We start from the raw sequence: 115343 nt of genomic DNA on the forward strand, positions 1-115343 counted from the left end.
GGACGTCGAACGGTTGAAGTATTAAAACAAAAATTACATGCGCCACTGCCTGTTGAAAAACAAGTTGTGATTCTTTATGCCTTGACTCATGGCGTACTTGATAGTATCCCAGTTAATAGTATTTTAGATTTTGAAGCGCAATTATTCGAATATCTGGAAACGAATCACTCAGATTTATTTGCAACGATTCGTGATACGAAAGAATTACCAGATACAGACAAGCTAGATGGAGCAATCCAAGAATTCAAAGATATTTTTGACGCTTCTGCAGCGAACCAAGAAAAAGCATAATCGAGGTGAGAAAAGATCATGGCATCCTTAAATGAAATCAAAACACGGATTGCATCGACGAAGAAAACAAGTCAAATCACCAACGCTATGCAAATGGTCTCAGCATCTAAATTAACGAAGTCAGAAGCTTATTCAGCGAAATTCCAGCTTTATGCTTCAAAAGTACGTGAAGTATTGACGCACTTAACAGCGAGCGAATTAACTGAGTTAGCCAATTCTGGTCGTGAATTAGGCGGCATCAATTATCACAGCATGTTACTGAATCGTCCAGTCAAAAAAACTGGTTATATCGTGATTACTTCTGATGGCGGTTTGGTAGGCGGCTACAACAGCTCGATCTTAAAACAAACCATGTCAATGCTTGAAGATGATCATGATTCTGCTGATGAGTATGTCTTGTTAGCCATTGGTGGAACCGGAGCGGACTTTTTCAAAGCTCGCGGCGTTAAATTGGCGTATGAATTACGTAATTTGTCAGATCAACCAAGCTTTGAAGAAGTACGAAAAATCGTTTCAATGACGACCAGCATGTATGAAAATCAGGTTTTCGATGAACTATATGTCTGCTATAACCACCATGTTAATTCACTATCCAGTCAGTTCCGAGTAGAAAAAATGCTGCCAATCTCTGACTTGGACCCTAGTGAAGCACAAACGTATCGTGAAGAATATTTGTTTGAGCCTTCAAAAGAAGCCATCCTGGATCAATTACTTCCGCAGTATGCTGAAAGTTTGATTTATGGTGCGATTGTTGATGCTAAGACAGCGGAACACGCAGCTGGGATGACAGCCATGAAGACAGCAACAGATAATGCAGGTGCGATCATTGATGATCTAACCATTTCATACAACCGGGCACGTCAAGCGGCGATCACCCAAGAGATTACTGAAATTGTCGGCGGGGCTTCCGCATTAGAATAATTTCAAGATTGGAGGAAAAAACATGAGTTCAGGCAAGATTGTTCAAGTTATTGGTCCCGTTGTCGACGTGGAATTTTCTTTAGATCAATCCTTACCAGACATCAACAATGCGTTGATTGTTTACAAAAAAGATAAAACAAAAGTTGTTCTTGAAGTTGCTTTGGAACTTGGTGATGGTGTTATCCGCACAATCGCTATGGAAGCTACTGATGGATTGCAACGTGGAATGGAAGTTGTCGATACGGGCAAATCAATCTCCGTTCCTGTAGGTAAAGATACTCTAGGTCGTGTGTTTAACGTATTAGGTGAAACCATTGATAAAGAAGCACCTTTTCCAGAAGATGCAGAAAGAAGCGGCATTCATAAAAAGGCGCCTGCTTTTGAAGACCTTAGTACAAGTAATGAGATTTTGGAAACAGGGATCAAAGTTATCGACTTATTAGCCCCTTATTTAAAAGGTGGGAAAGTCGGACTATTCGGTGGTGCCGGTGTTGGTAAAACCGTTTTGATCCAAGAATTAATTCATAATATTGCACAAGAACACGGTGGTATTTCAGTGTTTACCGGTGTTGGCGAACGTACTCGTGAAGGGAACGACCTTTATTATGAAATGAAAGAATCTGGCGTTATTGAGAAAACAGCCATGGTGTTCGGACAAATGAATGAGCCGCCTGGTGCACGTATGCGTGTTGCCTTGACTGGTTTGACATTAGCTGAATATTTCCGTGATGAAGAAGGCCAAGATGTGTTGCTGTTTATTGACAACATCTTCCGCTTTACTCAAGCCGGATCAGAAGTTTCTGCCTTATTAGGACGTATGCCTTCAGCCGTTGGATACCAACCAACTTTGGCAACTGAAATGGGGCAATTGCAAGAACGAATCACTTCAACGAAAAAAGGATCAATCACTTCAATCCAAGCCATTTACGTACCAGCCGATGACTATTCTGACCCGGCACCAGCGACAGCTTTTGCCCATTTAGATGCAACGACGAACTTGGAACGTAAATTAACGGAACAAGGGATCTACCCAGCCGTTGACCCATTGGCTTCATCTTCAAGTGCTTTGGCTCCTGAAATCGTTGGGGAAGAACATTATCGTGTAGCAACAGAAGTTCAACGTGTTTTACAACGTTACCGTGAATTACAAGATATTATTGCTATTTTAGGGATGGACGAATTGTCTGACCAAGAAAAAGTCATCGTATCTCGTGCTCGTCGAATTCAATTCTTCTTGTCACAAAACTTCAACGTAGCAGAGCAATTCACTGGTCAACCTGGTTCTTATGTACCAGTTGAAAAAACGGTTGAAGGCTTTAAAGAAATCCTTGAAGGAAAATACGACGATCTTCCAGAAGATGCTTTCCGTAGTGTCGGACCAATCGAAGATGTTATCGAAAAAGCGAAAACGTTAGGCTACTAGAAAGAGGTGCACGATGGAACAAGAAAAAAACAAAGTTCTGCAAGTGAACGTTGTTACTCCAGACGGCAACGTCTATGATCATAATGCCACCATCGTCGTTGCTAAAACGGTTGCTGGTGAAATTGGTATTCTACCGAACCACGCACCGATCATTGCACCTCTTGCCATTGATGAAGTTCGGGTTCGTCGAACAGACTCTGATACACACGTGGACTGGATAGCAGTCAACGGTGGCATTATGGAAGTTCGAGACAACGTGTTGACAATTATTGCGGATACGGCAGAACGCGAACGCGATATCGATGTCTCTCGTGCCGAAAGAGCAAAACAACGTGCGGAGGCGCGAATTCAAGAAGCGCGTGAAAAGCAAGATACCGACCAATTAAGTCGTGCTGAAGTTGCTTTGCACCGTGCAATGAATCGAATCAAGGTTTCGAAACATCGTTAATTCTTTTTCAGGTTGTGACAGAACAATTTCTTGAACCTGTAAAGACAAAGTTTTTAGTGCTGTAAAAGTCATTATCATGGCTTTTGCAGCATTTTTTATTTTGTTAAAAAGCAAGTAGAGAAGAGGTGGGCTAGCGAATATTTTCCTGTTTATTTTCTACGCAGTATTTAATTGTCAATGAACGGAATTAATTGGAAAAAGGCTTATTCCCGCGGTGTCGCAGGCGGTCCTTCTTTGTTTTTCTTTCTGATTCTATGAAGCCATTGGAGGAATCCGGTTCCTTCTTTCGTGTCTCGGCTTGATGAACCTTCGATTAAAGGCATTGCAGTTGGTTGCTGGTCGTTAAGCGGGTTATTGCCTGGTTGTGGAACTGCTTCTTTTTCTACAGCGATCGCTGCTTTTTCTGAAGTCTCAATCGTGGTTAATTGTTTAAAGTAGCGACCATGTGGTGTTGCTGGTAGTGCAGACGGTTTTGGAGTCGTCACTATCGCAGGTTTCTCCGGTTTCTCTGCGACTTCAAAGCAACGTACCTCTTCACAGGTTGCTTCATCAACGGGCTCTTCATCGTAACGAACGCCCTTTGTCTCATGTTCTGGGTCAAATAATAAGGTTTCTTTGTAGGTCACGACCTTGGCGGTGACCACAGAATCAAATAGTTTTACGCCGTTTTGTGTAAAAATGTCTAGGTTCGTTAATAGTTCGCAAGCTTCTTTGATCTGTGGAGCCGATAATGTAGGATCGAGTCCTTTGTATTTCCAATTGTGGGTGCCGCCATCGCTTTTTCCAAAGGTGGCAATTAAATCCTTGGTCATTGTTCGTTTCCTTTCTTTGATTTTTTCTGCGTAGGTTGGTTCATAGCTTTATCAAGGTTCGCCGGTTTCTTCTGGTCGGACAAATGACATAAGGGAGCGGGCAACAGAGAAAATCTTCTCACCGAATTTACGGGTAGGAAAGACTTTTGAACGCAGGCTTCGCCATTCCGGTGCCATAAAGTAGTCCTCGAAATAATAGAAGAGACGTTTCATGGTGCGTGTGGCCTTGGTGTGCATAAATACGTCACGGACAAGATCCTTTAGAAAATGATCAAACTCCGCCGCTCCTAATTGGCAGCGAACTTTCAAGGCTAAAATGTATTTGATGGTGACACTGCTGTTTTGTGTTTCATGGTAAAAATTGGTGATCCGTTGTTCGAGTGTTTTGGCTTTTAAGTTGAATAACTGCCGAAACGACAGTGTTTGTATGACATTCATTGATACTCATCCTTTCATTTATAGTAGAGGAGGGCGGCGAGACCGCCACTACCCCTCAAAGTGTTTGGTTAAAAAATAATTGTTTCAATCGTTTCGACGTACTTCGCGGTTTCGATTGTGTGAAAAAGTTCTGCGCCATCTTTCTGACAAAGTTTTACCTCTGTCATGCGTTGCAACAATCCTTTGATCTCCGTGTCGGTCTTTTGAGTATCAGGATCATTGAAGCTCCAGGTGTGGTTTTTCCCTAAACTGTTTTTAAAGGTTGCGACGATTTTTAGCATTTTTTCTATTCCTTTCTATGGGTTATTTAGTGTAACGTGATTGGCTGGTTAGGATCACACCGTCTAGCTGACTGCCTGCAACGGATAGTTCCTTCATGATTTCTCCTAGCTCCAACACCTTTTCTTCGCTGGGGGCATCCATCACATTCGTAAAGGTCATCTTCTTAGTTTTTTCTCCACCTGCATCGATTTCTACTTGTAGTTTATTGCCGATCGTTTGAATCATGGTTGTTTCCTCCTAAATTTTTTTGTTTCCGGCCGGTGACTAAAAGATAAGGGATTTTTCAAAAAAGTGCGAATCGCAAATTGACCAAAAGGGGGTCAATTTGACCTGTTTTCGGGCGAAAAAGGCTGTTTTTGATAAAAAAGCGGTCAAATTGGGGGTGAAATGGTTAATTTGCGATTTTACAAGAGTAAGGAAAATGAGCTATAATAAAAATTTTGAATAGAACGCTTTCTTTGATGCTTGATAACGATTGTAAGACACGTATTACCACGCCTCGGAATTAGTAATTGGAAATGGGAAAAGTGTATTATCAAAAATAGATAGATTTTCAGCGATAATTGAAGGAAAAACAGACAAAGAATTTTTAAAAGATCTTTTCAAGAAAGTAAAATAGTCACTTTTAGTAAAGGAACACAAAAAAATAAACATTAAGTTTTTTAAAAGTTTCTGTACAGTTCTTTGAGTATTCAAAGTATTCTTCTTTATCTGAATCTATGATATAATCCAACTGTTGATTTTTTTGAAAGGAACGAAGTTATGCAAGTATATGGAATCGATGCAATTGTTAGAATCATCTCGCATTTTTCCTTTATCTATCTAGCTTTCTGGTCTTTGAGATCTTTACGAATAGAGAATCTGTTCAAAGCGTTCAAAGAAACGCAAGTACGTCTTGTGATTTTGATGCTAGCGATCGCTATTGGTTATGCTTGTAGTACATTTTTCTTAGAAATCATTCTTTTATGTAAAAATATTTTTTTGACATTTAATTAAGGTACATAATACGAGATAATCGATTAGCATTTTTTGGAGGGAATACAATGGAAGAGATCATCGTTCGTGGTGGTAAACAATTAGAAGGAACAGTACATATCGAAGGTGCAAAAAATGCTGTGCTGCCAATTTTAGCTGCGACATTATTGGCTGAAGAAGGAACATCGACATTGAGCAATGTTCCAATCTTATCTGATGTCTTTACCATGAATCAAGTGATTCGTTATTTAAATACAGACGTTGAGTTTAATGAAGAAACGAAAGAAATTACAGTGGATGCAACCCGTCAATTAAACGTGGAAGCTCCTTATGAATATGTCAGCAAAATGCGCGCATCAATTGTAGTAATGGGTCCATTATTGGCTCGTAACGGGCACGCAAAAGTAGCAATGCCTGGTGGCTGTGCAATTGGTAAACGTCCGATTGATTTGCATTTAAAAGGATTCCAAGCGTTGGGTGCGAAAATCATTCAAAAAAATGGCTATATTGAAGCAATAGCTGATGAATTAGTTGGCGATACAATCTATTTGGATTTTCCAAGTGTTGGTGCAACGCAAAATATCATGATGGCTGCCGTTAAAGCAAAAGGTACAACGGTGATTGAAAACGTGGCTCGTGAACCTGAAATTGTTGATTTAGCTAATTTCTTAAACAAAATGGGTGCTCATATCCATGGGGCAGGTACTGAAACAATGCGTATCGAAGGTGTGGATCACCTACACGCAGTGTCTCATCCAATTGTTCAAGATCGTATTGAAGCTGGAACTTTCATGGTTGCTGCTGCGATGACGGAAGGCAATGTGTTGATTGATGGGGCAATCCCTGAACATAATCGTCCTTTGATCTCTAAATTAATCGAAATGGGCGTTAAGATTACTGAAGAAAATGATGGCTTACGCGTTATTGGTCCAAAGACGTTGAAAGCAACGGATATCAAAACGATGCCTCATCCTGGTTTCCCAACAGATATGCAAGCGCAGATGACAGCTATTCAGTTAGTTGCAGAGGGTGTCAGTACAACTACGGAAACTGTTTTTGAAAATCGTTTCCAACATTTAGAAGAAATGCGCAGAATGAATGCTCAAGTTAAAATCGACAACAATGTTGCGTTAATTAAAGGCGCATCAGAGTTGCAAGGTGCAGAAGTATATGCGACAGATTTGCGTGCAGCTGCAGCATTAGTATTAGCTGGCTTACGTGCAAATGGGGTTACTCGTGTGCGCAACTTAAAATATTTAGATCGTGGCTACTACCAATTCCACAAAAAATTGCAGCAATTAGGTGCAGATGTGGAACGCGTAGATACGGAAAGCAAAAAAACAGCAGATGCAGCAACTGTCTTAGCTTAAAGATAGTGGTTCCTCACGTATGAATAAGGATTTCAGTTCCTCTTTTTGCAGGACTTTAGCTGAGCTAGTAAAAGACCAATTGTAAGTTATCAACGGTTAATGAAGGATAGAGGAATGACATACGGCATGAAAATCAGACTAATTTTTCTGCAAGAAAAATTAATCCATACGTATGAATAAGGAGTGAATCTATGAGTTCTGGAGAACATATCTTACGCAGCTTGATTCGAATTGTCGCGATTTTGCTTGCTGGTGTCTTATTATTCATTGTAGGCAGCATGATCGGCTATGGTGCAATGGGTGGCGGAAATCCATTTAAGGTACTGTTGCCTGGTGTTTGGCGGCATATTTTAGAATTTGTTCATTAGCAAATCAGTTTTATGATTATTGATAAAGGATTGCATCAGACTCTGGTGCGGTCTTTTTTTACGTCCTGTGTACCATGATCAATGTTTCAGGATGTCACTAAGGAAATTTATACATATTAAAAGTTTATTGGCTGCTGGCTGTGTTTCTTGCTTTATTTTCTAGGTTCAGTAGAATGGTAACAGACTGACAGGATTAAAAGCTACTGTTTTGAGGTGTAGAAATGAATTTTATAAGTAAAGGTTTAATTGGTCTGGTTCGCGTCTATCAACGCTTTATTTCGCCGTTAAAGCAACCTTCATGTCGCTACTATCCAACATGCTCAAGTTACATGATTAAGGCTGTTCAAGTGCATGGAGCGCTTAAGGGGTTTTTAATGGGGAGTGCTCGGATTTTACGGTGTCATCCATTTGCGAAGGCTGGCTTTGACTATGTGCCGCTTAAATTTTCTCTGCGCAAAAATCTTTTAGATCAAGAAGAACCCGATTATAAAAAGGATCGACAAAAAGATACAGAGTAAATAAGCAAACGATAAAGTGATTCAATTGGAAGTAAAAGTTGTAGGCAGAATATCTGGATTATTTTTATGTATTGAGATTTCTCCTACATGATAGTTATTGTATTGCAAAGCAAAAATTTTTCTGATCATTACTCATATCAGCTATAAGGTGAGTATCAAAATAACATAATCAAGAAATATTGCAGCTCCAGCTAACTGTAGAGGGGCGTATTCAAGAAAGGAATTTTCGATAAATATAGTTATTTTAAAGAAATTCTGTTAACTGTTCATCTGTTAATGGAATTTCTTTTTTGTTATTTCATAAGTGTGAAACACCTTTGTAAGCGCTATAAATTGTTTGAGTATTGCTGAATTATTAAAATATTCAGAAAATTTAATTGACAGTGAGAGATTTTTCCTATATATTCTTTATTATCTTAACGAATTATCATTATTTTATCAGGGGGTAACAGGATGAAAAAAAGAACAGTAGCTGTAATGGCAGCAGGATTGTTTTTGCTAGGTGCATGTGGATCACCTAAGGCAAATGATGGCGGTAGCAGCGAAGATGCTAAGACAATCAAAATCGGTGGAAACTTTGAACTGTCTGGAGCAGTAGCAGCTTACGGCGAAGCGGAAAACGAAGGTGTCAAGTTAGCAGTCGAAGAAATCAACAAAGATGGCGGAATTGACGGCAAGAAGATCGAGTACGTTTCAAAAGACAATAAGTCTGATAATAATGAGGCAGCTTCTGTTGCGGCAAACTTAACGACGAAAGATGAAGTAGTAGCAATTATTGGACCAGCGACTTCTGGTGCGACAAAAGCAACCTTACCTAATCTAACAAAAGCTAAGGTACCAGCAGTGACACCATCTGGAACTGACGATGCGATCACTGTGCAAAAAGGAAAAGTACAAGATTATATTTTCCGTTCTTGTTTCCAAGATAGTTTCCAAGGAATCGTTTTGGCTAAGTATGCAGATGAAAACTTGAAGGCCGATAAAGCTGTCATTTTAGGGGATAACTCAAGTGATTATGCGAATGGCTTAAAGAAAGCCTTTAAAGAAACTTATAAGGGCGACATTGTGGCAGAGGAAAACTTTACCGCAGGAGATAAAGACTTCCAAGCAATGTTAACGAAAATCAAAGACAAAGATTTCAATGTCATTTACATTCCAGGATATTATACAGAAGCTGGCTTGATCATTAAACAAGCGCGTGAAATGGGAATTGAGCAGCCAATCATTGGGGCAGACGGTTTTGGAGATGAAAAACTTGTTGAGACTGCTGGAGCAAGCAATGTCAAGAATGTTTACTACACTGGCCACTTCTCAACCAAAGCACCAGCAACAGACAAGGTTGAGCCGTTCGTGAAAGCTTTCGAGAAGAAATATAGCAAACAGCCATCTTCATTCAACGCATTAGCTTATGATTCTGTTTATATGATTAAACAAGCAATTGAGGATGAAGGAAAAGCAACACCGGAAGCAATCAACAAAGGCTTAGCGAATTTGAAAGATTTCGAAGGTGTTACAGGAAAGATCACAATGGACAAAGAACATAATCCAGTAAAATCAGCGGTTGTTCTTGGTCTAACAGATGGAAAAGAAACTTCTGCTGAAACCGTAAATCCTTAATTACTCGGAAAAAGCAGGCAAGGGGGTGTGCCAAGGGTATTTGGCACACTCCCTTTTAAGAATTAGAGCTATGAATCGTCCAAACTATTTTTGAAAAGTGATGTGATAAAGATGGAAGTATTTATTCAGCAAATCGTCAATGGGCTTTTTCTGGGTAGTGTTTATGCACTGATGGCATTAGGCTATACCATGGTTTATGGAATTATCAAATTGATCAACTTTGCCCATGGAGAGATTTATATGATCGGCTCGTTTATTGGCTATTTTCTGATCAATCAATTTAATATGGGTTTTTTCCCGGCTTTAGTTTTATCAATGGCAGGAAGCGCAATTTTAGGGGTAGTCATTGAATTCTTAGCCTATCGGCCATTAAGAAATTCAACACGAATTGCGGCATTGATTACAGCGATCGGTGTTTCGTATCTATTACAGAACACAATGATTTATTTTTTCAGTTCAACGACAAGACCGTTTCCACAGGTAATTAAAATGCAGGTTTTCAATATTGGTTTCTTACGGGTTACAAATATTCAATTATTGATTTTAGGCTTATCGCTATTCTTGATGATTACGTTGAACTTGATCGTTCAAAAAACCAAAATGGGGAAAGCCATGCGTGCAGTGAGTGTTGATACGGATGCGGCACAATTGATGGGGATTGATGTAAATCGAACCATCTCATTTACCTTTGCTTTGGGCTCCGCCTTAGCTGCAGCAGGCGGAATGATGATCGGTCTGTATTACAACTCGATTGATCCGATGATGGGCTACATCCCTGGTCTTAAATCCTTTATCGCCGCAGTTTTAGGCGGAATCGGGATTATTCCAGGAGCGGCTATCGGCGGTTTTGTCATTGGTCTGATCGAAACAATCACGACAGCATTAGGTTTTTCTGATTTTAAAGATGCGGTGGTTTATGCTGTATTGATCTTAATTTTATTAGTTCGTCCAGCCGGTATTTTAGGCAAACATGTGAAAGAGAAAGTGTAGGTGAGTCAAATGAAAAAGAATTTGAAATATAATTTAATTTGGCTAGCCTTGATCGTAATTGGGTATGCAGTATTGTACATTGCTTATTCAGCTGGGATGGTCAATCTATTCTTAGACAATATTTTAGTACAAATTGGAATCAACGTAATCTTAGCAGTAGGCTTGAATTTGATCATCGGATTTTCCGGTCAGTTTTCATTAGGACATGCTGGGTTTATGGCGATCGGCGCTTATGCGGCCGCCCTTATTTCGATGAATACCCCAACGTATGGTGGTTTTTTCTTAGGGATGGCAGTCGGTGTTCTTATAGCAGGAATCGTCGCTGTAGGAGTGGGTATTCCAACTCTGCGTTTAAGCGGTGACTATTTAGCCATTGCTACGCTGGGTGTGGCAGAGATCATTCGTATCCTCTTAATCAACTTTAAAGAGATTACCAACGGGCCTTCTGGTTTGTTTGGGATCGAGCCTTTTGTCGACTGGCAAATGGTTTATGGGTTTATGGCGATTACCACCCTGTTTATTGTTAACTATATTCGTTCAGGCGCTGGCCGTGCGACAATGGCGATTCGTGAAGATGAGATCGCCGCAGAAGCGATGGGCGTTAATACAACGAAATATAAAGTTATGGCCTTTACCTTTGGTGCCATGACTGCCAGTATTGCTGGTTCACTATATGCAGGCTATTTACAGTCAATCGCTCCGAAAGACTTTGCTTTTACTAAATCAGTCGATATTTTGATTCTGGTCGTACTGGGCGGAATCGGTAGTGTGACGGGAACCTTTATCGCGGCGATTCTATTAGGGATCATCAATATGTATCTTCAGGATTTCGGAACATTGCGGATGATCATTTACGCATTGGCATTGATCATCTTAATGATCTTTAAGCCAGGTGGATTACTAGGCACAAAAGAGCTATCTGTGAAGAAAATTTTAACTAAGTTTAAAAAAGGAGATGACCAAAATGCCTCTGTTGGAAATTAAAGATTTAACCAAAAACTTTGGCGGTTTGGCGGCGGTCTCCAATGTCAATATCGCATTAGAAGAGAATCAATTAGTAGGTCTGATTGGTCCAAATGGTGCAGGAAAAACGACTTTATTTAATCTGATCACTGGCGTTTATGACCCAAGTGAAGGGGATGTGCTATTGGAGGTTGATGGGAAGAGCCATCGCTTGAATGGTCAAAAACCCTATGCAATCGCCGATTTAGGTCTAAGTCGGACTTTTCAAAATATTCGCTTGTTTAAAGATCTGTCTGTTTTGGATAATGTCTTGATTGCTATGAACAGTAAAAATAAAGAAGGTTTTTTCTCAAGTGTCTTAAGATTGCCCTCTTTCTATAATAAGGAAGAAAAATTAAAAGAAGAAGCGCTGAAATTATTAACGATTTTTGATTTGCAGGATAAAGCAGAGAATCTAGCTCGCAACTTGCCCTATGGAGAACAGCGTCGCTTAGAAATTGTCCGAGCGCTTGCAACGAAACCGAAGATTCTTTTCTTGGATGAGCCGGCAGCAGGGATGAATCCGCAAGAGACTGCGGCCCTGACTTTGCTGATTCGCAAGATCCAAAAGGAATTTCAAATTACAATTCTATTGATCGAACATGATATGAGTTTGGTTATGGATGTTTGTGAACGAATCTATGTGTTAGAATACGGTCGTATTTTGGCTGAAGGCGTGCCAGAAGAAATCAAAAATAATCCAGAAGTGATCAAAGCCTATCTTGGAGGTGAGCTATAATGCTGAAAATTGAAAATCTTTCGGTGCATTACGGCATGATCCAAGCAGTGCGTGATGTTAGCTTTGAAGTCAATCAAGGAGAGATTGTTTCGTTGATCGGGGCAAATGGTGCAGGAAAAACGACGATTTTACGTACGATTTCTGGACTAAACCAACCTTCGAAGGGAACAATTACGTTTGAAGGGACACCGATTCAAAAGAAGGCGCCAAGAAAGATCGTGGCACAAGGCATCTCTCAAGTACCTGAAGGTAGACACGTTTTTCCTGGTCTGACTGTTTTAGAAAATTTAGAGATGGGCGCTTATTTACGAAAAGACGGCGAAATTCAAAAGGACTATGAACACGTCTATGAGAAATTTCCGATTTTGAAAGAACGATTGAATCAAGACGCTTCCACGCTATCTGGAGGGGAACAGCAAATGTTAGCGATGGGGCGTGCTCTAATGTCTAAACCACGTCTACTGCTGTTGGATGAGCCTTCAATGGGACTAGCACCTATTTTCATTCAAGAAATTTTTAATATCATTCAAGAGATTCAAAAACAAGGAACGACCGTTTTATTGATTGAACAAAATGCTAAGATGGCTCTGTCAATCGCTGATCGTGGCTATGTATTAGAGACCGGAAAAGTGGTCTTATCAGGAACGGGGCAAGAATTGCTAGAAAGTGAAGAAGTGAAGAAAGCTTATCTAGGAGGGTAAAACATGAGTGTAAAAGATTTTATGACAGAAGACTTAGTAACGGTCACATCGAAAACCAAAATTTTTGATGCCGTTGATTTGATGAAAAAATATGATATTCACCGCTTGCCAGTTATTGATAACGATAAATTGGTCGGATTGATCACCGAAGGAACGATCCAAGAAGCGTTACCTTCGAAAGCAACTAGCCTGAGCGTTCATGAGGTGAATTATTTATTAAATAAAACAGTTGTCGCGGATGTAATGATCAAGGATGTTAAAACCGTTGCTCCAGATGCGGAATTAGAAGACGGTATCTATCTGATGCGTCAAAATAAAATCAACGTATTACCAGTGTTGGAGAATGAAAAGCTGGTCGGGATCATCACCAATAATGATATTTTTGATGCTTTCTTAAAATTGACTGGCTATTATGAAGGCGGGACACGCGTTCAGTTGAAAATCCTAGAAGATAAAAAAGGGGTTTTAGCCAGAGTAACGAAAATTTTAGCAGATAATGACTTTAGTATTCTCACTATTATTGTCGATCATCAGACAAGCGCAACGATCGTTGAAATTCAATTAGCCAGCAAGGAAACAGAAAAGATCAAACAACTTCTGACCGATAATGGGTACGAAGTATTGCGGGCAGCGATCACTCAACCATAATTTTAGGACAGCTGAGAGATCAGTTGTCCTTTTCTTTTGTTGTATGATAAACTATTCAAGACGGAGGGAAAGTTATGTCTAAAAAGAACAAAGATATCCAAGTTCAAGTTAAAGAAGAAGAACGTTTGATTAATGGGGAAAAACAAACCGTTACTCAACTAGTGATTGGGAAAAAAACGATTGGCGAAGTCGTTCCTGAAAACAAAAATTTTCAAGCCTATAATGATGGGCATCTATTGGGCAATTTCAAGACATTAGATGATGGAATTGAAGCCCTAATTCGCAACTGGAATTTACATGAATAATTTTTGAAAAAAATACTTGCATTTTTTTTGAAGATTAGGTATTATAACTGAGTCGGGTTTTTAAATAATAAAAAACCTAGCTGGAGGAGTAGCGAAGTGGCTAAACGCGACGGACTGTAAATCCGTTCCTTAGGGTTCAGTGGTTCGAATCCACTCTCCTCCACCATTGGGGTATAGCCAAGCGGTAAGGCAAGGGACTTTGACTCCCTCATGCGTTGGTTCGAATCCAGCTACCCCAGTAGTCAAGTGAGTTGCACATGCAACTCACTTTTTTTGCGTTTTTATATAACAAAAAAAGTAAAAGAATCGATGGTGTACATCGGTTCTTTTACTCATCAATGTTCCATCGTCTTTCGTCGAACCTTTTGAATACCCAAAAAGCACGCAAGGCAGAATAAGAAGACTAAAAACAGTACAAAGGACAATGTAGCATAAGGAAATAGCGAAGAAGTGGAGACGGATAAAAACGGTTCAATGATTATTTGACGAATAGCACTAGGAACGTGCTGCTGCATTTCTGCCAATGCCCGAGAGATTTCTGGAAGATTGCTATGTTCAGGCAGAACACTGGTATAGGCCCCAAACGCCTTATTGCCAATCGCAAGGTAGCCTATCGCAATATTTCCCAAGCCCAACCCACCGACAACTAAATTCCCTAAAGTAAGTAGCCCGATTGCTAGATTGCCCAATGCAATTCCACCGAAAGCAATGTTGCCAGCGGCGAGTAATCCGAAGGTTAAGAAACCTGCTGAAAAAAAGCCCAGAGACAATAGTCCTATTGAAACAATCCCTTTAGAAAAAATTCCCAATGAAAGAACTCCTGACGAGAAAAAGCCAACACTGACAATCCCATGTGCAGTTGGAATTAACTGTTTTTTATGCTGTAATGTGCTGATAGCGAACTGGCGATTATGCCACAACATTTCTGAAAGGTTTGGAATGACGATATGCAGTAAAGGCAGCGAAAATAAAAGCGTTGACGAACGATATTCAAAATAGAGCTCTGGTTCCCGTTCATTTAGTAAATTGTCTAATGAAAGATCTAATAATTGCGCGATGCGTTTTAACGTATCGATATCTGGGTACCCAGCCCCGCGCTCCCATTTGGAAACCGTTCGATCTGATACATATAAAATATTGGCTAATTGTTTTTGGGTAAGTTCATTTCGTTGCCGATAGTTTCTCAATTGTTTCCCTAAAAAATTTCCCATTTAACTTCCTCTTTCTGATTGATAATTTAAGCATAGCGGATTATCGGAAAAAAAGGTACAAAATCTGATGAAAAAGTGATTCTACTCTGCGTAGAGTCTTGCTAAATCAACATTTCTAGATCAACGTGTTCAATCAGCAAAGAGTTCTCACTTGATGCTAATTAGGATATACGCTACCATTTACAGTAGTAAGGAATTAAGTAGTCATTGACTATTTTTCGAATCTGAAAGGAGTCTGTAACGATGAATAAAGTTGAAGAAGTGAAAGAAATGCTAACAGATACAGTGACAAAAATTTATAGTACGATTAAGGATAGTTCATTTGAAGTAACGAAAGAAAAAGGACAAATCCCTCAAGTCCGTAATGTTCGCCCGACCCGTCACACGATTAAATGGAAAGCAAAAAATCATTGATCATTAAAAGAAGCGCTCAGAGCAATCTGGGCGCTTCTTTTAATGGTCTATTTCAATGCCTAAAATAGTCAGGTGTCCATTACCGACTAATTTGATTACGAGTTTTGAAAGACTGTCGGCACTCATATCTGTCTTACTTGTAATCCACCAATGCAGGGTTCCCACGAAAATGGACGTCATGTACTCGATGATAAAGTCTAGGGGAACTTCAATATCATTTTCGGTAATTTTTAAACGTTTAAAAACATGGGAATATTTTTCATCAAGAATCTCTGCGACTTTCTTTCGCAGTATTTCATTTCCTGAAGCGTCCATGATCGTTAAAAAGAATTTCCGATTTGCTTGAATTTGTTCATAGATGTTTTTTAGAACCATTTCGATTTTTCGAACCTTCAAACGATTGCCTTGAACGATTTGATCGGGATCAAGTACGGCTGTAAATGCATCAATTGCTTGTTTGAAGATTTGATCATAGAGATCTTGCTTATCTTTAAAGTGTGCATAAAAGGTAGCGCGATTGATCATTGCTTCATCTGCAATTTCCTGAATCGTGATATTGTCGTAGCCTTTTGCTTCTACTAAACGAATAAATGCTTCCATAATCATTTTGTTGGTTCGCTTAACCCGTAGGTCAATTTTTTTTGCCATAATAAAATCCTTTCATTTTTACAACAAATCATTTAAGACTGTTGCTTATCGCACGGATGAACAGGTTTTGCGTATTGCATAACGTTCAAAATGTTTTTAGAATATACGTGAGTAGTATAACAAACACTTTGTAAGTTAATCAACATGTGTTGTTAAAAATGGAAGGTAGGAATAAATATGACATTACGAGCGGGGATTGATGTTGGCTCTACAACCGTCAAGTTGGTCATTTTAAATGAACAAAACGAAAGTCTTTTTGCAAAATACGAACGACACTTTTCAGATGTGAAAAATGCCACAGAACGTGTATTACGAGAAGCCGAAGCAGTGATTGGCAACCAAGAGATGACGATGAGCATTACAGGATCAGGCGGAATGGGATTAGCGGATGTTCTAGAGATCCCTTTTGTTCAAGAAGTCATCGCCTGTACACGTACTGTTGAAGAAATTATTCCGGAAACAGACGTAGCCATTGAATTAGGCGGTGAAGACGCTAAGATTACGTTTTTTGAAGGGGCACTGGAACAACGTATGAACGGGAGTTGTGCGGGTGGTACGGGAGCTTTTATCGACCAGATGGCTGTTTTATTAAAGACCGATGCGAATGGAGTCAATGAACTAGCTAAAAATTATAAAACGATCTATCCGATCGCTTCACGTTGTGGTGTATTCGCTAAAACCGATGTGCAGCCGCTTATTAATGAGGGGGCCGCAAAGGAAGACATCGCTGCGAGTATTTTTCAAGCAGTCGTTAATCAAACAATCGCTGGTTTAGCTGCTGGTCGTAAAATAAAAGGGAACATCGCTTTTCTAGGTGGACCGCTATTCTTTATGTCTGAATTGCGTCAACGATTTATCGAAACGTTGGACATCGCACCGGAAAATGTCATCTTTCCAGAAAATCCGCAGTTATTTGTGGCCATGGGGGCGGCTTTTTACTCTGAAGAAGCAGAAGAGACGTCGCTTAAAGAGTTGTTGCATCGTCTAACGACAGCTGACGAAGGCCATCTATCACCTTCGGATACACTAGAGCCATTATTTGAAGGTGAAGCAGATTTAGCAGATTTTCGGATGCGTCATGGTCAAGCTCAGGCACAAGAAAAAAGCTTGTCTGATCACGAAGGGGTGGCCTTTTTAGGAATCGATGCGGGATCGACAACCACAAAAGTTGCTTTGATCGATGATAGCGGGAATTTAATGTATTCATTTTATGGAAATAATCAAGGGCAACCACTTGAAACAACCATGACAGTACTGAAGGATCTATATAAAAAACTGCCTGAAAATGTCTTCATCGGCAAGGCAGCAGTCACTGGATATGGCGAACAATTGATCAAGAATGCGTTGAAAATTGATATTGGTGAAGTGGAAACTATGGCCCATTATAAGGCAGCTAATCACTTCCAACCAGGGGTTGACTTCATCTTGGATATTGGCGGACAGGATATGAAGGCCATGACGATCAAGGATGGCGCATTATCTTCTATTCAATTGAATGAAGCTTGTTCATCAGGTTGTGGTTCGTTTATCGAAACATTTGCCAAATCATTGAATTACAATGTTGAGGATTTTGCGAAAGCAGCATTGAAATCAAAAGCTCCGGTTGATTTAGGATCACGTTGTACCGTATTTATGAATTCTAAAGTAAAACAAGTTCAAAAAGAAGGCGCCTCAGTTGGGGATATTTCTGCGGGCTTGTCTTACTCTGTCATTAAAAATGCGATTTATAAAGTTATTAAGGTTCGTCGTCCAGAAGAGCTTGGCGAAAAAATCGTTTGTCAAGGTGGAACCTTCTACAATGAAGCCGTTTTGCGTGCCTTTGAAATGGTCACTGGGCGTGAGGTTGTTCGTCCATCGATCGCTGGCTTAATGGGAGCCTTCGGGGCAGCCTTGATTGCTTTAGAGAATTATGAAGCGGGTGAACAAACGGAGACACTGTCTTTAGCAGAAATTGATACTTTTACTGCTGAAAAAGAATTTACCCACTGTGGCTTGTGTGAAAATAATTGTATGATGACAGTTACGTTGTTCTCAGATGGACGGCAATTTATCACCGGAAATCGTTGCGAACGCGGTGCACGGATCAAGATTAAGCGGGAAGATAAGAAAGTCAATCTAATCGATTATAAATATCGTCGTTTGTTCAAATATCGTCCACTACGTAAAAAGGAAGCGGTTCGTGGTGAAATTGGTATCCCACGCGTTTTGAATATGTACGAAAATTATCCGTTATGGCATACCTTCTTCAGTGATCTAGGCTTTCGGGTGAAATTATCTCCACGTTCAAACAAAGAATTATATGAACAAGGAATGGAAACAATTCCAAGTGATACGGCTTGCTATCCGGCAAAAATTGCTCACGGACATATCCAAGCTTTGATCGATAGCGGCGTACCGATGATTTTCTATCCAGGCGTGGTATTTGAACGAGAAGAGTCAAAAGAAGCGGATAATCATTTTAACTGTCCGATCGTCCAGAGCTATCCCGATGTCATTCGGAACAATGTCGATGATATTCGTGAAGGGAAAGTGGATTATCGCAATCCTTATTTGAACTTAGGCAATGAAGCATCAGTCGCTAAAGTTTTGGGTCGCTGTTTCCAAGATTTGGGGATTACTCAAACGGAAATTGATCAAGCATTGCATCATGCTTATAAAGAATTAGAGATCTTTAAAGAAGACATTCGTCAAAAAGGGGAAGAAACGCTCCTGATGCTCAATCAAAAAGGGGAACGTGGCGTGGTTCTTTCTGGACGTCCGTATCATTTGGACCCTGAGATCAATCATGGGATCGCTGAGGTGATCACCCAAGAAGGCTTCCATGTGTTAACGGAAGATAGTGTGTCCCATTTGAGTGATGTTGGCAACCTCCGGGTCGTTAATCAGTGGGTCTATCATTCTCGTTTATACGCGGCGGCTCGTGTTGTAGCAAAATCGAAAAATCTAGAGCTGGTACAATTGAATTCATTTGGTTGTGGGCTTGACGCAGTAACCACGGACCAAGTCGAAGAAATCATGGATCAGTATGGCAAGATTTATACCGTTTTGAAAATTGATGAAGGCTCGAATCTGGGAGCCATCAGAATTCGTTTACGTTCATTAAAAGCAGCAGTCAGTGAACGAGATAAATCGAATTTCGAACCAACGAAACGCTTCGAAGAGCCAGAAAAAATCGTCTTCACGAAAGAAATGCGTAAGAAACATACACTATTATTGCCAATGCTTAGTCCAATCCATCAATCAGGACTGTTTGACATTGCGTTGGAGGCTTCGGGCTATAACGTCGTTTGCTTGCCAGCGATGGATCGTGAAGCCATCAATGTCGGGTTGAAGTTCGTTAACAATGATTCCTGTTACCCAGCGATCATTTCAATCGGTCAATTAGTCGAAGCGCTGCAAAGTGGTGAATACGATGTAAACAATACGAGTGTGATGATGAGCCAAACCGGTGGTGGGTGTCGTGCGACGAACTACATCCCATTATTGCGAAAAGCATTAAATGATGCCGGCTTCCCACAAGTTCCAGTTGTCTCTGTTTCTCTTGGGAATAAAGGGGTAGAAAGCAATCCCGGTTTCAAATTTACACTGCCAATGTTAAAACGGATCGTTGTGGCGATTTTATATGGTGATTTATTTGAACGTGTGGTTTATCGGACACGTCCATATGAACTGGAAAAAGGACAGATCGATGCGCTGCATGAGGAATGGCTGAAAAAAGTCGAAGGAAATGTTCGAAACGGCTCATTGACGCAGTTCAATCGCAACATGAAAAAAATCATCAAGGATTTTGATACAGTTCCAATCTCTAGTGAGGTTAAACCAAAAGTTGGTGTTGTGGGCGAAATCCTAGTGAAATATTCACCAACAGCGAATAATGACATCGTCCGATTGTTAGAAGCAGAAGGTGCTGAGGCAGTTGTTCCAGACTTAATTGGGTTTATGAACTATTCACTCTATAATCAAATTTGGAAATACGACAATATGGGAATGCCGAAGAAGAATAAAAATCTGGCAGAAATGGCAATCAAATTGATTGAAGTCGTAGAAAAACCGATGGACAAAGCTTTACGTGCTTCGGAACGTTTCACCGGAATTCATTCGATCTATCAATTGGCGGAAGACGCCAGCAAGATTCTTTCCATTGGTAATCATACTGGTGAAGGCTGGTTCTTAACGGGCGAGATGATTGATCTGTTGAAAACAGGGGTAAACAATATTGTTTGTATGCAACCGTTTGGCTGCCTACCGAACCATGTTGTTGGAAAAGGCGTCATTAAAGAATTACGCCATCAATATCCAAAATCAAATATTGCCGCGATCGATTACGATCCAGGGGTTTCAATCGTCAACCAATTAAATCGGATTCGTTTGATGATGGCAACGGCCAACAAACAATTAAAAGAGGAAGTCAAAAGTTGATTCTGAGAGTAGACCAATTGATTTTGGTCTACTCTTTTTACGAGTTTTTCTTCTTATTTTGATATGGTTAGAACAATCGTATGAGTAAGAAAATAGACTCATCTTTTGTCTTAGGAAAAATGAGTCCAATTCAGGGGATACGCGACCAAACGTTAATTCTGTTGATAAGAACAGATTGAAATAAGATTCCGAATACTTAATAATGGTCGTCCATTCTATCGGAAATTTTAGATACTACTTTAAATTGGTTCATAAAAAAGAGTAATCAGACGTAAGATCAAAAGGATTATTGTTGTGCATTAGGTATATACCAGTTATAATAAGGATAGAAAATTCGAACGGGGTGAAGGAACGTGGCGAATCAAGTGCCAGTTTATATTCAAATACACGATCAGTTAAAGCATGAAATTGAAAACGGTGTATGGAAGGTTGGGGCGCGTCTGCCTTCTGAACGGGAGTTATCGTTAAGATTTGGCGTAAGTCGAATGACTCTTCGTCAAGCGATCCAAACACTTTCTGATGAAGGAATATTGGAACGGAAAATTGGTTCAGGAACCTATGTAGCGAGTCAAAAAGTTCAAGAAAAAATGACTGGGACAACGAGCTTTACTGATATTATGGAGTCTCAAGGGAAAACGCCTTCTAGCAAAACAATTTCTTTCTTTCATTCACGAGCAAGCTCCAGTGAAGCAGAAAAATTAGGTTTAGAAAAGGGCGAACAAGTGCTGCGAATGGAACGGATTCGTTATGCAGATAGTTTGCCGATTTGTTTTGAAGTCGCAAGTATTCCTGCTAAGTTAATCGAGGGCTTCACCAAAGAAGAGATTACGGAATCCTTCTATCATAGTTTACAAGAAAAAGGATTTGAAATCGGTCGTGCCAATCAGACAGTCTCAGCGACGTTAGCTTCAGAGCAAATCGCTGAATATTTGGCAGTAAAACGCGGCGATGCAATCTTACGCTTACGCCAAGTTTCCTATTTAGCTGATGGACAGCCCTTCGAGTATGTCCGTACGCAGTATGTTGGCAGTCGTTTTGAATTTTATTTAGAAAAATAATCCAAGCGGCTACGCCTCTTGGATTAATTGCTCATGGTACGTGAGTTCGCCAGTAGTAAAGCGGACTTGACCGTTTAATAGATCCGTAACTTGAGCTTCGAAATCAGCGATTTTATTGTCATCGACCATGCAGGTTACAACAACTTGGTCGGTGAACTGGGTTTCTTTGACAGCGAGTTGTTCATTGGTAATGAAGTTTTCCATTTTCCCCCAATTAGGGTAGTCAAGTTGGACGAAGACTTCTTTTTGTAGTCGGCCTTCAACGATTCCGGTCTCAGCGATTGCTTGAGCGACAGAGCCGGAATAGGCACGGATCAATCCGCCAGCACCAAGCTTTGTTCCGCCGAAATAACGAGTCACAACGGCACAAACATTGATCAGCTCATTTTTCTTCAATACCTCCAGCATGGGGATGCCAGCTGTTCCGCTGGGTTCGCCATCGTCTGAGGAGCGCTGAATTTCATTGTGATCGCCTAATACAAATGCACTACAATTATGATTTGCTTTCCAATGTTCTTTTTTTATCTGTTGAATAAATGCTTTTGCTTCTTCTTCGGATTCAATGCGTTTTAAGAAACAGATAAATCTTGATTTTTTAATCTCGATTTCGTGTTGGTTGTCTTCTTTAATGGTTCGATACTTTTGCAGCATAATTTTGCCTCACTTTAGTTTTCTCTAATCTAGTATAGAAGAAAAATAGGAGAGGTTTCAACTAAAGGCTGTTTTGTTTGTATGTTTTTTGTCTGAAGGTGAGGAACGAGCATGACACGTGCAAAAAAATATGATGGTATTACTCATTATTTAAAAAGTAACAATGGCTCACAGGTGACACTGACCTTTACACAATTTGATGAGCTCTTATTTCCCCGCAGCGGATTGCCTCAAACTGCGCGGCAAGATTTAGATTGGTGGGCAAATGATTACCGCCATCCGGAAAAAGGTGCTTATGGGTGGTTAAATGCCAATTATGAAGTAGTCCAGGTCAATCTTGATAAAGAATACGTGGTTTTTAATAAATTAGTAAAATCGAACTGGTTGATTTAACACATGATGTGGCGATCAACTAACTTGAATACTAGACGAAGTACGGCGCGTAAGCGGCCGTGCTTTTTTTATGAGCAATTTTAAAAATCAAAATAAAGGCAGGCATCCAGCGAATAGTCATGAATTGCGTATCTTTTTGAAAAAGAAGGAGGTCCCCATGGAGATTACTGGTCAACGTTTATTAATAAAAGAGTGGCGCACATTTTATCCGCAAGTAGACTTGACTAAAGCTGAAAGAATTCCTGCAATGACTGAGGTTGAAAATGGCTGGTTGTGTCAACGATGCGGTGAGGTTTCGCAAGAAAGAGTACCAGCAGGCTTTTTCTATTGTCCTTCTTGTCTATCGTTGGGACGCGTAGACAGTCGAAGTTATCTTTATTTTTTTCCTGTAAGAAAAACAAATCCTAAAAAAGTAAGACTGACGTGGTCGGGGGAATTTTCTGCTGCACAACAAAAAATCGCTGAGGATTTACTTGAAGATCAAGCTAGAAGCAACACTTTTTTACTCTGGGCGGTGACCGGAGCAGGAAAAACAGAGATTCTTTTTCTACTTTTAAAGAGTCTCTTGGAAAAAGGAAATCGAATTGTGATAACGTCCCCGCGAGTAGATGTTTGTAACGAAGTGTTTCTGCGCTTTCGTCAAGCATTTCCTGACGAAAAAATCAGCCTTTTTCATGGGCAGGAACGAAAAGATGCCGGAGATCAATTTGTTGTCTGCACCGTTCATCAGCTTTTGCGCTATCGTGACTACTTCGATTTAGTGATCGTAGATGAGGTAGATGCCTTTCCCTATGCAGAGGATTTATTGCTGCATCGGGCAGTTGAAAATGCTCAACAAACAAATGGAAAGCGTGTATATCTGAGTGCAACGCCAGATGAATCGTTAAAAAAGACAGTTGATCGTATTTATTATTTGCCAGCCCGTTATCATCGACGCGAGTTGCCAGTTCCACAAGTCTTATTCTCTTGGCGATTGGAAAAAAACTTGACTGAAGGCCGATTACCAAAAAAGGTTTTGACCAAAATAGCAGATTTGCTGGAAAAAAATAATGTTCTGCTTTTTTGTCCGAATATTTCCATGCTGGATAAAATTGCCAGTTTTATTCAACAGGAGTTACTAGAAGTAAGGTTGACGACCGTTTTCTCTCAAGACCAAGAGCGGTTGATTAAGGTCGAAAATATGCGTGAAGGCAGGTATCAATTGCTTCTAACGACGACTATTCTCGAACGAGGTGTAACATTTGAAAAAGTCTCGGTTATCGTATTACAGGCCTCTCACCGGGTTTTTAAGAAGTCCGCGCTGGTTCAGATTGCTGGTCGGGCAGACCGTAAAGGAGAATATACGCAGGCGGAAGTTCTTTTTATTACTAGTGAACAAACAACAGCAATCAAATCTGCAATCAAAGAAATCAAAAAGAATAATCAAGAAGCGTTAAAAGAGGGATTGCTTCATGCGTTGTAGCTGTTGTCAAAAAGAAATGGTGAGTAATCTAACCATCCGAGAATTTTTTCGTTCGGTGACTTTGAGGTGTTATCATTGTGAGCAGCTATTCAAAAAAATTGAGCAAGCTACAGCCTGCCCTGGCTGTGGCCGATCGAATTCACCAGAGCTATGTTCGGATTGTCGATTATGGCAGCGAGAGCTTGGATTTGTATTGGAAAATAAAAGTCTCTTTCACTACGATGAAGGATTTCGTGAGTGGATTGAGTCGTATAAATTTATGGGAGATTACCGTTTACGGGGTGCTTTTACAACGGAACTAGCACATATATTGCACAACTATCGGAAATATTTGATCTGCCCGCTGCCTTTATCAACGGAGCGATTTGAGCAAAGAGGATTCAATCAAGTTAGCGGCTGTTTAGAGTTGACGAACATTTCCTTCGAACATTTATTGAGACGCCGTGAACTAGCTCCACAATCTGAGAAATCACGTGAAGAACGGTTGAAAATGGAACAACCGTTTGAACTAAGGGTACCTAGTGGAAAAATTAGAAATCAGAGAGTTTTATTAGTTGATGATGTTTATACAACGGGACGGACGCTTTTTCATGGCGCAGAAATCCTTATTGAGAATGGCGCTAAAACGGTGAAGAGCTTGACTTTTGCAAGGTAAAATGCATTATTCATGTTTATGAAATTGATAGCGATTTACTTTGCAAAAGGATTAGATTTCGATATAATAGAGTTAAGAAGAAGAGGTAAGAGTGGTCCTTCCTTCTCTTCAGTTGGCAAGACGAAAGGGGCAATACGTATGTTCAAATATAATGTTCGAGGGGAAAACATCGAAGTTACTGAGGCTATCCGCAATTACGTTGAAAAGAAAGTAGGAAAGTTAGAACGCTACTTCACTGATGTTCCGGACGCAACTGCTTATGTCAATTTAAAAGTGTATACAGAAAAAACGGCAAAAGTTGAAGTAACGATTCCATTACCTTACTTAGTTCTTCGAGCGGAAGAAACTTCACCAGATTTATATGCAAGTATTGATTTGGTTGTGGATAAATTAGAGCGTCAGATCCGCAAATTTAAAACAAAAATTAACCGCAAAGCGCGTGAAAAGGGCGTACCTGAACGTGAAGTGGAAGTGTTAGTAAACGTGGAAGATTCAGAAGAATCTGAATTAGAAATCGTTCGTACAAAACGCTTGTCATTGAAACCTATGGGTAGCGAAGAAGCAGTCTTACAAATGAACATGCTTGGACATAACTTCTTTATCTTTGAAGATGCTGAAACAAATGGAACAAGCATTGTTTATCGTCGTAAAGATGGCAAATACGGTTTGATCGAAACAGATTAATAGAAAATTACAGCCTTCCAGCAGATGCTGGAAGGTTTTTTATTTTCATTGAAAATAAAGTTTTGGAATGCAGAGCAATTTTAATACCAAAATGTTTCCTATTCTTTGCGCTATTAAGGAAAATCACAGAAAAAGATTAATCATTACATAAGTCGGGCTTTATTCGCTGCGAGAAGTTTCTTTTCTCAAGGACTAATGATAAAATATACTAGCGGGTTTCTATCAAAAAATAGAAAATGAAAAGAAATAAAGGAGTAAGGTAAACGAATGGCAAACTTTCTGAGACGAATGATTGAAAATGATAAAAAAGAATTAAAACGATTGAGTGGGATTGCTGATAAGGTTGAAGCCTTTTCTAGCGACATGGAAAAATTGTCGGATGGGCAATTACGCGGCAAGACCGAAGAATTTAGAGGACGCTATCAAGCAGGGGAAACGTTAGATGACCTATTGCCAGAAGCTTTTGCAGTAGTTCGCGAAGCGGCTAAACGTGTATTAGGCCTCTATCCCTACCATGTTCAATTAATGGGTGGGATCGTGTTGCACGATGGGAACATTCCTGAAATGAAAACTGGTGAAGGTAAAACACTGACAGCTACGATGCCGGTGTATTTAAATGCCTTAACTGGTGAAGGTGTCCACGTAGTAACAGTGAACGAATATCTCGCTACACGTGACTCCACCGAAATGGGCGAGTTGTACAACTTCTTAGGATTAAGCGTTGGGTTGAATATCAATTCAAAAACATCTGATGAAAAGCGTGAAGCGTACAATTGCGATATCACCTACAGTACGAATAATGAACTTGGATTTGATTACCTACGTGACAACATGGTGGTTTATCAAAGCCAAATGGTTCAACGTCCATTGAACTATGCAATTGTCGATGAAGTAGACTCGATCTTGATCGATGAAGCACGGACACCGTTGATTATCTCTGGTGCGGCTGAAAAATCGACAGCTCTATACACTCGAACAGATAATTTTGTGAAACGTTTGAAAGAGGATGAAGATTTCAAAATCGATATCCAATCGAAAACGATTGGTCTGACTGAACAAGGGATTGAAAAAGCGGAAGAGAACTTCGGCTTGGAGAACCTATATGATTTAGACAACACTGCGCTGACTCACCACTTAGATCAAGCATTGCGGGCTAATTTCATTATGATCCGCGATATTGACTATGTAGTACAGGAAGGCAAGGTCTTAATCGTCGACCAATTTACTGGTCGAATTATGGATGGTCGTCGTTATTCTGACGGATTACATCAGGCAATTGAAGCCAAAGAAGCCGTTGAAATCGAAGACGAAACGAAAACGATGGCAACGATCACTTTCCAGAACTATTTCCGGATGTATAAAAAACTAGCTGGGATGACTGGTACAGCTAAAACGGAAGAAGAAGAGTTCCGTGAAATTTATAATATTGAGGTTGTCCAAATTCCAACGAACCGCCCGGTTATTCGAGAAGACCATGCGGATTTATTATATCCAACTTTGGAAAGCAAGTTCCATGCAGTAGTTCAAGATATTAAAGAAAGACACCGTAAAGGTCAACCAATCCTTGTTGGTACGGTGGCTGTTGAAACGTCTGAATTGCTTTCAAATATGTTGGATCGTGAAAAAGTGCCCCATGAGGTCTTGAACGCGAAAAACCATTTTAAAGAAGCAGAAATCATTATGAATGCTGGACAAAAAGGTTCTGTAACGATCGCTACTAACATGGCGGGTCGAGGAACAGATATTAAGTTAGGCCTTGGAGTCATTGAATTAGGCGGGCTTGCTGTAATTGGTACCGAACGTCATGAATCTCGTCGTATTGATAATCAGCTTCGTGGACGTTCAGGTCGTCAAGGAGATCCAGGGGTTTCTCAATTCTACCTTTCATTGGAAGATGATTTGATGAAACGGTTTGGCTCTGAACGAATCAAAGCTTTCTTAGATCGCATGAAAGTGGAAGACGATGACGCAGTGATCCAAAGTAAAATGCTGACTCGTCAAGTAGAATCTGCTCAAAAACGGGTGGAAGGAAATAACTACGATACTCGTAAGAACGTTTTACAATACGACGATGTGATGCGGGAACAACGGGAAGTTATCTATAAGCAGCGTCAGGATGTCATCATGGGTGAAAAAGATTTATCACCACAATTATTGAACATGGTACGCCGGACAATTTCACGTGTGGTGGATAGCCATACCCAATTAGACAAAGAAAATTGGAACCTTGAAGCGTTGGCAGACTTTGCCGGAGCAACATTAGTTCATGAAGATTCTGTTTCAAAAGCTGATTTTGAAGGTAAAACGCCAGAAGAAATGAAAGATTATTTATATAATCGCGCCAAAGAAGTGTTTGATACGAAAGTGTCACAATTACAAAGTCCAGAACAATTATTAGAATTTGAAAAAGTGGTCATTTTACGTGTTGTCGATACGAAATGGACAGACCATATTGATGCAATGGATCAATTACGTCAATCAGTAGGCTTGCGGGCGTATGGACAGAACAATCCGCTGGTTGAATATCAAACAGAAGGGTACAAGATGTTTGAAGATATGGTTGGAGCCATCGAATTTGAGGTCACACGCCTATTCATGAAAGCTGAGATTCGTCAAAATGTTCAACGTGAACAAGTCGCTCAAAATCAACAAGAGCATCCTGTAGAAGCAGACGGAGATCCGAAGAATTTGACACATACGAAGCAAAAACCGGTTCATGTGGAAAAAGTTGGACGAAATGATCCGTGTCCATGCGGCAGCGGAAAAAAATACAAAAACTGCCACGGTAAAGGACAATAGTTTTCTACGATAAGTAAGGAATCCTCAGAACGGGACATAGCTGCTATGTCTCGTTCTTTGTGAGTTTCACTAACGTACTAAAAGTAGGTTTATAAGACACTTAGAATGAGAGCGGATAAAGCAGCTTTTATGTTGATTTAACTGATGGATGGAAAGATAAAGTTTTAAAGGTTTGGTTATACGGATCGTTTTTTATCCGGAAGAAAGAAGGAATAGATTTGGAAAACGCAGAAATACGTAATTTATTAGATGCAATGCAAGAACAAGTCGCAAGTTTCAGGGGGTCTCTTTGACCTAGAGCAGTTAGAAGAAGATATTGCTGAAGCTGAAAATCAAATGTCTGCGCCAGGTTTTTGGGATGATTCGGAGAAAGCTCAGGCTTTGATAAATCGCAACAATGCCGCAAAAGAAACGTATGATCAGTTTCAGGCAATTGCAAGTGAAGCAGACGAATTAAATCTGATGTGGGAAATGCAGCAAGAGGAATTTGATAGCGAATTACAAGCGGAGTTGGAAGAACGCTTAGTACAGTTGCAAGAAAAAGTTTCAGGTTTTGAATTGTCGCTCTTGTTAGATGCTCCTTACGATAAAAATAATGCCATTATTGAGTTGCATCCTGGTGCTGGCGGAACTGAATCACAGGATTGGGGCTCAATGCTCTTGCGAATGTATACACGCTGGTCAGAACAGCATGGGTTTTCAGTTGAAACGATTGATTATCAATCAGGTGATGAGGCAGGGATCAAGAGTGTTACCTTGATGATCAAAGGAACGAATGCTTATGGCTATTTGAAATCAGAAAAAGGGGTTCATCGGTTAGTGCGAATCTCGCCGTTTGATTCAGCAAGTCGTCGTCATACTTCTTTTTGTTCTGTCGAGGTCATGCCTGAACTAGATGAAAACATCGAAGTTGAAATCAATCCAGATGACTTGAAAGTTGATGTTTATCGAGCTAGCGGAGCAGGTGGTCAGCATATCAATAAAACCTCTTCAGCCGTACGGATTACGCATTTGCCTACGGGAACGGTTGTTGCTAGTCAAGCACAGCGTTCGCAATTTCATAATCGCGAGACAGCCATGCAAATGTTAAAGGCGAAGCTCTATCAGTTAGAAATTGAGAAGAAAGAGCAAGAAGCTGCTGCCTTGCGAGGGGAACAAAAGGAAATCGGTTGGGGCTCACAAATTCGCTCTTATGTTTTTCATCCATACTCTATGGTAAAGGATCACCGTACTGAATATGAGACGGGAAATGTACAGGCAGTAATGGACGGCGAGCTAGATCCTTTCATTGATGCTTACTTGAAATGGCGCTTAGCACAAGAGGCCTAATCTCAAAATGAAATCAAATTGTAAAGTAATGAAAGCCAGTTGCAATGTTGGCATGCTATAATAGCAAAGAATTTAAGAGGATTTGGAGAGATAAAGCATGATTGAAATGCAGGATGTAACAAAAAAATATCCTAATAAGACAACTGCTGTTCGTGGGATTTCGGTTCGTATCGATCAAGGCGAGTTTGTCTATGTCGTTGGTCCCTCTGGTAGTGGAAAATCTACCTTCATCAAGTTGATGTACCGTGAAGAAAAAGCAACTTCTGGAAAAGTACTAGATGTTGCTCGTCATGATTTATTAAAGATCAAAAATAAAGAAGTTCCATATTTGCGTCGTGATGTTGGCGTGGTTTTCCAGGACTTCAAGTTATTGCCTCGTAAAACGGTCTATGAAAATGTGGCGTATGCCATGCAAGTAATTGGGCGTAAACCGCGGGATATTAAAAAGCGTGTCATGGAAGTTTTAGACTTGGTTGGATTAAAACACAAGGTCCGCGTATTCCCAAGTGAATTATCTGGTGGGGAACAGCAACGTGTATCGATCGCACGAGCAATCGTGAATACACCAAAAGTATTAATTGCTGATGAACCGACCGGAAATTTGGACCCGGATACTTCTTGGGAAATCATGCATCTATTAGAACGAATCAATAATCAGGGAACAACGATCGTAATGGCAACCCATAACAAAACGATCGTAGATACCATGCGCCATCGTTTGATCGCGATTGAAAATGGCTTGATCGTTCGGGATGAAGCGGAAGGAGAATACGAGTTTGATGATTAGAAATTTCTTCCGACATTTGTTGGAAAGTATCAAGAGTGTTAAGCGTAATGGCTGGATGACTTTAGCATCAGTCAGTGCAGTTACGATCACATTAACAATGGCGGGAATTTTCATGGCTTTGATCATGAACGCGACAAAATTAGCTCAAGATGTTGAAGGCAATGTTGAAGTGACAGTCTTCGTTGATATTGGTACGAAAGAAAAAGAATTAAAAGAATTAAAATCAGAATTGCAAGATATTAGTCATGTAGAGAAAGTTACTTATTCAAGTAAACAAGAGCAATTAAAGAAATTGCAAAAACAAATGGGTGATGCTTGGGACCTATTCGAAGGTGATAGCAATCCGTTATATGATGTATATGTTGTAAAGGCAACCGATGCACAATACATTCGTCCCGTAACTCGTGAAGCAAGTCAATTGAACAATGTTTTCCGTGCAAATTATGGCGGAAATTCAGCCGATCGGATTATTCAAATGGCGAAAGTTGTCAGAACTTGGGGCTTAGCGGCCGCTGCGTTATTAGTTTTCGTGGCAATTTTCTTGATTTCGAATACGATTCGGATTACGATCATCTCACGTAAAACCGAGATTCAAATCATGCGTCTCGTAGGTGCAAAAAATGGGTATATTCGTTGGCCGTTTTTCCTTGAAGGAGGTTGGATCGGTTTAATTGGTTCTATCGTGCCAATTTTGATCTTAACCTATGGGTATTCACAGGTTTATGGCTTAGCGGCACCTTATCTATTGCAATCAAACTTAGCTTTATTGCGACCAGACCAAATTGTTTGGATACTGGATATCACGATGGCGGTTGGTGGCTATTTGATTGGTTCACTAGGTTCAGTCATTTCAATGCGCCGTTTCTTAAAAATTTAACAAAGCAAAACTTCTTCGAATCATTCGAAGAAGTTTTTTTAGTATAAAATAGTAAATCCTTTTCCTTGATTTTTTTAATAAAAGCTCCTATGATAAGTTTCATTAAATAGAATGCTACCGAGCAAGGGAGCCAATTTCGTTAGGTCTTTGAAGAAATTGGACTCCCTTGTTTTGCGTGTCCAACTTTTTCCTGTTCAATCTTGCACGTACTGAGGGTTGAGTTTATTTAGAAATAGTCAATGTCTGAATTGTTTAGTTGGAACGTATGCGCAGTGAAAATCAACCTCATTTTTGTCTGTATGGAAAAATCAGTACCTTGAGATGAATGAGCTGTGTTCGGTTGGCGGGATAGGTAATGCAAATTTAGATTGTTAATAGAGGAGGAATTTTTATCATGGCATGGGTATCGTTAATTGTGGCGGGCATCTTTGAAATGTTTTGGGCAACAATGATGAAGTTAAGCGAAGGGTTCAGTAAAATGAATTATTCACTGTTGACAATTATTGGAATGATCGCAAGTTTTTACTTTTTATCAAAGTCATTGCATTCTTTGCCGATGAGCTTGGCTTATCCAATTTGGACAGGGATTGGCGCTGTTGGCTCCATTTTAATTGGTGTTTTCCTATTTAAGGATCATTTATCGCTTTTGACTAGTTTTTTTGTTGTGCTGTTAATCGTGGGAATTATTGGGATCAAGGTTACTAGCGGACATTAGGCAGAATTTAGGTTAAACTATTTTTAGCAAAAGAACTGGGAGGACCTTATGATTAAGACAACCGATGAACTAACACCACAAGAACTAATCACAATTTTACAGGCGCGTACGGCGGTTTTTGTTGTGGAACAAAATTGCCCCTATCAAGAAGTCGATGAGGCAGACCGTTCTGCTTTACATGTATGTATCGAGGAAAAGGGAAAGCTACAAGCATATGCTCGAATTTTGGCCGCAGAAGAGACGATCCACTTTGGTCGGGTTCTGGTCGTTAAAGAGTATCGTGGACAACAATTGGGACGAAAAATCGTGTCAGAAACGTTAAAAGAAATTGACGCCCGTTATCCTAATCGTTTAGTTGTCATTTCAGCTCAAGCCCACCTAGCTGATTTTTATCAGTCATTTGGCTTTGAGAAAAATTCTGAAATTTACTTAGAAGATGAGATTCCCCACATAGAAATGATTCTGAAAAAAGAAAAGAACCGATAAAGCCTGTTGTTTACAATCAACATTAACTCGGCTATCCTTTAGTAGAAGGAGTGTGGAATAATGTCATTTGTGGCAGGGCACTTGGGATTGATTTTCCTAATTATCAATACGATTCTATCTTTTATTATTGTTTTTCGAGAACGTAAGGATACGGTTAATACGTGGGCGTGGCTATTGGTTTTAACCTTTATTCCGATTCTCGGCTTTATTTTATATATCTTTTTCGGTAAAGGAATCTCTAAAGAGCGGATTTTCGACTTAAAGATGCAAACGAAAATCGGGATGAATGTCGAGGTTCAGCAGCAACAGCGCGCATTGGCCCGTGGACTTTTTCCAAAACCGACGACGAATCAGGTTGATCCAAGGCAGTTGATTTACATGCTGACAATGTTTGAGAGCTCATTGTATACTACCAATAATGAGGTCATTCTTTATACTGATGGACGCGAGAAATTTGATGCGCTTATCGAGGACATTCATCGAGCAAAGTACCACATTCATATGGAATATTATATTTATCGAGCAGATGATTTGGGGCTTGAGGTACGTGAAGCGTTAGTAGCGGCTGCCCTACGCGGGGTAAAAGTAAGATTACTTTTAGATGCATGGGGCTCCACGCAGGTAAATCGTCGTTTTCTTGCGCCGTTGACTGAGGTCGGGGGGGAAGTCGATTTCTTCTTTCCGCTTTTTTTACCCTATTTGAACCCGCGAATGAATTATCGAAATCATCGGAAAATTGTTGTGATTGATGGAGAAATTGGTTATACAGGAGGGTTTAATGTCGGCGATGAGTATCTTGGGCTAGTCGAAAAATTTGGCTATTGGCGAGACAATCATCTACGAATTCATGGTCATGCTGTTTATACTTTGCAGAATAGGTTCTTGATGGATTGGAATTCACAACAGAAGCATGAACTGGTTTATCAACCGGATTATTTTCCTGAGATTGAATCAGAAGGAAAATTAGCCTTACAACTGGTTAGCAGTGGACCGGATAGTGAGCATGAGCAAATCAAATTAACATACTTAAAAATGATTAACCTAGCTAAGAAAGAAATTTTGATCCAGACACCGTATTATATTCCTGATGCACCAATCCATGAAGCATTAAAGCTAGCATTACTGTCGGGGGTTAAGGTACGGATGCAAATACCTAACAAGCCTGATCATATTTTGGTTTACTGGGCAACCTATTCGTTTGCGGCTGAATTGCTGGAATATGGGGCAATTATCGAAACTTATGAGAATGGATTTATTCATGCTAAAACCATGATTATTGATGGAGGAATTGCTTCAGTGGGGTCAGCAAATATTGATGTTCGGTCCTTCAAATTGGACTTTGAAGTAAATACAATTGTTTATGATGCGAAATTTTCTGAGGAACTACGTGAAGAATTTTATAAAGATTCAATAAAGTCGGAACTTTTGACTCAAGAAAAATACGATCAGCGTGGGGTTATCATTAAGTTCAAAGAAGGAATTGCCCGGCTGATTTCGCCGCTCCTATAAAAATCATTTGCGCTTTCATGGTTTGATAGTATAAAATGAACTAGCTTGTTTAGTGAGCCTAACATTTAGGAAATAGCTCTGATTGTTAGCTGTATTCTACTTCGTTTCTTGAAAAAAGATTACTATATAAATAAAGGTGCTAGTTCAACTTTTCGCAGCACGCAAGAATCAGAAGAAAAATGATTACTTTAAATATGAATAAGGAGATTTTTCATGAAGAAATGGTTAATTCCTCTTTTAGGGACACTTTTACTTTTATCCGGTTGTTCAAAATGGATCGACCGCGGCGAATCAATTACTGCTGTCGGCTCATCTGCGTTACAGCCTTTGGTTGAAACGGTAGCTGAAGAATACCAAAGTAAAAATCCCGGAAGGTTTATCAATGTCCAAGGCGGAGGAAGCGGTACTGGATTGAGTCAGGTTCAATCAGGTGCGGTTGAGATCGGAAATTCGGATTTGTTTGCAGAGGAAAAAAATGGGATCGACGCAAAGAAATTGGTTGATCATAAGGTAGCAGTCGTTGGTATTACACCAATTGTCAATAAGGGTGTTGGTGTGATCAATATTTCATTAGAGAATCTGCGCAAGATTTTTCTTGGGGAGATCAAGAATTGGAAAGAACTTGGCGGGAAAGATCAAGAAATCGTCATTTTGAATCGGGCGAGCGGAAGCGGGACGCGTTCAACGTTTGAGCAATGGGTCTTAGATGGAAAAACAGCAATTCGCGCGCAAGAACAAGATTCAAGTGGAATGGTTCGTCAAATCGTTGCCGATACACCCGGTGCAATTAGCTATACGGCTTTTTCATATGTCACAAAAGACGTTCAAACATTGAACATTGATAATGTTGAGCCGACCGATGAGAATGTGACGACTAATCATTGGAAAATCTGGGCATATGAGCATATGTACACTAAAGGAAAGCCAACCGAACTAGTTGCGGAATTTCTTGAGTATATGCTTTCTGATGAAGTGCAAGGCAAAGTCGTTTCTCAGCTTGGCTATATTCCTATCTCTGATATGAAAGTTGAACGTGATTGGCAAGGAAATGAAATAAAATAATGTAACGCACCGTTTCGAAGATGTTCGAGACGGTTTTTTTTAAAGTTACAATTTGAAATTCTATTTGTTTCGGAAATTGAGCAAGAAGTTTTAGTTAGTGAAGTTTTAGTTAGTCCAGTAGCGGTGGGTTAAATGATTTCAACTATAAGCCAACCATTATAATAAATTGACTAGGGGGATGAGGGATGTATTATCCGATTCAGTTGCCTTTTTTATTGAATAAAGAATTTACACGAGCCATGGTTTATCGGGAACAGCTAATTCCTGAATGCAGTGAGTTTGTTTTATGTTTTTGGTCGATGTGGTCGAAAACACAGGAACAGGTTCGAGTAAAAAATGTGATTATTGCAGATGGCTGCATTGATTTGATTGTAGATTTTGACCAAAAACAGCTTTTTTTTACAGGAAATCAGCAGACGGATTTTGACTATGAGCTTGAAACACCCGCTCGTTTTTTTGGGGCGCGTATGATGCCGGGTGCATTTCATCAATTGACTGGCCTTCCAGCTGTGGCTGCAATGGATGACTTCGTTTTGCTGCAGGCAGTTTTTGATGATTTTGACCAGGAATCTTTTTTTACAAGTACGTTTGAAGCTGCACAAAAAATTTTTCAAGACTATTTAGTGAAAAAATTTGAAGGAATACAACCCAATGAGTTCACCCAACTTTTCCCACGATTTTCTCAAGCGATTCCACAAACGACGAAGGAATTGTATGAGCTGCTCTACTTTAGTCCGCGTCAATGCCAACGACTTTTTGCGAAAAATTTTGGTTTGACTCCAAAAATGGTTTTGAGTATTCTGCGATTTCAAAAGTGTTTGAAAATACTGACTTCGGAGCAGGCGAAGCCGACAGACATTTTGACGGTAACCAATTATTATGATCAACCGCATTTTAACAAAGATTTCAAACATCATCTGGGAATCACACCACTTGAACTGGTGGCTCGTTATAAAAATTGACGCATTTTTACAATAAGTCTCAACTCAGCCTTGCTAAAATGAAGGTATAAATCGAGGAGGCGACTAAAATGTATAAAAATATTACGACGAATTTAATGGTGGTAAGTGTAGATCAATCGGTAAAATTTTACCAAGAGGTACTTGGATTAGAGGTAGTGGCTTCGGTTCCTGCAAAGGATCAGACATTGCAATTTGCGATTCTTACTAAAGAGGCGATCACCTTGATGCTGCAAGAAAAAAATAATCTGAGTGAAGAGTACCCAATATTGGCTGCAGAAAAAATACAGCCTTCAATCACAATGTATATCACAGTTGAAAATTTTGAGGAATTCTACGCAAAGGTTAAAAGCAGCTATCAAATTTACACCGAACCCCATACAACATTTTACGGGGCAAAAGAATTTGCTATCGCTGATCCAGATGGCTATATTTTAACCTTTACGGAATATAAGGAAGGATGAAAAAGGTGATAAATGATCTAAAGACGATTCCAGACATCGGGAAAAATATGGCGCGACACTTAATCAACGCGGGTTATCCAACTGTCGATTCGTTGAAAGACCAAGATCCCGAAGCGATTTACTTGAAGAATTGTGTAACACAAGGAGAAAAGGTAGATCGTTGTGCCTTATATGTTTATCGATTAGCCGTTCATTACGCGGATCACAATGGCAAACTACCCAAAGAGAAACAGCATTGGTGGGATTGGAAAGATTAAATGTTTAATAGTTTAATAGTTTAACAATTTAGAGTTAGCAACCCTTCACGATCACTCCTTGTCGGTAACGGCATGGTTTGGTCGTGGATTTTTTGTTTTCAAGCAGTTCAGTTGCGATGATTCTCCAATCTGGTTTACACTTTCTTTACAAATGTCATGGAAGCGTTACAGGAGGTTAAAAAGAAATTGATTTTCAACAGGTAAAATGATTTTGTTGGTTTGTAAAAAACCGAATGGATTAGTTTGTAGGAATCAGGAGGAGTAAGCCTTGGAAAATGAAGATGTAAAAAAAGCACTCACGACAAAATCGAAACGTGCAAGGATTGAACAACGAGGACGTTTTGTTAGTTTCATTTGTATTGCGTTAATCGTCTTTGTCGTTGGCGCAATTTTCTATTTTGTAGCAAGTAAAGGGTTATCAACCTTTTTTGTAGATAAAATTAATGTTTTTGATTTTTTATTTGGAACGGTCTGGAATCCTAGTGCCACAGGACCTGACGGGAAGCCATTGGTTGGCGCTTTACCCATGATTTTAGGCTCATTTATGGTAACATTTTTATCCGCTATTGTAGCAACTCCTTTTGCAATTGGAGCTGCAGTCTTCATGACTGAGATTTCTCCAACCAAAGGACAGAAATTTTTACAACCGGTCATTGAATTGCTTGTTGGAATTCCTTCGGTTGTATATGGGTTTATTGGTTTGACAGTAATCGTACCATTTATCCGCTCAATTTTTGGTGGTACGGGTTTTGGGATTTTATCTGGGACCTTCGTTCTATTCGTCATGATCTTACCGACTGTAACAACAATGACGGTAGATACATTAAAATCGGTTCCCCGCCATTATCGTGAAGCCTCTCTGGCTTTAGGCGGCACACGCTGGCAAACGATTTATAAAGTCGTTTTGCGTGCGGCAGTTCCTGGTATTTTGACTGCGGTTGTTTTCGGTATGGCCCGTGCTTTTGGTGAAGCACTGGCAATCCAAATGGTAATCGGAAACGCAGCGTTGATGCCAACAAGTTTAACCACGCCAGCCTCTACGCTGACGTCGATTTTGACGATGGGTATCGGAAATACGATCATGGGAACAGTAGAAAACAATGTTTTATGGTCACTAGCATTGATTCTTTTGTTCATGTCTTTAGTATTCAATATTCTAATTCGTTATATCGGGAAGAAGGGGGAGATAAGCAATGGATAAAGCAAAACGTGCAGATAAAATCGCAACGGGTATCTTATATACTGTCTCTGGTTTAATTGTTGCAATCTTGGCTTTTCTTTTACTCTATATATTAATTCGCGGATTGCCGCATGTTTCTTGGGAATTTTTGACCTCGCCTTCAAAGGCATATCAAAAAGGCGGAGGGATTGGCATTCAGTTGTTCAATTCAATCTATTTGCTGCTAATTACGATGATTATCAGTCTTCCTATTTCATTAGGAGCAGGAATCTATTTGTCTGAATATGCAAAGAAGAATTGGATCACTAATGTTATCCGTACATCCATTGAGATTTTAAGTTCGCTGCCTTCAGTGGTGGTTGGTTTGTTCGGCTTTTTAATCTTTGTTATTCAATTCGGCTACGGCTTTTCGATTCTTTCTGGCGCATTGGCGTTAACGTTGTTTAATTTACCATTATTGACAAGAAATATTGAAGAATCCTTAAGAGCAATTCATTATACACAACGGGAAGCTGGGTTAGCCTTAGGCTTGTCACGCTGGGAAACTGTTACTAAGATCGTCGTTCCAGATGCGCTGCCAGGAATTTTGACGGGGGTTATATTAAGCTCCGGACGTATCTTTGGAGAAGCGGCCGCATTAATTTATACAGCCGGACAAAGTGCACCTGCGCTAGATTTTACTAATTTCAATCCACTAAGTGTTTCGAGTCCTTTAAGTATTTTCCGTCAGGCAGAAACTTTAGCTGTGCATATTTGGAAGATTAATACTGAAGGTACGATGCCCGATGGAACGTCTGTTTCAGCAGGAGCTTCCGCTGTCTTGATTTTAGCGGTCCTATTGTTTAACTTCGGCGCGCGAGCAATCGGTAAACGACTTCATAAAAAAATGACTTCAGCGTAAACAAGTATAGTAGTAAAAACTAGGATGTCAGTTCTGCTTTTCGCAGGAAATATTGAACTAGGAGAAATTCAATGAAAGAATATAATTGGGAAGAACGTAATATTATCAGGATGCCTGGTGATATCGCCTTGCACACAGAGGATTTGCATGTTTACTACGGTGACAATGAAGCCATTAAGGGTGTTGATCTTGAGTTTGAAAAAAATAAAATCACCGCTTTGATTGGACCATCGGGCTGCGGAAAGTCAACCTATTTACGTTCCTTGAACCGGATGAACGATGGGATTGCCAGTGCTAGCGTGACTGGTAAAATCATGTATAAAGAAGTAGATGTCAATGCGTCAAATATTGATGTTTATGAAATGCGTAAACGCATCGGTATGGTGTTCCAACGTCCAAATCCTTTTAGTAAGTCTATTCGTGAAAATATCACGTTTGCCTTGAAGCAACACGGCATGCGTGACAAGCATCAATTAGAGGAAATCGTTGAAACGAGTTTGAAGCAAGCGGCCCTATGGGACCAAGTAAAAGACAATCTTGACAAAAGTGCTTTGGCTCTATCAGGAGGACAACAACAGCGTCTTTGTATTGCTCGAGCCATTGCAATGAAGCCAGATATTCTGTTACTAGATGAACCTGCGAGTGCCTTAGATCCAATATCAACAGGAACGGTTGAAGAAACACTGGTTCAATTGAAAGAGAATTATACCATTATTATTGTGACACATAACATGCAGCAAGCTGCTCGTATCAGTGATTATACCGCCTTCTTTTATTTAGGACATGTCATTGAATATGATGAAACAGCCAAAATCTTCACACGTCCGAAAATTCAAGCGACTGAAGATTATGTATCAGGACATTTTGGTTAAGATCCGTACTATTAAAAAGGATGGCAGTTCCTCTTTTCACAGTTGGTAATAGCGGAGAGCTCCTTTGCAAGTAGAGGAGAAAAAAGCAAAAATGCAACCTAGAGGAATGGTATACGGCTTGAAGAGAAGACTAATTTTTCTGAAAGGAAAAATTAATTCCTATATATGAAAAAGGATGGCAGTTCCTCTTTTCACAGTTGGTAATAGCGGAGAGTTCCTTTGCAAGTAGGGGATAAAAAAGCAAAAATGCAACCTAGAGGAATGGTATACGGCTTGAAGAGAAGACTAATTTTTCTGAAAGGAAAAATTAATTCCTATATATGAAAAAGGAGAGAACGAATGTCGAAGATTATTACTTCCAAAGACCTTCATTTATATTATGGTAAAAAAGAGGCTTTAAAAGGCATTGATATGGAAATAGAAAAGGGCGAGATCACTGCGATGATCGGACCTTCAGGTTGCGGGAAATCGACGTATTTACGTTCCTTGAACCGAATGAATGATTTGATTCCAGGTGTTACAATCACAGGGAGCGTCATGTATAAGGGCAAAGATATTTATAGCCCCAAAACAGATACTGTAGAATTGCGGAAAGAAATCGGAATGGTCTTCCAACAACCGAATCCTTTTCCTTTTTCGATTTACGAGAATGTCATTTATGGGTTAAAATTAAAAGGTGAGAAAGACAAAAGCAAACTTGATCAAGTGGTGGAAGAAAGTCTCAAGGCTGCTTCAGTCTGGAATGATGTAAAGGATAAATTGCATGAAAGTGCGCTGTCATTATCCGGCGGACAGCAACAGCGCGTTTGTATTGCTCGCGTATTGGCCGTCAATCCTGAAGTGATTTTAATGGATGAACCAACGAGTGCGCTGGATCCAGTTTCAACAGGGAAAATCGAAAATATGTTGTTGGAATTGAAAGAAAACTACACGATCATTATTGTTACTCATAATATGTCACAAGCATCACGAATTTCAGATCGTACCGCTTTCTTCTTACAAGGTGAGTTAATTGAATTCGACAAGACGAAAAAAATATTCTTAGATCCGGCAAAACAAGAAACCGAAGATTATATTTCAGGGAAATTTGGTTAGAGATAAAAGGAGGGTAACAATGTTACGTACACAATTTGAAGAAGATTTACTGAATCTTCACAATCAGTTTTATGAAATGGGTATGATGGTTTCCAGTGCCATACACAAATCAGTTCGTTCATATATTGATCACGATAAGAAATTAGCCCAAGAAGTTATCGATCACGATATTGAAATCAATGATATGGAAGTTCGTTTAGAGAAAAAAAGCTTTGAAATGATTGCATTGCAGCAGCCAGTAACGACTGATTTGCGAACGATCATTACGATCATGAAGGCCAGCTCTGATTTAGAACGAATGGGGGACCACGCAGTTTCTGTTGCCAAGTCAACGATTCGTCTGAAAGGTCTGCCGCGGATTTTAGAGGTTGAAAAAGAAATCAATGAGATGTCTAATTACGTGAAGAAAATGGTAGATAATGTTTTAATTGCGTACGTGAAGACGGACGAAAAAGACGCTCGAATGATTGCGAAAATGGATGAGCGCGTAAATGATTATTTCCAAAAAATCTATGATATGACGACCAATACGATGGAAAAGGAATCAGATACAATCATTAGTGGAACGGATTACCTGCATGTGGCTGGTTACTTAGAGCGTGTGGGTGACTATGTAACGAACATCTGTGAATGGATTGTTTACTTAGCCACGGGGAAAATCACTGAGTTGAACAGTAATCGCAATGAAAACTTTTAAAGCAAGCGCCAGTTAGAAATTTCTAGCTGGTTTTTTTACATGTTAAATAGGAAGAAACACATTTATTCATGAAGTCGGATAAAAAGATGGGTCTTTAGTCCTATGACAAATACATAAAAACATTGCATAATATGAATGTAAACAAAAGTAATGTATTTGCTTTTTGAAGGAGGCAATTTCTATGAATGAAAGACAACGAATTTTGGAATTAGTTAAAAAAGGTATTTTATCAACTGAAGAAGGTTTGGATTTATTAGAAAGCATGGCTAAGGCGAAGGATGAAGCACAGATCAAACAAGCTGCAGATAAAGTGGATTCTTATCACCGCGACCAAGCAACAAATTTAGTTGATGAATGGGAAACAGGAAAAGATAGAGAAGAAGCCAACGGGACTGAAGAACAGGACTTGGAAGACCTTGAAGCTTACTTCGATGATTTAGCAACAGAAGCCAATCAGATTTCTGCAAGTATTGATGAGATCAATCAAAAGAAAAATGAATTGCAAGCTGCACTTCATGAAAAACAAGAAGTCTTGATGGAGTTGGACACAAAAGAAGAACTGGATACATTGTCAGATGAAGATGATGACATCCGTGAAGCTGTTGAAGAAGCCATCGCTGAATTAAAGGAACAAATTGCTGACTTAGATGAACAAGTCGAAGAACAAGAAGAAGAATTAAAGAACGTACAAGATAATCAAGAGGAGTCTCGTAAAGCACGTAAAGGGACACGCTTTGATATTCCAGACGAGTTGAAAGACCAAGCGAGCGAAACATTCTCGCAAGTTGGTGAAAAGCTGGGAGAAGCCGGCATTCAATTAAGCCGTCTGATGAAAAAGACTTGGAAAACCGTTTCTGATACAGTAGAAGAAAATGTTGATTGGAAAGATTTCAACGTAAAAGTTCCTGGATTAGTCACCTCTAAGTTTGAGCACCAATTCTTATACACAGATGTTGAGCCAACTTTAATTGATATCAAGCTAGCAAATGGTAAAGTTACCTTAAAAGCTTGGGATGATGCGGCTATCAAAGTGGATGCGAAAGTCAAACTTTATGGTAAAATGAATGAAGCAACTCCTTTACAATCATTAATGGAACGCAGTCAGATCGAAGTGAATGATGATCATATCTCATTCCAAATTCCGAATAAACGGGTTCAAGCAGAATTAGTTTTCTACTTGCCAAAACGGACTTACGATCATGTGGCGGTTAAATTACTAAATGGTGATTTAACTGTTGAAGAGATGGATGCCAAAGATGTGTATGCTAAATCAACAAATGGGAATATTACCTTTAAACACATTGATGCAACAATGCTAGAAATCCAAGGGGTTAACGGCAATATCTCAATCAATGAAGGAGCCATCTTAGACTCAATCATTGAAACAGTTAATGGCAATATCACTACAAAAGCGGCAATTCAAAATTATGGCATCTCATTAGTCAATGGCGATGTGAAATTGACTGCTGGTCATGATAGCCTACAAAAAATTAAAGCCAGCTCAGTTAACGGAAATGTTAAAGTTTCTGTAGGAAAAACAATTGGCTTGGAAGGCTTGGCTAAGACAAGCCTTGGAAGTATCAATGATCGTTTATCAAACTATGAAGTAATCAGAGAGAAAAAAGAAAAAACCAATCGTTTGTTGCAATTCCGTCGAGTTGCTGAAGATATGGCAAAAATCGATGTTTCAACAACAACTGGTAGTATTTTCTTGAAAGATTTCGACAATTAGGAAATAATAAGGAAGGAAGATTCATATGCAAAAGAGATTACAAAAGTCACGAACAAATGTGGTACTGACAGGTACCTTAGCCGGGATCGCCGAATACTTCGGGATTGATCCAACAATCGTGCGTGTGATTTATGTTTTCTTAAGTTTCGGCTTAATCGGCGCACCGGTTGTATTATATATCTTGTTAGCATTAGTGATTCCCGCAGCTCCAAGAGGGGGCCGGGATTCTTATGGACATAACAATCCATACTACGGTAACAATGACTACAACAATTATGAGAAGAAGGCGTCCACTAAACGTAAGAAAGCGGACAAAATCGACGATGATGACTGGAGCGACTTTTAATGACTTACCTACAGCGCTTAATAGCTAATGCACTGATCTTTATTTCACTGTCAGTGCTCTTTCCTAATCAAGTTTATGTGGAAAGTCTAACGATGGCTATTGCCGCAAGCTTTGTCCTATCCATTTTAAATACTTTGGTGAAACCAATTTTGATTTTACTTTCACTGCCGTTAAATATTTTGACGTTAGGGCTGTTTAGCTTTGTGATAAGCGCTGGTATGCTGCAATTGACTTCCAACTTATTAGGAAATTATCGTTTTGGCTTTTCCAGCTTCGCCATCTCAATCATGGTGGCTGTTGTCATGGCGATTGTCAATGCGATCGTTTCAGATCATAATATCGACAAGTACACGGATAGGTAAATTTACCTATCCGTTTTTTGCCAGTTCTGCTTTTCGCAGAAGGTAAAGTTTGAGATGAATATTTAATAATCCATATTGATAAAGAACATGATGTTTAGCAGAATGATATGCGTGATGAGAATCAATATAACTTTTTTGGTTTTTGAAAAAGTTAATACTTAGAAACGAATTAGCTGTCAGTTTTTCTTCCTGCTTTGCCAGTTTTTCTTACACTTTAGCGTAATTAGAAAAATGGTATGTCATCGAAAAGAACGATAAATTTTGTAAGAAATTTATTCACTTATAAAAAGAGATGACTAGCAGGTTAGAAAAATGATATGTGTACGAAGATACAACTATTTTTCCGCTTTTGGGGAAAATGATTCCTTAAAAATAAGCTAGCTGTCAATGGCGATCTATTTTGCGGATAAATAGGCTAAAAAAAACTGAACTATTTAATTGAATAGCACTCAATCACTAGGCTAGGCTTTATAAATTATTTATAAAGCCTTTTTTCATTCTTGCTTGGAAAACTGTCTCCACCTAGTCACTCCATGGATAAAATGATAAAATAGAGCGGAAGTGTAGAAAAGAGGGATTATATGGCTGAAACAGTAAAAGTAAAAGAACTAGTTGATAAGCTTTCATTGGAAGTAGTAACTGGTGATGAAGAGAGTCTTGAGCGGGTTATTACCACCGGCGATATTTCTCGTCCCGGATTGGAGTTAACCGGCTATTTTAATTATTATTCCCATGATCGTTTGCAGCTTTTTGGAAATAAAGAAATCACCTTTGCCGAACGTATGATGCCAGAAGAACGTTTGATGGTCTTGCGTCGTATGTGTAGTGACGATACGCCTGCTTTCATCGTATCGCGTGGATTGACACCGCCTAAAGAAATGATTGAGGCGGCTAGTGAACGCAATATTCCAGTATTGAGTTCACCAATATCAACTTCGCGTTTATTAGGTGAGATTTCAAGCTTTTTAAATGGCGGCTTAGCACCACGAACCAGTGTTCATGGTGTACTCGTGGATGTTTATGGCTTGGGTGTTTTGATTCAAGGAGACAGCGGGATCGGTAAAAGTGAAACTGCGTTGGAATTAGTAAAGCGCGGACATCGTTTAATTGCAGATGATCGTGTGGATGTCTACCAACAGGATGAATTAACGCTGGTGGGGGAACCACCAAGAATTTTACAACATTTAATCGAAATTCGTGGGATCGGAATCATCGATGTGATGAATTTATTTGGTGCCAGTGCCGTTCGTGGCTCAATGCCTGTTCAATTAGCCGTTTACTTAGAAAGCTGGTCCAAAGATAAAAAATACGATCGCTTAGGTAGCGGAAACACAGAAGTGGAGATTGCGGAAGTAAAAATCCCACAAGTAAAGATCCCTGTAAAAACTGGGCGAAATGTCGCGATTATTATTGAAGTTGCGGCAATGAATTTCCGTGCGCGAACAATGGGTTACGATGCAACGAAGACCTTTGAAGATCGTTTAACCCAATTAATCGAAGAAAATTCTGGACAGTAACATGGTTGCTCAAATAAATCGTGTTGCCTTTGAATTGTTTGGTCTTCAAATTTATTGGTACGCGATCATCATTGTCTCTGGAATTGCGCTTGCTCTGTGGATGTCTAACCGTGAAGCAGTCAGGGTCGGATTGAAGGAAGACGACATGACAAACTTCATTTTGTGGGCACTGCCGATCGCAATTATTGGCGCCCGACTATATTACATTTTATTTGATTTGGGACCATATCTTGCTGATCCAATCCAGATATTCAATACACGAAGCGGTGGTTTGGCTATCTATGGTGGCTTGATCGCGGCCGTCATTGTGTTACTCGTGTATACTCGCCATCATTTTATTGATCCATGGCTGTTTTTAGATGTAGTTGCACCAGGGGTTATGCTGGGTCAAGCGATGGGGCGATGGGGAAACTTCACGAATCATGAGGCTTATGGTGGAGAAACGACGCGCCAATTTTTAGAAAATTTGCATCTGCCTCAGTTCATTATCAATAACATGTATATTGACGGTGCTTTTCGTCAACCGACTTTTTTCTATGAATCAATGTGGAGTTTTATCGGACTTGTCCTAATTTTGATTATTAGAAAAAAAGTTGCGGTTAAACGTGGGGAATTATTCTTAGGTTATGTGACGTGGTATAGCTTTGGTCGTTTCTTTATCGAAGGAATGCGAACAGATAGTTTATATTTCTTTGGTAGCCTGCGGGTATCACAAGTCCTGTCTCTAATTCTCTTTATTAGTGGAATCGTTTTATTGTATTATCGTCGCAAAAAACGTACGGACATCAAAGCTTATGAGCGTAATCACGGGGATAACCAAGCGCTGATATAAGAACGAGTGCTCAGTTTATGCTATGATAGATGAAAGGACTTTCTTACAAAAAAGGATGTACTATGTTATCGATTGAATGAGTGTTTTTCGTTATTGGTAGCTAGTAACTATAGCTCTTCATTTAGAATAAAAATGCTTTATTATCAATTAGGAGGAAATTTCTTTGAAACAAAAAGTTGCAGTTTTAGGCCCAGGCTCTTGGGGGACGGCATTAGCACAGGTATTAGCAGAAAACGGGCACGAAGTAAGGATTTGGGGAAATCATGCGGCACAAATTGATGAAATCAATACGTATCACACGAATCGTCATTATTTACCAGATTTAAAAATTCCTGAAAGCATCAAGGGTGAGAAAAACCTGAAGGATGCTGTAAAAGATGCAGACGCGGTTCTGTTTGTTGTTCCAACAAAAGCGATCCGTTCAGTGGCGCAGGAATTTGCTCAAGTAGCTGAGAACCAACCTGTAATTATTCATGCAAGTAAAGGACTCGAGCAAGACACGCATAAACGGATTTCTGAAATTTTAATAGAGGAAATTCCTGAAGCACATCGTCAAGGAGTAGTTGTTTTATCGGGACCAAGCCATGCAGAGGAAGTTGCTGTTCATGATATAACAACAATTACTGCTGCCTGTAAAGATGAAAAACTAGCAGGTTACGTCCAAAAATTATTTATGAATGAGTACCTTAGAATTTATACGAATCCAGATGTGATTGGCGTCGAAATGGGCGCTGCATTAAAAAATATTATTGCTTTAGGAGCAGGAGCTTTGGCAGGCCTTTCTTACGGAGATGACGCCAAAGCAGCAATTATGACGCGAGGCTTAGCAGAAATCAGTCGGTTAGGTGTTGAGATGGGCGCTAATCCGCTAACGTTTATTGGCTTGAGCGGTGTGGGTGATCTGATCGTAACCTGTACTTCAGTTCATTCACGAAACTGGCGTGCCGGGAATTTATTAGGTAAAGGCCATAAATTAGATGAGGTCTTAGATAATATGGGCATGATCGTCGAGGGTGTTTCGACGACGAAAGCTGCTAAGGAATTGGCAGATAGTATGAATGTCAGCATGCCAATCACAGAAACAATTTATGATGTTTTATACAATGATAAGGATGTGCGTCAGGCTTGTCGTGATTTGATGATGCGTGAAGGTACATTTGAAAATGAATTTACATTAGAGTAGAAAGAGTGGGATAAGATTTATGCGAGTAAAAAAAGCAGTCATTCCAGCCGCTGGGTTGGGAACAAGATTTTTACCAGCTACAAAAGCGATGGCTAAGGAAATGTTGCCTATCGTTGACAAACCAACGATTCAATTTATCGTTGAAGAAGCGTTAAAATCTGGGATCGAAGATATTTTGATCGTGACAGGCAAAGCGAAGCGACCAATTGAGGACCATTTTGATGCGAATATTGAGTTAGAGATGAATTTACAGGAAAAAGGAAAAACAGATCTGTTGAAATTGGTTGAAGAAACAACAGATGTTAATTTGCATTTTATCCGTCAGTCACATCCGAAAGGGTTAGGGCATGCGGTTTTACAAGCGCGAGCATTCGTTGGTAATGAACCTTTTGTTGTTATGTTGGGCGATGATATAATGGAAGATCGTGTGCCACTAACCAAACAACTGATGAATGATTACGAACAAACCCATGCAGCAACAATCGCAGTAATGCGTGTACCTGAAAGTGAAACGTCAAAATACGGAATCATTAATCCTGGTGAAGAAGTCTCTAAAGGATTGTTCAACGTGAAGAACTTTGTGGAAAAACCAAAGCCTGAGGAAGCACCTAGTAACTTGGCGATTATTGGCCGTTACTTATTGACACCAGAAATTTTCGAAGTATTGGCAACACAAAAACCTGGTGCAGGTAATGAGATTCAATTAACGGATGCCATTGATACTTTAAATAAAACACAACGCGTTTTTGCACAAGAATTTAGCGGAAAACGATACGATGTTGGTGATAAGTTTGGGTTTATGACAACCAGTATTGAATACGGCTTGAAACATCCTGAGATTAAAGATAAATTACATGATTATATTATTTCCTTGGGGAAAGAATTAAGCGGACAAAATAAAATTAAAAAATAATTGGTTAAGCGCAGTTTCGGAACTGCGCTTTTTATATTGGTTGTTATTTTATCGAGCGAATTATTTGTTTTTTTAATACAAGACATCATTATATCAAATAGAAATATTTAGTTATTTTGTTATATAATATCTCTGAAATAACTAAATGAAAAAGGAGAATGAATGAAAACTTCCCGATTAAATAGAGAAATCGTCATAAAATGTGCAATGGATTTGGTTCATGAGTCTGGTATCCACGGGTTAAGACTTAATAAAATTGCTGAGCGATTGGATGTTAAATCACCATCGTTGTATACGCATACAGGAAGCGTCACAGAATTACGACAGTCCGTGGTTAGACGGGCGATGGAGGAATTTCGTGAGCAGTTAATAGATTCTTTGTTAGGTAGGGCGGAACGCTGTGCTTTCATAGAATTAGGCAAAACTTGGACCACCTATGCTAATAAGCATACTGCTTTTTATATAGTTTTTTACGAAAAGGAGTACATAGATTCTTATGAAAAACATATTTCTAGTTTTCTAAGAGCTGCGTTTGAGCGTATTTTCTTAACGTGTGACCTGAGTGACCATGAAGTTATTCAAGTTGAACGTGTAGTAACAAATTATTTTCGCGGGTATTCAGATCGTCTTTTGGAAACCAGTTTTGATGAAGCAGATCTGGTCAGTGACTTAGAAATTATCTACAATGGTATTCTGCATAATTTTACCAAGGTATCTCAATAATTTAATTGGGGTATTTTTTTATTAGAAATCATAAAATTCTTTCCCTTTCATTAATTTCCTTAGGAATGGTATAATTTAAGTTAGCATAATGAGTAAAAAATGAGAGGAGCGATTGAATGAGTTTAGGCGGTATTGCGGCAATTATTGCGGCACTCGCATTTGTTGTATTGGTCATCTTTTTAGTACGTGTCTTGAGTCAGGTTTCCAAAACAGTGGAAAAAGTTGAGACGACTGTGACAGAGGCGAATACAACGATTGATGTTCTTACAAAAGATGTTGATTTACTCATGCAGCAAGTGGAAGGCTTGTTAGTTAAAGGGAATCATTTGCTGAATGATATTAATGGAAAAGTGGAAACAATTGATCCACTGTTTACAGCGGTAGCTGATTTGAGTCAGAGTGTTTCTGATTTAAACACGACTAGTCGAAATCTGGCCGGAAAAGTGGGCGGTGTCGGAAAAAATGCAGCAAAGGTTAGCGTCGCCGGAAAAGTGGGCGCCTCAACAATGAGATTCTTTAGAGATCGTAAGACAACAACGAAAACGGAGGGATAAGCATGACTAAACGTGGAAGATTTTTTGCAGGAGCCTTGATTGGTGGGACGGCTGCAGCAGTGGTAGCATTGCTATTGGCACCCAAATCAGGAAAAGAATTACGTGAAGATTTAGCAAAGAAAACAGATGAATGGCTAGATGTAGCATCCGATTATACAGATGGCTTTGTATCAAAAACTAGTGAAATGGGCTCAATCGTAAAAGATCGTGCTTCTGATTTAGGCGACCAAGCGAGTGATTTAGCTGCAAACGTAAAGAATAAAGTAAGTGATTCTGTGGATGACATGGACGATATTACTTCAGATACTTTAGAAGATTTGAAACGTCAAAGTTCTGATTTATCTGATCGTTTCCGTAAAGCGGCTAATGATGCGAAAGATGTAGCAGAAGATGCTTCGGAAGATATTGTGATTGATGCGAAAGAAACAAAAGAAGCGGCAAAAGAAACTGTTTCTGCAGGAGCCGATGATCTAGCGGACCAAGCGAAAGATCTGGCGAAGGAAAAACCAGCTTTCGAAGAGGTCAAAGAAGAATTAAAAGAAGAAGTCGAAAAAAATAATCCAGAATAAAAAAGGTAGTCTGAAATGCACCCTGTCAAGTAGACAGCTAAAAAACAAAAATAATGCTATTCAGGAATCGAGTCCTTCGATTCCTGTTTTTTTATGCGGCTTGCTTTCTAAACTCGTTTGGCGAAAGCTCGTTCAACGCTTCGGAATAGCGATAGTTATTGTAGTAACGCATATAACTACTAACAGATTTCTTTAGTTCATCAAAATTTTGATAGCTTTCTTGATAAAATTTCTCTTCTTTAAATGTGCCCCAAAAGTGTTCGATCGGTTGATTATCCAGACAGCGACCAACTCGGGACATGCTTTTGGTGAACCTATAGTTCGTTTCGAGTGCTTTATAGTCATAAGAGGTATATTGAAACCCACGATCACTATGAAGCAGCGGTTTGACGCCAGGATTCTTGCGCATGGCTTTTTTAACAGTAGTCATGACAAGGAGGTTATTATTGGAATGATCGAGCTCCCAAGAAACGATCGAGTGATCATAAAGATCGATGATGGCACTCAAATACGCCTTTCGACCGTTACCGTATCTCAATTCAGTAATATCCGTACACCATTTTTGATTGGGCTTCTCAGCGGTAAACTTCCGGTTTAATACATTTTCTGCGACGTGTGCTTCTGTTGCTTTTACATAGGTCGGACGCTTTTTCTTGATCACTGCTTTGATCCCAAGTGCTTTCATTAAACGGTAATAACGTTTCCGAGAATAGCGCTTCTTAAGTTTTATGTTGAGTTGCATTCGAATTTGTCGATAGCCGATCGCGCCTTTCTTACTGTCGTATTTCTTTTTAATTTCTTTGGCTAGTTTTCGATTCTCAAGTTCTTTCTTGGAGGGTTTCCACTTTAACCATTTATAGTAAGAGGAGCGTGCGACCCCAGCTAATCGACAGAGTTGCGTGATTGAATAATGCTTTTCTTCATGCAATTCAGAAATGGCTTGGTAGAGTTCAACGTTTCTCACTAATGTGAGGGTCGGTTTCGCCGCTGAATCTCTTGTAACTTTTTTGCGAAGTCATTCTCCATTTCTAAATGCCTGTTTCGTGCTTCTAGTTCTTTTACTCGTAATTTCAGCCGTTCTTCTTCGGTTAAGAACTCGCTTGATCTGTTTCGTCCACGGTTATCTTTTAGTGCTTCTTCTCCGTGTTGTTGGTATTTTTTTACCCAAGAATAGACTTGTTGGTATGAAACATCATATTTTTCAATCGCTTGCGTGTAATTCAGCTCGTTAGCGATTGTATATTGAGCGATCTCGATACGCTCTTGATAGGTGGTTTTACGTCCTTTTTTCATGGTTTTGGGTACACAGCCTTTACTGGTAGATTTTGTCGGTTCCCCAGTAGTATAACGTGAAATCCAGTTTCTTAACACAGAAGTCGAAGAAATTTGAAAGAACATTGTGGCTTCTAAAACGGACATCTTCTTATTAATGACAGCCAAAACAGCGGCTTGTTTCAGTGCCTGATCATATCGTTTCCATGTGTTTGATTCTTTCAGCCCTTCTAGACCACCATCCTTATATTTGCGAATCCAATCATTTATAGTTTTCCATGAAAGGGAATGTTTCTTAGCGATACTGTTCATACTACGACGGTCATCTATTACCTCTGAAATGACATAATACTTTTCTTCTGGAGAATAAAGACTTCTCTTAGACATACAAAAACTCCCTATAAAGTAGATTTGGAATTTTTGTTTTTCCTTGTCTACTTTATAGGGAGCATATCAGTCCTCAGTTTTGAGGGCTATTTTTTTGGGAATAATAAAAATGTAAAGAAAAAGGATGCTGAAATCTTCTAAATTACAAATTGTTGCGTGCGCAACGCCTATCATTGCTGTATTCTCAATTCAGATCAGAGAATAATGGGGGTGTAGCGAAAATTGAAAACTGGGAAAATGATTCGCTCAAAAAGAGAAGAATTGAAGATGACGCAACAACAATTGGCCGACCAGCTTTATGTTACTAGACAAACGATTTCAAAATGGGAACTAGGAAAGAGTGAGCCCGATACGCTTTCAAAGAAAAGTTTGGAAAAAATACTGGCTGTTCAATTAGTGAAGGAGTCTTCTTCAAAAGAAACCGAGGAGGAACATGTTGTGAAAAAAATTCAGTGGTTTGTCGGTATGGTTTTATTTGGGATCGTATTTTTCCCCTTACGCTTTTTTTGGGTGATGATGCACCGATACTGGAAGCAGCCTTGGATTTGTTTTGCTATCGTACCAGTGCTTTTATCCTTTATATTATGGTATCTGCATTCACTTAAGGATAATGTATTCTATTTGTTTTTAGGCTTGATCTTAGTAGCATATTGGATTACGAGCTATTACTTTCTGGGGGACCATGCAGTAGCGGATGGTAACTAAAAAATGAGTGGACCAGCGTTCAAGATAGAACGATGATCCACTCGTCTTTTTAGTTTACAAGATAATTAACTCTTTGGAAGTTTTCGTAAATGGAATGCATCCGTCTTTTGTCACATAAATGCAGTCTTCAATTCGAACACCGACATCATCTGGTAGGTAGATGCCTGGTTCAAGAGAGAAGCACATGCCTTCTTTAACCACCAAATCATTTCCTCCTACGATTTGCGGGAATTCATGAATGGTTGTACCAATTCCGTGGCCTAAACGGTGGTTAAAGTATTCTCCATAACCATGGCTTTCAATCACGTCACGTGCGATTTTATCTAACTCACCACAAGTGATCCCAGGTTTTACCGCTTCTTGAGCGCTTAATTGAGCTTCCAAGACGATATTATAGATGTCTTTTTGATGATCAGTTGGTTTTCCACAGGCAACAGTTCTTGTGGCATCGCTACAGTAGCCGTTAACGATCGTCCCTAAATCAAACAAGACTAATTCGTTTTCTTTACACGTATTTTTTCCTGGGGTACCATGCGGACTAGCAGCATTTGGACCAGCTAGTACTTCAGTAGGGAAGGACATTTGTTTGATGCCTTTTTTCTTCAATTCATATTCGATCTCTGCCACGATTTCTTCTTCAGTAACGCCTGGTTTCACGTGTCTGAAGCCAATTTCAAAAGCGAGATCTGCAGTTGAACCAGCTTCTATTAAGTGCTGGCATTCTTCTTCTGTCTTATATAATTGCAATTCTTGAACTAACGGAGTCAAATCAGCGGAAAAATCAGCAGCTGGAAAGGCTTCGCTCAAACGAAGATAGCGATCTAAAACCAATTGATTCTTTTCTAACGCGATTTTTTTAGGCGACCCGTAACGTTTTTTGATCTCCTCCACGATGATTGAAAATGGGTCTTGACTGTCTAAATAGCCGACGACATCATACTCAAAACTGCTGGCCTTGGCATCTTCTACCTCTAGACCAGGTGCAAATAAAAAGGGTTCTTTTTCAAGTGGAATGAATAACGCTAATACACGTTCCATCGGATTGCTATCAAAGCCTGAGAAGTAGCCAATATGGCTGGCGTCGGAGACATATGCTAGCTCGACATTGTTTTTTTGCATCCATTTGCGTAATTCTGAAACTTTTTCTTGGTTCATTAAAACATCCTTCTTTCTCTCAGCGTTAATATTATTGTAACACTAATAAATTTTATTGAAAAACGATTCTTATAAAACGCTTACAAAGAATTAAGAAAAAATGTGTAAAACGGTTGCAATCCATGAAACAACGTGCTATTATCTTTTAGAAATGTAAATGATATTTTCTGAAAACAATTTTAAAGGAGCATATCCATGGAAAAGCAAACAATTACGATTTATGATGTTGCCCGCGAAGCAAATGTTTCAATGGCAACCGTTTCTCGTGTGGTCAACGGCAACCCCAATGTGAAACCAACAACACGTAAAAAGGTGTTAGAAGTTATTGAACGTCTAGATTATCGTCCAAACGCTGTCGCACGAGGTTTAGCAAGTAAAAAGACAACGACAGTGGGCGTAATCATTCCTGATGTCAGCAACATGTTTTTTGCATCATTGGCTCGTGGGATTGACGATATCGCAACAATGTACAAATACAATATTATTTTAGCGAATTCAGACGGCGAAGCACAAAAAGAAGTCAATGTGTTGAATAACTTATTAGCGAAACAAGTAGACGGAGTAATCTTCATGGGTCATCGTATTACTGATGAAATTCGTGCGGAATTCTCACGTTCAAAAACACCAATCGTTTTAGCTGGTTCAATCGACCCAGATGAACAAGTCGGCAGTGTAAACATCGACTATAAAGCGGCGACTAAAGAATCAATTGACTTATTAGCGAAACATGGCAATAAGAAAATTGCATTCATCAGTGGAGCCTTGATCGATGCGATCAATGGGCAAGCTCGTATGGGCGGATACAAAGAATCATTGGCTGAAAATGGGTTGGATTATAATGAAGGATTAATTTTTGAAGCGCCTTACAACTTCAAGGAAGGCTTGGCATTAACTGACCGCATTTTGAATAGTGGAGCAACAGCTGCTTATGTAACAGACGATGAATTAGCGATTGGGTTACTAGATGGCTTAATTGACAAAGGCGTGAAAGTTCCAGAAGACTTTGAGATCATTACAAGCAACGATTCATTACTTACTGAAGTAGCTCGTCCGCGTTTAACAAGTGTGACACAACCGTTGTACGATATCGGTGCTGTTGCAATGCGCTTGTTAACAAAAATGATGAACAAAGAAGAGATCGAACAAAAAACGATCGAATTGCCACATGGCATTTATGAAAAAGGTTCAACAAAAGAATAATAAAAAATGACTGTGCCGGTTGGGCGCAGTCATTTTTTTGTAAACGTCTTACATCGTCGAAGGATGGCGTCGAGCAAAGTCAAAAAAGCGGAACTTGTCTACTTGGTGCCGGCTCTCAGTATATTGAAATTGGCGAGCATCACTGGTAAAGACACGACTTTTTACCGATACGATATTGATGTCATGTTGATTGAGATCTAGCAGTTCACGGTCTTCATCCGTTAGTGCATCGATCGTAATCTCTTTTTCGGCAAAAGAAATATTTAAACCAAGCTGGGTTTCAAAATAACGATAGATCGAATCCTTTGCAATTTCGGTATCTAGCTCGGGCACGATAGTCGTTAGCAGAATGTCTTTGTCGAGGATTACTTTCTTTTGATCGATGGCGCGCGTACGGATCAATTCCCAACAAACAGCTCCCGTTTCGAAACCAGTTACTTGTGCAACTTTTTCATCAATTATAATTTTTTTCAAGCTGATAACCTCAGTGCTGCTTGCATAGCCATAAGAGTTTTGCAATTCTTTATAGCTAGTCAAACCAGAAACTGGAAATCGTAGCTGTTCACGTTTTAAAACAAGCGAGCCTTTACCTTGGATTTTTTGGATATAGCCATTCGCCATTAAAAGCGATAACGCTTTACGAATGGTGTCACGAGAAACATGGTAGGTTTGTCGAAGCTTGTTTTCACTAGGGAGGTAAGAGCCCGCTTCATAAACTCCTTTTAAAATACCACGTTCAATCGCTTGGTAGATCACTTCATAATTTTTCATCGAATCCTCCTCTATATAACTCCGTTTATTGTGATTTTTTAACTTGTCCGTATAGGTATATTTATTATACGAACAAAATTGAAGAAAGTAAAACGCTTTCGAGAGGGCGTTGAAAATAAAAATGAGTAAATTTTTATTTTTGGGTAAACTTGTTGGTTAACTTGCAAACCTGTTGGTAGTTACAATACCAATATTTAGTTTATAAAACCTGTTATCCTTTATTTTAATGAGAGAACTCTAATAAAACAACTTAAGAGCAGAATGTAAGCGATTTACAAAAATGAAAAAACCTTTTATAGTTAAGCCATCAGCTGAACTTATCCATACAAGTTAAAATTATTCGGAGGGAAAAAAGATGGGAAAATATGAGAAGGATACAAAGGACCTGCTGGCAGCTATTGGCGGTAAAGAGAATATTTCAGCAGTCACTCATTGTGCCACACGGATGCGGTTTGTCTTAAATGATCCAAAAAAGGCAAATGAAGCTAAAATTGAAGATATTCCTAGTGTAAAAGGGATGTTTACCAATGCCGGTCAATTTCAAGTAATCATTGGAAATGATGTGGCCGTATTTTATAACGAGTTTGCGGACGTTTCTGGAATTGAAGGAGTATCAAAAGAGGCAGCCAAATCAGCAGCCAAACAAAATCAAAATCCAATTCAACGCGCCATTACTGTTTTAGCAGAAATTTTTACACCATTGTTACCAGCAATTATTGTCGGCGGTTTAATTTTAGGATTTCGTAACATTTTGGAAGCTGTACCAATGGGCTGGCTCAATGGTCAAACGATTGTTGAAGCTTCGACCTTTTGGAGTGGCGTAAATGGTTTCTTATGGTTACCAGGCGAAGCGATCTTCCATTTCTTACCGGTAGGAATTACCTGGAGTATTGCTCGTAAGATGGGAGCAACAGAAATTCTTGGAATTGTATTGGGGATTACATTGGTTTCTCCACAATTATTAAATGCTTATGCAGTGAACGGAACGACGGCTGCTGAGATCGCAAAAAATTGGACATGGGATTTCGGCTTTTTCACGGTCGATAAGATTGGTTACCAAGCGCAGGTTATTCCAGCGATGTTGGCAGGTTTCTTACTGGTTTATCTAGAACGATTCTTCCGGAAACACATACCAGAAGCAGTCTCAATGATTTTCGTGCCATTTTTCTCTTTGATTCCAACGATTTTAGCTGCACATATTATTTTAGGTCCAATCGGCTGGAAAATCGGGACGGCTATCTCTGCTGTCGTAAATGCAGGACTGACCTCTAGCTTCAGCTGGTTGTTTGGCGGGATCTTTGGAGCGCTATATTCGCCTTTAGTTATAACCGGCTTGCATCATACGACACTTGCGATTGATTCGCAGCTGATTGCCGACTTTGGCTCTACAAATTTATGGCCGATGATTTGTTTATCAAATATCGCTCAAGGAGCCGCTGTTTTGGCAGTCGTATTTGCACATCGCGGCAACAAAAAAGAAGAACAAGTATCCATTCCATCGGTTATCTCTGCTTGGTTAGGAGTTACTGAACCAGCCATGTTTGGGATTAACTTAAAATATACTTATCCGTTTATCGCAGCGATGATCGGAAGTGGTGCTGCAGGACTGTTCATTACATTATTCAAAGTTCGTGCCTTATCGATTGGTGTCGGTGGATTACCAGGGATTTTAGCCATTCGTCCGCAAGACTATTTGATTTTTGCCATTGGGATGGTAATTGCAATCGCGGTGCCATTCTTATTGACTTTGACTTTCCGCCGAATTGGATTATTTAATAAACTTGATCGCATTGAAGAAGGCAATGTGCCCACTTTAGGCAGCGAGACACCGAAAAAGCCAGGAACAGTGGTTGAATTATTTGCACCAATTGCAGGTATGCTGCATCCATTAAGCAGCGCTAAAGATCCAGTTTTTTCGGAAGGCATGATGGGACAAGGTGTTGTGATTGATCCAAGTGAAGGAAAGTTGTATGCGCCGTTTGATGGTCAAATCAGTTTGTTATTTCCAACAAAACATGCGATTGGATTAGTTAGCACGGAAGGTACTGAGGTATTGATCCATATTGGAATTGATACAGTGCAATTAGATGGCAAATATTTTACTAGCCATGTGGAACAAGGTGACAGTGTTAAAAAGGGTCAGCTCTTGATGGAATTTGATGTGGATGCAATCAAAGCAGAAGGATTTGAAGTGCAAACGCCGATTATCGTCACGAACTCAACGGATTTTCAAGTAGACCCTTTGATGGAAGAGGCTTCTGTTACGAACAATGAAAAAATCTTACTTGCAACAGAATTATAGGTGGGGGACAATATGAGTTTTAAAGAGAAGGTAATTTATCAGATTTATCCTAAATCATTTTTGGATACCAATCAGGACGGTGTGGGGGATCTGCCAGGAATCGAACAGAAATTGCCATACTTAAAGCGATTAGGCGTGGATATGGTTTGGTTGAGTCCAATCTATCCAAGTCCGCAAAAGGACAATGGCTATGATGTGGCAGATTATACGTCAATCAATCCAATGTTTGGCACGATGAATGATTTTGATAGCTTGATGGCAACAGCAAAAAAATACGGTATCGAAATTATGCTGGATATGGTTTTCAATCATGTCTCGACTGAACATGAGTGGTTCCAAAAGGCTTTAGCCGGAGATAAGAAATATCAAGACTACTTTATTTTGAGAGAGGAACCAACTGATTGGGTGTCTAAATTTGGCGGGAATGCTTGGGCATCATTTGGGGATACTGGGAAATATTATTTACATTTATATGATATTACTCAAGCAGATTTAAATTGGCGAAATCCAGAAGTCCGTGAAGAATTGTTTAACGTTTTGCGCTTTTGGATGGATAAGGGGATCAAAGGATTCCGCTTCGATGTAATCAATGTGATTGGTAAAGATGAGGTTTTGAAAAATTGTCCTGAGAATGATGGAAAACCAGCCTATACGGATAAACCAATTGCTCATGAGTTTATTCGGATGATGAATCAAGCAACCTACGGGAAGGATGCTGAAATTGTTACAGTCGGCGAAATGAGCTTTACGACAATAGAGGATTGCATCTTATACACGAATCCTAAACGTGAAGAATTAAATATGACCTTCAATTTTCATCATCTAAAAGTGGATTATAAAGACGGAAAAAAATGGACATTGATGCCGTTTGATTTTGAGAAATTAAAAGAATTGTTTCATACTTGGGGAACGCAGATGAGTGAGGGAAGTGGCTGGAATGCACTTTTCTGGAATAATCATGATCAACCGCGAGCGCTAAATCGTTTCATTGATGTGGATAACTATCGAGTGGTAGGATCGAAGATGTTAGCCAGTTCAATCCATCTAAATCGTGGAACGCCTTATATATATATGGGCGAAGAGATTGGGATGCTTGATCCGGATTTTGATAAAATGGAAGACTATGTTGACGTTGAAAGTTTAAATGCCTATCAAGAGCTATTAGACGCAGGGAAATCAGAACAAGAAGCTTTTAAGGTCGTTAAGGCGAAGTCTCGTGACAATTCTCGTACTCCGATGCAATGGGATAGTGGGGAATACAGTGGTTTTTCACAATCGGCGCCCTGGTTGGGACTAGGAAAATCTGCTGATGAGATCAATGTAGCAAAAGAACTGCAAGAGGGATCAATCTTTACGTATTATCAACAATTGATCAAATTGAGAAAAGAATACCCAGTGATCGCTGAAGGAAGCTATGAAGCGTTTCTACCAGAGCATCCACAAATTTATGGCTTTGTTCGCCGACTAGAAGGGCATTCACTACTGGTTCTTAATAACTTCTTTTCACAAGAAACAACAATCAAGCTGCCAAAAGAATGTTTGTCAGGTGAAGTATTAATCGACAATTATGAGACAAAATCATTTGAGCAGGAACTCAGATTGAAGCCGTATCAAACAATCGCCATCTATTACTAAGAAAGGCCTCGCAAACTCGCTCAGCTTTTGAAACTCAGATAGAGCCTGTTTGCGTAGAAAAGTGCGTTTGTGTAGCTGGACGTAGAGATACCTATTGTAAAGCGATTTATACTTTTCGAATAGTTAAAAAAACGCGTGAGCTTTTAGCCCACGCGTTTTATTTCGTCAAATCAATTCGTTTATTTACTAAATAAATCAATATACCGCCTAAAGACATTGAAAGCAATTCGCCTATTCCGATAATCAACCAATTGAAGAAAAACGGTGCTTGGTAAAAGAAGGTTAATTGACCTGCCACCGTAAACATGGAAAAAGCGAAAAGCAACGTAGTGATCGCCATTTTCTTCTTAAGACTGGTCATTTTTTTTGTTACCGTTCGACAGATCAGTAAAACGATCAACGTAGAAATACTGCCAAAGAGCACATCAACAATTCCAAGTGGGGAAGCCAAATTGGCAATCGCCACTCCTAAGGTTACTGCGATCGTATACCGTTTGTTAAACAGGGGTAAAAAATTGAACATTTCCGCCAAACGAAATTGGATCGCACCAAAGCTTATAACTGATAAAACAATGGTGACAGTGACATACAATCCTGTCACAACAGCCATTTTGGCCGTGTCAGTGGTTGTCCAGCGTTGAGCTGTACTTTTTTCAAGATGCATTTTATCATTCTCCTTTACAAGACAGCGTCTCGTTAATAACTGCGACCAAAGGATTGAAGTGCCGCAGTGCGAATTTATCGCTACCATTCATCTTAGAGGATTTTAGAAAAAATGCAAGCTATTTTAAAAGCCAGCCGCCGTCAATCGGTAAAATAGTTCCTTGCAGATAACGTGCTTCATCACTGGCTAAGAACAGCGTGGCATAGGCTACTTCTTCAGGTGTCGCCCAACGTTTGACCGGTGTTTCCTCAGCTACCCATTTTGCCATCTGCCCCTCTCCAGCGAAATCTGCTTGGTTCATTGGCGTGTTGATCGCTCCAGGTGCAATGGCATTGACGTGAAGTCCCTTCGCTGCGTAGTCTAAAGCAAGCTGCTTTGTGAAACCAACGATGGCATGCTTACTGGTAGTATAAGCAATGCCGCCCCCGCCAGCGACCAATCCGGCAATCGAGGCCATATTGATTATTGTTCCTTGATTCTCCAATAATTCAGGCAATACTAATTTTGTCATAGTAAACATACTTTTCAGATTGGTGTCCATTATTTTTTCCCATAAATCATCTTCTGTTTCTGACAAGGTCAAATAGTCATCCAACACTCCGGCAGTATTAAGCAAGATATCGACTTTTCCAAAAGTATCATGACAGTTTTGAAGTCCCATCTGCAAATTCTGCTTATTTCGAACATCCCCAATCTGGAAGGCAAACTGTTCGGGGAAATGCTTTCGCATGTTCGGCAGAGCCAGCTCCTGCTGGTCAAAAGCAAAGACAGTAGCACCTGCCACTAAAAAAGCTTGCGCTTGCGCTGCTCCAATGCCTGAAGCTGCTCCAGTAACAAAAACAGTTTTATCAGTGAAATTGAAGTTTGTCATTCGACGATTTTCCAATCTTCAGCCAAGATATCACAAACAGTTGGTGCAAAACTTGAGAAGCCTTCATCTGCTGTCTTGATCAAAAAGAAAGGGGTCACTGGCGAACCATCAAAAATCTCGTCCTCTACAAGTGTTACATATAATTCGAAGCCGCCCCAGCCTTCACGAATAATCTTTGCGCCTTTTTTCAGTTCAGGTAATATCTCTTCAAATGTCATTTCCGTTTCCTCCGTTCAAAAATTCTTTCTTTTGGTAGAATACCAAAAAGTCAGTAGGGTCACAAGAACCTTAGAAGATAGAAAAAGACCTCTCAGAAAAAGAGAGGTCTGAAGAACTAATCGTCTGTTTTTGTTTCATCGTCATCTTTGTTCTTAGCGTTGACTTTGTTACGACTATTCCAGTAGGACTTGTAATCATCGTCATTTCCGCCGATACCAAATTCGTAGGAATTATCTGAAGGACCGTCTTTTGCCCAAAGTGAAGTTGTTTCTCCACCAGGAACTTGATAATTTGTCCCATTATGACTAACTTTACCTGGTTTCAATCCAGTAAACTCAGAAACTTTAATTTGTTTCACCTCGTCGGATAATTCAAATTTCTTATCTTCGCCGAAAATCGTTGGATTTACTTGATAGATTCGACCCGCAAGATAAGCCATATAAGTCGCTGTCCGATTTCCCGCGCCATCGTTCATTGGTTTGTTATCATCTCGGCCAGTCCATGTTCCTAGTGTGATAGTCGGGGTGGAAACGATTAGCCAGTTATCGGCATAATTATCAGTTGTACCGGTTTTTCCGACCCAGTCCGCAGTACTCAACGGATAGTTGACACCACTTAAAATTGATTTGAATGGGGTAGTATGTTGTTCAGTGATGACGCTGCGCATCAAGTCATTCATAATTGATGCGGTCGCTTTTGAATAAACCTGTACAGGCTCATTTTTGTGTTTATAAATCTCTTTACCAGTACTATCAGTAATCGACTCAATCAAGTAGCCCTGTTGATAAACTCCGTCATTGGCTAAGGTTTGGAAGCCATTGACTTCGGTTAGAGTAGAAACCTCGGTTGTTCCCAATGGTGCGGATTCAACTCCCCAGTTGTCTGAAGTTGGATAATTCATTTTCTTCAAGTAGTTGTCATAGGCAAATTGATCGGCGCCTTTGTTCGCCAGAAGGTCCTGATAAACATGGTAGGCAGTAATATTTGTCGATTGAACAAGTGCTTGACGAGTAGTTTGAAAAGTTTTGGAGCCATCATTTTCAGCATTTTTAAGTTCTTTACCTGCACTTTTTCCATGTTGATACTTCATTGGATAGTCCGCGATACGGGAAGCACTCCCCAACAATCCTTGGTCGATTGCAGGACCGTAAACCAAGACAGGCTTGATTGAAGAACCGGCTTGTCGAGCAGTATCGAAGGCGTGATTGTTTTGATTCGTATTGTAATCGCGACTACCAACAAAACCATAAATTCTTCCGGTACTGTTATCCATCATGACGGTACCGGGCTCCACAGTGGCGCCAGAGCCGTCATCTAAATATTGACCATACTCAGCCACTCCGAGTTGCATGGCATCATAGATATTTTTATCAATGGTAGATTTAACCACTAATCCTTGATTTTGCATTTTGACTTTGGCTTGTTCGACATAACGATTGCGGACTTCTTCTTTATTATAATCAGCATCGCTAACATCATCTTCTTTGGCTTGTTGCTTCGCTACGATACTGATAGCTTCATTGTAAACAGTGTAATATAAGAAGCCGTGTTGTTGAACCTCCACATCTTGCCGTGCTTGGAAATCTTTAGCGAGATCATATTTTTTAGCGTCTTCATATTCTTTTTTGGAAATCGTCTGCTCTCGATACATATTGAATAACACATCGTCTTTTCGATTCATTCCATAAGAATAATCCTGCTTCAGATCGCCGGTGTTCGTGTAAGGACTGTATACGATCGGACTTTGCGGCAACCCTGCGATAAAGGCAGATTGCGGCAAGTTCAAATCTTTCGCATGTACGCCGAAAATACCAATCGCCGCTTCTTCAACACCCGCAATATTTTGACCTTTGTTATTCCGACCAAATGGGGAAACATTTAAATAAGCCGTCAATATCTCGTCTTTACTCAAATATTTTTCCAAATCTAATGCTAAAACAATTTCATTGGCTTTTCGTTTGAAAGATGTTTCATTGGTTAAAACTTGTTGTTTGATCAACTGCTGCGTTAGTGTGGAACCACCTGATCCAGCACCGAAGCCTACAACTTCTCCTAGCAGAGCACGCACGACAGCTTTTGGAACAACCCCATGGTGTTCATAGAAGTTCTCATCCTCAGTAGCAACCAAGGCTTTTTTCACCCAAGGAGAAATTTCGTCAGAATTAATTTTTTCGCGAATCGGGTCTGCCTGGATTGTTGCTAATTCACGGTCATCGGCATAAAGTAATTTAGACGACTCCGCGATATCGCCGACTTTTTGCTTCATTTCTGATTTTGTTGGTGTCGGCGTCCCTTCCACAAGATGGGCGAAATACCCAGCACCGATCCCGACGACGAGCATGCCACCTAAAAAGAGCACAACGACTAAACCAAGCAATAACGACTTGATTACTCGCAAAGAGACGTTCAGTGCAAAAGGGCCCCCAAGACTCGCTCTTGACTTGCTTTTGCTGCTCTTTTTCGGTTGCTTATTTATTTTTTGCTTGTGAGCCAAAAAGTCCACCTCATTAGATTCTATCATTTTAATTATCTGTTGAATTATAGCAAAGTTTTACTTCTATTAACAAGTGGATGCAATGTTTGTAATCAAAACTTCAACTAATTGTTAAGTAAAACAAAACAAACATTATTATATTGTTCGGCTTTCTTTTTACTAGAGGCTCATTTTCTTGATCTAGAACTTCTAAGAAATCTGATGAATGGCTTTTATTTCCTTGTTTTTTCGGTTAATATGGGAAAGTATAAATCATTTAGAAATGATATGCGTAATGAGTACATGCCTAACGTCTAGTTAGCGCATCAAAAATAATTAGGAGGAAAAAAACATGCATTCAGACTTTTTTCAAGAACTAAAAGCCCGTGGAATAATTTTTCAAGTAACAGATGAAGCAGCCCTAGAAAAACAATTAAACGAAGAGTCTGTTAAACTATATATCGGCTTTGATCCAACAGCTGACAGTCTGCACATTGGTCATTTATTACCGATTTTAACGTTGCGTCGTTTCCAACAAAACGGACACGTGCCGATTGCTTTAGTTGGTGGCGGGACCGGAATGATCGGTGATCCTTCATTTAAAGATGCAGAACGTCAATTGAATACGTTAGATACCGTTCAAAACTGGTCACAAAGTATCAAAAATCAGCTTTCAGGGATTATTGACTTTGAAAACAAGGAAAATCCAGCAATAGTCGCTAATAATTATGAATGGTTAGGCGAATTAAAGTTGATCGACTTTTTACGTGATGTTGGTAAGAACTTTACAATCAATTACATGATGAGTAAAGAAAGCGTCAAACGCCGGATCGAATCTGGAATTTCATACACAGAGTTCGCTTACCAGTTACTACAGGCCTACGACTTTTACGAATTGAATAAACGCTATGGTTGCTTACTGCAATTAGGGGGCAGTGATCAATGGGGCAATATTACTTCTGGGATTGAATTAATCCGTCGCGAAGAAGGCAAGCAAGCATTTGGTATGACAATGCCTTTGATTACAAAAGCAGACGGAACAAAATTTGGTAAAACAGAAGGTAATGCAGTTTGGTTAGATGCAGAGAAAACTTCTCCATACGAATTTTACCAATTCTGGATCAATACAGATGACCGCGATGCTGTCAAATTCTTGAAATACTTTACCTTCTTGAGTTTGGAAGAAATTGATGCGATCGAAAAAGAATTTACCGCAGCGCCAGAACAACGGGCGGCTCAAAAAGCATTGGCTAAAGAAGTGACTGTTTTGGTTCATGGTGAAGAAGCGTATAATCAAGCGGTGCACATTTCTGAAGCGTTATTCAGCGGTAATGTTAAAAACTTGAACGCTGATGAAATCAAACAAGGCTTCAAAAATGTACCAAGCTATCAAGTTCAAGCAGTTGATGACTTGAATTTAGTTGAGATCCTGATAACAGCAGGCATTGAAGCGTCTAAACGCCAAGCACGTGAAGATATCAATAATGGTGCGATCTATATCAATGGTGATCGAGTGCAGGATGTAGCCTACACATTAAGTGATCAAGATAAATTAGCGAATGAATACATTGTTGTTCGTCGTGGAAAGAAAAAATATTTTGTTTTACAATTTTAATGGTAATTAAGAAAAGGATTGTGCCGATTTTAGGAGCAATCCTCTTTCTATTTAGTGATGGGAAAGCGTTTTAGATGTTGGATGAGGTGAGCATGTGGGAGCAGTTTTATTAAACTCGTTAGGATTATTTGTTATTATCTTGATAGGCTATTTGACGAAACGATTGAACTTATTCATGAAGGCCGATGGCTCGATGATCTCAAAAATCGTGGTTAATGTCACACTACCAGCGGCGATCATTGTGAACTTACAGTCGTTGGAAGTAAGAAATCAATTGTTATTATTGATTATCGCCGGGTTAGTGTTGAATTTGGTAATGATCGTGATCGGCCATTCTTTATCGAAAAAACAGGAACAGGTAGAACAAGAATTTTTGATGTACAGTGTTTCTGGCTATAATATCGGGAATTTTGCGATTCCTTTTGTACAGAGCTTTATGCCGCTGGCGATTCCGATTTTGTCTTTTTTTGATATCGGGAACAGCATTATGTTGGCAGGTGGTTCAAATGTAGTGATCGAAGGCCTAAATGGCAATGCTGAAGATCGACCAAGTGCCAAAAAAGTTTTTTCGCGTTTGTTCCGATCCGTGCCATTTCTTTGCTATTTGATTATGCTGGTCTTGCGTATGGTAAAAATTAATCTACCAGAAGCCATTTTTCAAATCGCTCAACCGATCGCGAATGCAAATACCTTTTTGTCCATGTTTATGATAGGCTTGTTTTTAGAACTACGTTTACCGAAAAAAGACTTGGCGTTAGTATGTCGCGTGTTAGCAATCAAGTATGGAGTGGGTTTATTGCTGACGGCTCTTTTTATGTTATTACCACTTCCGGCAATGATCAAAATCGTTTTATGTCTTGTTTCAGTCGGACCGATTCCGACTTTTAATGTAATCAATAGTGTAGCTGCAGGAATGCGTGCTGAAGTGGTAGGGTTCACCTCTTCACTCAGTTTCTTGATCAGCCTGCCGTTGATGACAAGTTTATTGTTATTTTTATAAATAAAAAATCTGGAGGTTTTTATGTTAATTGGTTCTCATGTAAGTATGAAAGGTAAAGAAATGCTATTAGGTGCGGCACAAGAAGCTGCTAGCTATAAATCATCGACATTTATGATCTATAGTGGAGCCCCGCAAAATACTCGTCGTAAGCCAGTAGAGGAGATGAATATTCCAGCTGGTGAGACATTCATGGAAGAGCATGGTCTGTCGAATATCGTTATGCATGCACCATATATCATTAACTTAGGCAATACCAAAAAGCCTGAAATGTTTCCATTTGCGGTTCAATTTTTACGTGATGAGATTATGCGGGCGGAAGCATTAGGCGCTATGCAGATTACTTTACACCCAGGAGCACACGTCGGCGCTGGTGAAAAAGCTGGGTTAGACCAAATCATCAAAGGGTTAAATGAAGTACTAACTAAAGAGCAGCGGGCACAAATTGCTTTAGAGACAATGGCTGGTAAGGGTACCGAATTAGGGAAAACCTTTGAAGAGTTGGCTTACATTATTGATGGTGTCACATTGAATGAGAAGCTTTCAGTGACTTTCGATACCTGCCATACAAATGATGCAGGATACAATGTTAAAGAGGATTTTGACGGCGTATTAGACGAGTTTGATCGTGTGATTGGTTTGGATCGCTTAAAAGTGGTTCACGTGAACGATTCAAAAAATCCGATGAGTTCTCATAAAGATCGCCATGCGAATATCGGGTTTGGTACGATTGGCTTTGATAGCTTAAATGCGATTGTCCATCATGAGAAATTGAAAGAGTTACCCAAAATCTTGGAGACGCCTTATGTGGGGGAAGACAAAAAGAACCAAAAACCACCTTATGGTTTTGAGATTGCGATGCTGAAATCGCAACAGTTTGATCCAGATTTATTGAAAAAAATTCAAGCGTAATAAAATAAAGAAAGCACCTGCTCAACCTATTGAGCAGGTGCTTTTAACCTTATTCTCTAACCTGTCCATCGCCATAAATAATGTATTTGCTGGAAGTCAAATGCTCTAATCCCATAGGTCCGCGGGCATGCAGTTTTTGAGTAGAGATGCCGATCTCCGCACCAAAGCCAAACTTGAAGCCATCTGTGAAACGGGTCGAGGCGTTGATATAGACGGCTGCAGCATCAACCTCTTTCAAGAATTGTTGCCCGTTATGATAGCTATCCGTTACGATTGCCTCGGAATGTTTGGAGTTATAGTAATTGATGTGTTCAATTGCTTCCTCGATGGAAGAAACGACCTTGATTGCCAAGATATAGTCCAAGAATTCGGTTGCCCAGTCTGCTTCAGTTGCTAAATCCGCCTGTTTCAAATGCTTTAACGCCTCTGCATCACCGCGTAAAGTAACTAATGGTGTCAATTCTTTTTCTATCAGAGGTAAGAACTCTGCTGCGATTTCGTTGTGAACGAGCAATGTTTCGATCGCGTTACAAACGGAGGGACGTTGCACCTTTGCATTTTTTACAATGTTAAGCGCCATGTCCAATTGTGCGGCAGAATCAACATACACGTGATTGTTGCCCGTCCCGGTTTCAATCACTGGAACTGTCGCGCTGTTTTTTACGCGTTCAATCAAGCCTGCACCGCCACGAGGAATCAACACATCCAAGTAGTCGTTTAAGCGCATCATCTCATTCGCGACGTCATGTGAAGTGTCACTGACAAACTGAATCATAGCCGGATGCAGCTGACAGCTGCGCAGTGTCTTTTGCATCAGCTCGACTAATGATTGATTTGAATGAAAGGCTTCCTTACCACCACGCAGAATGACTGCATTGCCTGATTTAAAACATAGACTAGCCGCATCTGTCGTCACATTTGGTCGCGACTCGAAGATGATTCCGATCACACCTAACGGAACGCGCTGTTGGCCGACCATCAGCTGATCTTCGGTCCGCCACATTTTTTCCACCACACCGATTGGGTCAGGCAATGCAGCAACTTGCCGAATCCCTTCAGCCATTTCTTTGATTCTTTCATCAGTCAAACGTAAACGGTCAATCATTGGATCAGGAATTCCATTGTCCTTTGCTTGACATAGATCTTGTTGATTCGCAGTCAAAATGGCTGCGGCATTGTTTACCAAATCTTGAGCCATCTGCATCAAGCAGTCATTTTTCTGAGCGGTTTCCAACTGGCCTAATTGTTGTGCAGCGGAGCGGCTCTTCTGCCCTAAAGTATTCATTAGGTTACCCATGTTTTTCCTCCTTAAATAATGTTCCGACTTCAACACCAGCTAAAATATCAAAAATTATTCTGGGAGGTTTCCCATTGGCTAAAACCATGGCACTTTTTGCTTCTAAAATTCGTTGGGCCGCTTTCAATTTGCTAACCATTCCACCTGTACCGAAGCGGCTGCCTTCACCGCCGGCTTGATCCATCAACGTTTGATTGATGGTTGAAATAGTCGAGTATAAAATTGCGTGTTTGTTTGTTGATGGATTGTCTGAATAAAAACCGTCAATGTCACTCAACATAATCAGCACATCTGCTTCCATCAATTGTGCGACGATTGCGGATAGTTCATCATTGTCTCCAAATTTTCGCGTATGATCCATTTCATCAACTGCTACCGTGTCATTCTCATTAATGATCGGAACGATCCCCATTGAAATGAGCTGTTCTAGTGTATTGATGACATTTTTTCGGCTTTCGGGAAAATCTACCACATCTCGAGTCAATAAAACTTGAGCAGTTTGTTGACTATAGACTAAAAAACGTTGGTTGTAGATGTGCATCAATTCAGATTGACCAACGGCTGCAACTGCTTGCTGCACAGGAATTTCCTGTGGCCGTTCAGGGATTCTAAGTTTGTCCATTCCGACGCCGATCGCACCAGAAGAGACCAATATTATTTCTTTGCCTTGATTTCGAAGGTCAGTTAATACGAATGCTAATTGATCAATTCCAGCGAAATTGATCTTGCCGTTTGGATGGATCAGGGAACTCGTCCCGATCTTCACCACGATCCGATTGACGGATCTTAAAAAATCTCTCATGTTTCCACCTCTTCACTTAGCCACCAGCGAGGAAGATATTGTTTTGCATTTTAGCATATTCTAATCGATATTTCATCAATTATTTAAAATTTATTGGAAATGTTTTTGAATGTTGCACAATTTCAAGTGAATTAAGTGTAATAAAGCGTACAGGTGTCGTAAAAAGAAAGAAGGGATCTTTACAAGTTAATTGATAAGATTGGACTAAAAATCTGTTGGTTTGATTTGAAGTTTCTTAAAACAGCTTTTCTTTTAGGGGATCTTTTAGTAAAATATACGAGAATGTGTCAGGAAAGGAGCGGTGAAAATGGTATCAACTGGAATTGTAGTATTAATCGCAGTAATCGCTGCACTATTAGGTGCTGTCGGCGGTTTCTTCTTAGCCCGTAAATATATGCAAGACTATTTCAAAAAGAATCCTCCAATCAACGAGGATATGTTACGTCAGATGATGATGTCGATGGGGCAAAAACCTTCAGAGAAAAAAGTTCGTCAAATGATGCAGCAAATGAAAAACCAACAATAATTTTGAAAGGACAATCATCGCAGGGTGGTTGCCCTTCTTTTTATCTGTTCTGCTTTTCGCAGTATTAAAGCACGAAGTTTGTTAGTAATTGAAAGAAATGCATGAAGTGTGATGTCTAGCAGAAAGATATGCGTACGAAAAAACGCTCATTTTCCCTGTTTTTTGGAAAATGAATTTCCTTATTACTGAGTTAGCTGCGAATTTGCAGAGGTGATTGTTCTAGGAAAACACACAGCTTCATGAGAAGGTTACATTTAGTAAGCAGATTTGTCGACAGAAGATAGTTTGGGTTGTAAAGTATAGGCGAATGGGAGGAATGTCTGAATGTATGATGTAATAGTTATCGGCGCGGGTCCTGCAGGGATGACCGCAGCCTTATATGCTTCACGTTCGAATCTAAAAGTTCTGTTGATTGAACGTGGTGCGCCAGGCGGACAAATGAACAACACCGCAGAAATTGAGAATTATCCTGGGTTTGAATCTATCATGGGTCCAGAACTTGCAATGAAAATGTATGACGGTGTCACGAAATTTGGCACGGAGAATGCTTATGGCATCGTTCAAGATATCAAGGATCATGGTGATTATAAGGAAGTCATTACGGAAGATAAAAGCTACCAAGCCAAGACGATCATTGTTGCGACTGGGTGTGTTCATCGTAAACTTGGCGTGCCAGGTGAAGAATCATTTGCGGGTCGGGGTGTTTCTTATTGTGCCGTGTGTGATGGAGCCTTTTTCCGCAACAAACGCCTGATTGTTGTCGGTGGTGGAGACTCAGCTGTTGAAGAAGCAATTTATTTAACTCGCTTTGCTTCTGAAGTAGTCATTGTTCATCGTCGTGACGAATTGCGTGCACAAAAGATTATTCAAGATCGTGCATTTGCAAATGAAAAAATCTCATTTATTTGGGATAGTGTGGTGGAAGAAATCGTTGGAAACGAAATGGTTGTAACAGGTGCTCAAATCCGTAATGTAAAAACGGGTGAAGTTCATTTGGAACCAGCAGATGGCGCGTTCATCTATGTTGGCTTAGAACCATTGACTGAACCATTTAAAAACAGCGGTATTACAAACGCTGCTGGTTGGATCGAAACTGATCATGAAATGAAGACGAAAATTCCTGGTGTCTTTGCGATTGGTGATGCTCGTGAAAAAGACTTGCGTCAAATCACGACAGCTGTCGGTGAAGGTGGAATTGCTGGTCAACAGGTTTACAAATATATCGAAGCACAAAATTAATTGATTTTTGAGAAGAAGGCAGAGCTCATTTACCTTCTTCTTTTTTATCTCTAAGCAGATTTTTCTAACAGGACAAGATACAAGTTTTCTTTGCTGAATATAACAGTAATGGTATACTTAAATGGTAAGAAAAATTTTGAAAGAGGTGTGTTTCATGTCTTGGGAACAAGTTTATGAACAATGGATTGATTCAGATAAATTAGATGAAAAAATGCGTAAAGAATTACAAGACTTAGGCGAAGACCCAGAGTTGAAAAAAGATGCGTTTTATAAACCATTAGAATTTGGAACTGCAGGTATGCGTGGTATTTTAGGCCCCGGTGTTAATCGGATGAACATTTTTACCATTCGTCAGGCGACTGAAGGTTTGGCTCGTTTCATGGATACGCAGGATCCCGAAACAAAACGTCGCGGCGTGGCGATTGCTTATGATTCACGCCACATGTCACCAGAATTTGCGATGGAAGCTGCGAAAACATTAGCGAAGCATGATATTCCTTCATACGTATTCGAAAGCCTACGTCCAACACCAGAATTATCGTTTGCCGTACGTTTTGAAAATGCCTTTACTGGAATTATGATTACAGCTTCTCACAACCCAGCAGAATATAACGGCTATAAAGTCTACGGCGAAGACGGGGGCCAAATGCCGCCTGAAGATGCAGATGCACTGACCAAATTTGTTCGTGATGTGGAAAATCCATTAGAAGTTGAAGTCCTTTCCGATGATGAAGTCGAACATAGCGGTCTGATCAACATTATTGGCGACGAGGTCGACACAGAATATTTGAAAGAAATCAAGTCTGTAACGATTAATCAAGAACTGATTAATGAAATGGGCAAAGAACTAAAATTAGTTTACACCCCATTACATGGAACAGGGAAAATGCTTGGCGAAAAAGCGCTGAAACAAGCGGGCTTTGAAAAATTTGTTTTAGTTCCTGAACAAGCGATCGCTGATCCAAACTTCTCAACAGTTAAATCACCAAATCCAGAAGAACATTCTGCTTTTGAATATGCGATCAAGCTAGGCGAGCAAGAAGGAGCAGACTTATTAATTGCAACTGATCCAGATGCCGATCGTCTTGGCGCGGCGGTTCGTTTACCTGACGGTCGTTATGAAGTATTAACTGGGAACCAAATCGGTGCCATTATGATTCGTTACATCTTAGAGGCACACAAGCAAGCAGGGACTTTACCAGAAAATGCGGTAGTCTTGAAATCAATCGTATCAAGTGAATTAGCAACAACGATCGCGGATTCTTATCATGTGAAGATGGTTGATGTATTGACTGGCTTTAAATTTATTGCTGAAAAAATCCAACAATATGAAGATGACCATTCGCAAACATTCATGTTCGGCTTTGAAGAAAGCTATGGTTATTTGATCAAATCCTTTGTACGTGACAAGGATGCGATCCAAGCCTTAGTCTTATTAGCAGAAGTAGCTGCTTATTATAAAAAACAAGGCAAAACATTGTATGATGGCTTGCAAGACATCTTCGAAGAATACGGTTATTACGCTGAAAAAACGATTTCCGTTACTTTGAGTGGTGCTGAAGGAGCTGAGCAAATTAAGACGATCATGGGTAACCTGCGCAAAGAAGCACCGAAGACATTTGCAGAAGTTGCGGTTACGCTGACTGAAGACTTCAAAACATCGAAAGCAGTTACCGCTGATGGAGTAGAAACAGCAATCGATATGCCGGCTTCAGATGTCTTGAAGTATACGTTGGCAGATGAAACCTGGATCGCGGTTCGTCCTTCTGGTACAGAACCAAAAATCAAATTCTATATCGGTGTTAAAGGGGATTCTCATGACGCAGCTGCAGAAAAAATCGCCGCGTATGAAACAGCTATCCGTAAAATTGCCGAATAGAGTAAATGAGGGCTATAAATGAAGGAACACGAAGAAGTACAAGCGGTCAGTCATTTTTTTAAAATCTTGAGTGATCCGACACGGTTAAAAATTTTGATGTTTTTAAAAGAGGGAGAACGGAATGTTTCATCTATCAGTGAAACACTGGGCATGGAACAGTCAGCAGTTTCTCATCAATTAAAATTATTACGTGACAATCGCTTAGTCAAAGCACGTCGTGATGGGAAAGCTATGCTTTATAGCTTGGACGATCAGCACGTCTTAGATGTTTTAGAGCAAACCTTTCGTCACGTTACGCATCATTAAAGGCGAGCTTTTCCAAAATTTTTGGAAAAGCTCTTTTTTTTTGCAGAAATTTTGTTATACTGATAGCTAACTATTAGAATATGATGAAATTACTTTTAATATGAATGTAATTTAATGGAGGCGAATTATGGAAAAAGCAGTCAAGGTAGGTCTACTAGGTTTAGGTGTAGTCGGTACCGGTGTCTTAGAAATTTTGGCAGATCATAAAGATAAAATCGAAAAAAGTATTGGCGGCCCCTTGGTTGTAACGAAAGCCTTGATCCGACCACAAGAAGATAAAAAGGCGCTAGCGGAAAAATACCAGCTAGAACTGGTCACGGAATTAGAAGCAATTTTAAATGATCCAGAAATTTCTATTGTAGTAGAAGTAATGGGGCGCATCGAACCAGCTAAAACATTCATCAAGCAAGCATTGATGGCGGGAAAAAATGTTGTCACTGCGAACAAGGACTTACTTGCCCAGCATGGAACAGAATTAGTCAATTTGGCACGCGAGCAACAACGTAATCTGTATTATGAAGCCAGTGTTGCCGGCGGTATTCCGATTTTACGGACGATTGCGAATAGTTTAGCGGCAGATGATATCACCGAAGTACTAGGAATCGTCAATGGAACGACAAACTATATGCTAACTAAAATGGTTCAAGAGCATCGTACGTACGACGAAACACTGAAAGAAGCGCAAGAGCTAGGCTTTGCAGAAAGCGATCCGACCAATGATGTGGACGGTATAGATGCCGCGTATAAAATGGTTATCTTGAGCAAATTTGCTTTTGGAATGTCTATCACAATGGATCAAGTCAAGATTAAAGGAATTCGTGGTTTAGCGGCAGAAGATGTGTCGATTGCTGATCAACTAGGCTATACAGTGAAACTGATTGGGTCAACGATTAAACAAGAGGATACGATATCTGTGGAAGTTGGACCTGTTTTAGTCCCTCACGAACATCCGCTTGCTTCGATCCACAACGAAATGAACGCTGTTTTTGTTAAGAGCTCTGGAATTGGCGAATCGATGTATTATGGTCCAGGAGCTGGAGCACGACCAACTGCAACGAGCATTGTGGCCGATTTAATGACGATCGTTAATAAGATGAAGAAGAATACGGTTGGGCATCGTTTTACTGGATACACACAGCCAACTAAAATTACTTCACCAGATGAAACAATCAGCAAGTACTTCTTATCGTTGGAAATGCCTGATGAGCCAGGTCAATTTTTGAAACTGGCTGAAATCATGACGGACACCAAAGTTGGCTTTGAACAAGTCGTCCAAGAAAAGGGTGACGGAGAGAACGCACGGGTAGTTTTGATTACACATGAGACTTCTGAAACGAAGATGGAAACGATTCAACATGAAATCAAAGAAAAAACAAATTATAAATTATTGTCATTGATGAAAGTTATGGGGGAGTAAAACATGTACGAAGGTCTATTAAAACAATACAAAGAGTATTTACCAATTACTGATAAAACGCCTCAAATCGCATTGGCTGAAGGGAATACACCACTGATTCCTTTAAAAAATCTATCAAAAGAATTAGGGATCACCCTTTATGGAAAATATGAAGGTTTAAATCCGACAGGTTCTTTCAAGGATCGTGGAATGGTAATGGCTGTGGCTAAAGCTGTGGAAGATGGTGCAAAAGCAATTATCTGCGCTTCAACTGGTAATACGAGTGCCGCAGCAGCTGCCTACGCTACTCGTGCAGGGATTAAAGCATACGTTGTCATTCCTGACGGAAAGATTGCAATGGGTAAATTGGCTCAAGCGATTGCTTACGGTGCAGACATCATTTCAATCCCTGGTAACTTTGATGAAGCATTAAAAGCGGTTCGTGATATTGCGGAAACAGAAGCGGTTGCTTTAGTAAATTCAGTGAATCCTTATCGTTTAGAAGGACAAAAAACAGCGGCGTTTGAAATTTGCGAACAATTGGAAAAAGCACCAGATGTATTGGCAATTCCTGTTGGGAACGCCGGAAATATTTCTGCCTATTGGAAAGGCTTCAAAGAATGGCATGAGAAAAAAGGTACAGAATTGCCACGGATGCACGGTTTCGAAGCAGAGGGTGCCGCGGCGATTGTTCAAGGAAAAGTCATTGAGCAGCCAGAAACAGTGGCAACTGCGATTCGGATCGGTAATCCTGCTAGCTGGAAATTAGCCGAAGCGGCTCGTGATGAATCGAATGGGTATATTGATTCTGTAACAGATGAAGAGATCTTAAATGCGTATCGCAAGGTCGCTTCTCAAGAAGGTGTTTTTGTGGAACCAGGTTCAGCCGCTTCTTTAGCGGGTGTGATCCAGCACGTGAAAAACGGACGGATTAAACCAGGCGAAACTGTCGTAACAGTCTTTACTGGAAACGGGTTGAAAGATCCGGATACCGCAATCAACGAAACCGACATCAAAATCAATAAGATGAGTGATTTGGAGGATATGCGCCGACACTTACGTGAAGGAGTGGCGTCTCTATGAAAATCCGCGTCCCAGCAACCAGCGCCAATTTAGGCCCCGGCTTTGATTCGTGTGGGATCGCGTTGTCTCAGTATTTGACGATCGATATTGGTCCGGAAACTAAAAAATGGCAAATTAATCATCAGTTGGGCAGCAACATTCCATCAGATGAGAAGAATCTATTAGTTCAAACAGCTTTAGATTTAGCACCTAAATTGAAACCTCACCAGTTGACAATGATGTCAGATATTCCGATCGCTCGCGGATTAGGAAGCAGTTCTTCTGTTGTTGTAGCAGGGATTGAATTAGCCAATCGTTTGGGCAATTTAGGAATGACACCGCAACAAAAAGTGACGTATGCGACTAAGATTGAAGGTCATCCAGACAATGTGGCTCCAGCGATTTGCGGAGACTTTGTAGTGGCAAGCTACAACAACGATGAAGTAAATTTCGTGAAGCATACCTTTCCTGATTGCGATGTGATTGCTTTTATTCCTAATCATGAGCTGCTGACTTCGGAAAGCCGTTCAGTTTTACCGAAAGAGCTATCTTATCGCGATGCGGTCAAAGCCAGCTCGATTGGCAATGTAATGATCGCAGCAGTTTTGAATGGTAATTTGCCACTAGCTGGAAAAATGATGGAAAAAGATATCTTACATGAAAGTCATCGCCAACATCTGGTTCCGCATCTGAAAAAGATCAGAGAATTTTGTAAAGCTTATGGCGGTTATGGTAGCTTTTTAAGTGGGGCAGGCCCGACTGTTCTAGTGTTGACACCGCCTGAGAATACCGAAAAATTAGTCACGGCCTTGAAAGCCTTTGATCATGAAGCATTGATTGATGTGCTTTCTGTTGAAAAAGAGGGCGTACAAATATTTTAATTGCGTAGAAGAGAAGAGTACAACCAATCGGACTTGACAGAGAGCTTCGGTAATTGAGAAGAAGCAGCAGCGATTCGTTGGAAGATGGCCTTGGAGCAATTGTCAGTGAGACACGGGAATGCCCGTTACAGCAGTTCGCAGCAATGCGACAAAAGATCAGTCTTGTGAAAGGCTGATAAACTAAGGTGGTACCACGGCACTCCCGTCCTTTCAGCTATGAAAAGACAGGAGTGTTTTTTATATTACAAAAACAAATGAAGATGCTAGGTATGAGAAAAAAATTATGAGAAACAATCGTGTTCAAAAAAAGCTAGTAGGAGGAATAATGATGGAATTTGAAACAAAGTGTTTACATGCAGGATATCAGCCAGAAAATGGAGGACCACGAGTATTACCGATCGTTCAAAGTACAACCTATGCCTATGACTCGACAGAGGAGATTGGAAAGCTTTTTGATTTGGAAGCGGCGGGGTATTTTTATACACGTCTAGCAAATCCGACGACTGGTGCAGTAGAAGAAAAGATTGCATCGCTTGAAGGCGGTGTTGGTGCTCTGTGTACATCGTCAGGTCAAGCAGCGACCTTTTATGCGGTATTGAATATTTTGGAAGCTGGAGATCATATGATTTCATCTAGCTATATTTATGGCGGGACCTACAATCTGTTTGCCCATACCCTTAGAAAAATGGGAATTGAAGTGACATTTGTCGATCAAGATGCTTCAAAAGAAGAATTGTTGAAAGCAGCAAAACCAAATACAAAAGCCATTTTTGGCGAAACGATCGCTAATCCTGCGGTGAAAGTGTTAGACCAAGAGAAATTTGCAGCTTTAGCGAAGGAATTAGACATTCCATTCCTGATTGATAATACGTTTGCGACACCTTACTTCTGTCGTCCATTCGAGTATGGAGCAGATATCGTCATTCATAGCACGACTAAATATTTAGATGGTCATGCGGTACAGACCGGCGGAGTAATCGTTGATGGCGGGAAATTTAACTGGAATAACGGGAAATTTCCTCAGCTTTCAGAACCTGATGAAACCTATCATGGCATCGTTTATACAGAGAAATTTGGCCAAGCAGCGTATATCACCAAAGCACGTGTGCAATTAATGCGCGATTTAGGAGCCACACCATCACCGCAAAATTCATTCTTGCTTAATTTAGGGATGGAGACATTACCGGTTCGGATGGATCGCCATTATGCAAACGCAGTGACAATAGCGAAATACTTAACTGAGCAAAAAGCGATCAAACACGTGTATTATCCCGGCTTGGAAAGTGATGAAAACTATCAGCTGGCGCAAAAATATGTCCCTAACGGATTGTGTGGCGTGATTTCTGTTGAATTTGCTGAAGGAAAAGAACAGGCAGCGAAATGGCTAGATGCGTTGGAACTTGTTTCGTTAGAAGTTCACGTGGCGGACATTCGTACATGTGCGTTACATCCAGCAACTTCAACGCACCGCCAATTAACAGATGAAGAGTTGCAGCAAGCAGGGATCTCCCCAGGGTTAGTTCGCTTGTCTTGTGGGATCGAAAATGTAAATGATATTCTTGCTGATTTGCAACAGGCCTTTGATAAATTGGAGGGATAACTCATGCCGATTCGCTTAGAGCCTGATTTTCCAGCAAAGTCTGTTTTGGAGTCTGAAGATATTTTTGCGATCGATAACTCTCGGGCTGAACATCAGGATATCCGACCACTAAAACTGTTGATTCTAAATTTGATGCCGAATAAAATCGACACTGAAATTCATTTGCTGCGTTTGATCAGCCAAAGTCCATTACAGATTGATGTGGATTTTTTAAAGGTTGCCAGTCACGAACATAAGCATACAAGCAAGAATCATTTGGATAAATTCTATTTGGATTTTTCGCAGGTAAAAGAGACTTGCTATGATGGATTAATCATTACTGGAGCACCGGTGGAGCAGATGGCCTTTGAGGATGTTGATTATTGGCCGGAATTAGTAGAGATTATGGAGTGGAGTCAATCATCCGTAACTTCGGTCGTGCATATTTGTTGGGGTGCACAAGCTGGCCTGTATTATCACTTCGGAGTAGATAAGGTTCCCTTCAGAGAAAAATTATTCGGTATCTACAAACAAGATATTGAGCATCAATTTCGTTTGTTTAGAGGCTTTGATGATCGTTTTTGGATGCCTCAATCGCGCTATACAGGAATCAATGAAGAGCAGGTGCGTCAAGCAAAAATTAAGGTGATCGCAAAAGATGAAGAAGAACGATCGGCCATTCTGATTTCAGAAGATGAGCACGATGTCTTTTTGATGGGGCATTTTGAATATGCCACCGACACCCTAGAAAAAGAATATTTGCGTGATCATGAACGTGGCATCGATACAGCAAAGCCAGCGAATTATTATGAGAATGGCAAAATCTATAATTATTGGCGTGCCCAAGCCCATCTGTTTTACCACAATTGGCTGAATGATGTCTATCAAATCACGCCTTACCGCTTGGAAAAAATCCGTGAATTGCAAAAAGAAAGAAAGCTGAGATCAATCTGATCTCAGCTTTCTTCTTCCATAAAGTAATAGCTATGGTCTTCTAAATCTAGCGCACTCATGATCATCGCTGCTGTTTCTTCAATCGAAAGTGTAGCAACATTTATGATCTCGCAACCTAATTTGTGATAAAGATCATTGGCAAATTTTAGCTCTGCTTGAATTTTTTCGCGATCGGAATAGGCTGTTTCTGGATTTAATCCATAAGCCCGCATCCGTTCTTTACGGATACCAATCAATACTTCAGGATCGTTGGTTAGTCCAACGATTTTTTTCGGATCAATCTCAAAAAGCTGCTTAGGAATATGTGCCTGCGGAATCAATGGCAAGTTGGCAACCTTCAAATTTTTGTTGGCTAGATAAAGACTCAATGGTGTTTTTGATGTTCTTGAAACACCAAGTAACACGACATCTGCTTCCAAAAAGCCACGAGGATCTTTTCCATCATCATACTTAACCGCAAATTCCATCGCTTTGATTCGTTTGAAATAGTTTTCGTTTAAATGGTGTAACGCGCCACGCTCTCCAGTAGGCTCTAAATGTGCACGCCGACCAATCTCACTAACTACCGGATTTAGTAGATCCATCGTGAAGAGGTCTTCATTGTCGCAAAATTCTTTCGCAATTTTCGATAGTTTTGGATCAATCAGGGTATAGATGATCATGCCGTTTTCAGCTTTCGCATCATTCAAGGCTTTCATCAATAATTCTTCCGTGTGGACAAAGGTCCGGCGGAAGAGACAGAATTCTACGGTAGGGTATTGTGCCATAGAGGCTTGTGCCAATTTTGAAGCAGTTTCTCCTGCAGAATCGGAGATGATAAAAATAGTGACTAACTCGTTTTGTTTTTCGCTATCCATAAAGAAAAACTCCCTTGCATTCGTTAATAATTTATTATACCATACTGTTTATTCGGAATCATTACACTTTGAGATGAGGGATAACATGGTACAGACGACTTTATTAGAGAAAGCTTTGGCGAAGGTCAAAGAAAATGGCTTTAAGTATACAAAAAAACGTGAGACCCTATTAGACTATTTAATCAAAACCAATCGTTATGTTTCTGCCCGCGAGGTTTACGACCATTTGAATGGGCAATTTCCAGGATTAAGCTATGATACTGTGTACCGAAACCTTAGAGAATTTTGTGAAATCGGTCTAATCGAAGATACCGAATTGCAGGGAGAGATGAAATTTCGTTTTAGTTGTAGTGAGAATTTTGAACACCATCACCATTTTATTTGTACAGTTTGCGGGGAAACGAAGGAGATTCATATGTGTCCCATGAACTTCTTTAAAGAACAGCTAGATGGCTGCGAAATCGAAGGTCATCGCTTTGAGCTCTTTGGACGCTGTGCAAAATGTCAAAAAGTTAATGGATAAATTAAGAATTAAAATTCTTCAGTACCTTGACTCAAAATAGCCCATTCGATATAATGACTTATGGACGGTCTTGTTTATTGAAAACATATTTCAATAACAAAAACGGTTACATTTCAAGCCCGGAGGGAGGGAATTTATATGTCAAAAACAGTGGTTCGTAAAAATGAATCTCTTGACGATGCTCTTCGTCGCTTCAAACGTTCCGTTTCAAAAGCAGGGACTCTACAAGAATCTCGCAAACGTGAATTTTATGAAAAACCAAGCGTGAAACGTAAGAAAAAATCAGAAGCAGCTAGAAAACGTAAGAAATTCTAGTCTGTCAACGGAGTGATTCTATTGTCACTACTTACTACCTTGAATGAAGACATGAAGCAAGCGATGCGAGCAAAAGACAAAGAGACTTTGCAAGTGATCCGGATGCTTAAAGCTTCGATTCAAAATGAGCAAATCAAAAAAGGTCAGGATTTAAATGACGAAGAAGAATTAACTGTCTTATCTCGTGAGATGAAACAGCGTCGTGATTCTCTAACGGAGTTTGAAAAAGCTGATCGCGCCGATTTGGCTGAGAAGGTCAAAAAGGAAATCGTAATTGTTGAAAAATATTTGCCGGCTCAACTTTCTGAAGATGAGGTCCGCGCGATCGTTACAGAAGCAATTGCAACAACAGGAGCAACTTCACCAAAGGAATTTGGTAAAGTAATGGGCGCAGTGATGCCGAAGGTCAAAGGCAAAGCCGATGGCAATCAGGTCAATGCAATCGTTAAGGAGCTTCTAAACAAGTAAGCAATAATGAAAGCTGAGAGAGCGTCTCTCAGCTTTTTTTTATGCTTTTAAGCAGGGCCGGCTTCTTTCAAAGTACATAAGAACGCAAGGCTAAGAATCAAGTTATATTTATTACCTGTCAGTAGACGTTTTAAACGGGAGAAGGGGTCTAAATCACTTGTTTTTTCTAGCCTAATCACTAGAAGTTTAGACAATTTTTCTTTTATTTAGAGTGTGGTATTATAAGAGGGAATGATTTACGAAGGGATGAGCGCTTGTTGAATAGCAACGATTTTGAGTCGTTAGAAATAAAGCTTGATGGAAAAGATGACATCAGTATGCTTTTAGGAACCCATGATAAACATGTAAAATTTTTAGAAGAAAATACAGAGACGACAATCAATACTCGCGGTGAAGTGATTCAGATCATTGGTCCGAAAGAAGAAGCAAAATTAGTAGGAGATATTATTCGTACGCTACAGATTTTGATTGACCGCGGGATTAAAGTAGCGACACCAGATGTAATGACTGCTTTACGGTTAGGTCGTGACAATCACTTAGATGAATTTGTAATGATGTATGAAGAAGAATTATTGAAAGATCGAAACGGGAAACCGATTCGGCCTAAAAATATTGGACAAAGCCGTTATATTGCAGCGATTCGGAAATCGGATGTTGTGTTTGGGGTTGGACCAGCCGGAACGGGGAAAACTTATTTAGCGATTGTTATGGCCATTGCCGCATTGAAAAAGGGCGAAGTGCAACGAATCATTTTAACGCGTCCGGCGGTAGAAGCTGGCGAAAGTTTAGGTTTTTTACCGGGTGATTTGAAGGAAAAGGTTGATCCTTATTTACGTCCGATGTACGATGCTTTGCATCAAATTTTTGGAGTAGAACATACGAATCGTTTATTAGAACGCGGCGTGATCGAGATTGCACCGCTTGCTTATATGCGTGGCCGTACGCTAGATGATGCGTTTGTCATTTTAGATGAGGCCCAAAATACGACGATATCACAAATGAAAATGTTTTTGACGCGTCTTGGTTTTAATTCTAAGATGATCGTCAACGGGGATACTTCTCAGGTGGATCTACCGAAAGGCCAGATTAGCGGGTTGATTCATGCCGAAAGAACTTTAAAAGGAATCAAAAAAATCCGTTTCGTGAACTTTGAAGCAGGGGACGTCGTTCGACATCCTGTCGTTGCAGAGATTATCGAAGCGTATGAACACGAGAACCTACGACGCCAAGAAAAGTAGTCAGGAGGGAATTGAATGTTAAATCAACCCATCAATAACTTGCTGAAAAAGTTAGGTTCAAAATTTATACCAATCATCTTAGGTGCTTTTTCGCTTATTCTGATTTTAGCAATGCTGACAAGTGTGCTTCAAAAAAGTGTTGACTATAAAGAAGGCCAAGTGGCTACAGAGAGTATCCGAGCCAATAAAACCATCGAAAACAAAGCAGAGACCAATCAGAAGCGGCAGCTTGCTGCTGAGGCGGTTACACCTGAATATACGTATCAAGCCGACTTGGCTCAGACCCAACATGATCGAATCAGTCAGTTGATCACGTTGATTCAACGGGCGAATAGCGAGTTAGATAAGAGCTATCAAAATAAGGTATCGCAGGCTAAAGATGGTGAAAAAGTTCCACAGCCAACAGTTGATGAACGGGTAGCCGCGGTAAAGAAGAACTTTGAAGGGTTAGACCAAGATACAGTGACTTTTTATCAGCAGTTGCCAGAGGACTTTTATCAAGCAGTTGTTCAACTAAGTTCGGCAGATTTAACAAAAGTCGGAACGGAAAGCCTGAAATTATTAGATGAACAAATGGCAAAACGAATTCGTCAAAATGATTTAGCTGAATACAAGCAGCAAGCGATTGATAAAATCCAAAACTTAGGTATGTCAGACGAATCGAATCAAGCAATGCGCTACTTATTAGAGAAAGGGATCGTTATTAATGATTCCTTAAATCAAAAACGGACAGATGAGCTGAAGGAACAGGCTAGTGATTCAGTCCAACCGGTAATGATTTATCAAGGAGAAGTCATCGTTCGTGAAGGAAGCCAAATTGATGCAAATGCGATCAATAAGTTAAAACTGTTAGGTTTGACTAGCTCCAGCACCTCGATCTTTCCTTTAATTGCGATGGTTTTATCTGCCATTCTGCAAGGTGTACTGTTGTGGTTTTACAGTCGCCAGTTTGAAGTTGAATTTCAACGTGTCCGATTTATTTTATTTTATAGTGCAACAATGACGATTGGTGTCTTTATTATGAAGATATTACAATCCTTCCAAGGCGGTAGTTCTAATAATTTGGCCTTGTTCTTTCCAGCGGCATTTATTCCGCTAATCCTGACAGTCTTTGTCAATCGACGGGCAGGCGCCCTGTCGGCGGTCTTCCAGACTGTTTTTGCGTTGTTTATTTATTACAATGCAATTGGAACAAATATGCTGCCGGTCATTTTGATGACGTATCTGTTTTCTGGTACGTTAGCGGTTATGGTAAAACAAAAACGATTATCCGATCAAGCGAAGCAGGCAATGCTTTGGATTGTTGCTTTTCCGATCGTGTGGTCAGTCATTCTAAGCATTTATCAAGGGATGTCCTTTACTGATTCGCAGACTTGGGGATTGTTACTAGGCGCTTTTGCGGCTAGTATTCTGTCTTTCATTATGGGGATGGGTCTTCAACCGTATATTGAAATATTGGTCACTGACAGCGGCGTAATTACCTTAAATGAGTTAAGTAATCCGAACCATCCGTTGTTAAAAGAACTTTTGGAAAAAGCCCCAGGCACCTATCATCACTCAATGATGGTGGCTAATTTAAGTGCTAATGCTGTAGCAGAAATAGGCGGACGTTCACTGTTAACGCGAGTAGCATGCTATTATCACGATATCGGTAAGATCCGCCACGCGAATTTCTTCGTAGAAAATTTGCCAACCGGAGCGGAAAACCCGCACAATTTCTTGTTGCCGGAAGACAGTAAGCAAATTATCTTTGGTCATGTCATAGAAGGGGCAAAGATTTTGCAAGAGTATAAGATGCCGCAAATGGTGATTGATATTTGCAATCAGCATCACGGTACGACTTTAATGAAATTCTTCTACTTCAAAGCAAAAGAACGTAACCCTGAGGTAACAGAAGCAGATTTCCGTTATCCAGGTCCCAGACCACAAACTCGTGAGGCTGGCGTTGTAAATATTGCAGATAGCTGTGAGGCAGCAGTTAGAGCGATGGATCATCCTTCGATTGATAAGATTACGGAGTTTGTGCATAATCTGATTGAGGAACGAATCAATGATGGTCAGTTAGATGATTCTGGATTGACTTTAAAAGAGATTCGCATCGTTGAAAAATCATTGATTAGCGGGTTAAGCTCAACCTTCCATTCACGAATCAAGTATCCGAGAATGCAATCTGAGGCGGAGAAAATGAAAGAAGAGCAAGAGAAAAAAGGGGAAGAGTAATGGATATTACGTTTATTGACGAAACAGAGCAGGTCTCTGAAGAAAAAATTCAAGAAATCGATGGCGTATTACAGTTTGCGGCTGACTATTTAAAGTTGCCGAAGGATACGGAAATGTCTGTTACTTTTATGGATAATGCAGCGATCCAAGTCATCAATCGTGATTATCGCGACAAGGACGCACCGACTGACGTCATCAGCTTTGCGCTGGAAGAAGAAGGTGAAGATGAGGTTCCGATCATCATGGATGAGGAAGATCCAATGCCGCGGAATTTAGGCGACATCATGATTTCTACGGAACGTGCCGCAGAACAGGCAGAGGAGTATGGGCATAGCTTTGATCGCGAACTGGGATTTTTAGCTGTACATGGTTTTTTGCATATCAATGGGTACGACCATATGACTCCTGAGGACGAAAAAGAGATGTTTGGTCTGCAGAAAGAGATATTAGATGCCTATGGACTTAAAAGATAAAACAGAGAAAAACAAACATTTTATCACCTCATTAGAATTTGCGATTCAAGGGATCAAGACGGTCTTTCAAGAGGAACGCAATATGCGTGCTCATGTGGTTTTTGGCCTGATGGCGATTCTAGTAGCATTTTTATTAGGAGTCTCTGTGCTAGAATGGCTTTGGATTTTTTTAGCCGTCTTTCTCGTTTGGATTGTGGAGATTATCAACACGGTTTTTGAGAATGTGGTAGACATGGTAACCGATTGCCATTTTCATCCAATCGGCAAGAAAATCAAAGATATGGCAGCCGGAGCTGTTTTAGTGACATCAGTGTTTGCGATAATCGTTGGTGTGATTATCTTTTTACCAAAAATTATTGAGCTTTTTCTTTAGTTATCAGAAGGGAATTTTTACATGTCAGAACATAAATCAGGGTTTGTAGCGATCGTTGGTCGACCGAATGTTGGTAAATCAACCTTGTTGAATCGTATCGTAGGTCAAAAAATCGCGATCATGAGCGATAAGGCTCAAACCACTAGAAATAAAATTCAAGGTGTTTATACAACACCAGAAGCACAAATTGTTTTTATTGATACTCCCGGCATCCATAAGCCCAAGCATCGTTTAGGTGATTATATGGTAGAGATGGCCTATAGTGCTTTGCGTGAAGTTGATGCCATCATTTTCATGGTTAGCGCGGATCAAAAACGCGGGCGCGGGGATGACTTCATTTTAGAACGATTAAGCAATCAAGAGGTTCCTGTTTACTTGGTCATCAATAAAATCGATACGATTCATCCAGACGAGCTGTTGGCGATCATCGATGATTATCGCACGATCATGGATTTCAAAGAGATTATCCCGATTTCAGCGACTGAAGGCAACAATGTCGAACACTTGTTGGACGTTTTAGTTGATCAGATGGATGAAGGACCACAATATTTTCCAGACGATCAAATTACTGATCATCCAGAATACTTCATTGTTTCTGAGTTGATTCGTGAAAAAGTCTTGAGTTTAACGCGTGATGAGGTTCCCCATTCAGTGGCTGTCGTAACAGAGTCAATGAAACGAGATGAGAACGATAAAGTTCATATCCAGGCGACAATTATTGTCGAGCGGACAAGTCAAAAGGGAATCATTATCGGAAAAGGCGGCAAGATGTTGAAAAATATTGGGACGCAGGCTCGTAAAGATATTGAGACGCTTTTAGCTGACAAGGTATACTTAGAGCTTTGGGTCAAAGTCCAAAAGGATTGGCGCGATAAACAAACTTATCTGCAAGACTACGGTTACCGTAAAGACGACTATTAATAAACAAAGCTTCACGATTTCTTCGTGGAGCTTTTGTTAGCTCTGCTTTTCGCAGGATATTTGGATAGACTTTTGTTAAACTGAGTTAGATGTTATCGAAGAGAGGTGCGTATGGATGGCGCAGGTTGGTGAAACCAAAGGCATCATTTTATTTAGTCGGGATTATAAAGAAAAAGACAAGCTAATCAAGATCTTCACGGAATCGGCTGGGAAGGTCATGTTTTTTGCAAAGGGAATTCATCGTGCGAACAACCCTTTGCAAACAGCGGTTCAGCCTTTTACTGAAGCGGTATTTATCGGGAATTTGAAAACGGATGGTCTGTCTTTCTTAAATAGTGCCAAGGATGTCCATCCTATGCGAAAGCTTCAAGAGGATATCTTTTTGAACGCTTATGGCTCCTATATCTTAGGTTTAACGGATGCAGCGATTGAAGATCATGTGTACGATCCAGCTTTGTATGGGTTCACTCGAGAAGCATTGCAGCGAATGGATGAAGGTGCAGACGGTGAGACGATCATGAATATTTTTGAAGTTCAGATCATGCAGCGCTTCGGCGTTTCGCTTAATTGGCAAGCTTGTGGAGTGTGCGGAAAGAAAACCGGTGCCTTCGATTTCTCCTCGAAGTACAATGGAATTCTCTGCCAGGAACACTGGCATTTAGATCAGCATCGCTATCATGCTGATCCGCGAGCAATTTATTTTCTTCGCTTATTCAATAGTGTGACCTATGAAAATATCAATACGATCAATTTAAAGCCGGAGACAAAAAAAGCGATCCGCCAAACACTGGATCAACTATATGAAGAGTACATCGGCCTGCATTTGAAGAGTAAAAAGTTCATTGATCAAATGGGCGAATGGCAAGATGTATTAAAACCAAAAGACGCAGAATAAGCTGTAGAACCTAATTAGGACTACAGCTTATTTTTTGTATTTAATTGTTTACAGAAGAATAGCCAAATCAGGCTGCCTATGAAAGACAAGAAAAGGTAAAGGAAAATCATTTGTCCGTTTAGCTGATTCTGATAAATGATTGCCGAAGCAAATGTACCGATGATTAGAAAGTAAACGAAATAAAAGAATGTCCGGATTTTATCAGATAAAGAGGATTTGGTTTCAATGAAGTAGGAAGCTATCAAGAATAAGCTAACAATGAGTATGTTAAATAAGGGTTTAATAGACCACCCGTTTGTATACAGTTCATGTGACCAATCGTACAGAGGAAATATCATGAGTAAAATGAGAAATATTATGTACGTATTCGTCTTTTTTATTTTAGGCTTTCGTTTATTCATCATTAGAAATCTCCAACTCCTTTTTACGTTTGGTCATATTAATAGCACCCAACAACGGGCCAAACCCACCAAAAATGGAGATAAAGGCAATCAGAATGACAGATGTATAATCAACTAAGCTTTCTTCAATGATATCTATAGTTAATAGGGTTAAGAAGATGAGAAGAAAGCAAACCAAGAACTGTAGACCCTTCCTGCTGGTGATTACAAAGGCAAAGTAACTAATCAAATGAAACCAAGAAAACAATAGAGGATAGTAAAAATTAGCAAATGGCTGGGCATGCCTAATAAGATTGATTGTTAATTGAATAATAGCTAAGAATACAAATAAAATTATCACTGAATAACCAGGTTTTCCTCTCAAGAAATCATCGAATTTCCGATAATTTCTTTTAAGCTTCTCCACCATTTTCTTTTCCCTCGCCTTCGATTTTTCTTGTTAAGAAAAGTATATCAGAAAAATTTGCTGAAAAAATCAATTCTTTTATTTCTTATTCTGCAAAATGTTTGCTCATTCACAGATTTCCATTGCTTATTTATGGCAAAACGATTAATATTGTTAGAAAACACTAAGGATTTGTCAGCTGGACAAAAAAGGATTTCAGTCAGATTTTTGCTGCATGAAATGAACTGTATGAATTTGAAAAAATGATTACATAAATTGAAATAGATGGTATACGGTAGGAAAATCAGACTTAATTTTCTGCAAAGAAAATTAAGTACATAAAAATGACTTAGGATGCCAGTTCAGCTTTTCGCAGTGTGTGGCATCCGAACTGAATACAACAAAGTAGGGCAAAATAAAACTCGAACTGTTTAGCTGAATGGTATACGGTAGGAAAATCAGACTTAATTTTCTATAAAGAAAATTTAAATACATAAAAATGACTTAGGATGCCAGTTCAGCTTTTCGCAGTGTGTGGTATCCGGACTAAATACAACAAAGTAGGGCAAAATAAAACTCGAACTGTTTAGCTGAATGGTATACGATAGGAAAATCAGACTTAATTTTCTGTAAAGAAAATTAAATACATAAAAATGACTTAGGATGCCAGTTCAGCTTTTAGCAGTGTGTGACATCCGAACTGAATACAACAAAGTAGGGCAAAATAAAGCTCGAACTGTTTAGCTGAATGGTATACGGTAGGAAAATCAGACTTAATTTTCTGTAAAGAAAATTAAAAACATAAAAATGACTTAGGATGCCAGTTCAGCTTTTAGCAGTGTGTGACATCCGAACTGAATACAACAAAGTAGGGCAAAATAAAACTCGAACTGTTTAGCTGAATGGTATACGGTAGGAAAATCAGACTTAATTTTCTGTAAAGAAAATTAAAAACATAAAAATGACTTAGGAGTGATAAGTGTGGAAGAATTATGGGAAGTATTAAGACCCGAGGAACAAATCGAACTGAAATTAAGAAAGTTGTATACTCAGCATCATTTTCATCCTTATCACTTGAACAACTTTGAAGAATACGGCGACTATCAGCAAAATTACAACTTTTTACGCAACTCCTCCATCATCACCTTTACCGGAAACGATGGTCGGACAATGGCATTAAAACCGGATGTGACGCTGTCAATCGCGAAGAATACACCGGCTGGTGAAGCACGAAAAGTGTATTATGTGGAAGATGTGTATCGCCATGACCGTCAAGCGGGAGAATACCAGAAGATTTATCAGATCGGTTTGGAGATTATTGATGAGATTACTTGGGAGGATCAGCTGGAAGTATTAAAGCTGGCTTGGGAAAGTTTAGCGTTGGTTGGCGAAGGCACATTGGATCTGTCACACATGGGAATCATCAACGGAATTTGCGATCGTTTTCCAGCGGAGGATCGGCAAAAGGTGTTAGATTGCTTGCGAGATAAAAGTTCTCACGGCATGGATGAGCTGACAGCCAAAGCAGGTTTATCAAAGGAAGAATCTGATAATTTAGCAAAATTAGTACGTTTATCAGGAGATTTTGAAACCAAATATCAGCGTGCGAAAGTCTTATTAGCGACTTATCCTGAAGCACAAGCAGGGTTAGAAGAGCTGAAACAGCTATACAAAGCGATGCAGGAAGAGAAGCTCTCAGAAAAGATCCGTTTGCGGATTGATTTTTCGATCATGAATGATGCGGATTATTACAGCGGTTTATTATTTCAGGGCTTTATCAAAGAAGCGCGCGAAACGATTTTGTATGGTGGACGCTATGACCGCTTAATGAGCCGTCAAGGGAAAAACCAAGGGGCGATCGGTTTCGGAATGAAGCTGAATCATGTCGGGCAAAAGTTGCCATCTGATAATCAAGGCTCGGAATACTTAAATATCGCTTTGCCTAAGGGGCGAATGGGCGATGCCGTGTATGATCTCTTCACCAAAGCCGGTGTAGCGGCTGAAGGAGTTTTTGAAGACAATCGCAAACTGATTTTTACCGATGAGAACAATAAGCTGCGCTTTTTCTTAGTGAAGCCAAGTGATGTGGCGATCTATGTAGAGCATGGAGCAGCAGATATTGGTGTCGTAGGTAAAGATATTCTATTGGAAAGTAAAGCAGAGGTTATTGAATTTTTGGATCTGCATATGGGTGCCTGTCGTTTAGCAGTGGCCGCCCATAATGATTTTGAAGAAGATTTTTCACGACCGTTACGTGTATCGACCAAGTATCCGACGATCACTCGCGAATTTTATGAGGGTATCGGGCGTTCTGTAGAATTGATTCATTTGCATGGTTCAATCGAGTTGGCTCCCTTGTTGGGCTTATCAGATGTGATCGTGGATATTGTTGAAACGGGAACGACACTGAAAGAAAATGATTTGAAGGTCATTCAAGACATCGCACCATCTTCTGCGCGCCTAATCATTAACAACGCAACATGGCGCTTTAAACAGGAACGAATTCAAAAAGTGATCGAGAAGGTGAGGAAGCAACTATGAGAGTGTATTCGACTGAGAAAGATACGTTAGATGATATTTTGGCCCGTGATTTTTCTGAAACACCGGATGTTTCGGATGTCGTCAAAAAAATTATTCAACGAGTGCGAACGGATGGGGATCAAGCCCTTTATCAGTTAATTGAAGAAATTGATCATGTATCTTTAGATTCATTAGCCGTTAGTAAGGACGAGATTGAAATAGCACTAAAAACAATTTCACCAGAATTATTAACGGTCATGGAGCAGTCTAAAGAAAACATTTTAGCTTTCCATAAAAAGCAAGTGCGGCAAGGTTTTGTTTCAACAGAAGAGAGTGGCGTTGTGATGGGGCAGCGAATCTTGCCATTATCACGTGTCGGAGTCTATGTACCTGGTGGAACGGCGGCGTATCCCAGCACTGTTTTGATGGATGTTTTGCCAGCTAAAATCGCTGGTGTGAAAAAGATCGTGATGATGACTCCTACAGACAGCGAAGGAAATGTACCTGCTGCAATTCTAGCGGCGGCATCGATCGCTGGTGTCGATGAGATTTATAAGGTCGGCGGTGCACACGGTGTAGCAGCACTCGCTTATGGAACAGAAACGATTCCCAAAGTGGATAAAATTGTAGGCCCAGGAAATATTTACGTAGCAACAGCCAAACGAATGGTTTATGGTGAAGTCGATATCGATATGATCGCAGGACCGAGTGATGTGTTGATCGTTGCCGATCACACGGCTAATCCGCGCTGGATTGCGGCTGACCTTTTGGCGCAAGCAGAGCATGACAAACTGGCGCAGGCAATTTTGATAACGACTGAAGAGGGGCTGATCGAAAAAGTTCAGGCAGAATTAGAGCAGCAATTGGCAGAATTACCTCGTAAAGAAATCGCTGAAGCAGCTATCGAAAGCAATGGCAAGATTATTTTAGTTCAGGATTTGGCTGAAGCCGTATCCATCTCTAATCAAATCGCTCCAGAGCATCTGGAGTTATCCGTCGCAGAACCGTTTGCTTTGTTAGGAAAAGTTGAGAATGCTGGCAGTGTCTTTTTAGGTCATTATACGCCAGAGGTTTTAGGGGATTATTTTGCGGGACCGAACCACACCTTGCCGACTGAAGGAACGGCTCGCTTTTATTCGCCACTATCGGTGGATGATTTTATTAAGAAAAGCAGCTATCTGTATTATACACAAGAGGCTATGAATGAAGTTGCTTCAGGGGTGGAGCTATTTGCGGAGACCGAAGACCTGATAGGCCACGCACGCTCGATGAAAGTGCGGAGGGGGGACAAATAAATGACCTTTTTAAATCAAAAATATCAGAACCTTACTCCTTATACACCGGGCGAACAAGTCAATGAACAAGAATACATTAAATTGAATACCAATGAGAGTCCTTATCCACCTGCTCCAGCTGTTCAAAAGGCCGTTGTGGAAGCTTCACATAGCCTAAACCGTTATTCAGATATTGCTGTTGAAGTGGTTGCAAAACCGCTGGCACAGTATTTGGGTGTGAAGAAAGAGCAGCTTTTTCTTGGAAATGGTAGTGATGAAGTTCTTTCCTATGTTTTTCAGGGATTCACAGAAAAGGGCATCGCATTTCCTGATGTGACCTATGGGTTTTACCAGGTATATAGCGGATTGTATCAAGTGGATGCCACTGTTGTTCCGCTGAAAAGTGATTTTTCCCTTGAGCTAAAGGATTATGATGAGTTATCAGGAACGGTGATTTTTGCAAATCCGAACGCACCAACGGGAATTCAGTTAGCACAAGGTGAAATTTGCGAGTTTATTGAGCGTCATCCCAATCGGTTAGTGGTTGTGGATGAGGCCTATATCGATTTTGGAGGAGAATCGATGGTTTCTTTAGTCGATCGCTATCCGAACCTGCTAGTGGTGGGAACCTTCTCTAAATCTCGTCAATTGGCTGGAGCACGCTTGGGATTCGGTGTTGGGAATGAAGAATTAATTGCAGATATGAATCGGTTGCGGTTCAGTTTGAATCCGTACAATGTCAATAGCTTAACCCAAGCCGCTGGTGGCGCTGTCTTGCAGGAGCAGGAATATGTGGATCAGAAAATTCAAGAAACGATCCAAGCCCGAGAGTGGAGCAAGCTGGAGCTGACTAAATTAGGTTTTGAACAAACAGACAGTCAGGGAAACTTTCTATTTGCGAAGCACCCGAATATAGCGGGTGAAACGCTATTTACCGCTTTAAGAGAGAAGAAAATTTTAGTCCGTTGGTTCAATCAACCTCGGACAAAAGATTTTCTACGGATTACAGTAGGGACGCAGGAACAGATGGAACAACTGGTAACGGCTTTGACGACTATATTAGAAGAGGTGGACGCATGAGAAAAGCAGAAGTGACGCGTAATACATCGGAAACAAAGATTCAACTGGCGTTGACAGTCGACGGCACAGGACAACAAACGATCAAAACAGGTGTGGGCTTTTTGGACCATATGCTGGAGTTATTTGTTCGACACGGGCGTTTTGATCTTGAGCTAGTTTGTGATGGGGATATTGAAGTCGATGCTCACCACACGACAGAGGATGTGGCGATCGCGATCGGTCGGGCTTTTTCTGAGAGTCTTGATGAACGTCGCGGCATCAAACGCTATGGCAGTATGCTGTTACCGATGGATGAGGCGTTAGTGATGTCAGCGATTGATATTAGCGGTCGCGGGATGGCTGTGGTTGAGCTGGATATTCCAAGCGAAAAGATTGGCTCGCAATTTGATACGGAGTTAGTTGAAGAATTCTTTATCGCTTTTGCTCGGGAACTAGGCGCGACCATTCATCTGCATCAAATTGCTGGAAAGAACAGTCATCACATCGTTGAGGCTTGTTTCAAAGGCTTTGGACGTGCGTTAGGCGATGCAGTGGCGATCAACCAATTGGCGCCAGATGAGATTCCATCAACAAAAGGAACGATCAATTAAGGGGGAAGCCTATGCTAGCAATTATCGATTATGGTGTCGGCAATCTCTTTAGTTTGTCGCGCTCATTGGAATATTTAGAGGTGGAGTGTAAGATCACGCGTTCTTTAGATGAATTAAAAGCAGCGGATCGGATCATTTTACCGGGTGTCGGAGCATTTGGCGATGCGCGTAAAAAGCTGGAAGAGTTAGATTTAGTTGAGCCGATTCAAGAACTAGCGGCTTCTGGTAAACCTTTTTTAGGAATTTGTCTAGGAATGCAGTTGTTATTTGAAAAGAGTGAAGAATTTGGTGAGCATCCTGGATTAGGCTTGATTCCAGGACGAATTGTTTCAATGCGTGAAGCCTTTGATCAAGCGACTATTGATCTAAAGGTTCCACAAATTGGCTGGAACAAGTTAGATGTACGAAATGCTGAAAGTCCCCTGGTCAAAGCATTGGGAGAAAATGATTTTGTCTATTATGTCCACAGCTATTATGCAACGGATTGTCAGGAGCATTTGGTCGCTGACAGCGAATATGGTATTTCGATCCCAGGAATTGTACAAAATAAGAATGTGTTCGGCACGCAATTTCACCCGGAAAAAAGCGGAGATGTGGGATTGAATATTCTTAAAGCATTTACGGAGGTGCCAGTATGAAAATATTCCCAGCAATCGATCTCTTAGATGAGAAAGTTGTTCGTCTGTATCAGGGTGATTATGACCAAAAAGAGGTCTTTGGTGATGATCCAGTAGCCTTTGCACAATCATTTGAAAAAGCGGGTGCGAAGTATCTGCATCTCGTCGATTTAGATGGTGCTAAGGCAGGCAAGCTGCATTACTTCGGAATCGCTAAAAAAATCGTTGAGAATACCAATCTATTTGTAGAAGTCGGAGGTGGTATTCGTGACGAGGAAACCATTCAGCACTGCTTATCCGCAGGTGTCGATCGAGTCATACTTGGGACGATCGCGCAAAAGGACCCTGAGTTTACCCAAGCGATGCTGAAAAAGTACGGTAGTAAAATCGCGATCGGTGTTGACGCCAAAGATGAAAAAGTCGCAGTCGAAGGTTGGCTGGAAAAAACCGAGACAGATGCGTTTGAATTCTGTCAGCAACTCGTTGAGTGGGGGGCTGAAACGATCATCTTTACTGAAATTTCTCGTGATGGTACAGGTGAAGGAATCAACTTGCCGTTATATGAAAAGCTCAATCAATTGAACATTGAGATCGTGGCTTCTGGCGGTGTTGCTTCCTTAGAGGATATTGAAGGCTTGAAGCAATTGGGCGTTTCTAGTGCGATCGTCGGTAAGTCGTTATACAATGGCAGCTTAAAGCTAGAGGATGTTTTAGCAGCAGGCGAGGTGGATGACCAATGATCGCAAAAAGAATTGTGCCATGTTTAGATGTTCGTGATGGACGCGTAGTTAAAGGCGTGAATTTCGCTGGTTTGCAGGACGTTAATGATCCGGTAACTTTGGCTCGTTTCTATAATGAACAGGGTGCTGATGAGCTGGTTTTTTATGATATTACGGCTTCAGCAGAGGAACGCGGCTTATTTACTGATATTTTGCAGGGTGTTGCCTCAGAAGTCTTTATCCCTCTAACTGTCGGTGGCGGAATCAATGAGGTTTCAGATTTTGAACGGGTTCTGAATTGTGGAGCGGATAAGGTTAGCGTCAATTCTGGTGCGATTCGCCGTCCTCAGCTGATCGAAGAAGGCGCAAAACGTTATGGCAGTCAGTGTGTCGTTTTGTCCGTTGATATTCGTCGGGTCGGTGATCAATGGCATGTCTTTGCTAAAGGTGGTCGTGAGGATACGGGATTAGAAGCCTTGGAATGGATTCGTCAAGGAGAACAATTAGGTGCGGGTGAGTTGGTCATCAACAGTATGGACACTGATGGCGTGAAACAGGGCTTTGATTTGGAGCTGCTGAAGGCTGTCAGTGAAATCACAACATTGCCGATCGTGGCTTCCGGCGGTGCAGGGAAAAGCGAGGATTTTATTGACTTGTTCCAATTGCCGAAGATTGAAGCCGGTTTAGCAGCCTCGATTTTCCATTATGGCGAAGTAAAAATTCCAGATTTAAAAAAACAATTGATGGCGGCAGATATTCCTGTCCGCATCGTTTGAGGGGGAGCAACATGACGAAGTTGAAATTTGACGATCAAGGGTTGATCCCGGTAATCGTGCAAGATGCTGAAACCAATGAAGTATTGACTTTGGCGTATATGAATCAAGAAAGCTATGAGTTAACATTGAAGGATCAGCTAATGACCTTTTATTCACGCAGTCGTAAAGAGTTATGGCGCAAAGGCGAAACTAGCGGCAACTATCAACACTTAGTATCATTGAAACTAGATTGTGATCAGGACGCACTGGTTGCGAAGGTTAAAAAGGATGGACCTGCTTGTCATACAGGAGCAGAAAGCTGCTTCAATGAAGTATTGTATGGTGAGGACCAAAAAGCGACGATTGATTCCCTATATGAATTAATCAAGGGACGTAAAGAAACGCCGCAGGAAGGCAGCTACACGAGCTACCTGTTTGAAAAAGGCGTCGAGAAGATCCTGAAAAAAGTCGGTGAAGAGTCAACGGAGGTCGTAATTGGGGCGATGAAAGAGGATCGAACTGAAACGATTTTTGAAATTTCTGATCTGGCATACCATGTATTGGTATTGATGGTAGAGATGGGAATCGATTTAACGGAGGTCCGCCAGGAATTAGCGAACCGCCACGTTGTCGATAAAAAAGTTAAACAAGAACCGATGCAGTAGGGAGGAATCAGCGATGTTCTATTCAAATGCTCACACTCATAGCACGTGGTGTGATGGAAAAGATAGCTTAGAAGACATGGCGCAGGCCGCGATTGATTTGGGTTTTACCGATCTGGGGTTTACTTGTCATTCTCCCGCGTTATTTGATCCTAGCTGTCCAGGAGTGCAGAATGAAGTGGCTTATCAGGAGGCACTTCGAGATCTCAAGACTCGCCTGATAGGAAAGTTAACGATCAGTATCGGTCTGGAGTGGGATTACTATAGCGCTGATCCGATAAAAGGCTACAACTATACGGTGGGTTCTGTGCATTACTTCCCACCGAGACAGGGCATCTTTCGTAGTGTGGATGAGAGTCCTGAAAGCCTGATGAAAACTTTGGATGAGTGGTACCAAGGAGAACGCATGGAGATGGTTTACGATTATTATGATACTGTCGTCAAGCATATTGATCAGAACCATTCAAAAATTGTTGGACACTTTGATTTGATCACGAAATTTAATGAGAAACACCCTTGGTTGGATGAAGACAGTACCGAGTATCAGGCGATTGCCTCAAAGGCGCTGAATGATGTGATCGACATTATAAAAACCTATGACGGAATGGTGGAGATTAATACTGGAGCGATTTCTCGCAATTGGCGAACGACGCCTTATCCGAATCCTTTCCTGCTGAAGCTTTTGAAGGAACGAGAGTGCCCGATTATTATCACGAGTGACAGCCACGAGACGACGACCTTGACTTGTCATTTTACTGAAACGGTTGAATTATTGAAATCGCTCGGTTTTACAGAAACGATGCAATTGAAGGATGGCATATTTCAACCAATTCCTTTTGACTAGACATTTTTGAGAAATTCATTTTCAATTGGATATGAATTTATTCCCCGATGTATGCAGAAAGATTTGACAAAAGGGGTCCGGTGTCGCTATTATAGAACCAAGTTGAATAGGTGCGAAGATCAAAATTAGAAATTTGTGGAAAACACAGCGAGTCAGGGAGAGTGGAAGCCTGAAAGGGAAACAAATTTTGTTGGCGTTTGTGAGCACATTTAGTGAAAGCTGCCAAGCAACTGCTTGGAAGTAGGGTGGAACCGCGTTGATACGTCCCTATGTCGATTATTTCGGCATAGGGACTTTTTTGCGAGTTGCCAGTTGCACTTTTCGCAGTTTATATGGTGAAAGAAGAAAACAATGGTTTTGAACAAATTTGTGATCAAGGTTATTAGTGCAATGGTATGCGTACGAAAATAAGCTCATTTTTCCTGTTTTTGGAAAAATGAATTTCCTTCAAATGAGCTAGCCACCCTGCAAGTCAAAAGATAAATAAACTTCAATAAATAAAAATAGGAGGAAACAGAATGAGCAAATTAACAGTGCAAGAAATGATTTTGTCGTTACAAAAATTTTGGTCAGACAATGGCTGTATGCTGATGCAGGCCTACGATACAGAAAAAGGAGCGGGAACGATGAGTCCTTACACCTTTTTACGTGCAATTGGACCTGAGCCGTGGCGTGCGGCTTACGTAGAGCCTTCACGTCGTCCGGCTGATGGACGTTACGGTGAAAACCCCAACCGTTTGTATCAGCATCATCAATTCCAGGTGGTCATGAAACCATCACCAAAAAATATTCAAGAATTATATTTAGATAGCTTACGTTTATTAGGGATTGATCCGTTAGAGCACGACATTCGTTTTGTAGAAGACAACTGGGAAAACCCTTCGATGGGTTGTGCCGGTGTTGGTTGGGAAGTGTGGCTTGATGGAATGGAAATTACTCAGTTCACATATTTCCAACAAGTCGGCGGTTTGCAGGTCAATCCGGTAACCTCTGAATTAACTTACGGTTTGGAACGTTTGGCTTCTTACATTCAAGAAGTCGACAGTGTGTATGATTTGGAATGGAGCACGGGTGTTAAATACGGTGAAATCTTCAAACAGCCAGAATACGAACACTCAAAATATTCATTTGAGGAAAGCGATCAAGAGATGCTTTTAGAGAATTTTGAAAAATTTGAAAAAGAAGCAAAACGTTGTATTGATGAGAATTTAGTACATCCTGCTTATGATTATATTTTGAAATGCAGCCATACCTTTAACTTATTAGATGCACGCGGTGCTGTATCGGTTACTGAACGAGCAGGCTACTTGGCTCGTATTCGTAACATGGCTCGCTCTGTTGCGAAAATCTTCGTGGCTGAACGGGAAAAACTAGGCTTCCCATTATTGAATCAGGAGGGCAAATAACATGGCGAAAAATCTACTATTAGAAATTGGTTTAGAAGAAATGCCAGCCCACGTGGTTTGGCCAAGTATCAAACAATTAGAAGAAAAAGTGTCAAAATTCTTAGCAGAAAACAGTTTGACCTTTGAATCCATTGAGACCTTCTCAACTCCTCGTCGTTTAGCGATTCGGGTAACCAATATTCCTGACCGTCAAGAAGACGTGCAAGAAGAAGTTAAAGGTCCAGCGAAGAAAATCGCACTAGACGCTGAAGGCAACTGGAGCAAAGCGGCAGAAGGCTTCGTCCGTGGTCAAGGCTTAACAACTGATGCGATCACTTTCCGTGAACTGAACGGTGTGGAATACGTGTATGTGACAAAATACATCCACGGAAAAGAAAGCAAGGAAGTGTTAACTGGACTTCTTGATGTTGTCAAGAGCATGACTTTCCCAACCATGATGCACTGGGGCGACACGATGTTTGAATATGTCCGTCCGATCCATTGGATTATCGCTTTGTTGGATGAAGAAGTGATTCCCTTTGAATTATTGGATGTGCAAACTGGACGTACAACAGAAGGCCATCGTTTCTTAGGTGATCAGGTAGAATTAGCCGATCCAAGCGAATACGAGGCAAAATTAGAAGAACAATTCGTCATTGCAGATGCCCACAAACGTCAGCAAATGATCGTCGCTCAAATCGAAGAAATTGCCGAAAAGAATAACTGGGTGATTGATCTTGATCCTGATTTATTGGAGGAAGTAACCAACCTAGTGGAATACCCAACCGCATTTGTGGGCGATTTTGAAGAGCGTTTCCTATCGGTACCAGAAGAAGTGCTGGTTACTTCAATGAAGGAGCACCAACGTTACTTTGAAGTTCGCAATCAAGCAGGCATGCTATTGCCACACTTTATCTCTGTTCGTAACGGAAACAGCGTGAAACTAGATAACGTCATCAAAGGAAATCAAAAAGTCTTGGCTGCTCGTTTGGAAGATGGCGAGTTCTTCTTTGAAGAGGATAAGAAATTATCGATTGACGATTGCGTTGAAAAATTGAAGAATGTAACCTTCCACGAAAAAATTGGCAGCATGTATAAAAAAATGCAGCGGGTCGGCTTGATCAGTCAAGTCATTGGAAAACGCATCGGCTTGAGTGAAGAAGAATTAACAGATTTGCAACGTGCATCAGAAATTTATAAATTCGATTTAGTCACAAATATGGTGGGTGAATTTCCTGAACTTCAAGGAATCATGGGGGAAAAATATGCACTATTGAAAGGTGAAAAGCCTGCTGTCGCTACTGCGATTCGGGAACATTATTTACCGATCTCAGCAGAAGGGTACTTACCACAAACGACGATTGGTGCTGTTTTAGCGATTGCTGACAAGATCGACAGCGTATTAGGCTTCTTCGCTGTAGGAATGATTCCTAGCGGTTCAAATGACCCTTACGCGTTGCGTCGTCAAACGTATGGAATCGTTCGGATTGTTGAAGCTCAGGGCTGGACCTTCCCATTCACCGACATGCAAGGGGCGATCGTGGATGCGATCAACGAAGATGTTTTGGATTACGGCATTCATTTCAACCGTGATCAAAAAGAATTCATCGAGTTTTTCAAAGGCCGTATTCGTCAACGTCTGCAAATGTACAATGTTCGTCATGATATTATCGACGCAGTTGTAGATTCCCATCAAGATGATCTAGTGCAAGTCTTCAATACGGCAAAAATTCTTGATCAGCATCTGACGGATGAACACTTTAAAGAAGCGATGGAAGCTCTGACACGTGTGATCAACTTAACGAAGAAGGTTGATCCGTCAGTCATCACCTTCAAAGTAGATCAAAAGCTATTTGAAAATGATACTGAAAAGGAATTATACGATGCGGTGAAGGAAGCCGAAGACGAGTTTGCTAACCAAAGCATGGCTGAGAATTATCAAACCTTGACGAACCTGCGTCCAGTAATTGAACGCTATTTTAACGAAACCATGATTATGGTAGACGATGAAAAAGTTCGCGACAATCGCTTGAATCAATTAGCGATTATTGCTCGCATGGCTAATGCGCTAGCAAGCTTGGATAAGATCATTACTAAATAGCAAAAGAAAAGCCTTCGAGTTCGTGCTCGGAGGCTTTTAAAGTATGAATTTCAACAATAGCGGGATATACGCAAGATACAACAAAACAGAATAACCCATAGAAGATGTGGCAAATTGCTGATCGGCATCGTAGGAACGTGCCAAGATGGGAACGGAACTTTGTACAGGCATTGAAGATTGAATAATAAAAACAGCGAGCATTAACGGTGGGACTGTGATCCACTGACCTAATAGCCAAACAATCAGTGGGGAAATGACGTAGCGTCCGATAAGTACTCCAATGATGTCTTTACTCAATGTCAGATTCTTAATCCCGACATTGTAAACGATGATTCCGATGACAAACATCGATAAGGGCGTGGATAAGTTCCCCAGATAATTTAGGAAGGTAGCCACAGAAGTTGGTACGGTAAAGTTGACCAACACAGCACACAATCCGATCAAAAAGCCTAATAGCGCAGGAGAAAATATTTTCTTCAAAATCGGTACGATATGAAAGCGAACAGTTGCTTGTTCGATCTGAGGATTGTCGCGGGCGATGAAGTAAATACCGAGTGTCCAAAAAATTGATGTATTGACGATGTAATAGAGTAATGCATACGGAATCGCACGTTCTCCAAAAATAGCCATATTAATCGGTAAACCAATGAGAATCGTATTGGAGCATGTGAACATAGTGGAGAATATTCCTCTACGGGCTGGAGATGTATCAAAGATACGTTGATAAACAAAGCTCATTACAAAGGTCAACAGCATGGAAATTAAAGGGATCATTGTTCCACCGATAAGATCTAGAAATTCAGAGCGGGAAAAGTTTTTTGTAACGGTCAAAAACATATTACAGGGTAGGGCGATCTGTAAGACCAGCTTTGAAAAAGCATCCCCGATTTGATTAGAGAACCATTGCTTATAGGTCAGCACGTAGCCGATAAACATCAAAACAAAAATAAAAAGAATATTGATATATGCAGAAACCATTTTTTCACCTCGCATCTACTATACAGAAAAACACGGGTGTCATCAATTGTTGATGGCACCCGTGTTGATCGTTTTTCTTCCTGCTTCAGCAGGGCAGCGAACTCGTTCGCTAACGGTAAGCTAGCTGTCGCTGTTCTCTTGATAATTCAATAACCCAGTCAAATTTTCGATTTGTTCCTCGAGACTATCACCTACGGTTGTATCCTTAATCAAGATGCGCTTCAGGTCTTTATCAATCACGCGTTTCAAGGAGGTTTCATCGGCTTGCTTAGTTAAGAGGTTATCGACAGACTCAAATGGATCATGAGTCACTAGTTGGAAACCGTAGGAATTATTCAGCAAAGAATAGCCAGCGATTCCTGTGGTTTTCTGATAGGCTTTTGACAATCCGCCATCAATGACGAATAGCATGCCTTCCCCTTTAATCGGCGATTCACCATCTTGGACCTTCACAGGTGTGTGTCCATTGATAATTCGTGAGTTTGGTGAGTATAGGGCAAACTCTTCCAAAATCATTTGACAAGTTTCGTGAGTATCTCGAAATTGATAATACGGATTTTTAATTTCTTTGTGGGTCTTTTTGTCGGCAATAAAATAGCGCTCAAAGGTGGTCATGGCACTCTTGCCAAATTGTGGCGATATTTTCCCCGTCCAGCAATTCCAGATCCAATCGGCAGCGGGACTATCGGTTTGCTGACTTTGACAGCCTGAACGAATCTGCTCTTCGAAGAAATTCAATAGGTCTTTTCCGGCATAATCTTTTCCATCCACCGTTAACGGAAGGAAACTGCCATCCGCTTTTAAAGGCAAACAGCCATGGAAAAGCAGATGCTGATTGTACACTAAGTACATCGAGCCTTTATTCAAGAGTAGCTGCATGTGTTCTTGCATTTTTGCCGATTGCTGGAAGGAAGTCAGCAGCATGTCTACTACATAATCTTCCTGTTCGGTCAAGGCATGCACATCCTCTTGCAATGTCTGGAAGCAACTGCCTTGCAGCGGATAGTCTTTGCCAGCTAAATGAACCGTATTCTTATCAAAGTCAATCTTTTCAAACAATAAACGATCATTCATTTGAAATTCCGGATGGCGCTTAATCAATTGGCCCTCCAACTTGAATTGCAGGATCGACAAAGCTTGATGAACTTTTTCTAAGCTGTCTAGGCTCTCAATGGAATAGCTCTCGCTACTGTTCTTTTCTTTTGGAGTAAAGACTGGATTTTTTTGGTAATGCTCCTCCGCATACATAAATAGCGGACGAAGATTTAATGCATAGGCCTGTTCGATCTCATATAAGTAATTGTAACGTGCGGCGATCCGCAATAGAGTCATCAGACAAGCGCGAGAGCCTGCGTAAGCGCCCATCCAAAGAATATCATGATTTCCCCACTGAATATCAACAGAGGGATGCTGACATAGCTTATCCATGATCTTATCGGCTTCTGGTCCGCGATCGTAAATATCACCAACTACATGAAGATGATCCACGACTAAACGCTGGATACTTTGGCATAAAGCAATTATGAATGATCGACCTTGTTCCAGATCCAACAGATGAGCTAGAATTTGGTCGAAGTACGCCGCCTTGTCCGTATAGTTGGTGTCGGTGTACATCAATTCTTCAATAATATAGGCATAGCGCTTCGGCAAGGCTTTTCGCACTTTTGAGCGCGTATACTTAGTTGAACAGAATGCCAGCAGTTCTAGTAACTGACGAATTTTTTTACGATACCAAGAACGGTCCCGATAGGCATAAAAAGCTTTATCGTCCAAGGCTTCACGCGGGTACGCCACTAAAATCGTTAATTTATCTTTTTCATGCTCCGTTAGGCGATCCCCAAAGAGCAGGCTGATTTTCTCTTTAATATTACCGGCACCAGTGCGCAGGATATGATCAAAGGCGGTGAATTCCCCATGAATATCACTGATGTAAAGTTCGGTTCCTTTGGGCAGATGCATGATGGCTTCTAAGTTAATGAGTTCAGTCATGATCGCCTCCTTGGTACTAAATTCTTTTTCCAACATTTGATAGTATTTTTCACGGGTTGATAGCATAGCGTACTCCTCTGTTATAAGCGATTATCTAAATGCTCACAAATCAATGTTGCCGATTCCTCGATCGATTTGTTGGTAACATCCAGAGTAAAGGCACCCAGTTCATCATATACATTCAACGCGTAATCGACTTCTTCTTTGATCCGATTAATGTCTGAGTAGCGGGAATTTTCAGCTAATCCAAGAGAATTTAACCGACTCATCCGAATTTTTTTCTGAACTTCCGGTTCGATCAACAGGCCAACGAGTTTTTCCTTGGGAACCTGTTTGATTTGTTCAGGCAGAGGCACTTCCGGAATCAACGGCAAGTTGGCCACCTTCAAACGATTATTCGCTAAATACATGCTTAACGGAGTCTTCGAGGTACGTGAAATACCCAGCAACACAAGATCGGCTTCTAAAAAGCCTTTCGCATCTTTTCCATCATCGTACTTCACTGCAAATTCAATTGCCGCGACGCGGTCAAAATACTCTTGGTTCAGCTTATGAACAACACCAGCCTTTTGCAATGGAGCGACGCCCGTTTTTTGGTGAACGATATCCATGAATTGGCTCATTAAATTAATGTATTGCAACCCTGTTCGATCACCGAAATCCTCAACGATTTTAGTCAAGTTGTCGCTAACTAAAGTCGTTACTACAACAGCACTGTCCTTTAGCGCATCGCCTAAAATGCTTTTCAATTCTTCTTCATCTTTCGTGAATGGAAAACGATAAGACAAGTCAAAGTCCACTGTTGGGAATTGAGCCGCTGCGGCGTTGACTAATTTCAGCGAGGTCTCGCCGACGGAATCAGAGATCATATATAATGGTACACTTCTTTTCATTTTTTTCGCTCCTATCGATTGGTTTCAGTTTGTTTTGCTTGTTGCATAATATAGTTGAAAATACGCGATTTCGTAATTTTCCCGATGACTTTCTTTGGATCGTCTTCACTGACTACCGGTAGGGAATCCACCTGATAATCAAGTAAAACGGCACCGGCTTCTAGGATCGTATAATCCTTCGTGCAGGTTTGCAGATGCGGTGCACGGGTCATAACAACAGCCACTGGTGTATTTTGCAAATTGCTGTTCAGCGATGCTCGCAGTAAATCTTTGCGCGACAATAACCCGACAAGATGCTGCTCTTTGTCGGTCACATAAATGGAGCCAACGTCATACATAAACATATTGGTGATCGCATCATGAATCGAGGTGTCCTGCGGCGTAAGCAAAGGTGACAGCATGATCTCTTCAACTTTGACAGAAAAGATTTTGTCGAACAGAAATTGTTCGATGCCCACACCTGTGTAGGTGTAACCAACTTTTGGGCTTGCTTCCAAAATGCCTGCCATTGTTAAAAAGGAGAGATCGGTTCGTAAAGTAGCATGTGAGATTCCTAAGTGATCGGCAATTTTTTCACCGCTCAGGGGTTGATCGCGCTTAACGATCTCAATAATTTTCTCTTGCCTTTGTGATAGATTCATAGGTCCTCCTAGTAATGCATTCGTTCTTCTGTGAGAAAAAATGAATTGGATTTTCTTTCAATCGCCGTTGAGCTCGTACTCCGAAAAATCAACGACTTGAATACACACCCTATTATACACGTATTCATTATATAAACAACATGATTGATTGAATAAACACATATTTAAAAAAATTCAGAAAAAAAGGGGTATTACTTTCTAAAAAAAGACTTTAGCAGTATAATTCTTTTTGTTGATGTTTCATAACCCGTTAGTCAAGGGGTCAAGACGCCGCGTTCTCAGCGCGGAGGCACGGGTTCAAATCCCGTACGGGTTATCGTATTAAGTCGCTTTACAGTATTCTACTGTTGAAGCGGCTTTTTTTATTGTAAAAGAAAAATAAAGAAGAGGGCATCTGTGGTGATTGTTGCTATATACTAGAGGAAAAGAAACTATTATACGAGGGAGGTTCGTAATGAACACTACAAGTGTAAAACAGTTATTGCAACAGAAGGCTAAAGCAGACTTGGGATTTTACCCGACGCCACTTTATCGCTTAAACAATTTGTCGAAAAAGCTAGGCATCAACTTATCTATTAAACGAGAAGATTTTTCTGGGCAAAGTCTATTTGGCGGAAATAAAATCCGGAAACTCGAGTACCTGATTGGAGATGCTAAAGAACAAGGAGCGGACTATATTTTCACCTTTGGAGCAACGCAATCCAATCATGCGATGCAAACAGTCGAAGCCTGTCGTAAAGAAGGCTTGAAACCAATTTTATATTTAGTTGCTTATGTTGAACCAGATGAAAAAGACCTTCGTAGTAATCTATTGTTGGATCGAATTTTAGGAGCCGAGGTTCATATCATTTTGAAAAATCCCGATGAGACAGAGGAGGAAATGAGTGCTCGCTCTGTCAAGCTAGCACGAGAGCACATGGAACGTCTAACAAAGGAAGGGCACAACTGCTATGAAATTCCCATGGGCGGTGCCAGTCCGATCGGATCAGCCGGTTTTATTGATGGTTCTGTGGAGCTTGCAGAGCAGGCAGCCGCTATTGGACAAGAATTTGATTATTTAGTTCACGCGACTGGATCAGGCGGAACGATGGCAGGCTTAGTCGCAGGCAAGAAGCTGCTAAAGTGTCCCATGCGGATTCTCTCTTTTGATGTGATCGGTCATGAGTACAGTTATTTAGAAAATTCAGCGAAATTAGGAAATGAAAGTTTAACATGGCTAGGAGCAGAGGCTTGCTTAACGGCTGAAGACTTTGAGCATGACAATCAGTATTTTCTTCCTGGCTATGAAATGCCAAGTGAGGCTGGAAATGATGCGATTCGGCTGCTGGCAAGAGAGGAGGGACTGTTTCTAGACCCTGTTTACTCTGGCAAGGCCTTCGCTGGGATGCTGGATTATATTGAAAAAGGTATTATTTCACAAGGTAGCAATGTGGTTTTTCTACATACAGGCGGGGCTACGGCACTATTTGCAGAAAAAGCAATCTTAGGAAACTTATTGGATAAATAATTCGATTGGGGGAATAGGAAATGAGTAAAAAGGTGGTTTGGATCTGGTCGACAAATGCAAATCAGGGGTTCAGAGGATTTGCGACTACATTTGGCATGCTTGTCAGACCTTACAAATTTCAAAAAGAAGTTCGAGAAGCTTTAGCGCCAGAGTGGGAAGTTGAGTTTATCAGCGATGATATTTCGGAAGATGAAATACCAAAAGGTGATGCTACTATTTGCAGTCGAGCCATGGAGATCTATCTAGACAAAGACAGATATCACAACCTTGTGGTGATCCCAGAGCTGGAACTTATGCAATATGATTATTCAGCGATTAAGCAAAGATTGGCAGAGTTTCTTTAACAGTTACGCTCGTTCAATAGGAGATTCAATAGTGGACCATTCACAAAAGTGATGGTTCATTTTTTTGTAAAGATATCTTTACATCGTTATTAGAAAAGAGTATTCTATCTGTAAAGATATCTTTACATTGGATTGAGGGGGTAGAAATGAACGTTCATAATAAAATCAGAGCAATCCGTGAAGCAAAAAAGATTCCGCAAAAGAAAATGGCGGAGGATTTGAATGTCTCACGCCAAACAATGACCGCGATCGAAACGATGAAATACAATCCCAGCTTAGAATTAACCTTAAAGATCGCGCAGTATTTTGAACTGCCAGTAGAAGAAATTTTTCAGTTAGAGGAGGAGTAATGTGGAAATCATTGTGAAATGCGTCGTAAATTTTGTATTTTTCCCGATAGTCATTATTGGTTTAAGCTCTATAGTTTCATTTTATTATGGGATAAAGCGTTTAATAAAAAAGCACTCTATTGAAGCGTTCGATAGAAAAATTGTTTTAGAGACGGTGTTAATCAGCTTCGGCGCTATTTTACTATTGAGCATTTTCCGCTGGAAGCTGCCAGAATTGTTGACGACGAACATACATCAAGCTATCTTCCCCAGTCATCAATATACCGTTGCAATAATTGGAAATAGTACATTTGATATTCACAGTCTCTTTTTTTACTTTGCTGTAACAGGCTTCATTTATAAGTTCAAGGAAGTTCAATATGGAGTTATCCCGAAGAAATATTTCATTAGAAGAAATCTTTTGCCAATGTTTGCTATATCAATGTTTTGTACTTTTGCGCCACTTCTTTTTGAACAGGTAACAAAAGGCTAAAGGTCTTTTACGGATGAGATGAATAAGAATTTTTTTGTGTGACAAAATTTCTTTGGGAGGAAAAATATGTTCGATAAAATTTATTATAGTCTAGGGATTGTTTTAGGTATTTATTCTTTCGTAGTACTCTTTTCACTAATTAAAACGGTAATGGTCTTCCCTGAGACAGATGAGTTAGAGAAAAAAGTCTTTTTTGAAACATTATCAATCAGTATGGTAGTAATTCTAGTTTTACACTTACTACAACTAATTTATTCTATGATAGCTCCAGGAGACTTCCGTCCAATTATTTCGTCTGGTGGCCATTCAGTGATTAGAGGAATCAACGGAAAAATTGTGCATTTCGATAGTTTCCTATTCGATTGTACGGTAATTGCTGTTGTCTATAATATCAGGCAATTGAGATATGGTTTGATTTCAAAAAAATTTTTCTTGTTAAAAATTCTCTGTTGTTTTTAAGTATCATCTTATTCTTCATTTTAATGATTCTTCGCTTTTTTAATTAAGCTTTTATTTACTAGAAATTTGAGAAGGAATTATAGTGAGAAGAAAATAAAATGAACGGATTTAAAGTAGAATGGAGGAGTGTAAATGGTGTTGGAATTAATGGTACATGTTGTTTTTTGGGGATTTACTTTATATTCATTGATTGGTTTGTTGTCCTTGCTCAGAGTATTTACAGGAGTGTATCAGTATGATGAATTAGAAAAGAAAGCCGTATTCGATGCCTTATCTATGAGCATGGTAATGATTCTCTTGATAAATTTGCTGCAATTGAGCTTATCCTTTTTACTTCCGTCAGAATGGAGAGGATTCGTATCACCTGGAGGTTTTTATCATGGAGGGTTGATAAGTAATGCACCACTACATTTTGACAGCTTCTTGTTTGATTGTTCCATTATTGGAATTTGCTATATGGTTCGCCGATATCATTTTGGGTTGATTAAATCAAAGAATGTTATCCTTTCAATGATTGTTATCTTAGCAATCATTTTTATCCCCTTTCTTTTATTTCAATTACTAAAATAGGATTATTACGATACTATAATAAGTTCTCTTTTTCTCGTTCAAGACAAAATAATCTATTTTTAAGATCATTCTTCAAAAATAAAGCTATTTAATAGTATAATGAAAACAACTTTGTGAAATGTTTGCTTAGGGTTGTTGCAGCATTTTCATAAATGATCAAAAATTGTTGAGTTGGAGTGATTAAATGGAAGAGCATTTGAAAAAGGCAAAAACATGGAACATGGTATTGATTATTTTAGGGTTACTTTCAGTTGTATCGACACTGGCTGGTTTACCCAAAACGTTAAACCCGAAATTGAGTCATTACGAAGTGATGGGTTCGATGGCTCAGCAGATGTTTGATTATGTGAATAATCCGCTGATAAAAGGGATCTCAGTGTTGACTTTAGCAATTTCGATTGGTTTGTTGATTTTCTTTTTTAGAGCGAATAAGAAATTAGCGGATGAGATCATCCCAGCAAAATTTCCTTACTATCTTAAGATTGGTTGGAGTTTATTGGGTTCGGCGATAGGCTTTATGCTTCAGCCGAAGATGCAGATGGAGGGGATGGATTTCACCTTCGTAACAACGATTGTTGGGATAGTCTTTCAGATTATTTTTCTGATCCCAGCAATTTTAGTAATCGTCCATCTTTTTAAAGCAGAACCAGAGGAGTAGCAGATGAAAAAGAAAAAAATGACAAAAAAACAAAAGATCCGTTGGAGTATTATTGCGGGAGTACTTGCGTTGGTATTGTTTATTGGCGCATTTATTTATTCGCAAATGAAATCTACGACGGTCAAAGACAACAAATATAAGACAGTCACATTAAAAAAATCCGATCCGCTAACCTTTAATGGAATTGTGGAAGCAACGCATACACAGGATTATTACTTTGATCAGACATTGGGAAAAATATCTGAAATCAATGTTCAGGATGGGCAAGCGGTAGAACAGGGCGCGACCTTACTGAGCTATACGAACACGGAATATCAGGAGCAAGCGGATGAACAAAGCACGAATTTAGATAAGCTCTACCTTGCTGTTTCAAATGCACAAGAAAGTTTGGCGATTGCACAGGATAAGCAGGCAAAAGAGCAGCAGAAATTAAACGAAGCAACAGCCAACTATAACAACACAAATGAAAATAGTGAAGAAGGCGCTGCTAAAAAAGAGCAATACAATCAGGAAATGACCCAATACGAAAGCAGTGTGGATGCTGCGGCTGATGCGGTTGTTCAAGCGAGACAAGCGTTGGAGAGTGCGAATGTAGAGTTAAACTCAGCATCACAGAGTGTGACGAAAATGCGTGGAAAAGTCAGCTCAACTGTTGCCAGTGCGACAAAAGGAACAGCCTATATTAATGAAAAGGGCAAGAACGATCCTTCTGTTCCAGTGGTAAAAGTCGTTAGTAACGAGGTTACGATCGAGGCAAAAGCTTCTGAATATGATTACCCGCAAGTTCACCAAGATGCATCGGTAACCATAAAACCAATCACTACGAATCAAGAGATCGCGGGAACAATCACCCATGTAAATAAGCTGCCTGATCAAGCGGAAGTAGCTAGTCAGGCGGGGGCAGCAGGCGGCGGCTCGACTAGTTCAGTCTCTAATTATAGTTTTATCGTGAAGCCGACCGAAGAGCTGCAATACGGCTATAATGTTCAAGTTGTCCTACCATTGAATGAGATTCGTTTACCGAAAAAAGCCGTAAAAAAAACCGGCGATATCAACTATGTCTTTGCCTATCGTGGTGGAAAAGTGCATGAAGTTACGATCCAGGCGGAGGATAAAGGAGACTACTTCATTTTGAAGGAAGGACTCAAAGACGGCGATCAGATCATTTCAAATCCTGACAAATCGTTACGTGACGGTCAGGAATTGGCGGTGGATTAAATGATCGAACTGAAAAATATTAATAAGTACTATCGCAACGATGAAGAGTCGCTGCATGTTTTAAAGAACATCAATTTAAAAGCGGATGCAGGGGAAATGATCGCTATCATGGGACCTTCTGGTTCAGGAAAATCAACCTTGATCAATCTGTTGGGATTTATTGATACGAAATTTGAGGGGCAGTATTTATTTGAAGAGGAGAATTTGGTCGCCACCACGGATGATCGCTTATCTAAAACCCGCAATCAAATGGTGGGCTTTGTTTTCCAAAATTTCAGCTTGATCGAAAATTACACGGTCTATGAAAATGTGGAGCTGCCATTACTTTATAATGGTTACGGCTTTCACCAGACTAAAGAAAAAGTCATGTCAGTTCTGGAGAAGGTTGGGATCGCGGATAAAGCTGAAAAGCGTCCACGTCAGCTTTCAGGTGGACAGCAGCAGCGGGTGGCGATTGCACGGGCGCTGATCAATCAACCAAAATTCATTATTGCTGACGAGCCGACTGGGGCTTTGGATACTCATACGTCAAATGAAATCATGGAGCTCTTTAGAGAGTTGAATCGCCGTGATCAAGCGACAATCTTTCTAGTTACCCATGATCCAGAGGTGGTACCATACTGTACACGCCTAGTGAAAATCAGAGATGGGGCCATCACTGAGGACAAGGCGGTGAGCGACGAATGAAATTCTATGTAAATTGGCGTTCCTCTCTTGGTTCAATCTTTAAGAATAAAAAGCGCAGCGCCTTGACGATGTTTGGAATCGTGATCGGGATCGCAGCGGTAATCGCCATTCTTTCGATTGGTCGCGGTTTTGAACGAGATACGATTGCGAGTCTGACCGATGATGAATCAGATCAGTTGAAGGTCGATATCAATTTCGTTCCAGGAAATGATGCGTTGTATTATTCGAATGTCGATATGATCCAAGCCTCTGATTTGAGCATCTTGAGAGATGTTGAGGGCGTAGAATCTGTTGCCTATCCGAAAAATGATTTATCTTACATTTATAAAGAAGTTAAGATAAAGGATAAATCAAAGAACTACCGTATTGGCGTTGTTTCGAATAGCGGTGACGCTGTCAGTTACGGGCGCGCAATCAGTGCTTATGATAATCAAACACAGAATAAAGTCGTGACGATTGACGCTAGCTTAGCTAAAGAGATTTTTGGTTCAGCTAGTAGCGCAGTCGGTCGTGGCTTCGAGTTGGATAATCAAGTTTTTACGATCATTGGCGTCTTTCCATCTGGTGCGGAAGAGACAATGTTCACAGAAGGAACAACAAAAATTGTATTACCGCGTCAAACGTATATCCATTTCTTTGGTAACGAACAGGATACCAGTGCAGTGGTTCTGACTCTAGCAGATGGAAGTCAACTGAATAAAGTTGCTGATAAAGCGATCAAGAAACTTCAGGAAGCTGGAGCGATGCGTCAACAAGGGGAATACCAGGTTTCCAATATGGCGATGATGACAGATGGCATTAGTGATGTATTAAATAGCATCACACTCTTTATTAGTGCTGTTGCCGGGATTTCATTGTTTATCGCGGGTGTCGGGGTCATGAACATGATGTATATCTCCGTATCAGAACGGACAAAGGAAATCGGGATTCGCCGAGCTTTGGGAGCTACACGTGGGGCAATTCGACTGCAATTTTTATTAGAAGGGATGACCTTGACCTTGGTTGGTGGAATCATTGGCTATCTGCTAGGAATGATTGTTGCCTATGCGATCGGTAGTGCAATGGACATTTCAGTATCCGTCGATTTGTTTACCGTTGCTCTAGCAGTTGGTGTTTCTAGTGGGATCGGATTGATCTTTTCCGTTATGCCAGCTTCAGAAGCAGCCAAGAAAGATTTGATCGATATTTTGAGATAGAGGATGACCCATTTCCTCAATTAGAAAACGATCAACGGAGCTATCTCAATTCGAGATAGCTCTTTTTTGCGAGTTGCGCTTTTCGCAGTTTAATGAGAAAAGAGCATTGATCTCAGATTTTGAACAAGTAAATAGTAGTGGTGTTTAGCGGAATCGTATGCGTGGCGAGAATAAAACTCATTTTCCTGGTTTTTAGGAAAATGAATACATTATGACTGAGCTAGACAAAAAAGAAATCTAGCGAAACCTAGACTTCTAGTTTTTCTTTGAGGGCTTCAGTCAACGTTGCTGAAAAATTAATGCCAGCCTTGTTGCCCAAATCATTTAAATAGTTTGGAATAGTCAAAGTTTTTTTGACGGGTTTGCTATCGAATTTCTTACGATAAAAGGCTAAGTCAATTTCAATAGGGATCAACAAATCACCTGAAGCAACCGAAATGCTATGGTGATCAGAGGGAGCAGGAAACTCATCCTTTTCATCTTCAGCATCAATGAGCCAACCAGCAAGTAAATCTTTTGCCATATAGAGGGCTTCATGCATATCTTGCCCAAATGTGGTCGCATCATTCAAATCCGGAAATATAACGTTAATACCATCATCTGCGAAATTGAATACGGCATAATAAATCATCATATGGATCAATCCTTTCTAAAATGCATCTTTTTTAAACCAGCTTGCTTGAGGATATTCGCTAACGTTCCGACTGGAATATCCTTATGGCCATGAAATGGTACAGGTACTTTACCTTTTTTGTCGGATGCTTGTACTATCTGTGACTTCCGCGTTGGGAATCAAAATACCAACCATCATTTTTGAGAATCCTCACTACTTGTTTAGCATCCATTTCAAACTCCTCTATCTATTTTTATTTTAACACGTATAAAAACACGTGTAAACGCAAAGAGACTCTTTTTCGTCCGAATCCCTTTATAAAAATTACGAAAAGCAAATGGATTTAGCTGAAGAAAACAAAAAAACCATCGCCCTCAAGCGATGGTTTTCACTGGATTATTTACGTTGTTGCTTTCCAGCATTACGTCCGTTTTTATTGTTTTTATTCTTAGGTTGAGTGACTTGTTTTGGCTGAATCGGTTCAGCCTTTTTGATAGGCGTCGTTACTACTTGTTTTGGCGGATTTTTCTTTAGTTCTTCTTGAATTTGCGCTTTGATACGAGGACGCATCAAGACATTTGTGATAAAGGTTTGGATACAACTAAAGATACCACCGATTACCCAGTATAGTGCCACTCCGGCAGGTGAAGTAAAGGACATGAAGACGATCATCAATGGTGAAGCGATCATCATACTGCGCATCGTTTTCTTTTGTTCTTCAGGCACACCGATTAGTGAGATGTAGCCTTGTAGCAAGTAGGCAACCCCTACAAACACAACGAGCAGATAGCTTGGTTTTGCCAAGTCAATCCCGATAAAGGTTGAGTGCTGAATACCTTCTGAGAAACGAGCCGTATAATACAAGGCTGAGAAGATCGGCATTTGGATCAGTAGTGGCAGACAGCCCATGCCGCCCATCATGCTGACATTGTTTTCTTTGTAGACAGCTTGCATTTCGCGCTGTGCTTCCATTTGTTCTTCTTGTGTGGTTGCTTCTTTTACTTTTGCTTGCGCTGCATCGATTTGTGGTTTAATCGATTGCATTTTTTCCGATTGGATCAACGATTTCTTCGATTGATTGATTCCTAAAGGCATAATGATCAAGCGAACGATAATCGTCAACACGATGATTGCTAAGCCATAGGACCAATCGAAACTGGTGACCATCCAATTAAGGAAATTTTCCAGTGGAACAACAAGCATGCGATAGACAAGACCTGACGTATCCGGAGTACCATCACTATTTGAACGGACACAGCCCGATAGTAGTAAAAGAACACCCAAAAGGCCGGAGCCTAAAAGCCAATTTTTAAATTTATTCATTCAATTCTTCCTCTGCTAATAAAAATTTATACAGGAAATACTATACTAGATAACACAGGCCTTTTCAATCAAATTCGGAAAATGACAGGGAAGCTTGTCATTTTTTTAATACACCACATTAAATTGATCATAGTCCTTAATGGTAGGGTCTTCATATTGTTCGATATGGGAAACTTTGGCAAACGGATTTTGCGGGACCTTAAGCTTTTCCAGAAATTTCTCCAGTTGCTCCTTTGTACCGACAGCTTCGATTGTAACACTGCCGTCGTCCTCGTTTTTGACGGTACCTGTCAGCCCAATTTCAATGGCCATTTGATAGGTCGTATAACGAAAGCCGACACCTTGCACGCGTCCAGTAACATTTATATGCTTCTTCATAAGAAAACCTCCTATTAATTTACTTCTTATTCTATATGATAGCGAGTTTTGCTGGTTGTTACAAGAATTCGCGTGCTATAATGGCAGACGAAACGATAAATGAGTGAGGGGAACACGTTGAAAGAAATTCAATCAAGTAAAAATACATTAATCAAAGAAACGAAAAAATTGCAGCAAAAAAAATACCGC

122 protein-coding genes, 3 tRNA genes and 1 pseudogene (2 of these 126 running past the window's edge) are annotated in these 115343 nt (G+C 40.3%); 99 read left to right on the forward strand and 27 right to left on the reverse strand.

Annotation, left to right across the window (positions count from 1 at the left end; genetic code table 11):
- The 4 genes in view from atpA to IGI44_RS03780 are tightly spaced (at most 22 nt apart) and all read left to right on the forward strand, a layout consistent with a single transcriptional unit that may run on beyond the window.
- Positions 1-291 carry the 3' end of a F0F1 ATP synthase subunit alpha gene (gene atpA / locus IGI44_RS03765; RefSeq protein ID WP_438786495.1) on the forward strand. Its footprint begins 1236 nt before the window's first position, so only the last 291 of its 1527 coding nucleotides appear in the window; the start codon falls outside the window, past its left edge; the stop codon is at positions 289-291.
- Between the two features lie 15 nt (positions 292-306).
- On the forward strand, positions 307-1212 hold the full coding sequence (locus tag IGI44_RS03770) for a F0F1 ATP synthase subunit gamma (RefSeq protein ID WP_438788909.1): 906 nt from the start codon (positions 307-309) through the stop codon (positions 1210-1212).
- 22 nt (positions 1213-1234) lie between these two features.
- On the forward strand, positions 1235-2635 hold the full coding sequence (atpD, locus tag IGI44_RS03775) for a F0F1 ATP synthase subunit beta (protein ID WP_438786496.1): 1401 nt from the start codon (positions 1235-1237) through the stop codon (positions 2633-2635).
- Positions 2636-2648: 13 nt separating this feature from the next.
- Complete coding sequence (locus IGI44_RS03780) at positions 2649-3083, forward strand: F0F1 ATP synthase subunit epsilon (RefSeq protein ID WP_010746747.1); 435 nt, start codon at positions 2649-2651, stop codon at positions 3081-3083.
- Between the two features lie 203 nt (positions 3084-3286).
- On the opposite strand, the gene IGI44_RS03785 is transcribed toward IGI44_RS03780, so the two are convergent.
- The 4 genes from IGI44_RS03785 to IGI44_RS03800 form a co-directional block, all read right to left on the reverse strand.
- A complete protein-coding gene (locus IGI44_RS03785) occupies positions 3287-3895 on the reverse strand; it encodes a hypothetical protein (RefSeq protein WP_438786497.1) in 609 nt (202 codons plus the stop codon).
- 51 nt (positions 3896-3946) lie between these two features.
- Complete coding sequence (locus IGI44_RS03790) at positions 3947-4333, reverse strand: hypothetical protein (RefSeq protein ID WP_438786498.1); 387 nt, start codon at positions 4331-4333, stop codon at positions 3947-3949.
- 68 nt (positions 4334-4401) lie between these two features.
- Positions 4402-4614, reverse strand: a complete 213-nt coding sequence (locus tag IGI44_RS03795) for a DUF2922 family protein (RefSeq protein WP_438786499.1) — start codon at positions 4612-4614, stop codon at positions 4402-4404.
- 22 nt (positions 4615-4636) lie between these two features.
- Positions 4637-4840: a hypothetical protein gene (locus IGI44_RS03800; protein WP_438786500.1), complete on the reverse strand. Its 204-nt coding sequence runs from the start codon at positions 4838-4840 to the stop codon at positions 4637-4639.
- Between the two features lie 537 nt (positions 4841-5377).
- Here IGI44_RS03800 and IGI44_RS03805 point away from each other — a divergent pair.
- The 13 genes from IGI44_RS03805 to IGI44_RS03865 all read left to right on the forward strand — a co-directional run bounded on the left by IGI44_RS03805 (position 5378) and on the right by IGI44_RS03865 (position 14087).
- A complete protein-coding gene (locus tag IGI44_RS03805; RefSeq protein WP_438786501.1) occupies positions 5378-5611 on the forward strand; it encodes a DUF1146 family protein in 234 nt (77 codons plus the stop codon).
- Positions 5612-5658: 47 nt separating this feature from the next.
- On the forward strand, positions 5659-6960 hold the full coding sequence (murA, locus tag IGI44_RS03810; RefSeq protein ID WP_438786502.1) for a UDP-N-acetylglucosamine 1-carboxyvinyltransferase: 1302 nt from the start codon (positions 5659-5661) through the stop codon (positions 6958-6960).
- A gap of 191 nt (positions 6961-7151) precedes the next feature.
- Complete coding sequence (locus IGI44_RS03815) at positions 7152-7328, forward strand: DNA-directed RNA polymerase subunit beta (protein WP_438786503.1); 177 nt, start codon at positions 7152-7154, stop codon at positions 7326-7328.
- Positions 7329-7558: 230 nt separating this feature from the next.
- Positions 7559-7846, forward strand: a complete 288-nt coding sequence (yidD, locus tag IGI44_RS03820; RefSeq protein WP_438788911.1) for a membrane protein insertion efficiency factor YidD — start codon at positions 7559-7561, stop codon at positions 7844-7846.
- Positions 7847-8299: 453 nt separating this feature from the next.
- Positions 8300-9463 (forward strand): ABC transporter substrate-binding protein, encoded by a 1164-nt coding sequence (locus IGI44_RS03825; protein WP_438786504.1) that lies wholly within the window; start codon positions 8300-8302, stop codon positions 9461-9463.
- Positions 9464-9574: 111 nt separating this feature from the next.
- Positions 9575-10453, forward strand: a complete 879-nt coding sequence (locus IGI44_RS03830; RefSeq protein WP_216410655.1) for a branched-chain amino acid ABC transporter permease — start codon at positions 9575-9577, stop codon at positions 10451-10453.
- Between the two features lie 9 nt (positions 10454-10462).
- Positions 10463-11437 carry a branched-chain amino acid ABC transporter permease gene (locus IGI44_RS03835; protein ID WP_216410656.1) on the forward strand — a complete coding sequence of 325 codons (975 nt, stop codon included), beginning with the start codon at positions 10463-10465 and terminating at the stop codon, positions 11435-11437.
- Entirely contained in the window at positions 11418-12194 is a 777-nt protein-coding gene (locus IGI44_RS03840) for an ABC transporter ATP-binding protein (RefSeq protein WP_438786505.1), read from the forward strand. The genes IGI44_RS03835 and IGI44_RS03840 overlap by 20 nt, the downstream gene beginning before the upstream one ends.
- Positions 12194-12895, forward strand: a complete 702-nt coding sequence (locus IGI44_RS03845; protein WP_216410658.1) for an ABC transporter ATP-binding protein — start codon at positions 12194-12196, stop codon at positions 12893-12895. The genes IGI44_RS03840 and IGI44_RS03845 overlap by 1 nt, the downstream gene beginning before the upstream one ends.
- A 3-nt stretch (positions 12896-12898) precedes the next feature.
- On the forward strand, positions 12899-13543 hold the full coding sequence (locus IGI44_RS03850) for a CBS and ACT domain-containing protein (protein ID WP_216410659.1): 645 nt from the start codon (positions 12899-12901) through the stop codon (positions 13541-13543).
- A gap of 74 nt (positions 13544-13617) precedes the next feature.
- Positions 13618-13848 carry a DUF2969 domain-containing protein gene (locus IGI44_RS03855; RefSeq protein WP_216410660.1) on the forward strand — a complete coding sequence of 77 codons (231 nt, stop codon included), beginning with the start codon at positions 13618-13620 and terminating at the stop codon, positions 13846-13848.
- Positions 13849-13930: 82 nt separating this feature from the next.
- Positions 13931-14014, forward strand: a tRNA-Tyr gene (locus tag IGI44_RS03860).
- A 1-nt stretch (position 14015) separates the two neighbouring features.
- Positions 14016-14087, forward strand: a tRNA-Gln gene (locus IGI44_RS03865).
- A gap of 96 nt (positions 14088-14183) precedes the next feature.
- Here IGI44_RS03865 and IGI44_RS03870 read toward each other — a convergent pair.
- Complete coding sequence (locus tag IGI44_RS03870; RefSeq protein WP_438786506.1) at positions 14184-15059, reverse strand: helix-turn-helix domain-containing protein; 876 nt, start codon at positions 15057-15059, stop codon at positions 14184-14186.
- A 243-nt stretch (positions 15060-15302) separates the two neighbouring features.
- On the opposite strand from IGI44_RS03870, the gene IGI44_RS03875 reads away from it, so the two are divergent.
- The gene (locus IGI44_RS03875) at positions 15303-15473 is read left to right on the forward strand and encodes a hypothetical protein (RefSeq protein WP_438786507.1); all 171 of its coding nucleotides are present in this window, start codon (positions 15303-15305) and stop codon (positions 15471-15473) included.
- A 39-nt stretch (positions 15474-15512) separates the two neighbouring features.
- Here the strand turns inward: IGI44_RS03875 and IGI44_RS03880 are convergent, their stop codons facing one another.
- On the reverse strand, positions 15513-16121 hold the full coding sequence (locus tag IGI44_RS03880) for a TetR/AcrR family transcriptional regulator (RefSeq protein WP_438786508.1): 609 nt from the start codon (positions 16119-16121) through the stop codon (positions 15513-15515).
- A gap of 177 nt (positions 16122-16298) precedes the next feature.
- Between IGI44_RS03880 and IGI44_RS03885 the strand changes: the two genes are divergently transcribed.
- Together IGI44_RS03885 and IGI44_RS03890 are read left to right on the forward strand one after the other, a co-directional pair.
- Positions 16299-20540 (forward strand): acyl-CoA dehydratase activase-related protein, encoded by a 4242-nt coding sequence (locus IGI44_RS03885; protein WP_438786509.1) that lies wholly within the window; start codon positions 16299-16301, stop codon positions 20538-20540.
- 353 nt (positions 20541-20893) lie between these two features.
- Entirely contained in the window at positions 20894-21598 is a 705-nt protein-coding gene (locus IGI44_RS03890) for a GntR family transcriptional regulator (protein ID WP_438786510.1), read from the forward strand.
- Between the two features lie 9 nt (positions 21599-21607).
- Here the strand turns inward: IGI44_RS03890 and IGI44_RS03895 are convergent, their stop codons facing one another.
- Positions 21608-22249, reverse strand: a complete 642-nt coding sequence (locus tag IGI44_RS03895; RefSeq protein ID WP_438786511.1) for a YigZ family protein — start codon at positions 22247-22249, stop codon at positions 21608-21610.
- A gap of 111 nt (positions 22250-22360) precedes the next feature.
- On the opposite strand from IGI44_RS03895, the gene IGI44_RS03900 reads away from it, so the two are divergent.
- The 30 genes from IGI44_RS03900 (at position 22361) to IGI44_RS04045 (ending at position 50163) form a co-directional block, all read left to right on the forward strand.
- A complete protein-coding gene (locus IGI44_RS03900) occupies positions 22361-22642 on the forward strand; it encodes a DUF7662 domain-containing protein (protein WP_438786512.1) in 282 nt (93 codons plus the stop codon).
- Positions 22643-22799: 157 nt separating this feature from the next.
- Positions 22800-24104, forward strand: coding sequence for a DEAD/DEAH box helicase family protein (locus IGI44_RS03905; protein ID WP_438786513.1), 1305 nt, complete (start codon positions 22800-22802; stop codon positions 24102-24104).
- Positions 24094-24759 carry a ComF family protein gene (locus tag IGI44_RS03910; protein ID WP_438786514.1) on the forward strand — a complete coding sequence of 222 codons (666 nt, stop codon included), beginning with the start codon at positions 24094-24096 and terminating at the stop codon, positions 24757-24759. Before IGI44_RS03905 ends, IGI44_RS03910 begins: the two co-directional genes overlap by 11 nt.
- A 138-nt stretch (positions 24760-24897) precedes the next feature.
- Positions 24898-25443 carry a ribosome hibernation-promoting factor, HPF/YfiA family gene (gene hpf / locus IGI44_RS03915; RefSeq protein WP_438786515.1) on the forward strand — a complete coding sequence of 182 codons (546 nt, stop codon included), beginning with the start codon at positions 24898-24900 and terminating at the stop codon, positions 25441-25443.
- Between the two features lie 267 nt (positions 25444-25710).
- The gene (gene secA / locus IGI44_RS03920) at positions 25711-28242 is read left to right on the forward strand and encodes a preprotein translocase subunit SecA (protein WP_438786516.1); all 2532 of its coding nucleotides are present in this window, start codon (positions 25711-25713) and stop codon (positions 28240-28242) included.
- A 218-nt stretch (positions 28243-28460) separates the two neighbouring features.
- Positions 28461-29571, forward strand: a protein-coding gene (gene prfB, locus IGI44_RS03925) for a peptide chain release factor 2 (protein ID WP_438786517.1) whose coding sequence is annotated in 2 segments (ribosomal slippage) — positions 28461-28532 and positions 28534-29571 — 1110 coding nt in all. Because the reading frame shifts where the segments join, the coding sequence is not laid out codon by codon here.
- A 97-nt stretch (positions 29572-29668) separates the two neighbouring features.
- Positions 29669-30358 carry a cell division ATP-binding protein FtsE gene (gene ftsE, locus IGI44_RS03930; RefSeq protein ID WP_016181267.1) on the forward strand — a complete coding sequence of 230 codons (690 nt, stop codon included), beginning with the start codon at positions 29669-29671 and terminating at the stop codon, positions 30356-30358.
- The gene (ftsX, locus tag IGI44_RS03935) at positions 30351-31235 is read left to right on the forward strand and encodes a permease-like cell division protein FtsX (RefSeq protein ID WP_438788913.1); all 885 of its coding nucleotides are present in this window, start codon (positions 30351-30353) and stop codon (positions 31233-31235) included. The genes ftsE and ftsX overlap by 8 nt, the downstream gene beginning before the upstream one ends.
- 394 nt (positions 31236-31629) lie before the next feature.
- Positions 31630-31950 (forward strand): DMT family transporter, encoded by a 321-nt coding sequence (locus IGI44_RS03940; protein WP_438786518.1) that lies wholly within the window; start codon positions 31630-31632, stop codon positions 31948-31950.
- Between the two features lie 48 nt (positions 31951-31998).
- Positions 31999-32436, forward strand: coding sequence for a GNAT family N-acetyltransferase (locus IGI44_RS03945; protein ID WP_438786519.1), 438 nt, complete (start codon positions 31999-32001; stop codon positions 32434-32436).
- 60 nt (positions 32437-32496) lie between these two features.
- Positions 32497-33945, forward strand: a complete 1449-nt coding sequence (cls, locus tag IGI44_RS03950) for a cardiolipin synthase (protein ID WP_438786520.1) — start codon at positions 32497-32499, stop codon at positions 33943-33945.
- A 213-nt stretch (positions 33946-34158) separates the two neighbouring features.
- Positions 34159-35007: a phosphate ABC transporter substrate-binding protein PstS gene (locus tag IGI44_RS03955; protein WP_438786521.1), complete on the forward strand. Its 849-nt coding sequence runs from the start codon at positions 34159-34161 to the stop codon at positions 35005-35007.
- Positions 35008-35192: 185 nt separating this feature from the next.
- Positions 35193-35969 (forward strand): helix-turn-helix domain-containing protein, encoded by a 777-nt coding sequence (locus IGI44_RS03960; protein ID WP_438786522.1) that lies wholly within the window; start codon positions 35193-35195, stop codon positions 35967-35969.
- 68 nt (positions 35970-36037) lie between these two features.
- Complete coding sequence (locus IGI44_RS03965) at positions 36038-36430, forward strand: VOC family protein (RefSeq protein WP_438786523.1); 393 nt, start codon at positions 36038-36040, stop codon at positions 36428-36430.
- Positions 36427-36687, forward strand: coding sequence for a helix-hairpin-helix domain-containing protein (locus IGI44_RS03970; RefSeq protein WP_438786524.1), 261 nt, complete (start codon positions 36427-36429; stop codon positions 36685-36687). The genes IGI44_RS03965 and IGI44_RS03970 overlap by 4 nt, the downstream gene beginning before the upstream one ends.
- 268 nt (positions 36688-36955) lie before the next feature.
- Positions 36956-37888, forward strand: coding sequence for a phosphate ABC transporter permease subunit PstC (pstC, locus tag IGI44_RS03975; RefSeq protein ID WP_438786525.1), 933 nt, complete (start codon positions 36956-36958; stop codon positions 37886-37888).
- Positions 37881-38768: a phosphate ABC transporter permease PstA gene (gene pstA, locus IGI44_RS03980; RefSeq protein ID WP_438786526.1), complete on the forward strand. Its 888-nt coding sequence runs from the start codon at positions 37881-37883 to the stop codon at positions 38766-38768. Before pstC ends, pstA begins: the two co-directional genes overlap by 8 nt.
- Before the next feature lie 71 nt (positions 38769-38839).
- Entirely contained in the window at positions 38840-39640 is an 801-nt protein-coding gene (gene pstB / locus IGI44_RS03985; protein ID WP_438786527.1) for a phosphate ABC transporter ATP-binding protein PstB, read from the forward strand.
- A 339-nt stretch (positions 39641-39979) separates the two neighbouring features.
- A complete protein-coding gene (gene pstB / locus IGI44_RS03990; protein WP_438786528.1) occupies positions 39980-40735 on the forward strand; it encodes a phosphate ABC transporter ATP-binding protein PstB in 756 nt (251 codons plus the stop codon).
- A gap of 19 nt (positions 40736-40754) precedes the next feature.
- Positions 40755-41432, forward strand: a complete 678-nt coding sequence (gene phoU / locus IGI44_RS03995) for a phosphate signaling complex protein PhoU (RefSeq protein WP_438786529.1) — start codon at positions 40755-40757, stop codon at positions 41430-41432.
- A 181-nt stretch (positions 41433-41613) separates the two neighbouring features.
- Positions 41614-43164 (forward strand): daptomycin-sensing surface protein LiaX, encoded by a 1551-nt coding sequence (gene liaX / locus IGI44_RS04000; RefSeq protein ID WP_438786530.1) that lies wholly within the window; start codon positions 41614-41616, stop codon positions 43162-43164.
- A 25-nt stretch (positions 43165-43189) separates the two neighbouring features.
- Entirely contained in the window at positions 43190-43510 is a 321-nt protein-coding gene (locus tag IGI44_RS04005; protein ID WP_438786531.1) for a PspC domain-containing protein, read from the forward strand.
- Positions 43510-43872: a phage holin family protein gene (locus tag IGI44_RS04010; protein WP_438786532.1), complete on the forward strand. Its 363-nt coding sequence runs from the start codon at positions 43510-43512 to the stop codon at positions 43870-43872. The genes IGI44_RS04005 and IGI44_RS04010 overlap by 1 nt, the downstream gene beginning before the upstream one ends.
- Positions 43873-44453: 581 nt before the next feature.
- A complete protein-coding gene (gene hprK, locus IGI44_RS04015; protein ID WP_016181284.1) occupies positions 44454-45389 on the forward strand; it encodes an HPr(Ser) kinase/phosphatase in 936 nt (311 codons plus the stop codon).
- Position 45390: 1 nt separating this feature from the next.
- Positions 45391-46221 (forward strand): prolipoprotein diacylglyceryl transferase, encoded by an 831-nt coding sequence (gene lgt, locus IGI44_RS04020; RefSeq protein ID WP_438786533.1) that lies wholly within the window; start codon positions 45391-45393, stop codon positions 46219-46221.
- 163 nt (positions 46222-46384) lie between these two features.
- Complete coding sequence (locus IGI44_RS04025; protein WP_438786534.1) at positions 46385-47404, forward strand: NAD(P)H-dependent glycerol-3-phosphate dehydrogenase; 1020 nt, start codon at positions 46385-46387, stop codon at positions 47402-47404.
- A gap of 19 nt (positions 47405-47423) precedes the next feature.
- Positions 47424-48317, forward strand: coding sequence for a UTP--glucose-1-phosphate uridylyltransferase GalU (gene galU, locus IGI44_RS04030; RefSeq protein WP_438786535.1), 894 nt, complete (start codon positions 47424-47426; stop codon positions 48315-48317).
- 162 nt (positions 48318-48479) lie between these two features.
- Positions 48480-49040, forward strand: coding sequence for a TetR/AcrR family transcriptional regulator (locus IGI44_RS04035; protein WP_438786536.1), 561 nt, complete (start codon positions 48480-48482; stop codon positions 49038-49040).
- Between the two features lie 116 nt (positions 49041-49156).
- The gene (locus IGI44_RS04040; RefSeq protein WP_438786537.1) at positions 49157-49594 is read left to right on the forward strand and encodes a DUF948 domain-containing protein; all 438 of its coding nucleotides are present in this window, start codon (positions 49157-49159) and stop codon (positions 49592-49594) included.
- 2 nt (positions 49595-49596) lie between these two features.
- Positions 49597-50163, forward strand: coding sequence for a YtxH domain-containing protein (locus tag IGI44_RS04045; protein ID WP_438786538.1), 567 nt, complete (start codon positions 49597-49599; stop codon positions 50161-50163).
- A gap of 91 nt (positions 50164-50254) precedes the next feature.
- On the opposite strand, the gene IGI44_RS04050 is transcribed toward IGI44_RS04045, so the two are convergent.
- Together IGI44_RS04050 and IGI44_RS04055 are read right to left on the reverse strand one after the other, a co-directional pair.
- Positions 50255-51127, reverse strand: a complete 873-nt coding sequence (locus IGI44_RS04050; protein ID WP_438786459.1) for an IS3 family transposase — start codon at positions 51125-51127, stop codon at positions 50255-50257.
- Entirely contained in the window at positions 51127-51822 is a 696-nt protein-coding gene (locus tag IGI44_RS04055) for a transposase (protein WP_438786461.1), read from the reverse strand. Before IGI44_RS04055 ends, IGI44_RS04050 begins: the two co-directional genes overlap by 1 nt.
- Before the next feature lie 222 nt (positions 51823-52044).
- Here IGI44_RS04055 and IGI44_RS04060 point away from each other — a divergent pair, with 222 nt between their 5' ends.
- Positions 52045-52527 (forward strand): helix-turn-helix transcriptional regulator, encoded by a 483-nt coding sequence (locus IGI44_RS04060; RefSeq protein ID WP_438786539.1) that lies wholly within the window; start codon positions 52045-52047, stop codon positions 52525-52527.
- Between the two features lie 54 nt (positions 52528-52581).
- Here the strand turns inward: IGI44_RS04060 and IGI44_RS04065 are convergent, their stop codons facing one another.
- On the reverse strand, positions 52582-53682 hold the full coding sequence (locus IGI44_RS04065) for a M24 family metallopeptidase (RefSeq protein ID WP_438786540.1): 1101 nt from the start codon (positions 53680-53682) through the stop codon (positions 52582-52584).
- A gap of 195 nt (positions 53683-53877) precedes the next feature.
- Here IGI44_RS04065 and ccpA point away from each other — a divergent pair, with 195 nt between their 5' ends.
- Positions 53878-54882 carry a catabolite control protein A gene (gene ccpA / locus IGI44_RS04070; RefSeq protein ID WP_438786541.1) on the forward strand — a complete coding sequence of 335 codons (1005 nt, stop codon included), beginning with the start codon at positions 53878-53880 and terminating at the stop codon, positions 54880-54882.
- 48 nt (positions 54883-54930) lie between these two features.
- Here the strand turns inward: ccpA and treR are convergent, their stop codons facing one another.
- Positions 54931-55653, reverse strand: a complete 723-nt coding sequence (treR, locus tag IGI44_RS04075; protein WP_438786542.1) for a trehalose operon repressor — start codon at positions 55651-55653, stop codon at positions 54931-54933.
- A gap of 355 nt (positions 55654-56008) precedes the next feature.
- Between treR and treP the strand changes: the two genes are divergently transcribed.
- Positions 56009-57955, forward strand: coding sequence for a PTS system trehalose-specific EIIBC component (gene treP / locus IGI44_RS04080; protein ID WP_438786543.1), 1947 nt, complete (start codon positions 56009-56011; stop codon positions 57953-57955).
- A 12-nt stretch (positions 57956-57967) separates the two neighbouring features.
- Positions 57968-59590 (forward strand): alpha,alpha-phosphotrehalase, encoded by a 1623-nt coding sequence (gene treC, locus IGI44_RS04085; protein ID WP_438786544.1) that lies wholly within the window; start codon positions 57968-57970, stop codon positions 59588-59590.
- A gap of 157 nt (positions 59591-59747) precedes the next feature.
- Here treC and IGI44_RS04090 read toward each other — a convergent pair whose 3' ends face one another.
- The 4 genes from IGI44_RS04090 to IGI44_RS04105 all read right to left on the reverse strand — a co-directional run bounded on the left by IGI44_RS04090 (position 59748) and on the right by IGI44_RS04105 (position 63838).
- Positions 59748-60254 (reverse strand): QueT transporter family protein, encoded by a 507-nt coding sequence (locus IGI44_RS04090; protein ID WP_438786545.1) that lies wholly within the window; start codon positions 60252-60254, stop codon positions 59748-59750.
- Positions 60255-60372: 118 nt separating this feature from the next.
- On the reverse strand, positions 60373-61125 hold the full coding sequence (locus IGI44_RS04095) for a 3-oxoacyl-ACP reductase (protein WP_438786546.1): 753 nt from the start codon (positions 61123-61125) through the stop codon (positions 60373-60375).
- Positions 61122-61343: a DUF2829 domain-containing protein gene (locus tag IGI44_RS04100; RefSeq protein WP_438786547.1), complete on the reverse strand. Its 222-nt coding sequence runs from the start codon at positions 61341-61343 to the stop codon at positions 61122-61124. Before IGI44_RS04100 ends, IGI44_RS04095 begins: the two co-directional genes overlap by 4 nt.
- Before the next feature lie 116 nt (positions 61344-61459).
- A complete protein-coding gene (locus IGI44_RS04105) occupies positions 61460-63838 on the reverse strand; it encodes a transglycosylase domain-containing protein (RefSeq protein ID WP_438786548.1) in 2379 nt (792 codons plus the stop codon).
- A gap of 331 nt (positions 63839-64169) precedes the next feature.
- Between IGI44_RS04105 and tyrS the strand changes: the two genes are divergently transcribed.
- From tyrS to IGI44_RS04120, 3 genes are all read left to right on the forward strand, one after another.
- The gene (tyrS, locus tag IGI44_RS04110) at positions 64170-65432 is read left to right on the forward strand and encodes a tyrosine--tRNA ligase (RefSeq protein ID WP_438786549.1); all 1263 of its coding nucleotides are present in this window, start codon (positions 64170-64172) and stop codon (positions 65430-65432) included.
- A gap of 94 nt (positions 65433-65526) precedes the next feature.
- On the forward strand, positions 65527-66432 hold the full coding sequence (locus IGI44_RS04115) for an AEC family transporter (RefSeq protein ID WP_438786550.1): 906 nt from the start codon (positions 65527-65529) through the stop codon (positions 66430-66432).
- A 21-nt stretch (positions 66433-66453) separates the two neighbouring features.
- Positions 66454-67341 carry a deoxyribonuclease IV gene (locus tag IGI44_RS04120; protein WP_438786551.1) on the forward strand — a complete coding sequence of 296 codons (888 nt, stop codon included), beginning with the start codon at positions 66454-66456 and terminating at the stop codon, positions 67339-67341.
- A gap of 49 nt (positions 67342-67390) precedes the next feature.
- On the opposite strand, the gene IGI44_RS04125 is transcribed toward IGI44_RS04120, so the two are convergent.
- Positions 67391-68638, reverse strand: a complete 1248-nt coding sequence (locus tag IGI44_RS04125; protein ID WP_438786552.1) for a glutamate-5-semialdehyde dehydrogenase — start codon at positions 68636-68638, stop codon at positions 67391-67393.
- Positions 68631-69440, reverse strand: coding sequence for a glutamate 5-kinase (proB, locus tag IGI44_RS04130; protein ID WP_438786553.1), 810 nt, complete (start codon positions 69438-69440; stop codon positions 68631-68633). The genes IGI44_RS04125 and proB overlap by 8 nt, the downstream gene beginning before the upstream one ends.
- 307 nt (positions 69441-69747) lie before the next feature.
- On the opposite strand from proB, the gene IGI44_RS04135 reads away from it, so the two are divergent.
- The 10 genes from IGI44_RS04135 to IGI44_RS04180 all read left to right on the forward strand — a co-directional run bounded on the left by IGI44_RS04135 (position 69748) and on the right by IGI44_RS04180 (position 79262).
- Entirely contained in the window at positions 69748-69966 is a 219-nt protein-coding gene (locus IGI44_RS04135) for a YneF family protein (RefSeq protein WP_010740033.1), read from the forward strand.
- Between the two features lie 324 nt (positions 69967-70290).
- Positions 70291-71205, forward strand: coding sequence for a thioredoxin-disulfide reductase (gene trxB, locus IGI44_RS04140; RefSeq protein WP_438786554.1), 915 nt, complete (start codon positions 70291-70293; stop codon positions 71203-71205).
- A gap of 154 nt (positions 71206-71359) precedes the next feature.
- Complete coding sequence (locus tag IGI44_RS04145; RefSeq protein ID WP_438786555.1) at positions 71360-73084, forward strand: phospho-sugar mutase; 1725 nt, start codon at positions 71360-71362, stop codon at positions 73082-73084.
- A gap of 18 nt (positions 73085-73102) precedes the next feature.
- Complete coding sequence (locus IGI44_RS04150) at positions 73103-73390, forward strand: ArsR/SmtB family transcription factor (protein WP_438786556.1); 288 nt, start codon at positions 73103-73105, stop codon at positions 73388-73390.
- A 127-nt stretch (positions 73391-73517) separates the two neighbouring features.
- Positions 73518-74807 carry a homoserine dehydrogenase gene (locus tag IGI44_RS04155; protein WP_438786557.1) on the forward strand — a complete coding sequence of 430 codons (1290 nt, stop codon included), beginning with the start codon at positions 73518-73520 and terminating at the stop codon, positions 74805-74807.
- Positions 74808-74810: 3 nt separating this feature from the next.
- On the forward strand, positions 74811-75869 hold the full coding sequence (gene thrC / locus IGI44_RS04160; protein ID WP_438786558.1) for a threonine synthase: 1059 nt from the start codon (positions 74811-74813) through the stop codon (positions 75867-75869).
- On the forward strand, positions 75866-76729 hold the full coding sequence (gene thrB, locus IGI44_RS04165) for a homoserine kinase (RefSeq protein WP_438786559.1): 864 nt from the start codon (positions 75866-75868) through the stop codon (positions 76727-76729). Before thrC ends, thrB begins: the two co-directional genes overlap by 4 nt.
- A gap of 53 nt (positions 76730-76782) precedes the next feature.
- On the forward strand, positions 76783-76905 hold the full coding sequence (locus IGI44_RS04170; protein WP_438786560.1) for a hypothetical protein: 123 nt from the start codon (positions 76783-76785) through the stop codon (positions 76903-76905).
- A gap of 152 nt (positions 76906-77057) precedes the next feature.
- Entirely contained in the window at positions 77058-78329 is a 1272-nt protein-coding gene (locus tag IGI44_RS04175) for an O-acetylhomoserine aminocarboxypropyltransferase/cysteine synthase family protein (protein ID WP_438788915.1), read from the forward strand.
- A gap of 3 nt (positions 78330-78332) precedes the next feature.
- Positions 78333-79262, forward strand: coding sequence for a homoserine O-succinyltransferase (locus IGI44_RS04180; protein WP_438786561.1), 930 nt, complete (start codon positions 78333-78335; stop codon positions 79260-79262).
- 2 nt (positions 79263-79264) lie between these two features.
- On the opposite strand, the gene IGI44_RS04185 is transcribed toward IGI44_RS04180, so the two are convergent.
- Complete coding sequence (locus IGI44_RS04185) at positions 79265-80119, reverse strand: pyruvate, water dikinase regulatory protein (RefSeq protein ID WP_438786562.1); 855 nt, start codon at positions 80117-80119, stop codon at positions 79265-79267.
- Positions 80120-80204: 85 nt separating this feature from the next.
- Between IGI44_RS04185 and IGI44_RS04190 the strand changes: the two genes are divergently transcribed.
- The 9 genes from IGI44_RS04190 to recO all read left to right on the forward strand — a co-directional run bounded on the left by IGI44_RS04190 (position 80205) and on the right by recO (position 87545).
- Complete coding sequence (locus tag IGI44_RS04190) at positions 80205-80642, forward strand: Fur family transcriptional regulator (RefSeq protein WP_438786563.1); 438 nt, start codon at positions 80205-80207, stop codon at positions 80640-80642.
- A 138-nt stretch (positions 80643-80780) separates the two neighbouring features.
- Positions 80781-80957 carry a 30S ribosomal protein S21 gene (gene rpsU / locus IGI44_RS04195; protein ID WP_002356740.1) on the forward strand — a complete coding sequence of 59 codons (177 nt, stop codon included), beginning with the start codon at positions 80781-80783 and terminating at the stop codon, positions 80955-80957.
- Positions 80958-80978: 21 nt separating this feature from the next.
- On the forward strand, positions 80979-81425 hold the full coding sequence (locus IGI44_RS04200; RefSeq protein ID WP_438786564.1) for a GatB/YqeY domain-containing protein: 447 nt from the start codon (positions 80979-80981) through the stop codon (positions 81423-81425).
- Positions 81426-81742: 317 nt separating this feature from the next.
- A complete protein-coding gene (locus tag IGI44_RS04205) occupies positions 81743-82663 on the forward strand; it encodes a PhoH family protein (protein WP_438788916.1) in 921 nt (306 codons plus the stop codon).
- Positions 82664-82678: 15 nt separating this feature from the next.
- Positions 82679-84883 carry an HD family phosphohydrolase gene (locus IGI44_RS04210; RefSeq protein WP_438786565.1) on the forward strand — a complete coding sequence of 735 codons (2205 nt, stop codon included), beginning with the start codon at positions 82679-82681 and terminating at the stop codon, positions 84881-84883.
- Positions 84883-85356 carry an rRNA maturation RNase YbeY gene (ybeY, locus tag IGI44_RS04215; RefSeq protein WP_438786566.1) on the forward strand — a complete coding sequence of 158 codons (474 nt, stop codon included), beginning with the start codon at positions 84883-84885 and terminating at the stop codon, positions 85354-85356. Before IGI44_RS04210 ends, ybeY begins: the two co-directional genes overlap by 1 nt.
- Positions 85334-85729, forward strand: a complete 396-nt coding sequence (locus IGI44_RS04220; protein ID WP_438786567.1) for a diacylglycerol kinase family protein — start codon at positions 85334-85336, stop codon at positions 85727-85729. Before ybeY ends, IGI44_RS04220 begins: the two co-directional genes overlap by 23 nt.
- A gap of 21 nt (positions 85730-85750) precedes the next feature.
- The gene (era, locus tag IGI44_RS04225) at positions 85751-86650 is read left to right on the forward strand and encodes a GTPase Era (protein WP_438786568.1); all 900 of its coding nucleotides are present in this window, start codon (positions 85751-85753) and stop codon (positions 86648-86650) included.
- A 115-nt stretch (positions 86651-86765) separates the two neighbouring features.
- Complete coding sequence (recO, locus tag IGI44_RS04230; RefSeq protein ID WP_438786569.1) at positions 86766-87545, forward strand: DNA repair protein RecO; 780 nt, start codon at positions 86766-86768, stop codon at positions 87543-87545.
- 393 nt (positions 87546-87938) lie between these two features.
- Here the strand turns inward: recO and IGI44_RS04235 are convergent, their stop codons facing one another.
- The gene (locus IGI44_RS04235; RefSeq protein WP_438786570.1) at positions 87939-88355 is read right to left on the reverse strand and encodes a hypothetical protein; all 417 of its coding nucleotides are present in this window, start codon (positions 88353-88355) and stop codon (positions 87939-87941) included.
- A gap of 957 nt (positions 88356-89312) precedes the next feature.
- On the opposite strand from IGI44_RS04235, the gene hisG reads away from it, so the two are divergent.
- From hisG to glyS, 11 genes are all read left to right on the forward strand, one after another.
- The gene (gene hisG / locus IGI44_RS04240; protein ID WP_438786571.1) at positions 89313-90872 is read left to right on the forward strand and encodes an ATP phosphoribosyltransferase; all 1560 of its coding nucleotides are present in this window, start codon (positions 89313-89315) and stop codon (positions 90870-90872) included.
- Positions 90869-92146 (forward strand): histidinol dehydrogenase, encoded by a 1278-nt coding sequence (gene hisD / locus IGI44_RS04245; protein ID WP_438786572.1) that lies wholly within the window; start codon positions 90869-90871, stop codon positions 92144-92146. The genes hisG and hisD overlap by 4 nt, the downstream gene beginning before the upstream one ends.
- Entirely contained in the window at positions 92147-93205 is a 1059-nt protein-coding gene (gene hisC / locus IGI44_RS04250; protein WP_438786573.1) for a histidinol-phosphate transaminase, read from the forward strand.
- Positions 93202-93795: an imidazoleglycerol-phosphate dehydratase HisB gene (gene hisB / locus IGI44_RS04255; RefSeq protein ID WP_438786574.1), complete on the forward strand. Its 594-nt coding sequence runs from the start codon at positions 93202-93204 to the stop codon at positions 93793-93795. The genes hisC and hisB overlap by 4 nt, the downstream gene beginning before the upstream one ends.
- A gap of 11 nt (positions 93796-93806) precedes the next feature.
- On the forward strand, positions 93807-94433 hold the full coding sequence (gene hisH / locus IGI44_RS04260; protein ID WP_438786575.1) for an imidazole glycerol phosphate synthase subunit HisH: 627 nt from the start codon (positions 93807-93809) through the stop codon (positions 94431-94433).
- The gene (gene hisA, locus IGI44_RS04265; RefSeq protein ID WP_438786576.1) at positions 94430-95152 is read left to right on the forward strand and encodes a 1-(5-phosphoribosyl)-5-[(5-phosphoribosylamino)methylideneamino]imidazole-4-carboxamide isomerase; all 723 of its coding nucleotides are present in this window, start codon (positions 94430-94432) and stop codon (positions 95150-95152) included. The genes hisH and hisA overlap by 4 nt, the downstream gene beginning before the upstream one ends.
- Positions 95149-95907, forward strand: coding sequence for an imidazole glycerol phosphate synthase subunit HisF (gene hisF / locus IGI44_RS04270; protein ID WP_438786577.1), 759 nt, complete (start codon positions 95149-95151; stop codon positions 95905-95907). Before hisA ends, hisF begins: the two co-directional genes overlap by 4 nt.
- An 11-nt stretch (positions 95908-95918) precedes the next feature.
- Entirely contained in the window at positions 95919-96551 is a 633-nt protein-coding gene (hisIE, locus tag IGI44_RS04275; protein WP_438786578.1) for a bifunctional phosphoribosyl-AMP cyclohydrolase/phosphoribosyl-ATP diphosphatase HisIE, read from the forward strand.
- A gap of 13 nt (positions 96552-96564) precedes the next feature.
- Complete coding sequence (locus IGI44_RS04280) at positions 96565-97392, forward strand: histidinol-phosphatase HisJ family protein (protein WP_438786579.1); 828 nt, start codon at positions 96565-96567, stop codon at positions 97390-97392.
- A 518-nt stretch (positions 97393-97910) separates the two neighbouring features.
- The gene (glyQ, locus tag IGI44_RS04285) at positions 97911-98798 is read left to right on the forward strand and encodes a glycine--tRNA ligase subunit alpha (RefSeq protein WP_438786580.1); all 888 of its coding nucleotides are present in this window, start codon (positions 97911-97913) and stop codon (positions 98796-98798) included.
- 1 nt (position 98799) lies between these two features.
- Positions 98800-100878 carry a glycine--tRNA ligase subunit beta gene (glyS, locus tag IGI44_RS04290; protein WP_438786581.1) on the forward strand — a complete coding sequence of 693 codons (2079 nt, stop codon included), beginning with the start codon at positions 98800-98802 and terminating at the stop codon, positions 100876-100878.
- Positions 100879-100914: 36 nt separating this feature from the next.
- On the opposite strand, the gene IGI44_RS04295 is transcribed toward glyS, so the two are convergent.
- From IGI44_RS04295 to IGI44_RS04310, 4 genes are all read right to left on the reverse strand, one after another.
- Positions 100915-101856 (reverse strand): AEC family transporter, encoded by a 942-nt coding sequence (locus tag IGI44_RS04295; protein ID WP_438786582.1) that lies wholly within the window; start codon positions 101854-101856, stop codon positions 100915-100917.
- 120 nt (positions 101857-101976) lie between these two features.
- Positions 101977-103911 (reverse strand): fructose-1,6-bisphosphatase, encoded by a 1935-nt coding sequence (locus tag IGI44_RS04300; protein WP_438786583.1) that lies wholly within the window; start codon positions 103909-103911, stop codon positions 101977-101979.
- Between the two features lie 14 nt (positions 103912-103925).
- Complete coding sequence (locus IGI44_RS04305) at positions 103926-104738, reverse strand: pyruvate, water dikinase regulatory protein (protein WP_438786584.1); 813 nt, start codon at positions 104736-104738, stop codon at positions 103926-103928.
- An 11-nt stretch (positions 104739-104749) separates the two neighbouring features.
- Positions 104750-105379 carry a helix-turn-helix transcriptional regulator gene (locus IGI44_RS04310; protein WP_016181339.1) on the reverse strand — a complete coding sequence of 210 codons (630 nt, stop codon included), beginning with the start codon at positions 105377-105379 and terminating at the stop codon, positions 104750-104752.
- A gap of 244 nt (positions 105380-105623) precedes the next feature.
- On the opposite strand from IGI44_RS04310, the gene IGI44_RS04315 reads away from it, so the two are divergent.
- The 11 genes from IGI44_RS04315 to IGI44_RS04365 all read left to right on the forward strand — a co-directional run bounded on the left by IGI44_RS04315 (position 105624) and on the right by IGI44_RS04365 (position 112840).
- A tRNA-Glu gene (locus tag IGI44_RS04315) sits at positions 105624-105695 on the forward strand.
- A gap of 138 nt (positions 105696-105833) precedes the next feature.
- Positions 105834-106886, forward strand: a complete 1053-nt coding sequence (locus IGI44_RS04320; RefSeq protein ID WP_438786585.1) for a 1-aminocyclopropane-1-carboxylate deaminase/D-cysteine desulfhydrase — start codon at positions 105834-105836, stop codon at positions 106884-106886.
- 20 nt (positions 106887-106906) lie between these two features.
- Positions 106907-107230: a hypothetical protein gene (locus tag IGI44_RS04325; RefSeq protein ID WP_438786586.1), complete on the forward strand. Its 324-nt coding sequence runs from the start codon at positions 106907-106909 to the stop codon at positions 107228-107230.
- Between the two features lie 146 nt (positions 107231-107376).
- Positions 107377-107580, forward strand: coding sequence for a helix-turn-helix transcriptional regulator (locus IGI44_RS04330; RefSeq protein ID WP_438786587.1), 204 nt, complete (start codon positions 107377-107379; stop codon positions 107578-107580).
- A 1-nt stretch (position 107581) separates the two neighbouring features.
- On the forward strand, positions 107582-108052 hold the full coding sequence (locus IGI44_RS04335; protein WP_438786588.1) for a hypothetical protein: 471 nt from the start codon (positions 107582-107584) through the stop codon (positions 108050-108052).
- A 66-nt stretch (positions 108053-108118) separates the two neighbouring features.
- Positions 108119-108511 (forward strand): hypothetical protein, encoded by a 393-nt coding sequence (locus IGI44_RS04340; protein ID WP_438786589.1) that lies wholly within the window; start codon positions 108119-108121, stop codon positions 108509-108511.
- Positions 108512-108643: 132 nt separating this feature from the next.
- A complete protein-coding gene (locus IGI44_RS04345) occupies positions 108644-109081 on the forward strand; it encodes a hypothetical protein (protein WP_438786590.1) in 438 nt (145 codons plus the stop codon).
- Between the two features lie 184 nt (positions 109082-109265).
- Positions 109266-109739 (forward strand): hypothetical protein, encoded by a 474-nt coding sequence (locus tag IGI44_RS04350; RefSeq protein ID WP_438786591.1) that lies wholly within the window; start codon positions 109266-109268, stop codon positions 109737-109739.
- A 3-nt stretch (positions 109740-109742) separates the two neighbouring features.
- Positions 109743-110957 carry an efflux RND transporter periplasmic adaptor subunit gene (locus IGI44_RS04355; protein WP_438786592.1) on the forward strand — a complete coding sequence of 405 codons (1215 nt, stop codon included), beginning with the start codon at positions 109743-109745 and terminating at the stop codon, positions 110955-110957.
- Entirely contained in the window at positions 110958-111644 is a 687-nt protein-coding gene (locus IGI44_RS04360; protein WP_438786593.1) for an ABC transporter ATP-binding protein, read from the forward strand.
- A complete protein-coding gene (locus tag IGI44_RS04365) occupies positions 111641-112840 on the forward strand; it encodes an ABC transporter permease (protein ID WP_438786594.1) in 1200 nt (399 codons plus the stop codon). The genes IGI44_RS04360 and IGI44_RS04365 overlap by 4 nt, the downstream gene beginning before the upstream one ends.
- 247 nt (positions 112841-113087) lie before the next feature.
- Here the strand turns inward: IGI44_RS04365 and IGI44_RS04370 are convergent, their stop codons facing one another.
- From IGI44_RS04370 to IGI44_RS04385, 4 genes and pseudogenes are all read right to left on the reverse strand, one after another.
- A complete protein-coding gene (locus IGI44_RS04370; RefSeq protein WP_438786595.1) occupies positions 113088-113474 on the reverse strand; it encodes a type II toxin-antitoxin system HicB family antitoxin in 387 nt (128 codons plus the stop codon).
- A 5-nt stretch (positions 113475-113479) separates the two neighbouring features.
- A pseudogene (locus tag IGI44_RS04375) lies at positions 113480-113685 on the reverse strand (type II toxin-antitoxin system HicA family toxin).
- Between the two features lie 164 nt (positions 113686-113849).
- On the reverse strand, positions 113850-114776 hold the full coding sequence (gene yidC / locus IGI44_RS04380; protein WP_438786596.1) for a membrane protein insertase YidC: 927 nt from the start codon (positions 114774-114776) through the stop codon (positions 113850-113852).
- 105 nt (positions 114777-114881) lie between these two features.
- Positions 114882-115154, reverse strand: a complete 273-nt coding sequence (locus IGI44_RS04385; RefSeq protein WP_438786597.1) for an acylphosphatase — start codon at positions 115152-115154, stop codon at positions 114882-114884.
- A gap of 117 nt (positions 115155-115271) precedes the next feature.
- Here IGI44_RS04385 and IGI44_RS04390 point away from each other — a divergent pair, with 117 nt between their 5' ends.
- Positions 115272-115343, forward strand: partial view of a TrmH family RNA methyltransferase gene (locus tag IGI44_RS04390; protein WP_438786598.1) — the 5' portion only. 690 nt of this gene lie beyond the right edge of the window; only the first 72 of its 762 coding nucleotides appear in the window; the start codon lies at positions 115272-115274; the stop codon falls past the right edge of the window.

Origin of the sequence: Enterococcus sp. DIV0756 (genome assembly GCF_051710745.1) — a bacterium.
GTDB lineage: Bacteria > Bacillota > Bacilli > Lactobacillales > Enterococcaceae > Enterococcus_A.

Bases quoted from the DNA above. Each gene is read 5' to 3' on its own strand.
- atpD (WP_438786496.1), top strand. From the start codon at position 1,235: ATGAGTTCAGGCAAGATTGTTCAAGTTATTGGTCCCGTTGTCGACGTG.
- IGI44_RS03780 (WP_010746747.1), top strand. From the start codon at position 2,649: ATGGAACAAGAAAAAAACAAAGTTCTGCAAGTGAACGTTGTTACTCCA.
- IGI44_RS03785 (WP_438786497.1), bottom strand. From the start codon at position 3,895: ATGACCAAGGATTTAATTGCCACCTTTGGAAAAAGCGATGGCGGCACC.
- IGI44_RS03790 (WP_438786498.1), bottom strand. From the start codon at position 4,333: ATGAATGTCATACAAACACTGTCGTTTCGGCAGTTATTCAACTTAAAA.
- IGI44_RS03795 (WP_438786499.1), bottom strand. From the start codon at position 4,614: ATGCTAAAAATCGTCGCAACCTTTAAAAACAGTTTAGGGAAAAACCAC.
- IGI44_RS03800 (WP_438786500.1), bottom strand. From the start codon at position 4,840: ATGATTCAAACGATCGGCAATAAACTACAAGTAGAAATCGATGCAGGT.
- IGI44_RS03805 (WP_438786501.1), top strand. From the start codon at position 5,378: ATGCAAGTATATGGAATCGATGCAATTGTTAGAATCATCTCGCATTTT.
- murA (WP_438786502.1), top strand. From the start codon at position 5,659: ATGGAAGAGATCATCGTTCGTGGTGGTAAACAATTAGAAGGAACAGTA.
- IGI44_RS03815 (WP_438786503.1), top strand. From the start codon at position 7,152: ATGAGTTCTGGAGAACATATCTTACGCAGCTTGATTCGAATTGTCGCG.
- IGI44_RS03825 (WP_438786504.1), top strand. From the start codon at position 8,300: ATGAAAAAAAGAACAGTAGCTGTAATGGCAGCAGGATTGTTTTTGCTA.
- IGI44_RS03830 (WP_216410655.1), top strand. From the start codon at position 9,575: ATGGAAGTATTTATTCAGCAAATCGTCAATGGGCTTTTTCTGGGTAGT.
- IGI44_RS03835 (WP_216410656.1), top strand. From the start codon at position 10,463: ATGAAAAAGAATTTGAAATATAATTTAATTTGGCTAGCCTTGATCGTA.
- IGI44_RS03840 (WP_438786505.1), top strand. From the start codon at position 11,418: ATGCCTCTGTTGGAAATTAAAGATTTAACCAAAAACTTTGGCGGTTTG.
- IGI44_RS03845 (WP_216410658.1), top strand. From the start codon at position 12,194: ATGCTGAAAATTGAAAATCTTTCGGTGCATTACGGCATGATCCAAGCA.
- IGI44_RS03850 (WP_216410659.1), top strand. From the start codon at position 12,899: ATGAGTGTAAAAGATTTTATGACAGAAGACTTAGTAACGGTCACATCG.
- IGI44_RS03855 (WP_216410660.1), top strand. From the start codon at position 13,618: ATGTCTAAAAAGAACAAAGATATCCAAGTTCAAGTTAAAGAAGAAGAA.
- IGI44_RS03870 (WP_438786506.1), bottom strand. From the start codon at position 15,059: ATGGGAAATTTTTTAGGGAAACAATTGAGAAACTATCGGCAACGAAAT.
- IGI44_RS03875 (WP_438786507.1), top strand. From the start codon at position 15,303: ATGAATAAAGTTGAAGAAGTGAAAGAAATGCTAACAGATACAGTGACA.
- IGI44_RS03880 (WP_438786508.1), bottom strand. From the start codon at position 16,121: ATGGCAAAAAAAATTGACCTACGGGTTAAGCGAACCAACAAAATGATT.
- IGI44_RS03885 (WP_438786509.1), top strand. From the start codon at position 16,299: ATGACATTACGAGCGGGGATTGATGTTGGCTCTACAACCGTCAAGTTG.
- IGI44_RS03895 (WP_438786511.1), bottom strand. From the start codon at position 22,249: ATGCTGCAAAAGTATCGAACCATTAAAGAAGACAACCAACACGAAATC.
- IGI44_RS03900 (WP_438786512.1), top strand. From the start codon at position 22,361: ATGACACGTGCAAAAAAATATGATGGTATTACTCATTATTTAAAAAGT.
- IGI44_RS03905 (WP_438786513.1), top strand. From the start codon at position 22,800: ATGGAGATTACTGGTCAACGTTTATTAATAAAAGAGTGGCGCACATTT.
- IGI44_RS03910 (WP_438786514.1), top strand. From the start codon at position 24,094: ATGCGTTGTAGCTGTTGTCAAAAAGAAATGGTGAGTAATCTAACCATC.
- hpf (WP_438786515.1), top strand. From the start codon at position 24,898: ATGTTCAAATATAATGTTCGAGGGGAAAACATCGAAGTTACTGAGGCT.
- secA (WP_438786516.1), top strand. From the start codon at position 25,711: ATGGCAAACTTTCTGAGACGAATGATTGAAAATGATAAAAAAGAATTA.
- ftsE (WP_016181267.1), top strand. From the start codon at position 29,669: ATGATTGAAATGCAGGATGTAACAAAAAAATATCCTAATAAGACAACT.
- ftsX (WP_438788913.1), top strand. From the start codon at position 30,351: ATGATTAGAAATTTCTTCCGACATTTGTTGGAAAGTATCAAGAGTGTT.
- IGI44_RS03940 (WP_438786518.1), top strand. From the start codon at position 31,630: ATGGCATGGGTATCGTTAATTGTGGCGGGCATCTTTGAAATGTTTTGG.
- IGI44_RS03945 (WP_438786519.1), top strand. From the start codon at position 31,999: ATGATTAAGACAACCGATGAACTAACACCACAAGAACTAATCACAATT.
- cls (WP_438786520.1), top strand. From the start codon at position 32,497: ATGTCATTTGTGGCAGGGCACTTGGGATTGATTTTCCTAATTATCAAT.
- IGI44_RS03955 (WP_438786521.1), top strand. From the start codon at position 34,159: ATGAAGAAATGGTTAATTCCTCTTTTAGGGACACTTTTACTTTTATCC.
- IGI44_RS03960 (WP_438786522.1), top strand. From the start codon at position 35,193: ATGTATTATCCGATTCAGTTGCCTTTTTTATTGAATAAAGAATTTACA.
- IGI44_RS03965 (WP_438786523.1), top strand. From the start codon at position 36,038: ATGTATAAAAATATTACGACGAATTTAATGGTGGTAAGTGTAGATCAA.
- IGI44_RS03970 (WP_438786524.1), top strand. From the start codon at position 36,427: ATGAAAAAGGTGATAAATGATCTAAAGACGATTCCAGACATCGGGAAA.
- pstA (WP_438786526.1), top strand. From the start codon at position 37,881: ATGGATAAAGCAAAACGTGCAGATAAAATCGCAACGGGTATCTTATAT.
- pstB (WP_438786527.1), top strand. From the start codon at position 38,840: ATGAAAGAATATAATTGGGAAGAACGTAATATTATCAGGATGCCTGGT.
- pstB (WP_438786528.1), top strand. From the start codon at position 39,980: ATGTCGAAGATTATTACTTCCAAAGACCTTCATTTATATTATGGTAAA.
- phoU (WP_438786529.1), top strand. From the start codon at position 40,755: ATGTTACGTACACAATTTGAAGAAGATTTACTGAATCTTCACAATCAG.
- liaX (WP_438786530.1), top strand. From the start codon at position 41,614: ATGAATGAAAGACAACGAATTTTGGAATTAGTTAAAAAAGGTATTTTA.
- IGI44_RS04005 (WP_438786531.1), top strand. From the start codon at position 43,190: ATGCAAAAGAGATTACAAAAGTCACGAACAAATGTGGTACTGACAGGT.
- IGI44_RS04010 (WP_438786532.1), top strand. From the start codon at position 43,510: ATGACTTACCTACAGCGCTTAATAGCTAATGCACTGATCTTTATTTCA.
- hprK (WP_016181284.1), top strand. From the start codon at position 44,454: ATGGCTGAAACAGTAAAAGTAAAAGAACTAGTTGATAAGCTTTCATTG.
- lgt (WP_438786533.1), top strand. From the start codon at position 45,391: ATGGTTGCTCAAATAAATCGTGTTGCCTTTGAATTGTTTGGTCTTCAA.
- galU (WP_438786535.1), top strand. From the start codon at position 47,424: ATGCGAGTAAAAAAAGCAGTCATTCCAGCCGCTGGGTTGGGAACAAGA.
- IGI44_RS04035 (WP_438786536.1), top strand. From the start codon at position 48,480: ATGAAAACTTCCCGATTAAATAGAGAAATCGTCATAAAATGTGCAATG.
- IGI44_RS04040 (WP_438786537.1), top strand. From the start codon at position 49,157: ATGAGTTTAGGCGGTATTGCGGCAATTATTGCGGCACTCGCATTTGTT.
- IGI44_RS04045 (WP_438786538.1), top strand. From the start codon at position 49,597: ATGACTAAACGTGGAAGATTTTTTGCAGGAGCCTTGATTGGTGGGACG.
- IGI44_RS04055 (WP_438786461.1), bottom strand. From the start codon at position 51,822: ATGTCTAAGAGAAGTCTTTATTCTCCAGAAGAAAAGTATTATGTCATT.
- IGI44_RS04065 (WP_438786540.1), bottom strand. From the start codon at position 53,682: ATGAACCAAGAAAAAGTTTCAGAATTACGCAAATGGATGCAAAAAAAC.
- ccpA (WP_438786541.1), top strand. From the start codon at position 53,878: ATGGAAAAGCAAACAATTACGATTTATGATGTTGCCCGCGAAGCAAAT.
- treR (WP_438786542.1), bottom strand. From the start codon at position 55,653: ATGAAAAATTATGAAGTGATCTACCAAGCGATTGAACGTGGTATTTTA.
- treP (WP_438786543.1), top strand. From the start codon at position 56,009: ATGGGAAAATATGAGAAGGATACAAAGGACCTGCTGGCAGCTATTGGC.
- treC (WP_438786544.1), top strand. From the start codon at position 57,968: ATGAGTTTTAAAGAGAAGGTAATTTATCAGATTTATCCTAAATCATTT.
- IGI44_RS04090 (WP_438786545.1), bottom strand. From the start codon at position 60,254: ATGCATCTTGAAAAAAGTACAGCTCAACGCTGGACAACCACTGACACG.
- IGI44_RS04095 (WP_438786546.1), bottom strand. From the start codon at position 61,125: ATGACAAACTTCAATTTCACTGATAAAACTGTTTTTGTTACTGGAGCA.
- IGI44_RS04100 (WP_438786547.1), bottom strand. From the start codon at position 61,343: ATGACATTTGAAGAGATATTACCTGAACTGAAAAAAGGCGCAAAGATT.
- tyrS (WP_438786549.1), top strand. From the start codon at position 64,170: ATGCATTCAGACTTTTTTCAAGAACTAAAAGCCCGTGGAATAATTTTT.
- IGI44_RS04120 (WP_438786551.1), top strand. From the start codon at position 66,454: ATGTTAATTGGTTCTCATGTAAGTATGAAAGGTAAAGAAATGCTATTA.
- IGI44_RS04125 (WP_438786552.1), bottom strand. From the start codon at position 68,638: ATGGGTAACCTAATGAATACTTTAGGGCAGAAGAGCCGCTCCGCTGCA.
- proB (WP_438786553.1), bottom strand. From the start codon at position 69,440: ATGAGAGATTTTTTAAGATCCGTCAATCGGATCGTGGTGAAGATCGGG.
- IGI44_RS04135 (WP_010740033.1), top strand. From the start codon at position 69,748: ATGGTATCAACTGGAATTGTAGTATTAATCGCAGTAATCGCTGCACTA.
- trxB (WP_438786554.1), top strand. From the start codon at position 70,291: ATGTATGATGTAATAGTTATCGGCGCGGGTCCTGCAGGGATGACCGCA.
- IGI44_RS04145 (WP_438786555.1), top strand. From the start codon at position 71,360: ATGTCTTGGGAACAAGTTTATGAACAATGGATTGATTCAGATAAATTA.
- IGI44_RS04150 (WP_438786556.1), top strand. From the start codon at position 73,103: ATGAAGGAACACGAAGAAGTACAAGCGGTCAGTCATTTTTTTAAAATC.
- IGI44_RS04155 (WP_438786557.1), top strand. From the start codon at position 73,518: ATGGAAAAAGCAGTCAAGGTAGGTCTACTAGGTTTAGGTGTAGTCGGT.
- thrC (WP_438786558.1), top strand. From the start codon at position 74,811: ATGTACGAAGGTCTATTAAAACAATACAAAGAGTATTTACCAATTACT.
- thrB (WP_438786559.1), top strand. From the start codon at position 75,866: ATGAAAATCCGCGTCCCAGCAACCAGCGCCAATTTAGGCCCCGGCTTT.
- IGI44_RS04175 (WP_438788915.1), top strand. From the start codon at position 77,058: ATGGAATTTGAAACAAAGTGTTTACATGCAGGATATCAGCCAGAAAAT.
- IGI44_RS04180 (WP_438786561.1), top strand. From the start codon at position 78,333: ATGCCGATTCGCTTAGAGCCTGATTTTCCAGCAAAGTCTGTTTTGGAG.
- IGI44_RS04185 (WP_438786562.1), bottom strand. From the start codon at position 80,119: ATGGATAGCGAAAAACAAAACGAGTTAGTCACTATTTTTATCATCTCC.
- IGI44_RS04190 (WP_438786563.1), top strand. From the start codon at position 80,205: ATGGTACAGACGACTTTATTAGAGAAAGCTTTGGCGAAGGTCAAAGAA.
- rpsU (WP_002356740.1), top strand. From the start codon at position 80,781: ATGTCAAAAACAGTGGTTCGTAAAAATGAATCTCTTGACGATGCTCTT.
- IGI44_RS04205 (WP_438788916.1), top strand. From the start codon at position 81,743: ATGCTTTTAGGAACCCATGATAAACATGTAAAATTTTTAGAAGAAAAT.
- IGI44_RS04210 (WP_438786565.1), top strand. From the start codon at position 82,679: ATGTTAAATCAACCCATCAATAACTTGCTGAAAAAGTTAGGTTCAAAA.
- ybeY (WP_438786566.1), top strand. From the start codon at position 84,883: ATGGATATTACGTTTATTGACGAAACAGAGCAGGTCTCTGAAGAAAAA.
- IGI44_RS04220 (WP_438786567.1), top strand. From the start codon at position 85,334: ATGCCTATGGACTTAAAAGATAAAACAGAGAAAAACAAACATTTTATC.
- era (WP_438786568.1), top strand. From the start codon at position 85,751: ATGTCAGAACATAAATCAGGGTTTGTAGCGATCGTTGGTCGACCGAAT.
- recO (WP_438786569.1), top strand. From the start codon at position 86,766: ATGGCGCAGGTTGGTGAAACCAAAGGCATCATTTTATTTAGTCGGGAT.
- IGI44_RS04235 (WP_438786570.1), bottom strand. From the start codon at position 88,355: ATGGTGGAGAAGCTTAAAAGAAATTATCGGAAATTCGATGATTTCTTG.
- hisD (WP_438786572.1), top strand. From the start codon at position 90,869: ATGAGAGTGTATTCGACTGAGAAAGATACGTTAGATGATATTTTGGCC.
- hisC (WP_438786573.1), top strand. From the start codon at position 92,147: ATGACCTTTTTAAATCAAAAATATCAGAACCTTACTCCTTATACACCG.
- hisB (WP_438786574.1), top strand. From the start codon at position 93,202: ATGAGAAAAGCAGAAGTGACGCGTAATACATCGGAAACAAAGATTCAA.
- hisH (WP_438786575.1), top strand. From the start codon at position 93,807: ATGCTAGCAATTATCGATTATGGTGTCGGCAATCTCTTTAGTTTGTCG.
- hisA (WP_438786576.1), top strand. From the start codon at position 94,430: ATGAAAATATTCCCAGCAATCGATCTCTTAGATGAGAAAGTTGTTCGT.
- hisF (WP_438786577.1), top strand. From the start codon at position 95,149: ATGATCGCAAAAAGAATTGTGCCATGTTTAGATGTTCGTGATGGACGC.
- hisIE (WP_438786578.1), top strand. From the start codon at position 95,919: ATGACGAAGTTGAAATTTGACGATCAAGGGTTGATCCCGGTAATCGTG.
- IGI44_RS04280 (WP_438786579.1), top strand. From the start codon at position 96,565: ATGTTCTATTCAAATGCTCACACTCATAGCACGTGGTGTGATGGAAAA.
- glyQ (WP_438786580.1), top strand. From the start codon at position 97,911: ATGAGCAAATTAACAGTGCAAGAAATGATTTTGTCGTTACAAAAATTT.
- glyS (WP_438786581.1), top strand. From the start codon at position 98,800: ATGGCGAAAAATCTACTATTAGAAATTGGTTTAGAAGAAATGCCAGCC.
- IGI44_RS04295 (WP_438786582.1), bottom strand. From the start codon at position 101,856: ATGGTTTCTGCATATATCAATATTCTTTTTATTTTTGTTTTGATGTTT.
- IGI44_RS04300 (WP_438786583.1), bottom strand. From the start codon at position 103,911: ATGCTATCAACCCGTGAAAAATACTATCAAATGTTGGAAAAAGAATTT.
- IGI44_RS04305 (WP_438786584.1), bottom strand. From the start codon at position 104,738: ATGAAAAGAAGTGTACCATTATATATGATCTCTGATTCCGTCGGCGAG.
- IGI44_RS04310 (WP_016181339.1), bottom strand. From the start codon at position 105,379: ATGAATCTATCACAAAGGCAAGAGAAAATTATTGAGATCGTTAAGCGC.
- IGI44_RS04320 (WP_438786585.1), top strand. From the start codon at position 105,834: ATGAACACTACAAGTGTAAAACAGTTATTGCAACAGAAGGCTAAAGCA.
- IGI44_RS04325 (WP_438786586.1), top strand. From the start codon at position 106,907: ATGAGTAAAAAGGTGGTTTGGATCTGGTCGACAAATGCAAATCAGGGG.
- IGI44_RS04330 (WP_438786587.1), top strand. From the start codon at position 107,377: ATGAACGTTCATAATAAAATCAGAGCAATCCGTGAAGCAAAAAAGATT.
- IGI44_RS04340 (WP_438786589.1), top strand. From the start codon at position 108,119: ATGTTCGATAAAATTTATTATAGTCTAGGGATTGTTTTAGGTATTTAT.
- IGI44_RS04345 (WP_438786590.1), top strand. From the start codon at position 108,644: ATGGTGTTGGAATTAATGGTACATGTTGTTTTTTGGGGATTTACTTTA.
- IGI44_RS04350 (WP_438786591.1), top strand. From the start codon at position 109,266: ATGGAAGAGCATTTGAAAAAGGCAAAAACATGGAACATGGTATTGATT.
- IGI44_RS04355 (WP_438786592.1), top strand. From the start codon at position 109,743: ATGAAAAAGAAAAAAATGACAAAAAAACAAAAGATCCGTTGGAGTATT.
- IGI44_RS04360 (WP_438786593.1), top strand. From the start codon at position 110,958: ATGATCGAACTGAAAAATATTAATAAGTACTATCGCAACGATGAAGAG.
- IGI44_RS04365 (WP_438786594.1), top strand. From the start codon at position 111,641: ATGAAATTCTATGTAAATTGGCGTTCCTCTCTTGGTTCAATCTTTAAG.
- IGI44_RS04370 (WP_438786595.1), bottom strand. From the start codon at position 113,474: ATGATGATTTATTATGCCGTATTCAATTTCGCAGATGATGGTATTAAC.
- yidC (WP_438786596.1), bottom strand. From the start codon at position 114,776: ATGAATAAATTTAAAAATTGGCTTTTAGGCTCCGGCCTTTTGGGTGTT.
- IGI44_RS04385 (WP_438786597.1), bottom strand. From the start codon at position 115,154: ATGAAGAAGCATATAAATGTTACTGGACGCGTGCAAGGTGTCGGCTTT.